Source organism: Paenibacillus taichungensis, from assembly GCF_047302525.1.
GTDB lineage: Bacteria > Bacillota > Bacilli > Paenibacillales > Paenibacillaceae > Paenibacillus > Paenibacillus taichungensis_B.
Map to the genome: position 1 here is coordinate 1,840,405 of NZ_CP168020.1, position 115,343 is coordinate 1,955,747.

95 protein-coding genes, 1 tRNA gene, 1 other RNA gene, 1 pseudogene and 1 riboswitch (1 of these 99 running past the window's edge) are annotated in these 115,343 nt (G+C 47.0%); of the genes and pseudogenes, 67 read left to right on the plus strand and 31 right to left on the minus strand.

Annotated elements, in window-relative coordinates; translation table 11 throughout:
* Positions 1–68: 68 nt before the first annotated feature.
* The 3 genes from ACDJ58_RS08615 to ACDJ58_RS08625 all read right to left on the minus strand — a co-directional run bounded on the left by ACDJ58_RS08615 (position 69) and on the right by ACDJ58_RS08625 (position 3,953).
* A complete protein-coding gene (locus ACDJ58_RS08615) occupies positions 69–494 on the minus strand; it encodes a cytidine deaminase (RefSeq protein ID WP_413377104.1) in 426 nt (141 codons plus the stop codon).
* A gap of 96 nt (positions 495–590) precedes the next feature.
* Entirely contained in the window at positions 591–2,588 is a 1,998-nt protein-coding gene (locus ACDJ58_RS08620; RefSeq protein ID WP_413377106.1) for an LTA synthase family protein, read from the minus strand.
* A gap of 213 nt (positions 2,589–2,801) precedes the next feature.
* Positions 2,802–3,953 carry a THUMP domain-containing class I SAM-dependent RNA methyltransferase gene (locus ACDJ58_RS08625; RefSeq protein WP_413377108.1) on the minus strand — a complete coding sequence of 384 codons (1,152 nt, stop codon included), beginning with the start codon at positions 3,951–3,953 and terminating at the stop codon, positions 2,802–2,804.
* A gap of 240 nt (positions 3,954–4,193) precedes the next feature.
* On the opposite strand from ACDJ58_RS08625, the gene ACDJ58_RS08630 reads away from it, so the two are divergent.
* Positions 4,194–4,826 (plus strand): O-methyltransferase, encoded by a 633-nt coding sequence (locus tag ACDJ58_RS08630; protein WP_413377110.1) that lies wholly within the window; start codon positions 4,194–4,196, stop codon positions 4,824–4,826.
* A 131-nt stretch (positions 4,827–4,957) separates the two neighbouring features.
* Here the strand turns inward: ACDJ58_RS08630 and ACDJ58_RS08635 are convergent, their stop codons facing one another.
* Positions 4,958–6,169 carry an asparaginase gene (locus tag ACDJ58_RS08635; protein WP_413377112.1) on the minus strand — a complete coding sequence of 404 codons (1,212 nt, stop codon included), beginning with the start codon at positions 6,167–6,169 and terminating at the stop codon, positions 4,958–4,960.
* A gap of 507 nt (positions 6,170–6,676) precedes the next feature.
* Between ACDJ58_RS08635 and ACDJ58_RS08640 the strand changes: the two genes are divergently transcribed.
* Positions 6,677–7,879: a cytochrome P450 gene (locus tag ACDJ58_RS08640; protein ID WP_413377114.1), complete on the plus strand. Its 1,203-nt coding sequence runs from the start codon at positions 6,677–6,679 to the stop codon at positions 7,877–7,879.
* 121 nt (positions 7,880–8,000) lie between these two features.
* On the opposite strand, the gene ACDJ58_RS08645 is transcribed toward ACDJ58_RS08640, so the two are convergent.
* A complete protein-coding gene (locus tag ACDJ58_RS08645; protein ID WP_413377116.1) occupies positions 8,001–9,212 on the minus strand; it encodes an MFS transporter in 1,212 nt (403 codons plus the stop codon).
* Positions 9,213–9,416: 204 nt separating this feature from the next.
* On the opposite strand from ACDJ58_RS08645, the gene hemE reads away from it, so the two are divergent.
* From hemE to ACDJ58_RS08675, 6 genes are all read left to right on the plus strand, one after another.
* A complete protein-coding gene (gene hemE / locus ACDJ58_RS08650; protein ID WP_413377118.1) occupies positions 9,417–10,481 on the plus strand; it encodes a uroporphyrinogen decarboxylase in 1,065 nt (354 codons plus the stop codon).
* Positions 10,474–11,424, plus strand: a complete 951-nt coding sequence (hemH, locus tag ACDJ58_RS08655) for a ferrochelatase (RefSeq protein WP_413377120.1) — start codon at positions 10,474–10,476, stop codon at positions 11,422–11,424. The genes hemE and hemH overlap by 8 nt, the downstream gene beginning before the upstream one ends.
* Positions 11,424–12,848 (plus strand): protoporphyrinogen oxidase, encoded by a 1,425-nt coding sequence (gene hemY, locus ACDJ58_RS08660; protein ID WP_413377121.1) that lies wholly within the window; start codon positions 11,424–11,426, stop codon positions 12,846–12,848. Before hemH ends, hemY begins: the two co-directional genes overlap by 1 nt.
* A gap of 183 nt (positions 12,849–13,031) precedes the next feature.
* On the plus strand, positions 13,032–14,441 hold the full coding sequence (locus tag ACDJ58_RS08665; protein WP_413377123.1) for a CapA family protein: 1,410 nt from the start codon (positions 13,032–13,034) through the stop codon (positions 14,439–14,441).
* Positions 14,442–14,472: 31 nt separating this feature from the next.
* Positions 14,473–15,225, plus strand: coding sequence for a glycerophosphodiester phosphodiesterase (locus ACDJ58_RS08670; protein ID WP_413377125.1), 753 nt, complete (start codon positions 14,473–14,475; stop codon positions 15,223–15,225).
* A 104-nt stretch (positions 15,226–15,329) separates the two neighbouring features.
* A complete protein-coding gene (locus ACDJ58_RS08675; protein WP_413377127.1) occupies positions 15,330–15,965 on the plus strand; it encodes a fumarylacetoacetate hydrolase family protein in 636 nt (211 codons plus the stop codon).
* Positions 15,966–16,083: 118 nt separating this feature from the next.
* Here the strand turns inward: ACDJ58_RS08675 and ACDJ58_RS08680 are convergent, their stop codons facing one another.
* The gene (locus ACDJ58_RS08680) at positions 16,084–16,491 is read right to left on the minus strand and encodes a hypothetical protein (protein ID WP_413377129.1); all 408 of its coding nucleotides are present in this window, start codon (positions 16,489–16,491) and stop codon (positions 16,084–16,086) included.
* 357 nt (positions 16,492–16,848) lie between these two features.
* Between ACDJ58_RS08680 and ACDJ58_RS08685 the strand changes: the two genes are divergently transcribed.
* The 9 genes from ACDJ58_RS08685 to ACDJ58_RS08725 all read left to right on the plus strand — a co-directional run bounded on the left by ACDJ58_RS08685 (position 16,849) and on the right by ACDJ58_RS08725 (position 26,316).
* Positions 16,849–17,406 carry a MarR family winged helix-turn-helix transcriptional regulator gene (locus ACDJ58_RS08685; protein ID WP_413377131.1) on the plus strand — a complete coding sequence of 186 codons (558 nt, stop codon included), beginning with the start codon at positions 16,849–16,851 and terminating at the stop codon, positions 17,404–17,406.
* Positions 17,407–17,452: 46 nt separating this feature from the next.
* A complete protein-coding gene (locus ACDJ58_RS08690) occupies positions 17,453–18,892 on the plus strand; it encodes an aryl-sulfate sulfotransferase (RefSeq protein ID WP_413377133.1) in 1,440 nt (479 codons plus the stop codon).
* A gap of 21 nt (positions 18,893–18,913) precedes the next feature.
* Entirely contained in the window at positions 18,914–19,969 is a 1,056-nt protein-coding gene (locus ACDJ58_RS08695; RefSeq protein ID WP_413377135.1) for an ABC transporter substrate-binding protein, read from the plus strand.
* A 27-nt stretch (positions 19,970–19,996) separates the two neighbouring features.
* Entirely contained in the window at positions 19,997–20,773 is a 777-nt protein-coding gene (locus ACDJ58_RS08700; RefSeq protein WP_379434498.1) for an ABC transporter ATP-binding protein, read from the plus strand.
* Between the two features lie 16 nt (positions 20,774–20,789).
* Positions 20,790–21,563 (plus strand): ABC transporter permease, encoded by a 774-nt coding sequence (locus tag ACDJ58_RS08705; protein ID WP_413377137.1) that lies wholly within the window; start codon positions 20,790–20,792, stop codon positions 21,561–21,563.
* Between the two features lie 237 nt (positions 21,564–21,800).
* A complete protein-coding gene (locus ACDJ58_RS08710; RefSeq protein WP_413377139.1) occupies positions 21,801–22,610 on the plus strand; it encodes a DUF92 domain-containing protein in 810 nt (269 codons plus the stop codon).
* Between the two features lie 13 nt (positions 22,611–22,623).
* Complete coding sequence (locus ACDJ58_RS08715; RefSeq protein WP_379434504.1) at positions 22,624–23,202, plus strand: TetR/AcrR family transcriptional regulator; 579 nt, start codon at positions 22,624–22,626, stop codon at positions 23,200–23,202.
* 74 nt (positions 23,203–23,276) lie between these two features.
* Positions 23,277–25,211: an ABC-F family ATP-binding cassette domain-containing protein gene (locus ACDJ58_RS08720; RefSeq protein WP_413377141.1), complete on the plus strand. Its 1,935-nt coding sequence runs from the start codon at positions 23,277–23,279 to the stop codon at positions 25,209–25,211.
* 166 nt (positions 25,212–25,377) lie between these two features.
* Positions 25,378–26,316: a hypothetical protein gene (locus ACDJ58_RS08725; protein WP_413377143.1), complete on the plus strand. Its 939-nt coding sequence runs from the start codon at positions 25,378–25,380 to the stop codon at positions 26,314–26,316.
* A 182-nt stretch (positions 26,317–26,498) separates the two neighbouring features.
* Here the strand turns inward: ACDJ58_RS08725 and ACDJ58_RS08730 are convergent, their stop codons facing one another.
* The 5 genes from ACDJ58_RS08730 to ACDJ58_RS08750 form a co-directional block, all read right to left on the minus strand.
* Positions 26,499–27,539 carry a M42 family metallopeptidase gene (locus ACDJ58_RS08730; protein ID WP_413377145.1) on the minus strand — a complete coding sequence of 347 codons (1,041 nt, stop codon included), beginning with the start codon at positions 27,537–27,539 and terminating at the stop codon, positions 26,499–26,501.
* A gap of 117 nt (positions 27,540–27,656) precedes the next feature.
* Positions 27,657–28,046 (minus strand): LapA family protein, encoded by a 390-nt coding sequence (locus ACDJ58_RS08735; RefSeq protein WP_413377147.1) that lies wholly within the window; start codon positions 28,044–28,046, stop codon positions 27,657–27,659.
* 135 nt (positions 28,047–28,181) lie between these two features.
* The gene (pepF, locus tag ACDJ58_RS08740; RefSeq protein WP_413379554.1) at positions 28,182–29,972 is read right to left on the minus strand and encodes an oligoendopeptidase F; all 1,791 of its coding nucleotides are present in this window, start codon (positions 29,970–29,972) and stop codon (positions 28,182–28,184) included.
* A 200-nt stretch (positions 29,973–30,172) separates the two neighbouring features.
* On the minus strand, positions 30,173–30,358 hold the full coding sequence (locus ACDJ58_RS08745; RefSeq protein ID WP_413377149.1) for a hypothetical protein: 186 nt from the start codon (positions 30,356–30,358) through the stop codon (positions 30,173–30,175).
* A 3-nt stretch (positions 30,359–30,361) separates the two neighbouring features.
* Positions 30,362–30,595 carry a hypothetical protein gene (locus tag ACDJ58_RS08750; RefSeq protein WP_024629225.1) on the minus strand — a complete coding sequence of 78 codons (234 nt, stop codon included), beginning with the start codon at positions 30,593–30,595 and terminating at the stop codon, positions 30,362–30,364.
* 163 nt (positions 30,596–30,758) lie between these two features.
* Here ACDJ58_RS08750 and ACDJ58_RS08755 point away from each other — a divergent pair, with 163 nt between their 5' ends.
* Positions 30,759–30,956, plus strand: a complete 198-nt coding sequence (locus tag ACDJ58_RS08755) for a cold shock domain-containing protein (RefSeq protein ID WP_017689394.1) — start codon at positions 30,759–30,761, stop codon at positions 30,954–30,956.
* Positions 30,957–31,093: 137 nt separating this feature from the next.
* Here ACDJ58_RS08755 and ACDJ58_RS08760 read toward each other — a convergent pair whose 3' ends face one another.
* Together ACDJ58_RS08760 and ACDJ58_RS08765 are read right to left on the minus strand one after the other, a co-directional pair.
* Positions 31,094–32,263, minus strand: coding sequence for an MFS transporter (locus tag ACDJ58_RS08760; RefSeq protein ID WP_413377151.1), 1,170 nt, complete (start codon positions 32,261–32,263; stop codon positions 31,094–31,096).
* A 36-nt stretch (positions 32,264–32,299) separates the two neighbouring features.
* Positions 32,300–33,640 (minus strand): multi antimicrobial extrusion protein MatE, encoded by a 1,341-nt coding sequence (locus ACDJ58_RS08765; protein WP_413377153.1) that lies wholly within the window; start codon positions 33,638–33,640, stop codon positions 32,300–32,302.
* Between the two features lie 179 nt (positions 33,641–33,819).
* Here ACDJ58_RS08765 and ACDJ58_RS08770 point away from each other — a divergent pair, with 179 nt between their 5' ends.
* Both ACDJ58_RS08770 and pfkA read left to right on the plus strand, forming a co-directional pair.
* Positions 33,820–34,899, plus strand: coding sequence for a tetraprenyl-beta-curcumene synthase family protein (locus ACDJ58_RS08770; protein ID WP_413377155.1), 1,080 nt, complete (start codon positions 33,820–33,822; stop codon positions 34,897–34,899).
* 54 nt (positions 34,900–34,953) lie between these two features.
* Positions 34,954–35,925, plus strand: a complete 972-nt coding sequence (pfkA, locus tag ACDJ58_RS08775; protein WP_053783630.1) for a 6-phosphofructokinase — start codon at positions 34,954–34,956, stop codon at positions 35,923–35,925.
* Between the two features lie 62 nt (positions 35,926–35,987).
* Here pfkA and ACDJ58_RS08780 read toward each other — a convergent pair whose 3' ends face one another.
* The 4 genes from ACDJ58_RS08780 to ACDJ58_RS08795 form a co-directional block, all read right to left on the minus strand.
* On the minus strand, positions 35,988–37,349 hold the full coding sequence (locus ACDJ58_RS08780) for an MATE family efflux transporter (RefSeq protein ID WP_413379556.1): 1,362 nt from the start codon (positions 37,347–37,349) through the stop codon (positions 35,988–35,990).
* A gap of 199 nt (positions 37,350–37,548) precedes the next feature.
* A complete protein-coding gene (locus ACDJ58_RS08785; RefSeq protein WP_413377158.1) occupies positions 37,549–38,730 on the minus strand; it encodes a putative glycoside hydrolase in 1,182 nt (393 codons plus the stop codon).
* A 161-nt stretch (positions 38,731–38,891) separates the two neighbouring features.
* Entirely contained in the window at positions 38,892–39,080 is a 189-nt protein-coding gene (locus ACDJ58_RS08790; protein WP_170867818.1) for a hypothetical protein, read from the minus strand.
* A 175-nt stretch (positions 39,081–39,255) separates the two neighbouring features.
* On the minus strand, positions 39,256–40,068 hold the full coding sequence (locus ACDJ58_RS08795; RefSeq protein ID WP_407944578.1) for a YitT family protein: 813 nt from the start codon (positions 40,066–40,068) through the stop codon (positions 39,256–39,258).
* 314 nt (positions 40,069–40,382) lie between these two features.
* Between ACDJ58_RS08795 and ACDJ58_RS08800 the strand changes: the two genes are divergently transcribed.
* The 4 genes from ACDJ58_RS08800 to ACDJ58_RS08815 all read left to right on the plus strand — a co-directional run bounded on the left by ACDJ58_RS08800 (position 40,383) and on the right by ACDJ58_RS08815 (position 43,811).
* Complete coding sequence (locus ACDJ58_RS08800; RefSeq protein WP_413377160.1) at positions 40,383–41,969, plus strand: DEAD/DEAH box helicase; 1,587 nt, start codon at positions 40,383–40,385, stop codon at positions 41,967–41,969.
* A gap of 183 nt (positions 41,970–42,152) precedes the next feature.
* Entirely contained in the window at positions 42,153–42,989 is an 837-nt protein-coding gene (locus tag ACDJ58_RS08805) for a YesL family protein (protein WP_413377162.1), read from the plus strand.
* A gap of 51 nt (positions 42,990–43,040) precedes the next feature.
* Positions 43,041–43,232: non-coding RNA, 6S RNA (gene ssrS / locus ACDJ58_RS08810), on the plus strand.
* A gap of 186 nt (positions 43,233–43,418) precedes the next feature.
* The gene (locus tag ACDJ58_RS08815; RefSeq protein WP_024629239.1) at positions 43,419–43,811 is read left to right on the plus strand and encodes a DUF1499 domain-containing protein; all 393 of its coding nucleotides are present in this window, start codon (positions 43,419–43,421) and stop codon (positions 43,809–43,811) included.
* A 73-nt stretch (positions 43,812–43,884) separates the two neighbouring features.
* On the opposite strand, the gene tpx is transcribed toward ACDJ58_RS08815, so the two are convergent.
* Entirely contained in the window at positions 43,885–44,403 is a 519-nt protein-coding gene (tpx, locus tag ACDJ58_RS08820; protein WP_053783636.1) for a thiol peroxidase, read from the minus strand.
* 148 nt (positions 44,404–44,551) lie between these two features.
* Between tpx and ACDJ58_RS08825 the strand changes: the two genes are divergently transcribed.
* A complete protein-coding gene (locus tag ACDJ58_RS08825; protein ID WP_413377165.1) occupies positions 44,552–45,178 on the plus strand; it encodes a rhomboid family intramembrane serine protease in 627 nt (208 codons plus the stop codon).
* Positions 45,179–45,248: 70 nt separating this feature from the next.
* Positions 45,249–46,160, plus strand: coding sequence for a LysR family transcriptional regulator (locus ACDJ58_RS08830; protein WP_053783638.1), 912 nt, complete (start codon positions 45,249–45,251; stop codon positions 46,158–46,160).
* Between the two features lie 33 nt (positions 46,161–46,193).
* On the opposite strand, the gene ACDJ58_RS08835 is transcribed toward ACDJ58_RS08830, so the two are convergent.
* Both ACDJ58_RS08835 and ACDJ58_RS08840 read right to left on the minus strand, forming a co-directional pair.
* On the minus strand, positions 46,194–46,874 hold the full coding sequence (locus tag ACDJ58_RS08835) for a zinc metallopeptidase (protein WP_053783639.1): 681 nt from the start codon (positions 46,872–46,874) through the stop codon (positions 46,194–46,196).
* A 29-nt stretch (positions 46,875–46,903) separates the two neighbouring features.
* A complete protein-coding gene (locus ACDJ58_RS08840) occupies positions 46,904–47,332 on the minus strand; it encodes a MerR family transcriptional regulator (protein WP_053783917.1) in 429 nt (142 codons plus the stop codon).
* 354 nt (positions 47,333–47,686) lie between these two features.
* Between ACDJ58_RS08840 and ACDJ58_RS08845 the strand changes: the two genes are divergently transcribed.
* From ACDJ58_RS08845 to ACDJ58_RS08855, 3 genes are read left to right on the plus strand one after another with little or no spacing between them, the layout of a single operon-like run.
* Complete coding sequence (locus ACDJ58_RS08845) at positions 47,687–49,087, plus strand: ammonium transporter (protein WP_076292032.1); 1,401 nt, start codon at positions 47,687–47,689, stop codon at positions 49,085–49,087.
* A 33-nt stretch (positions 49,088–49,120) separates the two neighbouring features.
* A complete protein-coding gene (locus ACDJ58_RS08850; protein WP_413379559.1) occupies positions 49,121–50,215 on the plus strand; it encodes a DUF294 nucleotidyltransferase-like domain-containing protein in 1,095 nt (364 codons plus the stop codon).
* The gene (locus ACDJ58_RS08855; RefSeq protein WP_413377168.1) at positions 50,212–50,949 is read left to right on the plus strand and encodes an exonuclease domain-containing protein; all 738 of its coding nucleotides are present in this window, start codon (positions 50,212–50,214) and stop codon (positions 50,947–50,949) included. The genes ACDJ58_RS08850 and ACDJ58_RS08855 overlap by 4 nt, the downstream gene beginning before the upstream one ends.
* On the opposite strand, the gene ACDJ58_RS08860 is transcribed toward ACDJ58_RS08855, so the two are convergent.
* Positions 50,935–51,423 (minus strand): M67 family metallopeptidase, encoded by a 489-nt coding sequence (locus ACDJ58_RS08860; protein WP_413377170.1) that lies wholly within the window; start codon positions 51,421–51,423, stop codon positions 50,935–50,937. The two genes, ACDJ58_RS08855 and ACDJ58_RS08860, sit on opposite strands and share 15 nt — an antisense overlap.
* Positions 51,424–51,607: 184 nt before the next feature.
* Between ACDJ58_RS08860 and ACDJ58_RS08865 the strand changes: the two genes are divergently transcribed.
* Positions 51,608–52,159 carry a TlpA family protein disulfide reductase gene (locus ACDJ58_RS08865; RefSeq protein WP_413377172.1) on the plus strand — a complete coding sequence of 184 codons (552 nt, stop codon included), beginning with the start codon at positions 51,608–51,610 and terminating at the stop codon, positions 52,157–52,159.
* A 94-nt stretch (positions 52,160–52,253) separates the two neighbouring features.
* Here the strand turns inward: ACDJ58_RS08865 and cimA are convergent, their stop codons facing one another.
* Positions 52,254–53,873, minus strand: coding sequence for a citramalate synthase (cimA, locus tag ACDJ58_RS08870; protein ID WP_413377174.1), 1,620 nt, complete (start codon positions 53,871–53,873; stop codon positions 52,254–52,256).
* Between the two features lie 548 nt (positions 53,874–54,421).
* Here cimA and ACDJ58_RS08875 point away from each other — a divergent pair.
* The 3 genes from ACDJ58_RS08875 to ACDJ58_RS08885 all read left to right on the plus strand — a co-directional run bounded on the left by ACDJ58_RS08875 (position 54,422) and on the right by ACDJ58_RS08885 (position 57,699).
* Positions 54,422–55,726, plus strand: coding sequence for a DNA polymerase IV (locus ACDJ58_RS08875; protein WP_413377176.1), 1,305 nt, complete (start codon positions 54,422–54,424; stop codon positions 55,724–55,726).
* Between the two features lie 119 nt (positions 55,727–55,845).
* On the plus strand, positions 55,846–56,088 hold the full coding sequence (locus ACDJ58_RS08880) for a ferredoxin (RefSeq protein ID WP_024629252.1): 243 nt from the start codon (positions 55,846–55,848) through the stop codon (positions 56,086–56,088).
* Between the two features lie 171 nt (positions 56,089–56,259).
* Positions 56,260–57,699, plus strand: coding sequence for a L,D-transpeptidase family protein (locus ACDJ58_RS08885; RefSeq protein ID WP_413377178.1), 1,440 nt, complete (start codon positions 56,260–56,262; stop codon positions 57,697–57,699).
* A gap of 86 nt (positions 57,700–57,785) precedes the next feature.
* Here the strand turns inward: ACDJ58_RS08885 and ACDJ58_RS08890 are convergent, their stop codons facing one another.
* On the minus strand, positions 57,786–57,923 hold the full coding sequence (locus ACDJ58_RS08890) for a hypothetical protein (RefSeq protein WP_162842436.1): 138 nt from the start codon (positions 57,921–57,923) through the stop codon (positions 57,786–57,788).
* Between the two features lie 255 nt (positions 57,924–58,178).
* Here ACDJ58_RS08890 and ACDJ58_RS08895 point away from each other — a divergent pair, with 255 nt between their 5' ends.
* The 3 genes from ACDJ58_RS08895 to ACDJ58_RS08905 all read left to right on the plus strand — a co-directional run bounded on the left by ACDJ58_RS08895 (position 58,179) and on the right by ACDJ58_RS08905 (position 60,708).
* Complete coding sequence (locus ACDJ58_RS08895) at positions 58,179–59,276, plus strand: quinone-dependent dihydroorotate dehydrogenase (RefSeq protein ID WP_413379561.1); 1,098 nt, start codon at positions 58,179–58,181, stop codon at positions 59,274–59,276.
* Positions 59,277–59,411: 135 nt separating this feature from the next.
* Positions 59,412–60,227 (plus strand): GTP pyrophosphokinase family protein, encoded by an 816-nt coding sequence (locus ACDJ58_RS08900; protein WP_053783647.1) that lies wholly within the window; start codon positions 59,412–59,414, stop codon positions 60,225–60,227.
* On the plus strand, positions 60,214–60,708 hold the full coding sequence (locus ACDJ58_RS08905; RefSeq protein WP_413377181.1) for a DUF309 domain-containing protein: 495 nt from the start codon (positions 60,214–60,216) through the stop codon (positions 60,706–60,708). The genes ACDJ58_RS08900 and ACDJ58_RS08905 overlap by 14 nt, the downstream gene beginning before the upstream one ends.
* 210 nt (positions 60,709–60,918) lie before the next feature.
* On the opposite strand, the gene ACDJ58_RS08910 is transcribed toward ACDJ58_RS08905, so the two are convergent.
* The gene (locus ACDJ58_RS08910) at positions 60,919–61,467 is read right to left on the minus strand and encodes a thioredoxin family protein (protein WP_413377183.1); all 549 of its coding nucleotides are present in this window, start codon (positions 61,465–61,467) and stop codon (positions 60,919–60,921) included.
* Between the two features lie 220 nt (positions 61,468–61,687).
* Between ACDJ58_RS08910 and ACDJ58_RS08915 the strand changes: the two genes are divergently transcribed.
* The 6 genes from ACDJ58_RS08915 to ACDJ58_RS08940 all read left to right on the plus strand — a co-directional run bounded on the left by ACDJ58_RS08915 (position 61,688) and on the right by ACDJ58_RS08940 (position 68,573).
* Positions 61,688–63,376 (plus strand): RsmB/NOP family class I SAM-dependent RNA methyltransferase, encoded by a 1,689-nt coding sequence (locus ACDJ58_RS08915; RefSeq protein ID WP_413377185.1) that lies wholly within the window; start codon positions 61,688–61,690, stop codon positions 63,374–63,376.
* The gene (locus ACDJ58_RS08920) at positions 63,373–64,119 is read left to right on the plus strand and encodes a pseudouridine synthase (protein ID WP_413377187.1); all 747 of its coding nucleotides are present in this window, start codon (positions 63,373–63,375) and stop codon (positions 64,117–64,119) included. The genes ACDJ58_RS08915 and ACDJ58_RS08920 overlap by 4 nt, the downstream gene beginning before the upstream one ends.
* 264 nt (positions 64,120–64,383) lie before the next feature.
* On the plus strand, positions 64,384–65,187 hold the full coding sequence (locus ACDJ58_RS08925) for a Cof-type HAD-IIB family hydrolase (protein ID WP_064639188.1): 804 nt from the start codon (positions 64,384–64,386) through the stop codon (positions 65,185–65,187).
* A gap of 98 nt (positions 65,188–65,285) precedes the next feature.
* Positions 65,286–66,341, plus strand: a complete 1,056-nt coding sequence (locus ACDJ58_RS08930) for a hypothetical protein (protein WP_413377189.1) — start codon at positions 65,286–65,288, stop codon at positions 66,339–66,341.
* 101 nt (positions 66,342–66,442) lie between these two features.
* Positions 66,443–66,997, plus strand: a complete 555-nt coding sequence (locus ACDJ58_RS08935) for a GNAT family N-acetyltransferase (protein ID WP_413377191.1) — start codon at positions 66,443–66,445, stop codon at positions 66,995–66,997.
* A gap of 445 nt (positions 66,998–67,442) precedes the next feature.
* The gene (locus tag ACDJ58_RS08940; RefSeq protein WP_413377193.1) at positions 67,443–68,573 is read left to right on the plus strand and encodes a glycosyltransferase family 4 protein; all 1,131 of its coding nucleotides are present in this window, start codon (positions 67,443–67,445) and stop codon (positions 68,571–68,573) included.
* A gap of 91 nt (positions 68,574–68,664) precedes the next feature.
* Here ACDJ58_RS08940 and ACDJ58_RS08945 read toward each other — a convergent pair whose 3' ends face one another.
* Positions 68,665–69,723, minus strand: coding sequence for a hypothetical protein (locus ACDJ58_RS08945; protein ID WP_413377195.1), 1,059 nt, complete (start codon positions 69,721–69,723; stop codon positions 68,665–68,667).
* A gap of 204 nt (positions 69,724–69,927) precedes the next feature.
* Between ACDJ58_RS08945 and ACDJ58_RS08950 the strand changes: the two genes are divergently transcribed.
* From ACDJ58_RS08950 to ACDJ58_RS08965, 4 genes are all read left to right on the plus strand, one after another.
* Positions 69,928–70,509 (plus strand): xanthine phosphoribosyltransferase, encoded by a 582-nt coding sequence (locus ACDJ58_RS08950; protein ID WP_063564778.1) that lies wholly within the window; start codon positions 69,928–69,930, stop codon positions 70,507–70,509.
* A gap of 98 nt (positions 70,510–70,607) precedes the next feature.
* Positions 70,608–70,937 (plus strand): hypothetical protein, encoded by a 330-nt coding sequence (locus tag ACDJ58_RS08955; RefSeq protein WP_024629266.1) that lies wholly within the window; start codon positions 70,608–70,610, stop codon positions 70,935–70,937.
* A gap of 123 nt (positions 70,938–71,060) precedes the next feature.
* Positions 71,061–71,279 (plus strand): hypothetical protein, encoded by a 219-nt coding sequence (locus ACDJ58_RS08960; protein WP_413377197.1) that lies wholly within the window; start codon positions 71,061–71,063, stop codon positions 71,277–71,279.
* A 117-nt stretch (positions 71,280–71,396) separates the two neighbouring features.
* Positions 71,397–71,726: a carboxymuconolactone decarboxylase family protein gene (locus tag ACDJ58_RS08965; protein WP_062322073.1), complete on the plus strand. Its 330-nt coding sequence runs from the start codon at positions 71,397–71,399 to the stop codon at positions 71,724–71,726.
* Positions 71,727–71,825: 99 nt separating this feature from the next.
* On the opposite strand, the gene ACDJ58_RS08970 is transcribed toward ACDJ58_RS08965, so the two are convergent.
* Positions 71,826–72,290, minus strand: coding sequence for a C40 family peptidase (locus tag ACDJ58_RS08970; protein ID WP_163760330.1), 465 nt, complete (start codon positions 72,288–72,290; stop codon positions 71,826–71,828).
* A gap of 5 nt (positions 72,291–72,295) precedes the next feature.
* Positions 72,296–72,427, minus strand: a riboswitch (cyclic di-AMP (ydaO/yuaA leader).
* A gap of 262 nt (positions 72,428–72,689) precedes the next feature.
* Here ACDJ58_RS08970 and ACDJ58_RS08975 point away from each other — a divergent pair.
* The 15 genes and pseudogenes from ACDJ58_RS08975 (at position 72,690) to ACDJ58_RS09045 (ending at position 101,818) form a co-directional block, all read left to right on the plus strand.
* A pseudogene (locus ACDJ58_RS08975) lies at positions 72,690–73,106 on the plus strand (pectate lyase).
* A 41-nt stretch (positions 73,107–73,147) separates the two neighbouring features.
* Positions 73,148–73,270: a pectate lyase gene (locus ACDJ58_RS08980; protein WP_413379563.1), complete on the plus strand. Its 123-nt coding sequence runs from the start codon at positions 73,148–73,150 to the stop codon at positions 73,268–73,270.
* A gap of 114 nt (positions 73,271–73,384) precedes the next feature.
* Positions 73,385–73,468 (plus strand) — tRNA-Leu (locus ACDJ58_RS08985).
* A gap of 362 nt (positions 73,469–73,830) precedes the next feature.
* Positions 73,831–77,691: a X2-like carbohydrate binding domain-containing protein gene (locus ACDJ58_RS08990; protein ID WP_413377200.1), complete on the plus strand. Its 3,861-nt coding sequence runs from the start codon at positions 73,831–73,833 to the stop codon at positions 77,689–77,691.
* A 286-nt stretch (positions 77,692–77,977) separates the two neighbouring features.
* On the plus strand, positions 77,978–80,224 hold the full coding sequence (locus tag ACDJ58_RS08995; protein ID WP_413377202.1) for a helix-turn-helix domain-containing protein: 2,247 nt from the start codon (positions 77,978–77,980) through the stop codon (positions 80,222–80,224).
* Between the two features lie 356 nt (positions 80,225–80,580).
* Positions 80,581–81,435 carry an ABC transporter permease gene (locus ACDJ58_RS09000; RefSeq protein WP_413379565.1) on the plus strand — a complete coding sequence of 285 codons (855 nt, stop codon included), beginning with the start codon at positions 80,581–80,583 and terminating at the stop codon, positions 81,433–81,435.
* Positions 81,436–81,450: 15 nt separating this feature from the next.
* On the plus strand, positions 81,451–82,350 hold the full coding sequence (locus ACDJ58_RS09005; RefSeq protein ID WP_413377204.1) for a carbohydrate ABC transporter permease: 900 nt from the start codon (positions 81,451–81,453) through the stop codon (positions 82,348–82,350).
* A 97-nt stretch (positions 82,351–82,447) separates the two neighbouring features.
* Positions 82,448–84,091 carry an extracellular solute-binding protein gene (locus ACDJ58_RS09010; RefSeq protein ID WP_413377206.1) on the plus strand — a complete coding sequence of 548 codons (1,644 nt, stop codon included), beginning with the start codon at positions 82,448–82,450 and terminating at the stop codon, positions 84,089–84,091.
* 113 nt (positions 84,092–84,204) lie between these two features.
* Positions 84,205–85,968, plus strand: coding sequence for a right-handed parallel beta-helix repeat-containing protein (locus tag ACDJ58_RS09015; protein ID WP_413377208.1), 1,764 nt, complete (start codon positions 84,205–84,207; stop codon positions 85,966–85,968).
* A gap of 29 nt (positions 85,969–85,997) precedes the next feature.
* On the plus strand, positions 85,998–88,373 hold the full coding sequence (locus tag ACDJ58_RS09020) for a glycosyl hydrolase family 95 catalytic domain-containing protein (protein WP_413377210.1): 2,376 nt from the start codon (positions 85,998–86,000) through the stop codon (positions 88,371–88,373).
* Positions 88,374–88,505: 132 nt separating this feature from the next.
* Complete coding sequence (locus ACDJ58_RS09025) at positions 88,506–90,548, plus strand: alpha-galactosidase (protein WP_413377212.1); 2,043 nt, start codon at positions 88,506–88,508, stop codon at positions 90,546–90,548.
* A gap of 153 nt (positions 90,549–90,701) precedes the next feature.
* Entirely contained in the window at positions 90,702–93,032 is a 2,331-nt protein-coding gene (locus ACDJ58_RS09030) for a glycosyl hydrolase family 95 catalytic domain-containing protein (protein ID WP_413377214.1), read from the plus strand.
* Positions 93,033–93,132: 100 nt separating this feature from the next.
* Positions 93,133–94,665, plus strand: coding sequence for a response regulator transcription factor (locus ACDJ58_RS09035; protein WP_413377216.1), 1,533 nt, complete (start codon positions 93,133–93,135; stop codon positions 94,663–94,665).
* Between the two features lie 297 nt (positions 94,666–94,962).
* Positions 94,963–99,531: an S-layer homology domain-containing protein gene (locus ACDJ58_RS09040; RefSeq protein WP_413377219.1), complete on the plus strand. Its 4,569-nt coding sequence runs from the start codon at positions 94,963–94,965 to the stop codon at positions 99,529–99,531.
* 166 nt (positions 99,532–99,697) lie between these two features.
* Entirely contained in the window at positions 99,698–101,818 is a 2,121-nt protein-coding gene (locus ACDJ58_RS09045) for an alpha-galactosidase (RefSeq protein WP_413377221.1), read from the plus strand.
* 68 nt (positions 101,819–101,886) lie between these two features.
* On the opposite strand, the gene ACDJ58_RS09050 is transcribed toward ACDJ58_RS09045, so the two are convergent.
* Positions 101,887–103,644, minus strand: a complete 1,758-nt coding sequence (locus ACDJ58_RS09050) for a cache domain-containing sensor histidine kinase (protein WP_413377223.1) — start codon at positions 103,642–103,644, stop codon at positions 101,887–101,889.
* A 223-nt stretch (positions 103,645–103,867) separates the two neighbouring features.
* Here ACDJ58_RS09050 and ACDJ58_RS09055 point away from each other — a divergent pair, with 223 nt between their 5' ends.
* The 3 genes from ACDJ58_RS09055 to ACDJ58_RS09065 all read left to right on the plus strand — a co-directional run bounded on the left by ACDJ58_RS09055 (position 103,868) and on the right by ACDJ58_RS09065 (position 107,481).
* A complete protein-coding gene (locus ACDJ58_RS09055) occupies positions 103,868–104,824 on the plus strand; it encodes an ABC transporter permease (protein WP_062322050.1) in 957 nt (318 codons plus the stop codon).
* 28 nt (positions 104,825–104,852) lie between these two features.
* Positions 104,853–105,743 carry a carbohydrate ABC transporter permease gene (locus ACDJ58_RS09060; protein ID WP_413377226.1) on the plus strand — a complete coding sequence of 297 codons (891 nt, stop codon included), beginning with the start codon at positions 104,853–104,855 and terminating at the stop codon, positions 105,741–105,743.
* 133 nt (positions 105,744–105,876) lie between these two features.
* Positions 105,877–107,481, plus strand: coding sequence for an extracellular solute-binding protein (locus ACDJ58_RS09065; protein ID WP_413377228.1), 1,605 nt, complete (start codon positions 105,877–105,879; stop codon positions 107,479–107,481).
* 82 nt (positions 107,482–107,563) lie between these two features.
* Here ACDJ58_RS09065 and ACDJ58_RS09070 read toward each other — a convergent pair whose 3' ends face one another.
* Positions 107,564–110,002 (minus strand): glycosyl hydrolase family 95 catalytic domain-containing protein, encoded by a 2,439-nt coding sequence (locus ACDJ58_RS09070; protein WP_413377230.1) that lies wholly within the window; start codon positions 110,000–110,002, stop codon positions 107,564–107,566.
* 211 nt (positions 110,003–110,213) lie between these two features.
* Here ACDJ58_RS09070 and ACDJ58_RS09075 point away from each other — a divergent pair, with 211 nt between their 5' ends.
* The gene (locus tag ACDJ58_RS09075) at positions 110,214–111,110 is read left to right on the plus strand and encodes an AraC family transcriptional regulator (RefSeq protein WP_413377232.1); all 897 of its coding nucleotides are present in this window, start codon (positions 110,214–110,216) and stop codon (positions 111,108–111,110) included.
* Positions 111,111–111,186: 76 nt separating this feature from the next.
* Positions 111,187–112,134 carry a divergent polysaccharide deacetylase family protein gene (locus ACDJ58_RS09080; RefSeq protein WP_413377234.1) on the plus strand — a complete coding sequence of 316 codons (948 nt, stop codon included), beginning with the start codon at positions 111,187–111,189 and terminating at the stop codon, positions 112,132–112,134.
* Here the strand turns inward: ACDJ58_RS09080 and ACDJ58_RS09085 are convergent.
* Positions 112,109–112,882 carry an N-acetylmuramoyl-L-alanine amidase family protein gene (locus ACDJ58_RS09085; RefSeq protein WP_413377236.1) on the minus strand — a complete coding sequence of 258 codons (774 nt, stop codon included), beginning with the start codon at positions 112,880–112,882 and terminating at the stop codon, positions 112,109–112,111. The genes ACDJ58_RS09080 and ACDJ58_RS09085 overlap by 26 nt on opposite strands.
* Positions 112,883–113,075: 193 nt before the next feature.
* On the opposite strand from ACDJ58_RS09085, the gene ACDJ58_RS09090 reads away from it, so the two are divergent.
* On the plus strand, positions 113,076–113,300 hold the full coding sequence (locus ACDJ58_RS09090) for a YqzE family protein (RefSeq protein ID WP_413377238.1): 225 nt from the start codon (positions 113,076–113,078) through the stop codon (positions 113,298–113,300).
* Positions 113,301–113,395: 95 nt separating this feature from the next.
* Here the strand turns inward: ACDJ58_RS09090 and ACDJ58_RS09095 are convergent, their stop codons facing one another.
* The gene (locus ACDJ58_RS09095) at positions 113,396–114,445 is read right to left on the minus strand and encodes a hypothetical protein (protein WP_413377240.1); all 1,050 of its coding nucleotides are present in this window, start codon (positions 114,443–114,445) and stop codon (positions 113,396–113,398) included.
* Between the two features lie 183 nt (positions 114,446–114,628).
* On the minus strand, positions 114,629–115,343 hold the 3' portion of the coding sequence (locus ACDJ58_RS09100) for a YqhG family protein (RefSeq protein ID WP_413377242.1). It continues 509 nt past the right edge of the window; the window shows 715 of its 1,224 coding nt (coding positions 510–1,224); the start codon falls outside the window, past its right edge — the gene reads right to left on this strand; the stop codon is at positions 114,629–114,631.

Here is a 115,343-nt window from a genome sequence, read left to right on the forward strand (position 1 = left end):
CAAGCCTCGAAAAAAGAAGTGCTGAAGCATGCAACGGATTGCAGCCTCAACACTTGTAGTTTAACTTCTTACTTATCCCGGTATGCCTTGGTCCAATGGTAAGGCTGAATTTCGTCCAATCTCTTGTAAATTAAAGCTCCATCCGGATCGTACACGGCAGCCTTCACGTCTTCTCCCCAGAAAAACAGTCGTTCCTGGCACACACCACAAGGGGTGAGGACCTTGAATTCCGAGTGCTCATCGTCGCGTGCCACACAGATCGAGTGAGTAACCCGCTCGTTTAATTTGTGAGCTTCCAGATAGGCGCCTGTTTCCATACACAGATGCGTGGCGTCATTAATCACTTCTGGAGCTACGCTGATTAATAGCGAGCCAGCTTCAGTATAAACGGCAGCTGCGCCGCCCCACCCTTGAGGGTAACGATGTTTGACAAAGTTTGCAGCTTCCTCGAACAGCTTTTGTTCGATATTGAATTGATCTGTATGTGACGTCATGGTAGTGCACTAGCTCCATTTCATTGTAGTGTCGGGTTAACTTTGAAACATGAAGTATACAGTGTTCCGTCGGCGCATCGTTCCGCTCAGTGTCTGTTAGGATGAGGACTCAGACGCTTGCTCCTCGCGAAAACGCGAGATCAGGTCAAACGTATTGACCGTATCTGACACATGCAGTCGTTTCGTTGCTTCATCATGACCAGATCGGCAAGCATTAATATCCGTTTTGGTGCCTGTAGACAGATCGTAACAGGAGCCGCTGTCATACAGGTAATCATCCGAAGGGATATAGAACAGGGAGCCATCTGTAAATGCACCACTGCGCAATATCACCATGCGGGAGGAACTGTCGTACACATCGTTGCCCATGTGGTAGTAGGATTGATCTGAAATACCCAGCAGATGCAGTACTGAAGGTGTAATATCCAGTTGTCCCGCAGGCTCGTCAATCGTTCCCGCGGCGGCTCCGTCAGGCAGATGCACCAGCAAAGGCACTTCGTTCATAATCTGCTCCATATCCAGATCATTCAGCGAACGTCCGAGAAATTTCTCATATTGTGGCTGTTCTTTAATGGAATTATCGTGATCCCCATAGAACATGAAGATCGTTTTGTCCCATAATCCCCGATTTTTCAGGTCTTCCACCATGTTGCCGAGCGCAGAATCCACGTAATGAACAGATTGCAGATAGTTGCCAAACATCGTTCCTTTGAATTCCCCGACATCCAGCTGCTGTTTATCTTGGGGCAACGCGTATGGATGATGACTACTGAGTGTAATCAGGAATGAATAGAATGGCTCTGTAACCTCACTGCTCATTTTCTCAACCGATTGGCGGAAAAAGGACTCATCGGATAGCGACCAGCCAAGCGGGTCATCCTGTTCAAAATCATTTTTACTGTAAAACTTGTCATACTTCATATTCTGATACATGGTATAGCGATTCCAAAATCCGCTCTCATAGGCATGAAATACATTCGTACTATAACCATGATCCTTCAAGATAGAAGGTAGGGAATCGTAACTGTGGTCTGCGTAACGGACAAACGCGGATCCAACCGACAGTGGATGCAATGAAATATTGGCCCCAAAGTCAGCATCCGATGTTCGCCCCTGACCTGTCTGGTGATAAAAGTGACTGTAGTACTGGCTTTCCTTCATCAGCTCGTTAAAATGAGGCGTAATTTCCTGTCCGCCAATGCTCTGACCAATCATGAAATTCATGAAGGCTTCACCTTGGACAATGATCACATTGCTGTCTTTATACTTGCCAAACATCGCATCCTTCAGTGGGTCAGCCTGTTGTTTGCTGGCGAAATAAGCTTCCGCCTGTTCGAGATCGGCAGGATCGACCTCTGGTCCAGAGCCGAGCTGGTCTTTGGCATAGTTGTACAGATCATAACCATGAAAAGCAAGAAGTCCGGTAACGTTGTACATGGATACGTTCCACCAGTTGTTATCAAACAACCCTTTTGCCCAGGTTTTACTATAAAAATAAATCGGACCAACCGCGAGCCCCAGACCCAACACCAGGGCAATGCTGCCTGCGGTGAGTCGACGACGCACGCTTGATTTGCCTGAATTTGACGAGTAAGAGTTTAACCCGTTCGAATATGCGCTGTAATCTCGACGGCGGTTACGTTTGCTGAACAGCAGGATTGCTGCATATGGGATAATTACAAGCCAATCGACGAAGAACCACAGATCACTGGCGTAGATAAGCGTAGCAATGCTGTCTCCCAAAGCGTCGACCTGTCTGGCTTGCATCAACACAGGAATCGTTAGAAAATCCTGAAAGTAGCGATAATAAACCATATCCGCATAGATCAGTGCAGTGAGCAGCAGATTGAGAATAACGAGTGATATGATCATACCCCGGCGAGGCAGCCACCAGGTCCAGAAGGACAGAATCAGTAGCGAACCGATGGCAATCACTTTGTCCAGAAGCCCCATCGTAATATTGTAAGCGTGCAGATTGTGGTGGAGCCACATTAATTTGAGTAGCATGAGTACAAGAAAAATAAGATATAACGTAAGTGGATGATTCAGAAGCCCGCGCGGCGTAAGGCTGCGTGTTGGCTTAGTGACAAACATATATGTCTCCCCCCTGATGAATGGTTTTGTTAACGGAATGTAAAATAGGACTTTATCCATTATAGCGTGGTGTCATGGCTTTTCAACTATGCCCAAGGGAGAAAAACTTCATGCGGAAGCAATGTTATCAAGATCATCCATAAGTCTCCCGGAATAAATACAAAAAAACGCCCCAGCCGTTGAAGGCAGGAGCGCTTGATCATTCCAATATTATTATTGTTGTGGTGTTTTATTGCGTGGAGGCAGTGGGCCCAAATACTGATAATATTGGGTTTCAATGCGTCCATTGAACAATTTACGACGCTTGTCTGCCTTGTGGCCGAAGTTTTCCTCGAAAGATTTGGTCGACGTGATGGCAAAAAAGGACCATGTCGGTAAATCGAGGTAACTGCGCCCTAAAGAACGCAGCAACTTCTGCACTTCTTTCTCTTCACTCAAACGTTCACCATATGGAGGGTTGGTAATAATGACACCATATTCGCCCTGTGGTCTTGCACGATGAGCGGGCAGGACGCTGACTTCAATATCTTTGGCTAAGCCGGCACTCTTGATTGCTGCCTGTGCAACTTCAATGGCTTCCGGATCGATGTCGCTGCCCGAAATTTGCAATGGAATATCGTCGCGAACCGCGTCAAATGCTTCTTCGCGCGCCTGTTCCCACAATTCTTCAGGAATGACAGCCCAGTTCTCGGAGTTGAAGGTCCGACGAAGTCCTGGTGCAATGTTCCAGCCGATCATGGCGGCTTCAATCAGCATTGTGCCTGAACCGCAACATGGATCATAGAATGGACGTGATACATTCCAGCGGCTGAGCTGAATAAGTGCCGCAGCAAGCGTTTCTTTGAGTGGTGCTTCGGTTACGAGTTTACGATAACCCCGTTTATGCAGACCTGGTCCCGTCGTATCTAATGTAAGCAGGGCGCGATCGTTCAGCAGAATGACCTCAATCACATAACGAGACCCATCCTCTGGGAACCACTCCGTGTCATAAGTCAGCTTCAGTTTCTCTACGATTGCTTTCTTCACGATCCCTTGTGATGCAGGCACGCTGCTCAACTGAGATTTCTGGGAGCGACCTTCAACCGGAAATTCGCCATCGGCTGGAATCCATTCCTCCCAAGGTAATGCTTTGGTACCTTCAAATAATTCATCGAAAGTTGTCGCCGGGAATTCACCCATTTTGACCAACACCCGATCGGAACTTCTCAGCCACAGATTACACCGGCAAATATCAATATAATCTCCAGTGAAGAAAACCCGGCCATTGTCGATCGTAACATCCTCATACCCCAGTTGCTTCAGTTCCCGGGCGACAACAGCCTCGAGTCCCATCGCCGAGGTCGCAATCAATTGCAATTGAGCCATGTGATTCATTTCAACTCCATTTCAAGCCGAAGAAGGAATGTCCTTCTCTCAGCTGTATAGTGACGGTGCGGCCTTGCCGCTTTCCGTGAAAAAACTTACAATGAGAAATGCGGAGAGCTTATGCATTCACCTTTCGAGCCGATGCAGCAGTCAACCGCCTGTGTTTGACAACAAACATTTATTATAGAACATTGGCATCCATATGGAAAGCAGTCCAAGTGTCCAAGGAGGATTTTAGCGGTGAATCTGACCCCTGATGAATATGTAAATCAATTATTTCAAGAGGATGATCTCTTGTTAAAGGTAAAAGAAGCCATCCGATCGAACGGCATGCCGGAAGTTTCGGTTGCAGCGGCCTATGGCCGTTTGCTCACTTTTCTCGCGAAGACATCTAAAGCGGAAGCTGTACTCGAAATTGGCGTGCTGGGCGGATACAGCGGTATCTGTCTTGCTCGCGGTTTAAGTGACGGGGGAACCCTGACTTCGCTGGAACTGAAAGAGGAATACGCAGCGATGGCTCGTGGTCATCTGGAGGAAGGAGGCTTTGGGGATAAAGTCGAATATCGAATTGGCCCCGCAGCCGCCAGTCTGGAGCAGCTGGCACAGGAAGGACGTACCTTCGATTTCTTCTTCATCGATGCAGACAAGGAGAATTATCCCGTTTATCTCGATTACGCCATTAAGCTCGCGCGGCCTGGAGCGGTCATTGTGGGAGATAACTGTTTCCTGCGCGGACGTACGCTGAATTCGGACAAGCAGGGCCCGGCTGTCCTCGCGGTTCGACGCTTCAACGAGCAGATGGCCAGTGACCCGCGCCTCGTAACGACGATGTTGCCGGATTATGATGGCCTGGCTTTGGCTTGGGTGAAGTAAGAAAAAGATGCAGATCCACTATAACGAGTGACATGCGCGGTCGATTCGAAAAGAAAGAGACGATAACACTCCTGAATCTCAGGATGTTATCGTCTCTTTCTGCTTATTGAAATAAAGTGATGAGAGCCTTATTAAACTTCCGGCGTTCCGTAAGTCTCGAACCATTTTTGGATGGTGTCAAAATCATCGCTGAAGGACAGCCCGAGCATCAACAAAATGCGTGCTTGCTGAGGACTGAGGTTGTCACCGGCGATAACGCCTTTCCCTCCGCCATATACACTGCCTGAACCTGTCCGAGTGGTCGTTACGAAGATTACGCCATCCTCGACCGCTTTGGTACGTGCTTGTCCCATCGCTCTGGAAATACCGCCTGCTCCTGTACCGGACGTTACGATTCCCTTGGCGCCGCCCTTCACAAATCCTTCAATAGCCTCGCCGCCAGCTTCCTGATAGGAAATCGCAATTTCCACTTTGGCGAGATCTGCCTTCTTGATTTTGCTCAGGTCGAATGCCGGTTTCAATGTACCTTCAGGCTTCAAGGCACGTGCAGGAGCACGGTAAATTCGAATGTTTTCTTCATCAATATAACCTACTGCACCAAGCATCGGGGTTTCGAACGTGTCTGTTCGATAATCATTCGTTTTGGTCACGCCGCGTGCCAATTGAATGGTATCGTTCAACATCAGCACGGTCCCAAATGAAGTGGTGCGCCCGCTACCTGCGAGCTTTATGGCGTTGTACAGATTCGCTTGTGCATCTGAGCCGATAACCGTCCAAGGGCGCATGGACCCTGTAATGACGACGGGTTTATCACTTTGTACGGTCATGTCGAGGAAGTAGGCGATTTCCTCCATGGTATCTGTACCGGTGGTAACTACAACGCTGTCATACTGAGCCAGAGCCTTATCTACCGTCTGAGACAAGTCATAGAGATCAGCCATGGTATAAGAACCTGAACCTGAATTTCCGAATTGGAGTGTGCTAACATCTGCAATCTTCTGTTTGTCCGGTAAGGCGTCGACCATTTCTCCAATCGGGAGTGTACCGGCCTTATAGTTCTGGAAGCTGGTTGCATCCTCGGATTGACCAGCAATCGTACCACCCGTTCCAATGACCAGAACATTAGGCAGTGCGGATTGTTTGAACGAATCTGATAGAGCTGGGATGGTCGTATTACGAGCCGGAGTGGATGATGCGGCCGGAACCGCACTAGTTGTACCGCTCACTTCTACCGTAGCCGCCTGAGCCGCATAGGTCCCGATGGGGGACAAGGAAATGGTCAGAGCTGTCAAAGCGGCTGTGCTCCATACAGCCCAAGGACGAAGATTTGAAGTTTTTTTCATGAATAGCACTCTCCTTCAGGTTAGTTTCGTGTGATGTTTGTTGAGGATGATATGTATATAAGTTCAAATTGATTGTATTTCATGTTAAATAATATGACAATTGTAGATATATATAGAGTAATCGGTTACATTAATAGATATATAGAGTATAAAGCGTATTTATAAGGTTTTATGGATAAATATAAGGAGATGAAAAAAGAGAATGGGGAATATGAAATCATACTAAATGAATTTTAACGTCATATTTTATGACATATGAGTCTTTTGTCCTGATAGGGCATTGAAAAGATTCTGGGGAAAGTGTTGCAGGATCGTCCATAGCAGAAGTGATCTTATTCAAAACGAATAGCCGGGGTGTAAGTTAGCAAGTCTTGACGACTTTTGTAATACGATCTAGGAAAAGAGGCTCAATTATTGCCAAATATTTGTATGCTCAAAGCATTGAGTCTATAATAATGGTGATTTCAATATGTAAATAAATATATATCGATGATTGGAGGAGAAACGATGAACCGAGCACCTAGAAAGTATGCCAATTACATTCCGATCCGGGAGCTGGAGGCGGTGGAGCAGCAATTATTTCCCTTCCAGGTGTACGCTGAACTTCGTGACAACACTCCAGTCCGCTATGACAACCATCGAGAATGCTGGGATGTTTTCCGTTATGAAGATGTGCAATATGTGTTGAAAAACCCAAAACTGTTCTCTTCTGAACGTGATCGCGCAAACGCCAGCATGCTTACTACAGATCCGCCGAAGCACAAACAACTGCGGGATTTGGTTAATCAGGCGTTCACACCTAAAGCGATCGAAGCGTTAGCTCCACGTATTCAGGAAATTGCTGATGAATTGTTGACTCCGCATTTTTCAGAAGGTCGTATGAGGCTTATCGATGATCTTGCCACTCCACTTCCGGTTATCGTGATCGCCGAATTGATTGGAGTTCCTGCCACAGATCGCCAGAAGTTCAAAGATTGGTCTGATGCACTTGTGAAGGGTGCGCGGGATGACAGTGATGAAGCTTTCCAGGAATTGATGGAAGAAAAGAAACGGAACCAGCAGGAACTGGCGAGCTACTTCACGGCCATTATGGAAGAAAGACGTCAACGGCCAAAGGATGATCTGATCTCTTTGCTGCTTGCTGCAGAGATTGAAGGGGAGAAGCTGACCGCAGAGGAAGTGGTCGGGTTTTGTATCTTATTACTTGCTGCCGGCAATGAAACCACGACCAATCTGATTACCAATGCCGTTCGTATTCTGTCAGAGCAACCTGAGCTTCAGAAGCAGTTGCGGGAACACCCTGAACTTATCTCCACCGCTGTTGAGGAAACGTTGCGTTATTATCCGCCAATTGTGGCTATTGGGCGTATTGCCAAAGAAAACGTAGAATTGAACGGACAAACGATTCAGGCAGGGGAACAGGTGATATCCTGGGTAGGATCGGCCAACCGGGACAGTGCTCAATTCGATCAAGCAGAAAAGTTCGTGCCTGATCGCAAGCCGAACAGACATATGGGTTTTGGATTTGGTATTCACTTCTGTCTGGGTGCGCCGCTTGCACGGCTTGAGGCGAGGGTTGTACTTCAGACGATGCTTCGCCAAATGGAGGATATTCAGCTTGTGCCGGAAACCGTTCTGCAGCCGATTCAAAGTGCCTTTGTATTTGGCGTCAAAGAATACCCGATTCAATTCAGAAGTTCAATTCACTAGCCATCTGACTCAATGAATCGATGTTGAGGTTTGAACAAATGAATGCCAAAAGCCGCTTTCATGCCTAATGGGCGCTGAAAGCGGCTTTTTCATAAGAATTAATATCTTTTGAATCGAAGCGTCAGGATTCTCTGATCAGAGGGGGCTTTTTGTACAGTTTGAATCTCACCCACACCATATTGAGCAGCAGCAGCCCACCAGAGACGATAAACAGTCCTTCGATGCCAATGAACCCGGCCATAAAGCCGCCGATTACGGCTCCAAGCATGTTACCGAGCGCGAGTGTACTCGTATTAAAACTGAACGCCCTGCTAATCATGCTATCTGGCGTGTAGGAGCGAATGAGCGAGTTGACGCTCGGAAGCAGGCCGCCCATAAACACACCCATCATGAAACGGACGATGATGAGCTGCCATACCGTCTGCACGAAAGCTTGAGGTATAAGCATGAGCCCTGTTCCTATAAGAGAGAACGTAAGTACCTTATGTGAACCTATCTTGTCACTGAGCTTCCCGAGAATCGGGGACATGGCCATATTGGATAGTCCCGTGACAGCGCCGACAAGCCCTGCCCAGAAGGCCACATTGACATCCGAAGCATGTAATTTCTGTACATACAGCGGCAAGAGTGACATCGGGCTAATCATGGCAAATTGCAACAAAAACGTTACAGCGAATAGCGCAGGCAGCTGAGGGGACTTATTCAATTCTTTCAAACCGGACAAAACGGATTGTTCCGGCAGTTTAGCCGCTTCTTTTCGGTCAAAGGTCTCCCGTACCAGGAACATCGCTAGCATGGATGCTGCAAAGATCAGTCCGCCTGTAATATAGAAGATAGGGCGGAAGCCAACCGCATCAGCGAGCAAACCGCCGATCAGCGGACCCAGAATCGTACCGGCTACCTGGCCGGACTGGCTGATGCCCATGGCAAAACCCATGCGATCCTTCGGCGTTGTACCCGAGATCAACGCAACTGCTGCCGGGTTGAAACCGGAGATCGTACCGTTGAGCAGTCGTAATAAAAGGAGCTGCCACGGGTTCTGTGCAAAACCCATCAAGGCGATAACAATCGCCATCCCGAATCCGGAACGCAGCAACATAATTTTTCGACCGTACTTGTCAGACAATTTGCCCCACAAAGGCTGGAACAAAAATGAGGTGAGGAAGTTGGCAGCAAATATAAATCCCGCCCATATGCCAATTTCATGCTCACCAACCACGCCAAGATCCCTGGCGAGATAAAGGGACAAAAACGGGGTAATCATGGTCATTCCCGAGTTGACCAGAAATTGTCCAAACCAAAGCACAATGAGGTTTACTTTCCACGTTTTCAAAGTGCTTTCACTTCCTTTCCGATCGTTTCTGCAACGTTTCAAAAAAACACGATTCTTTCATTATAACATAATTTGCATATGGATGAGGGGATGTAAGGAATGTCATAGTATTGTCATCGGAACAGATCGACACGTGGTTGTTACCGCTCTTTAAAAAGGGCATAATGTTATTTATGAGTCCAAAAACTATTGGAGGCTTCTTACATGAGCTATAATGATCGTCTGATTCAGGCCAGCTTCAAACAGCAGGTGGACCGTGTTCCCGTGTGGTACATGCGTCAGGCTGGGCGTTATGATCCCGAATATCGCAAGATTAAGGAAAAGTATTCTTTGCTCGAAATTTGCCGTCAACCTGAGCTAGCAGCTGAAGTTACACTCATGCCGGTACGTAAACTCGGTGTGGATGCGGCTATTTTGTATTCCGATATTATGAATCCGGTTGCTTCCCTCGGTATAGATTTCGATATTGTTAAAAATATTGGACCTGTTATAGACAATCCAATCCGCACGGCGGCAGATGTGGATCGTTTGCGTCCTATTGATGTTGAAGGAGATCTGTCTCATATTCTGGAGACGATTCGAATTCTGGACAAGGAACTGGATGTACCCCTGATTACGTTTGCCGGTGCACCGTTTACCATCGCCAGCTATTTGATTGAAGGCCGACCTTCCAAAGGGTACATACGGACCAAAACGATGATGTACAGTGAACCGGAAGTGTGGCATAAATTGATGCAAAAACTGGGCGATATGGTGATTACATATGTCCGTGCACACATTGCGAACGGCGGTAAGGCATTCCAACTGTTCGACAGCTGGGTAGGCGCGCTTTCGCCAAACGACTTTAGAACGTATGTGTTGCCGACGATTACTCGTATCTTTACCGAATTATCGGATTTGAATGTACCAAAAATTTATTTCCCGGGTGTGGCTTCTGGTGAATTGCTGCCAACCCTGCATGATCTGCAAGCCGATGTGATTGGGCTGGATTGGAGAGTATCGATCTCCGAGGGACGTAAACGACTGGGCGGAAAATTTGCTGTGCAAGGTAACTTGGACCCTTATGTGTTGACTGCACCGATGGATCTGATCAAACAGCATGCCAAATTGATTATTGACGAAGGTATCAAGGAGCCAGGGTATATTTTCAATCTGGGGCACGGACTATTTCCTGAAGCGTCTTTGGATAAATTAAGAGAACTCACGGCGTATATTCATGAATATTCCGCTAAAGCATTGAAGACTGGGGTGACGGTTACTAATGACTAATACGGTAGGTGTACTGGTGATGTCGTATGGCACACCTGAGAATATGGAGAGTATTGAAGCGTATTACACACATATCCGGAGAGGACGTCCGCCTGAACCGGAACAACTGAAGGAATTGACCGATCGTTATGAAGCGATTGTTGGGGGCGTATTCCCTCTTCGAGAAAACACGGATAATCAGGTTAAGGCCCTTCAGGAGACGTTAAATAAGGATGACCGTTCCAAAGAGGTTGAATTCCGTTGTTATCAAGGGTTGAAGCATGCGTATCCGTTCATTGAGGATGGCGTGGAACAGATGGCGAAGGATGGAATTCAGACTGCAATAGGCATCGTACTGGCACCACATTTTTCCACAATGAGTGTAGGGAGCTACATCAAGCGTGCTCGTGAGAAAGCGGAAGAACTGGGCATCCAGATGTCCTTCATTGAGAGTTATCACCTACATCCGAAATTGATTCAGGCTCTCTCCACACGTGTTAGCGCCAAATTGGATGCTTTCGAGGAAGCAGGAGCCAAACGCGGGGATGTTCGAGTGCTCTTCAGTGCACACAGTCTGCCTGCGCGAATTGTAGATATCGGTGATCCATATCCGCAGCAACTGCTGGAGACTTCGGAAGTTATTGCTTCCCGTTTAGGAATTACCAACTGGCAGTTCACGTGGCAAAGTGCGGGGCGGACGGCAGAGCCATGGTTGGGCCCTGATATTCTGGACACACTTCAGGGTCTTGCTCGTGAACAGGTTGAGGATGTGCTTGTAGCACCGATTGGATTCGTATCGGATCATCTGGAAGTGCTCTATGATCTTGATATTGAGGCCAAAGCGATTGCCAAAGAGATCGACATGCGCCTTATGCGTATCGATTCTCTCAATAGTGACTCACTTTACATGGAAACGTTAAGTGACATCATTATTAACCAATGGCAGCAAGGAACGGATGAGTAATGGAAGACCATAAACGTCGTGTCGTTGTTGTCGGCGGAGGTCTGACCGGCCTAAGCGCGGCATTTTATATCCGGAAGCATTACCGGGAAGCAGGAATTGAACCTGTCATTACCTTGGTTGAGAAGAGTTCTTCCATGGGTGGCATGATTGAAACGCTGCACCGGGATGGGTTCGTTATTGAGAAGGGGCCGGATTCTTTCCTAGCCCGCAAAACGGCGATGATTGATTTGGCTAAAGAGCTGGAAATAGACCATGAACTGGTCAGTCAAAATCCGGAATCCAAAAAAACGTACATCATGCAGCGTGGCAAGTTGCATCCCATGCCGGCAGGACTCGTTCTCGGTATTCCGACGGAGTTGAGACCATTTCTGAGAAGTGGTCTTGTATCTCCGGCAGGCAAGCTGCGGGCATTAATGGATTTTGTCATTCCTCCCCGTCGTACAACGGAGGATGAATCGCTCGGTTATATGATTGAGCGCCGACTTGGAACGGAAGTGCTGGAAAACCTCACTGAGCCGCTGCTTGCGGGTATCTATGCAGGTGATATGCGGCGATTGAGTCTTCAGGCAACCTTTCCGCAATTCGGTGAAGTGGAGCGGGATTATGGTAGTTTGATCCGAGGAATGATGACGGGCCGCAAACCGGCAGAGACCCATACGGGAACGAAGAGAAGTGCTTTTCTGAACTTCCGTCAGGGCTTGCAGAGTCTGGTTCACGCGCTTGTACATGAATTGCAGGACGTGGATCAACGGCTGAACACTTCCGTGCAGTCCCTGGAGGTTCTGAATGGAGATGCGGCCAGATATAACATTCAACTGGATAACGGAGAGCGTCTTGAAGCAGATGATGTAGTCATTACCGTGCCTACGTATGTTGCATCCGAACTGCTGCAACCGCACGTGGATACAGCGGCTCTGGATGCGATTAACTATGTATCTGTCGCGAATGTGGTGCTGGCTTTTGAGAAAAAGGATATCGAACATGTATTTGATGGGTCTGGTTTCCTCGTTCCGCGTAAGGAAGGTCGCAATATTACAGCATGTACTTGGACATCAACCAAGTGGCTGCACACCAGCCCAGATGACAAAGTACTGCTTCGCTGTTATGTTGGCCGTTCCGGAGACGAGCAGAATGTGGAACTCCCGGATGATGCACTAACAGATCTGGTACTCAAGGACTTGCGTGAAACAATGGGCGTTGAGGCCGTTCCGATCTTCTCGGAAATTACTCGGCTCCGCAAATCCATGCCACAGTATCCGGTAGGTCATCTGCAGCAGATTGCAGCACTGCGCGAACAACTTGGCAGCAAATTGCCGGGGGTATACATTGCCGGCGCTGGTTATGAAGGGGTAGGCTTGCCTGACTGTATCAAACAGGCAAAGGAAATGTCAGTTCAAGCTACGCAATTGATTGCTGCAAAATAATTAACGTATTTGGCTGTCTCGAACGTAGATTTTTTCTACAGGGAGACGGCCTTTTTTGCACCATAAAGCGAAAAGGGGAGAGATGTGAACTCTTTCAATATTTGCAGTTCCAAGGAATGATGGAAATCCAGAATATGCCTGATATAATATGATAAGGATTGCTGTGAAGAAGAGGAGCTGCCTATGTATCCCCCAAGATCAAAACGAAGTGTACAAAAGAAAAAAGTGAAACGTGCCCGCAAACGCCGGATTTGGATTATTAATCTGGTATTAATTGCGGCAATTGGACTCGTCGGCATTTATTACGCAGTGGGCATGCAGAAGCAGCAAATAGACCCGGCGGTGACAGAAACGGCTGTGAATCAGGAACCAGTGAATGAAGAGGGCCCACAGGGCGGTGATCAGGTGAGTTCACCTAATACGAATTCGGAGGCAGGTAATACTTCGGATGAAGAATCGGAGGATTCTGCTGAACAGGTAACTGAGAATCCAGGCGCTACGTCGGGTGAGAAAAAACCTGATGCTACAGGCTCCGAGGCAAATGGAAAGACGGATACAGGGACGAAAAAACCGACGGATACTCCCGCTTCTTCCGGCTCAAAGGGAAGCGAAGGTGCCGGAACTGGGGCGACACAGCCATCTCATTCGGCGAAGGATGTAACCATTAACTTTGTTGGGGATATTCAGTTTTCCGGCAAAGTGGCTGAATTGTTGGAGAAGAACGGTTATGACTATCCCTTTGCAAAGCTCGGCAACTTGTTCAAGGAAGATGATCTGACCATTGGAAACCTTGAAACCCCTGTAACCCTTGGTGGAACTGGTGCAGCAGACAAAACCTATGTATATAAGTCTTCGCCAAAGGCGCTCGAAGCGATGGCTTCAGCAGGATTTGATGCCGTGAATCTGGCCAACAATCATATTCTGGATCAAGGTGTAGAAGGTTTGGTCGATACGTTAACTTACCTTGAGCAATATGGTATAGCGCACACAGGGGCCGGTATGAACAGGGATGAGGCTTATGCACCTGCATATCTGGAACGCAAAGGCATGAAGATTGCACTGCTTGGATTCAGTCGGGTTGTGCCTGAAACAAGCTGGAAAGCGGAAGGTAATCGGGCGGGTGTTGCCGAGACCTACGATTCTACTGGAGCGGTAAAAGCAATTCAGGAAGCCCGTCAAAAGGCTGATCTGGTCATCGTTGTTGCACACTGGGGAGAAGAACGGGTAAGCACGCCGAATAATGACCAGACCCGACTGGCACATGAATTTGTAGATGCCGGAGCCGACCTGGTCATAGGCGGGCATCCCCATGTTTTGCAAGGGGTGGAGTACTACAAAGGCAAATGGATTGCATATAGTACAGGCAACTTTATTTTCTCGAAATCAACAACAGAAGAAACGTGGAAAACAGCGGTTTTTCAGGCGAGCTGTAGTAAGGATGCCAAATGCAGCATGAAGGTTATCCCTTATGAAGCAGGGTTGGGTCAGGCCATTCCCATGGTGGATCAAGCCAACAAACTTCTGCTGGAGCAGATGACCCAGCTCTCGCCAGGTATTCGTTTTGATGCGAACGGATTCGCATCTACAAGTTAAAATGTATTTTATTTATTTAGGAGGGGATGGAATGAACAACCTTTGTGTAGCGCACCGTGGATTTTCGTCCATTGCACCAGAAAATACGATGGCTGCATTTCTACTTGCCATGGAACAGCCGGAAGTTCAGTGGATGGAGCTGGATGTACAGTTATCACGTGACGGTGTGCCGGTCGTTATTCATGACTTTACGCTAAACCGCACCACGAACGGTGAAGGCTTCGTACGAGAGACAGACTGGGCAGATATAAAGCAACTGGATGCGGGATCATGGAAAGGAAAAGCCTATAAAGGGGAGCGCGTTCCTGCGCTTAGTGAAGTGCTGGACCGCACCTGTGGCAAAGTGCGATTGAATATCGAACTGAAAACGCAAGGTAACATGTATCCCGGTCTGGCAGCAGCGGTCATTTATGAGGTAAGGAAGAGACATATGCAGCATGATGTGGTCATTACTTCGTTTGAACCTGCAGCTCTGGTTGAAGTTAAGAAACTGGCCCCGGAGTTCAAAACGGGGTTGATTATTGATGCACGACCAGGGGATCTTGCAGCAGTGCTGCGGCAGATGAATTGCAGTTTCCTTTCCATCGGGTACACCAATGTGGACAAATCACTGATGCGCGAGATGCGTATTGAGGGCATTCAGGTGATGGCCTGGACAGTGGATGACAAAATCATCATGAAGCGGCTTGCGGCGATTGATCCGGAGCTGATGTTATGTACAAACCGGCCTGATGTGTGGGAACAGGCTTTTCAGGAAACGAGCAGCCGATTTTTCAGGCCGTAAACTCCAATTTTTTGAATAGCGAAAATATGATATGTACTTATATAATAAAAAGATAAATATGCTCCATATACGCTAATGAATCCGATAAAGGTGGTCGTAAACCCATGCTGACAAACATTCGCAATGTATACTGTGTAGGACGAAATTATAAACTTCATGCAGAAGAATTGGGTAACGCGGTTCCGGATGAACCGATGATCTTTATGAAGCCTTCCCATGCGGTTGTGGCCTTGAATAGTGAAACGCTGCAATTACCTGCGACAAAGGGCGAAGTTCATTATGAGGCTGAACTGGTCGTTCAAATCGGGCGGGATTATGAGCCGGGTATGGCTGTGGATGAGTTGGTTGACGCGTATGCGTTTGGCATTGATTTTACATTACGTGACGTACAGACGGTCATTAAGAAAAAGGGCCATCCGTGGACAGCAGCCAAAGGGTTCAAGAACTCCGCTCCGGTTACTGCATTCCAGCCATTTCCGGGGGTCCAGGCTCTTCTTGAGAAAGACTTTACACTCACCAAGAACGGTACCGAGGTCCAACGGGGCAATATCCGTAACATGATCTTCAGCCTACAGGACATTGTGGATTATGTAGGTCATCATTACGGCCTGGGACCTGGAGATGTCATCTTTACAGGTACACCAGAAGGGGTTGGACCAACGGCAGCAGGAGATGTGCTTGAACTGGCCTGGGACGGTGAATCCTTGGGCAAATGCACGATCGCAGCAGCAGTTCAGTAAGTATCATGCATCATCAATCTGCTTACTTAGAGTAAATATGAAACAGATAAAGGGGCGTTTCGACGCTCCTTTTTGGCGTGCCCTCATTCTCTGCTATAACACATGGGAGACTTTTCATTTACGCGAAGCTGTAGACTGTATTGGCACTCTCCGTGACCAACTCTTCCAGTTCACTGCTTTGCACTGCGTGTTGATCCGGGCTAATACTTCCACTTGCGAGTCGTTGATCTAATTGCTCCTTGAGCTGCCTTATTTGCAATGCGACAACCTCGTTGAAATCACCATCATTTTCATCTGCAATCATCCTCAGCGATTTACCCGCGTACAGATCCTGAGCTAAGTCATCTTCCGATTGTTGATTCAGAGCACTCAGCAACTCATCTCCGCTCTCGTCTCTGGTATCTATGTTAACGATGGACCATTTCGTCAAAGGTATAGGGGATATCGCTGATCTGCCCCAGGCTGTTCCGGCGAAGGACATGGTAACAATCATTGTTCCGACAATGATTACGCGCTTCATATTCATATGTGTCATCCTCATTTCTATGGTTAAGTACGAACTGAATCGTAGCTGGTTTGATGTAATGCTCTGAGGATAGTGTAACCGGGAAAGCTGAAGTGAAACTTAAAACCGGATAAGTAATCTAAATATGAGGGACATCTGGCTACGAAAAAGCAAATTTAAATTCACACTTGACAGGTTGGGTTAGTGGGTTATATGATGAACTCAATTATTTTAACACTAATTAAATGAACAGTGAAATAATTTGAACTGAATCGAGCTGATTGGACCACCAAAGGCTCCCGGGACTACTCCACTATGGAATGTCCGCGGGAGCCTTTTTTCGTATTTCTGCCGTTTCAGTTAGACAGGGAGGATGAAATGAGCAATAAGGACTGGGAAGCGTTGGAGAAGACAGATTGGTTGTTTCGTAAAATGGTCAGACGATTCGTGAAAGAACGAGATCGCATATCGGTAGAGGGGGTCAGTTTACCGGGCATGCTCATCCTGCACAAAATCATTCGTGAAGGGGAACAGCGGTTGGGGGATTTGGCTGAACAACTGGACTTCACTTCAGGTGCCATTACAGCTTTAACAGACAAGTTGGAGAAAAAGGGACTTACGATCCGCAGGCGCAAGGAAGATGACCGCCGGACGGTTCTGCTGGACATTACTGCAAGTGGACGGGAGATGTTTGCGCGAAACAGTAATATCGGTGCTCGATGTATCACGCTTCTGTTTGAGGGTTTTACTACGGAGGAACTGGAGCAGCAAAGCCAATTTTATGAGCGGGTGATAGCGAATCTGGAGGGGTTCTCGGATACGCTGCTGGAATTGGCAGAGAACAACGGGAAGAAGGAACACGATCCATCCACCGAAAGTGACCCTGAACAGAAGCAGCGGGAGAATACCGGGAAGAGCAATTATCTCAGTTATTAACGTTTGATCCGATGTGAAAACAAACAATCCAAGGGAGAGATGATCAATGGGGCATTCAACAATTTATCCAACCGGGGCAACCGTATATAACCCTGATAAGGCTTGGGGCGGTTATACCGTCTATCAAGCAGGCGAGGAAGGGGTTGTACTGATTGATATGAATGGTAAGGAGGTTCACCTGTGGAAGGGGCTGCTGGGCTTCCCGGCCAAAGTTTTCCCCGGCGGCTTTGTATTGGGCAGCACGGGGCGAAGAGATCCGAAGTTCGGTATCCAGGACAACGTCGATTTGGTTCAGGTGGATTGGGATGGCAACATTGTGTGGAAATACAACAGCTACGAACATATCGAAGATCCGGGATATGAACCGCTGTGGTACGCTCGTCAGCACCATGATTTCCAGCGTGAAGGCAATCCGGTCGGCTACTACGCCCCGGGGCTTGCACCAAAAACACAGAGCGGGAAGACTTTGATTCTTGCTCATAAAAATGTGAACAACCCGTCCATTTCGGATAAGCCTTTGCTTGATGATGCGATTATAGAAATCGATTGGGAGGGAAATGTATTATGGGAATGGCTGCCGAACGAGCACTTTGAGGAACTTGGATTCGATGAGGCCGCCCGTAATGTTCTGTTCCGTGACCCGAACACACGCTCATTTGGACATCTCGGTGGTGGGGTGGGGGATTGGCTACATATTAATTCAGCTTCTTATGTTGGTCCAAATCATTTCTATGAAAATGGAGACGAGCGGTTCCATCCCGACAATATTATCTGGGATGCCAGAGAAGCAAATATTATCGCAATTACCGACAGACAGAGTGGAAAGATCGTATGGAGACTAGGGCCGGATTATTCCTTGCCTGAAGTAAAGCATATCGGCACCATTATAGGACAGCATCATGCACATATCATCCCTAAAGGTTTGCCTGGAGAGGGGAATCTGCTGGTATTCGACAATGGCGGCTGGGCCGGTTATGGCCTGCCCAATCCGGCTTCTCCATACGGCTTGAAACACGCCGTTCGCGATCATTCACGCGTACTGGAGATCAATCCGGTGACCCTGGAGATCGTTTGGCAATATACATCCGCAGAAGCTGGATTTTCCGTTCCGACAGATTCCTATAAATTTTATAGTCCATATATTAGCTCCGCTCAGCGCCTGCCTAATGGAAACACGCTAATTACGGAAGGTTCCAATGGCAGACTGTTCGAGGTTACATCCGAGTATGAGCTGGTTTGGGAATATATATCCCCTTATAAGGATGGACGGAACACCAATATGGTCTATCGTTCGTATCGCGTGCCTTATCACTGGGTACCACAGCTGGAGAAGCCGAAGGAGGTTGCTATTGAAGCCATTGATGTGTCCGCCTACAGAGTGCCGGGAGCAGCGCCCAAAGGTTCTGCATCCGTTGTAAGTGTTGAGATAACACTGCCGTTTGTTGAAGGTGCAGCCTGTGTGGCAACATCAGATGAAGGCAAGTAAGGTGGCGAAGAGCGACGAACAATGATTAGAACGAATGGGGTGCATATTGTGAGAAAACCATCCACCTTAACTGGTGCATTATTGATGCTCTTATCCATGTTATTGATATTATCGGGATGTTCTGCAAACGAATCGGTATCCGAAGCAAAAGGCGCATCCGGCACAGAGGCCAAAAAAGTGAAAATCCGGATCGCAGATACAAGTACAAACCCAACGTTCAGGGTAGCCATAGCCAAAGGTTTCTTTGCAAGCCACGGTATTGATGCAGAGAGCATTACGTTTGGTTCGCCAGCGGAAGGTGTAAATGCACTGTTTATCAAGCAGGTGGATGTTGCTTACGGGGCTGACTTTCCTGTATTGAACGCTTTGGCAAAAGGAGATTACTCCGTCATTGCTTCCGCAGGTCAGGCTACGAATGAAGCGGCAGCCGCGTGGAAGTTATATGCCAAGAATGATATACAGAGTGGAGCAGATCTGAAAGGTAAAAAAGTAAGTTTCATCCGCGGTACGTTTATTCCTTATCTGTGGGATGAATATTTGAAGGACCAGGGACTGGAACTAACTGATGTAACCCAGGTGGGTCAGGGAGCATTTGACGAAGCCTACATTGCACTAAAGCAGGGTGATCTAGATGCAACCTGGGTCATTGGTTCCGCCTTGACTGATAAGTTCGATGCGCTTGAAGGGGTACATCAACTCACGGATATGTCCCAAACTCCTGTACGTCTAGGAATGGGGCTCGTAGCAAGCAATGAGTTCATCCAGGCGAATCCTGAAACGGTGAGTGGTTTTCTCGCGGCGCTGAATGAAGCCTCCGTATATGCCCAGGCACATCCTGAAGAGGTTGCAGACCTGATGTATAAGGAAACCAAGCAGCCTAAGGAGGCCACCTTGAAGGATCTTCCAATCAATCCATGGGAAGTTGGATTTACCCAGGCAGCTTATGACAGTCTGGCAGGGCAGAAGCAGTATATGGTGGATAACGGGATCATCGAACACGATTTTGATCTCGATAACAAACTGAACCTGGAGCTCCTGAAGCAGACACTGCCAGATAAAGTGACTTATAGTAAATAACTCGCAAATTGCGTTGGAGGTGTTATCATGTCCTTACCTGCAGATCAGCATACGATTCGTATCGAGCAGCTTCGCAAAACATACAATGCCCCCACCCATGGGGATGTACACTATATTATCAAGGATGTCGATCTGGTCATCAAGGGAGGGGAATTCTTTGTCCTGCTCGGTCCCAGCGGATGTGGCAAGTCCACGCTTCTAAATATGATTGCAGGTTTTATCTCTAAGTCGGGCGGTCAGCTCAAGGTGGATAATAAGGAGATTGATAGGCCAGGCAAAGATCGGGCCATGGTATTCCAGCAGGCGGATTCTTCTCTCTTCCCGTGGCTTACCGTAAGGGAGAATGTGGAGTTTGGACTTCGGATGTCCAAGGTGCCAAAATCTCAGCGGCGTACGATATCAGACCGATACATCGAGCTTGTCGGACTGGGTAGTCATGAAGCCAAATTTCCGAAGGAACTGTCAGGCGGCATGAAGCAGCGGGTGCAATTGGCCCGGGTGCTAGCCAACGATTCGGCCATCCTGTTGATGGATGAACCCTTTGGAGCGTTGGATGCAATGACTCGGCGTACGATGCAGAAAGAGCTGGTGAATATTTGGCAGGAAACCCACAAAACCGTTATTTTTGTCACTCATGATATTCAGGAGGCCCTCTTGCTGGGTCAGCGGATAGGTATTATGTCAGTAGGGCCATCTTCCAAGATAACGGATATTTACGACAATGCACTGTCTTATCCGAGGAACATTGCCTCATCCGAGTTCAACACGCTATATGATCAGATTCAAAGCCATTTTGAAGAATAATTGAGGTGATAGCAAGATGAGATGGTTGGAGAAAAAGTGGGTATCTATCCCTCTATTGTGGGTGACGGTTATTCTGATTTGGCAGCTTGGAGCCATGATCTATGGTCCTGACGTGATTCCTGGTCCGTGGGATACAATTCTCGGTGCCCGTGAACTGCTTGCTGATGGTACACTGATGCAGTATATCGGAATTAGCTTTACACGTGTGCTTGCGGGTTGGGTTCTTGGCAGTGTGATAGCGATCCCGGTAGGGCTGATCATCGGCAAGGTTCATATGATCCGGCTGTTTGCCGAACCTTTCCTTAATTTTATCCGCTTTATTCCGCCGATTGCATTCATTACCCTATTCCTGGTCTGGTTCGGGATCGGGGAGCAATCGAAGATTGCACTCATCATGTATGCAACGTTCTTCATCGTTGTGTTAAATACGCTGACAGGTGTACTCTCCATTGAAGAAGACAAGATCCGGTCAGCCCGCAGTATGGGAGCAAACGAATGGCAGATTTTGCTGCATGTCGTTGTTCCGGCGACGACTCCGTATATCTTCACGGGGGTACGACTGGCAATGGGCACTTCCTATATGGCTATTATCGGCGCAGAGATGATTGCTGCGAATGAAGGCGTGGGTTATCTGATCTGGAATTCCCGATTATTCTTTCGCACAGATTGGATCTTTGTCGGCCTGATTTCTCTGGGCTTTATGGGTTTTCTCACCGATCGGTTGTTCAATTGGTTTGGTCGCAGTGTGCTCTACCGTTATGGTGTAATTGGTGGAACGAAGCGGGTCTGAACTGGAACTTGAGTTGATGTAATCCTCGAATTCTTGGTCAAACGGAAGTTGGATCACTTATCTCAGTTTTATCGCAATATCATAGACCTGATTTGGTAGCTTTCAAAGTTACCGAATCAGGTTTTTTGTATGCGGGGCTAGGGAGTTTCGGCATTGGGATCAAACCGTGGTATAATTGAATTTCAAAAATATAAAACGTCATGTGGGCCATAGATGCTGCCACATGCAGGAGAACTTATGGACTGGATTATTGGCGCCGTATGCGCTTTTATTGTGGCGGGTGCTGCCTACGCGAAGAAGTCGCTAACCCTGTCCGGCTGCCTCGCGGCTGTGATCATGGGTACGATATATTACGGAGCGGGCAACCTGTTCTGGTTTGGAACACTGCTGTTGTTTTTCATTACCTCAACGCTGTTCTCCAAATTTCGCAAGGATCGCAAGCAGGAGCTTGAGAAATCGTATGCCAAGACGGGCAATCGTGATGCTGGACAGGTTATGGCTAACGGTGGAATCGGCATGTTTCTTGTTCTGGGGAACTGGGTCTTCCCACACCCAGCCTGGATGTATGCTTTTATCGGTGTCATGGCTACCGTTACTTCAGATACATGGGCAACCGAGTGGGGAAGTCTCAGTCGTAAGCCGCCACGCTCTGTCGTGACGTGGAGGGTGCTGACTCCAGGTACCTCTGGAGGTGTTTCATTACTTGGGACACTGGCTGCTGCCGTAGGTGGAGCTTTAATCGGCGTGGGTGCGTTTTTCTTTTCCTGGATTGCCGGGATTGGAAGCTTGAGTCTGCTCAGCTGGATGTGTGTCGGCCTTGTAGGCGGATTGGCAGGAGCTTTTGCCGATTCTTATCTGGGCGCAACGGTTCAGTATATGTATCGTTGTACTGTGTGCGGTCGTGAGGTCGAGGTAAGTGAACATTGTGGACACAAAACCGTTCGATCTCGTGGCTGGTCTTGGATGAGTAATGATCTGGTGAACGTGCTCAGTTCGTTGATCGGCGGATGTTTGGCGATCGGTTTGGGTATCATTTTGGCGTCGTAGGGAGGGAGTGCGTTTGAGCACTGTGCAAGGAGACAAATCGGAGGCTATTTTGGATGCAGCTTACGGTATTTTCGGTTCAAAAGGATTCTATGAGACGAAAATGTCCGATATTGCGGACGAAGCGGGCATCGCGAAAGGCACCATTTATTTATATTTTAAAAATAAGGAACAATTATTTATCGCCGTATCCAAGCGGGATTGCGACAGTTTTATCAGTCGCCTGGATCATGCGTTGAACTCACATCAGAGTACAGGGGATAAGCTCGGTGCGATCGCCAAGACTCACCTTACGTATTATTATGAGCGTCGCAATCATACCAAGCTGTTTTTTATGGCGCCGAATAATGATCCGGACCTGATGAAATTCATGAAGGCATTTATGAATGAATATATGAGCATGGTGCGTGAGGTGTTAGAGAATGCTGGCGTACCTGAGCCTGTGCTGCTCGCAGAAGCTTATATCGGGATTCTCGATCGGCTAAAGATGGATATTATGCTGAATCCGGAGTTTAACGAGGAACATCTGAATAAACGAATTGCCTTTGCAGCAGCTCTGTTTCTGGACGGATGTCGTTCCTTTTTGCAAGTATAGCGTGAGTGAGTGTAATTGCATCTTAAGTGCAGCTTCATATTGAATTTATTTTACAGAGAAGTAGGTTACGAGCAATGAACATAATGACGGTAGAGCAAGTTGCGAAAAGCTATGGTGAGAAAATATTGTTTAAAGACGCCTCATTCGGTATGGGCGATCAGGACAAGATTGGTGTCGTTGGTGTCAATGGAACCGGGAAGTCCACGTTTTTACGTATCATTGCAGGTATGGAGCCAGCGGATGAAGGACAGATCTCGATTGGGAATGACGTGCGTATACAATTCCTGGCACAGAATCCGCAGTTTAACCCGGATAATACGGTATTGCAACAAGTATTCGAGGGCGACAGCCCGGAGATGAAAACGGTACGTGAGTATACAGAAACAATGGAGCTACTGGAACTTAATCCTTCCGATCCGGCGCTGCAAGAGCGTTTGCTGCGCTTGAACCAGGAGATGGAGCAGCTTCAGGTCTGGCAGATGGAAAGTGAAGCGAAGAGCATTCTGTCCAAACTGGGCATTCGTCAATTCGATGCGCTGATGGGTACGTTGTCTGGCGGACAACGCAAACGGGTAGCGCTTGCCTCTGCACTGATTCATCCCTGCGAATTGCTCATTCTGGATGAGCCTACAAACCATATTGATAATGATTCCGTAGTTTGGCTGGAACAGTATTTGCAAAAACGGCGCGGCGCCCTGCTCATGATCACGCATGATCGGTATTTCCTGGATCGTGTAGCAAATGTGATGCTGGAGCTGGATCATGGACGTTTATTCCGATATGAGGCCAACTATACCCGCTTCCTGGAACTGAAGGCTGAGCGTGAAGAGCGTGAATCCGCATCTGAACAAAAGCGGCAAAATCTGCTGCGTACGGAGCTCGCCTGGATTCGTCGCGGTGCAAAAGCACGGACTACGAAACAAAAAGCGAGAATTGATCGTTTCGAAGAGTTAAAGGATCAACAAGGACCAAATCGGTCAGGCTCTTTGGAGGTATCGGTGGGTTCCACTCGTTTAGGTAAAAAAATACTGGAGATCGAGCATCTGTGCAAATCGGCAGATGGCCGCAAATTGATTGACGATCTGAGTTACATTGCGGTACCTGGTGACCGGGTGGGCATTGTCGGCCCGAATGGTAGCGGTAAATCAACCTTACTGCAAATGATTTCAGGCAAGCTTGAACCTGATGCCGGGGAGGTTGTTGTGGGCCCTACGGTTAATCTGGGCTACTTCACTCAGGAGCATCAGGAGATGAATGAATCTCTGCGGGTTATTGAGTACATCAAGGAAGTGGCTGAGAATGTGAAAACGGCTGATGGATCTCTCATTACCGCAGCTCAGATGCTGGAACGTTTCCTCTTTACCCCTGCGTCACAGTGGACACCAATCTCCCGTCTGTCTGGCGGAGAAAAGCGTCGTCTGTACCTGCTGCGTGTGCTGATGGCTGCACCGAATGTCCTGCTGCTGGATGAGCCTACGAACGACCTGGACATTCAGACACTTGCAGTACTGGAAGATTACCTGGATGATTTCCCGGGTGTTGTATTTGTCGTATCCCATGACCGGTACTTCCTGGATCGGACTGTGGATAAAGTACTGTCTTTTGAGGGTGGCGGTGCTGTTCGTGTGCATGTTGGGGACTACAGTGAATATGCAGAATGGATGCTGAAAAATGCCCCTGGATCTTCTCAGGAAAGTACGACGGGAACAGCAGCTAAAGTGAAACCGGCAACGGAGGAAAATAAACCTGCTACCTCGGCGGCTAAACCTAAGCTGAAGTTCAGCTTCAAGGAACAGCGTGAATATGACCAGATTGATGAGAATATCGAAAAAGCCGAGGCTAATCTCGCCCGCATTAATAAAGAGATGGAAGAATCGTTCAGCGATTCAGCCCGTCTGCAGGAGTTAATGGCAGAGCAGGCGGAGGCCGAGCGTCATCTGGATGAACTGATGGAACGCTGGACGGTCCTGAATGAGCTTGCGGAACAGATTGAAAACAGCAAGTCTTAAAGTATTTTTTAATGAATCGTTCTCTCCTCAAAAGCGACTTGTAGTCGCCTTTTGGGGGAGGGCGATTTTTTTTGCATTGATGTAAATGAATTTATATGAAACGTTAACCATATTCAAACCGTTTATTAAATAAAGAATTCCATAGAAGGGGGAGAACACCACATCCATGTATAGAGAACTGAATGAACAATTGGCAGTGATCAAGGAAAAGGGAAGAATGTACGAGAAATGGAATGATCGGCTGGAGAAGCTGAATCAGGAGGAAGCGGAATGGAAAAGGAAAGTACAGCAGCGTCTGGAGCACCTGCAGAAGGAACAAAACGATGTAGATCGACTCAACAGTATGACGTTATCAGCATTCTTTTATCATTTAATCGGCAAAAAAGAGGATCGACTGGAAAAAGAAGAACTGGAGTTGATGGAAAGTAAGGCAGAGTACGATACAGCTTGCCAGATGTTAACGGATATCCAGGAGCAGCGTTCGCACGTGCAGCAGGAACTGGACGGTCAGCGGCAATATCAATTCTGGCAGAGTGATTACAAGGTGTTATGGGGCAAGAAGGAAAATGATTTGCTGGAGAAAGATGCAGAATTACAGCAAATGGCTGAAGATCGGGAACATCTCTCGGGAGAGCTTCAGGAGCTGAATGAAGCGGATCGAGAGGGGCAGTATCTGCTCGATGCACTTGAACGTGCTGAAAAGGCTTTATCCTCTGCGGGAAATTGGGGGGTATACGACATGATGGGTGGGGGTATGATCTCGACTCATATTAAGCGGAGCAGAATGGATGATGCTCAGGTTGCCATTATGGATGCCGGAAGACGTCTTCGCCGATTTCAGAAGGAGCTGGAGGATGTGAAGATGGCTGTACACACGGAATTACACCTTGGAGGCCTGCTTTCATTCGCAGACTATTTCTTCGACAATCTCTTTGTGGACTGGATGGTTCAAGACAAAATTCGGAAAGCTGAAACCCAGGTGAAGGATGGACTAAGTGCGGTGCGAAGCACGTTGCGTGTACTGAAGAATGAGATCCGGGAGCACAAGGTGATGTTGGAGCTTCTGGAACGTAAGTATTGCGAACATGTTGAACGAGCGGATTAAATCATTTCAAAGAAGAAGGACACTTCCAGCTTGCCCCTAAACGGCGCAGCTGAAGTGTCCTTTTTTACATAATAAAAGTGAATCATAGATATCCAAGTCGGCATGCCCGACAATATCGAGATCACAACTCTGATTATTTATTCAAATGCTGTATTGCCATTCTACTTGTCCATGTTCACAATTTACTTGGTTGTAATATATGCAGCGAGCAGTCTCGCTGTATTCAGGACAGCGTCTTTATGCGTACGTTCCATGGAGTGAGAAGCGTGAACGCCCGGCCCAATCAATGCAGCGCGAATGTTATTTCCTCCACGTAATGCTGCGCTGCCATCGGAGCCGTATTGTGGATAAATATCAACGACATAATCAAGGCTTGCTTGTTTGGCAAGTTCGATCAGTCGAGTGGTCATATCGTAGTCATATGGTCCGGATGAATCCTTGGCACAGATGGATACATCCGTCTCCTTGCAGCTAAGGTCGTCACCCATTGCGCCCATGTCTACAGCAATCAATTCGCTGATTTCCGCAGGAATATAAGATGCACCGTGTCCAACTTCTTCGTAGTTCGAGATGAGCAGCGAAACGTTATGTAGTGGTTTCCAGTTTTCGCGATGTGCAGATTCCAGGATACCGAACAAGGCAGCTACGCTGGCTTTATCATCAAGGTGACGCGATTTGATATATCCGCTGGGCGTAATGACCGCACGTGCATCGAAGGAAATAAAGTCCCCTACAGAGATACCCAATGCCAAAACATCTTCCTTGGAAGAGACCACTTCATCAATACGGACTTCCATATGGCTCTCGCTTCGCTCAAACGTACGCGCATCCGGATAGACATGTACAGAAGGATGAAGGGAGAGGATGGTGCCTGTATAGGTCTTTCCATCGCGTGTGTGGATGGTGCAATACTCATTCTCGATACTGTTCATGGTAAACCCGCCGACAGAAGTGAGCTTCAGTGTGCCGTAGGAAGTGATGGAACGCACCATGGCTCCCAATGTATCCACATGTGCACTCAGTCCGATCGTTCTGGAAGAATCCTGCCCAGGCAATGTGAGCACAGCTCCACCTTTGTTGTTCAATTCAAAAGAGACATTAAGTGATTCAGCTTCCTTACGGATCATCTCAATAATATCGTGGGTATAGCCACTAGGACTGGGAGTATCGAGTAACTTTTTCAGAAAAGATAGGACATAGGATTCGTCAATGGTAAAACTCATATGGAAATTTCCTCCTCGTTAATGAATGTGCAGAAAGTTGTTCTAAAAACAGAATACAGCCTGTCTGGCAGAATGTACAATTCCATTCTTGATAGCCAGCAGGCTGCCTCTGATGTGTTACAGCGTATCCGAAGGATTTCCTTTTCGTTGACTCTGAATAGAATCGGACTCCACAGAAGCGTTGTCCGAATCGATCGTTCCGAATGTATCCATCGATTTAAACGAATCCAGAGAAGAGGAAGAGCTGCTTGCTGCGGAGCTTTCCAATTCGGATACACGCAGTTTCAATTGCTTGTTCTCACGTTGCAGTCGATATTGGCGGAAGATGCCATAAGACCCTACAATGATTCCACCGATTAGGGCGCAGCCAAGAATGAGCAGAATCAGCGGGATTTGAACCGTGTTAAATAGCAGGTTGACTTGTACGGAATCCACATTAATGACCGCAAAAATTCCGGTAAGTAATGCAAAAACTAGACCTGCGATGAGTGCCCATTGCATTTTCATGGTGGTGCCTCCTTGTTGAACAATTCAGAACTATGTAAGCAATTACCCTAATTCATGGAGCTTGCATCTTGCTTGATTATAAAATCCCTTGCCCATTTGGGCAAGGGATCAGGTCACATGGACGAGAAAGCAACCTTATTTCGTTAGTTGTTCCATTTGCTCAATCAGTTCCTTGAACACACTCATAGCTTCGCGAATCGGCTCTGGCGTAGACATATCCACTCCTGCTTTTTTCAGGATGTTGATGGAATAGTCACTGCCACCGCTCTTGAGGAATCCAAGATAACGGTCCACGGCAGGTTGGCCCTCTTCCAGAATTTGCTTGGAAAAACTGGTCGCTGCTGAGAAGCCGGTCGCATATTTGTACACGTAGAAGCTGTTATAGAAGTGGGGAATACGCGCCCATTCCATTTCAATATCTTTGTCCACCACCATGCTATCTCCATGGTATTTGACATTAAGGTCATAATAAATCTCGGAAAGCAGCTGAGGTGTGAGAGCTTCACCCTGTTCAGCACGCTCGTGAATAATTTTTTCGAATTCTGCAAACATGGTTTGACGGAATACCGTGGTACGGAACTGATCTGCATAATACGTCAGCAAGTATAGCTTTTCCTTCGGATCTGTCGATTTATTGAGCAGATAATCCATCAACAAGGCTTCATTCGTTGTTGATGCAACCTCAGCCAGGAAAATGGTGTACTGTGCATCACGATACGGAAGTGTAGTGTCCGAATAGTGGGAATGCAGTGCGTGGCCCATTTCATGTGCCAGTGTAAACATGCTATTCAGGTTATCTTTGTGATTCAACAAGACGTAAGGGTGGGTGCCGTAGGCTCCCCAACTGTATGCGCCTGAACGTTTATTCTCATTTTCGTATACATCAATCCAGCGGTCATCATAGCCGGCCTGCAATGCGTCTGCATAATCCTTGCCAAGCGGCTTCAAGCCATCTTTAACCGTTTGTTTTGCTTCCTCGTAGGTAATGTCCATTTTGTATTCATCCAACAGTGGGGCGAAAAGGTCATACATATGCAACTTATCTAGGCCGAGCAATTTTTTGCGCAGGTCCATATAACGGTGTAACAGCGGAAGGCTCTCATGAATCGTATCCACAAGATTGGTATAGACATCCTTCGGAATGTTGTCGCCGTAAAGGGACATTTCCATGACGGAAGGATATTTCCGAACATCGGCATAAAACATGTTTTTGGTTACGTTGGCGTTCAGAGCTGCAGCAATGGTGTTCTTTTGCTTGCCATAGGTTTCATACACCGCTTTGAAGGCACGTTCGCGAACTTCCCGATTCGGATTTTCCAAGAACTGAATATAGCTGCCGTGGGTTAGTTCCACTTCGTTTCCATGCTCATCCTTGATTTTTGGGAACTTGAGATCGGCGTTGTTCAACATGCTAAAGATGGTTTGTGGTGCCTGGGACAGGTTGCCCACCTGTGCGAGCAATGCTTCCTCAGCTTGGCTCAGTACATGAGCCTTTTCACGTTTCATCTCTTCCAATGTGAACTTATAAGCAGAGAGTTTCTCGTTGGAAATGAGGGCATCCAACTGATCATCCGGAAGGGACAAGATTTCGGGTGTAACATAAGATAGTGCTTCACCAACCTGCACGCTTAACTTTTGTGCTTTTTGGGACAGATTTTGATATGTAGGGCTAGCTGTGTCTTCATCTTGATGCATCCGTGCATACACAAAGAGGCGTTCGGTTTTGAGACTGATCTCATCTTCGAGTTCAAAACAGCTTTTGAGTGTCTCAGGTTTGTTCAGTTTGCCCTGGAATTCGGAAGCTTTCTTGGTCAAAGATGATACTTCTTCATATTCCTGATCCCAAGCTTTCTGATCGGCAAATAGATCTTCCAGTTTCCAGGTTTGTTCAGTAGGTACCTCGGAACGTTTCAATAGTTGACTCATGGGAATCCTCCTTTGATGAAGTGATGAATATATAGACGAAGCTGCCTTCGTCCCACTCGCTTGTGCGGAGAGAGACGAAGGAATCAGACTAAGTACCAGCAGAATGAACAGCGATTTGCGGTATTTCAACGGCCTTCCTCCTCACTATACGAATAATCCCGTATAGTATGACCTGAGGGGCTTTGAAATATTTGAAGAAGCTAGGCTCCCATATTGACCAAAAAGTAAACGATCAGAAAAAATGCGAAACAAATCAGCAGGGTGGCAATCAGAGCCATGCCCCGTCTTAGACGATCCGGGATGGAGTTGCGTCCCAGAATCAGCACGACTCCTAAGGAAAATGCAAGAATAATAAAGATGACAACATTGCTTGAGTCAAGCTGCATGGGCTAGACCCCTTTGAAGGCAGCCATCAATTGACGCCATTCGTCCTCGCGGTTCTCGAAATCTTCTTTCGGGAAGCGGCGTTCAGCCCAGTGCATCAATGCAGGACGGCTGAGGAATGTATGGCATTCTTCGCCCCATTCTTCCGAAATTTCACGAAGCACCAGATATTTGCCTTGAACTTCTACGGTCATCATATTCCACTTGTCTGTTTTGTATATTTCATGTTTTTTTATCATAGGTAGTCTCCAAACTAACGGTTTTGGTAAAATGATACCGTACCCTTGGATTCAAAGCAAATTTTTTCGACTTTTATGGAAAAGATAAATTGCAATGTAGAAGGTCATACAGTATAATGAGGGTATTCGCCATAGATGGCGATATTTTTAGGAGGTTGTTCATTTGAAAGGTACAGTTAAATGGTTTAACGCAGAAAAAGGCTATGGCTTTATTTCAGTTGAAGGCGGCGAGGACGTATTCGTACATTTCTCCGCAATCCAAGGCGACGGCTTTAAAACATTGGAAGAAGGTCAAGCGGTAGAATTCGAAATCACTGATGGAAACCGTGGTCCTCAAGCAGCTAACGTAAACAAATTGTAAGAATATTTCCGGTCATACGGATTTCTTATAAATGATTGGCTTCTAGCTGAATATATGAACCCAAGCACAGTCCCCCCATGGGAGGCTGTGCTTTTTTTGATACGTTGAGTTCCATAAGGGAAATCCCTTTTTGATGCTTATGCGCGACTAGTCATGCTTGACCAAAGCTTCATGGAAAATCCAACAAGTGCGGCCAGGGAAAACGCCATCGCAGTGAGATAGAAGGTGTTTCTGTTGGTATACTCCAGCAGCAAACCTCCCAGTGTTCCGCTGAGTAGACCGGAAGCGCTGGACCACACAATGGTGAACAGGGCCATACCAGTAGCGCGATAGCCATCCGGAACAAGGCGGGTGATATAACGGACCGCAGTAACGTAGAAGATGCCAAAGGTCACGCTGTGCATTGTCTGAATGGCAACGACCGCCGCGGGTGTATCCGAGATGGACATCAGAAATAAGCGAATCGTATACATCAGCGCAGCGATCGTGAGCAAAGGAAGTTCTTTGTAGCGATTGCCGTATCTGCTTAGCAGCAAAAACACTGGAATCTCACTGACCGAAGAGATCAACAGGGACCAGCCGATCAGCCCTTCACTGGCACCTAGATCTTTCAGCGTAATGGTAAGAAAGGCTTCATTCATCCGGTGACCCAGAGCGAGCAAGAAAACGCAGCCGAAAAAGGTGAGGACATCCCTTCGTTTCAAGATGGACCAGAGTCCCGAAAGATCCATTTTAGTGCTGCTGCCCGAAGGCTGATCTTTTAATCGAAAACCGATCAGGAGTGTAGTCGCGGCCAGCGCGATACATACCCACATCGTCCATCCCGGTCCGAAAGATCCGAGAAAGTATCCGATGCTTAACGCAAAGAACGCATATCCGATCGAGCCAAATACACGAATGGAAGTGAAATTTCTCCCATACTTGCTCGCGGTTGTAATCGCCATCGTATCGGAAAGTGGATAAACCGGGTAGTAGAAAAAGTAAAACAGGGTCACCAGTACAAATACCTGACCAAAGGTTGTGGCATTTGCAAGCATGACACCTGTGATTAGTTGTCCGGCAAGCAAGATAATCATCACTTTGCGTACGGTTTTGTAACGGTCGCTGGCCATACTCCAGAACATGTTGGAGAATACGGATACGAGAGGGCCAATTCCGTACAGGTAACCGATTTCGGCCCGACTGAACCCCAGATGACTGAAATAAAGCTGGAAATACGATACCACCAGAACGGTGGAACCGAAGATGGTGAACATAAGTGCCCGCAGCCAGGTTTGATCTGGCCGGGCGGTAAGACTTGATTTCATGATGAAAGGCTCCATTCTTGATTACAGTTCAATTTATTATCCTTTGAGGGAAGATGATTTCCCGGATGAGGGTACAGACATGGTAGGTTCCTTCTGCGTACGCCGGATGACAAGCCAGACGATGACAAGCTCGGCAAGCAGGCCGAGGGATTGAGCCACTGCGCCGATCATGCCGTTCCACGCAGGGAATATGCTGACCAGAATGAGCAGGACGATAACCGTACATATGGCATTTGCCGTCTGGGAGCGAAACATCGTTTTGGTCTGTCCGCGCAGCAGAATCAAACCATTGCTGAAGTCGAGAAAAGGTGAAATCAGCGGAAACAGTACAAACGCACGCAGTGTCCACAAACTTTGCTGTAGCAGATTGCCCTGAACGCTCATTACATTTTCCAATACCCACGGTCCAAGTGGGGTGTAAGCTATCGATACGGTCATGGCAAAAGGAACAAATCCGGTGACCAGTGCGAACTTCTTCACAAGTTTGGCATCAACAAGATAGAAATTCAGCACGATTTGGTGGATATATGTAAAAAAGCTTAGCATCAGCTGCATCAGGCTACTCGCAACGGCAAAGGAAGAGATGGCCAGAGCAATCCCGGTCGTTTTACCAAGTACGATGTTAATGACGGGTCCGATAAACAGGGCCACGAAACTGGATAATAACAGCGGCTTGTAGAAGCGAAAGACGTCTGCCTTGTTTTCAACAGGATGATCCTCCAGCTTGGCTGGCATCTTGCGCTTGATGCTGTTTCCTTCGAGAAAACTGACCAAAGCCTCAATCATCATACCGACGGCAAAAATGATAGCGCCTACACGTCCACTGTCAATGCTGTCTGTATATATGAAATACAAGGACAGGCCATACATGCCGGCAAGGCGGAATAACATGCCGATCGTCAGCCATTTTGTACGGTTATTCGTAATAATGATGCCCTGATAGATGTTGCGGATGACCGAAAAGATGCTGACATACATGAGAATCTCGTAAACATCGATCACTTTGGATAACAGATCCGGGCTTACGCCAAACAGATATTTGAATACACCTGTACCAATGGGAGAATATACGATGAGAAATCCGATCAGAAGCACACAAGCGAGAAATATTTTGGTCACAAACGTGAGGGCCTGAAAGGAAAGGCGGTCCCGAACCAGCGCCGAACAGGTTTGACGCAGCAGGGTTGAAGGGCGCTCTGTGAGGGTCAGCAGGCTACCGGCGATGGCATAGCTGGCAATGACCGTCTCGGGATGAGCGGAACGTGCGAGTGTACTGTTAATGATCACGTGTGAGATGGTAACGAGAGAGGCGGATATGCCCAGCGGCACAAAAAATGCAAATAACCGTCTCCACGAAAGTGGTTCATTTGACGTCATGTCAACGACTCCTTTGATGGATGAAATATGCCTAGTATATCACAAAGCCCTGAAAGCGGATGCGATTTTTTGTGCGGAATATGCGGGAGATCATTTGTACAATTAAGGGGATCATATTATAATAGGATTGGTTAAAAATCGCTCTAATACGTATTCAACCAAGTGGAGGCACATTTATTTTGAGCCAATCAAATCGAAATCGTCATCAATATCCGCGTGGACCGTTGGCATTGATGAGAGGGGTGTACAAATACACCATTCCGGAAACGCGGAAGGAATTGGATGGATGGCGTGCCCAGGCCGAGAAAATTCCGAATGAGGAATTGCGCAATCAGGCACTGGCCAGTCTCAGGGACAAGCAGTTCCACTGTGAAGGCGGGACCGTTTATGCTTTACCTGATTTGCCGAACAGGCACATTCTGATTCCGCTGATCGTTTCATATCAGACTATTAGTGATTATTTGGACAATCTGTGTGATCGCAGTACATCGATGGACCCGAATGACTTTCGGCTTCTCCATCAATCTATGCTTGATGCGGTAGATCCCGAAGCAAGCCCTGTCAATTATTATGCGCTCCGCGAGGAGCAGGATGATGGTGGATACCTAAGGAATCTGGTGACCTCATGTCAGGAGCTGACCCGTCAGCTGCCAGGCTATGCATCCGCCAAGCCTCAAATTCAGGATCTGGCAGGCCTATACACGGACCTGCAGGTATATAAGCACATCAAGCCGGAACTGAGAGAAACGGCATTGCTGGAATGGTGGTCGGAACATCGCCACCGCACACCTCAGTTCCGTTGGAACGAATTTGCCGCTGCTACCGGCTCTACGCTGGGCGTATTCATGCTGTTTCTGGCTGCAAGTGATGATCAGCTGACAGAAGAGCAGGCGGCTTCGATCCACACTGCCTATTTTCCTCATGTATGCGCATTGCACATTATGCTCGATTATTTAATCGATCAGGATGAAGATCGTATCGGGGGAGATCTCAACTTCTGCAATTATTATGAGAATGTGGAGACAATGCTGGACCGAATTGCTTTTATTGTGGAGATGGCCCGCAGTGATGTGCAGAAAATTCCGGGGAGTGCGTTTCACCGGATGATTATCGAAGGACTGCTTGCCATTTACCTGTCTGATCCCAAAGTCAGCGAACAACAGGAAGTTCGCGTCGTTTCCAAGCGTCTGATGAAGAATAGCCCGATGACAAGAGTATTTTTCTTTATCTTTAGCCGCTGGATTCGTAAGCATATGTAAGTCAGGCGTATTGTGGTGGGAGCCTGAAGTGAAACTAGAGGAGGAAGAAACATCATGACAGCAGTAAAGAAAATCGCAGTTTTAACGAGCGGTGGTGATTCACAAGGGATGAACGCGGCTGTTCGTGCGGTTGTTCGCAGCGGACTGTTTCACGGTCTCGAAGTGTACGGGGTTCAACGTGGATACCAGGGTCTTTTGAATAACGATATTTTCCCAATGGACTTGCGGAGTGTAGGGGATATCATCCAGCGTGGGGGAACGGTTCTGCAATCGGCACGCTGCAAGGAATTCTATACCGCTGAAGGTCAGCAAAAAGGCGCAGACATTCTGCGTGCACGCGGCATTGACGGCCTGGTTGTTATTGGTGGAGATGGTTCATACAACGGCGCCAACAAACTGAGCAAGCTGGGCATCAACACGATGGGTCTTCCGGGAACGATTGATAATGACGTTTCTTTCACCGATTATACGATCGGATTCGATACAGCAGTAAGCGTAGTGGTAGATGCAGTTAACAAATTGCGCGATACCATGTCTTCACACGAACGTTCTTCTATCGTTGAAGTTATGGGTCGTCACTGTGGCGATATCGCTTTACATGCAGGACTCGCATCGGGTGCAGAAACGATTCTTGTGCCGGAAGTTCCGTTTGACATGGACGAAGTGGCAGACCGCATGAAAGCCAATTTTGCACATGGTAAACGTCACAGTATCATCATTGTTGCTGAAGGTGTGGGCAAAGGTGAGGATGTAGCGAAAGAACTGATGGAACGCTGTCCAACATATGAGCCACGTGTAACTGTCTTGGGTCACATTCAGCGTGGAGGTACGCCAACTCCGTTTGACCGTAACCTCGCCAGTCGTCTGGGAGATTTCGCCGTACGCAGTCTGATTGCAGGTGAGACAGACAAAGGTTGCGGTATTATCAAGGGAGAACTGACCCTGACCGATATTGATAAAGTTGTTAATACGAAAAAAGACTTCGATATGGTGACTTACGAGCTTGCACAGCGTTTGTCCCAATAATCCAATCAAAACCAAAAGAGCACAGTCCCTTCTTGCGAGGGCTGTGTTCTTTGTTATATCCTTTATTTTTTTTCTGACATACGTACCGAGGCTTGCTTCTGTACAAGGAACAATCTCCAGAGAAGCGCCGTTGCTCCAACAGCGAGGCCGGCAATGAGTCCAACCCAGTATCCAAAGGCTCCGAGTGAAGTATACGTAGCCGTGATGTAGCCGACAGGTAGACCGATGATCCAATAGGCGACAAACGTAATGATCAATGCAGGATTCACGTCCTTGTAGCCCCGAAGTGCTCCCTGCGTTGGGGTGGCAATGGCATCAGAGATTTGAAAGAAAATGGCGTAGATCAGGAAATGCTGTGTCAAAGCAATAACCTCGTGATCATTCGAGTACACGCTCGCAATTTGTTCCCCAAATAGCAGTAATACCACAGCTGTTAATAGAGAAAGCCCAATGGCACCTCCGATACCCAGGAGACTGTATTGCTTTGCGTCTCTCACACGCCCTGCACCCGTCTCATAGCCCACAAGAATCGTAAGGGCCATACATATACTCACAGGTAGCATATACAGCGTAGAAGCGAAATTCAGGGCCGCCTGATGGGCAGCAATCGTGATCGTGTCGAACCGGCTCATCATTAATGTGACCGCTGCAAAGATGGAGGTTTCAAAAAAAGTAGCAAATCCGATGGGAACACCAATCTTAAGCAGTTCTTTCCATTTGGTCAGTGAGACCTTGGGCATCTGCCGAAAGATGCCATACTGGGCAAAAGGCTCTATCCGATGTACAAAAAAGAGGCTGATGAGAAAAATGAGCCAATATGTACTTGCTGTAGCCACACCTGCTCCGACACCTCCAAGTTGGGGAAAGCCCCAGCGTCCAAAGATAAGCAAATAGTTCAGGAAGATGTTTACAGGCAGCGAAACCAGCGTAATCATCATGGTGATCCGTGTCTGGCCCAGTGCATCCATAAAACTCCGTAGCACAGTGTAGCCGAAAAGGGGGATAACCCCAAAAGCCAAGGCACACAGGAAATAGAAGGCGACTTGGCCAACCCGTGGCTCTAAAGGCATTCCGTTTAGAATCGGACTGAGCAGCAATGTGCCTGCTGCAAGAACGACGATTCCGACCGCTACACCGAGATACAAGGCTTGAATGACACTATGACCAATCTTGTCATTACGCTTCGAACCGAGCAGGTGGGAGACGACAGGTGTAATGCCGATCAGAATACCACTTAGTCCTGTCTGCACCGGCAACCACAGACTTGTGCCAATGGCGACGCCCGCGAGATCAGCAGGGGAGAACTTGCCTGACATATTGGTATCGAAAAACGACATGGCAGAGAGGGCGATTTGTGTGGTGAAGATGGGTAAAAATATAATCAGGAATTGCTTTACTTTCTGAGAGAAGCTGGTGGTGGTCATGTTCACTGGCAGTGCCTCACTATTCTTAAGAGTTATCACTAAACTGTCATGTACGGACAGCTATTTATTGTAGTGGATTTTGCCCGATTTGAATAGGGAGGGGAACGTGGTTGTTCGGAAGGTAAGTTGAAAGCATAGTGAAAAAACCTCGCTCCAGAAATACGGAACGAGGTTATTGGAGTAAAGTGAACAGAGTGTATTATTTATAGTTTACATCTGGTGTATATCGATTGGAGGCATTCCAGAGCAGATACTCATCCACATCCATGTCTTTCATCGCACGAATTTGGTCCTCTACCTGTTTTTTGCCGTATTTGATGTAATGTCCACTGCCTAACCAACTTGCTGTAAAGTCCTGAATCCATGGGCGAATAACGGGTTTCAGTTCCTTGGTTGGATCAAGTTTCTTATGTGTATCTTTCATGGAGCCTTTAATGGTCGTATATGGATCTTTGTCAGGGTCCTTCACACCGTACCAGCCGGTGGAGTAGTGACTCGGATAAACCATCGGCGAGATGACATCCACGTTTTGAGATATCTTCACAAAATCCTGTCCAATACCCTCGGCTGCTGGTACTGAGGCCGCGTAACCGAATATATCAACCGAGACTCGGACACCCAGCGGTGCAAGTTCCTTGCGTGCATACTGCACGAATTCGGCTACAATGTCGACCCGGGACTTGTCGGACTTGGTGTATTTCAATGCGTCTGCACGCGTTTCAAAACCTTCCGGAAAACGAACATAGTCGAACTGAATTTCCTTAAATCCCAATTTAGCAGCTTCCTTGGCAATCTCTATATTGTAATCCCATACTTCCTTGCTGTAGGGATTAACGAAGCTGTCGCCTTTGCCGTTAGCCCATACAGAACCGTCCTTGTTACGGAAAGAGAGCTCCGGATTTTTCTTGGCCAGAATTGTATCCTTGAAAACTACCACTCGTGCGATCGGGTAAACGTCATGTTTTTGCAGGCGTTTCATCAAGGCATCAATATCACGGATAAAAGGCTGAGATTTGCCCATTTCCTGTAACGTCTTGTTCTCCGTAGGGTAAGTTATGTATCCGAGATCGTCCTTGATATCAATGACCATGGAATTGAGCTCTGTGTTATCCATCAGATCGAGTAATAATGTCATCCGTGCACCACCGGCGCTATAAGCCGTCACATAGATGCCTTTGACAACGGGTGCATCGGGTTGTGGGTCGATTTTTGCAGGCGGGTTATCCGCATCAATAATGACGTGATCTTTTTGAGATTGAATGATGGCGGTGTTGAAACTGTTTGTTAATGATTGAAAGGGTTGATTCCCTTGATCAGCTGTAGCTGGTGTACCACTGAAGGTTCCCCAGGCCATAGCCAGTAAAGCCCAAAACATGTTCATTCATTTCCACTCCCCTATGTGCATTCCATGTTTGAATTATACAATAAAGCCTCTGGGCTTTTAACCATATTATTCAAGTGATGAAACACATGGGAAAATGAAAACCGCTTCCTGTTGAGGGGTAATCCCCACAAGAAGCGGCGTGATCAATCTAAAAAAAATTATTGAATGTAGATCTCATTTTGATGCTCACAAATACTGTACTGAATGATTTCCATTGCGTCTCCCTGTTCCAGAATGCCCAGCCCATCCCGGAGAACAATCAGTGAGTCGAGCTCATTCGGTTTTAAGAAAGGGAGCATTTCCGGGCACCATTTGTTGACGATTTCAAACAGTTTTACCGTTTCCATATCCACAATAATCACCCTTCCCTACTCGAATTCCAAAATGGTAAGTCATTCGGCGCGATTCGGAAAAGCACATGGTTCTGTGAAATTGAAGGGCACATCCTGCTATACAACATATTTAGGAGCCGTACACCGTTATTATACCACAATGTTTAGAATTGTTAACCGTACATCTGTCTCAACTTCGGCGGAAAGAGCCCATAACTCCAACTGTTTCCACAATATTAACAAAGGCGTTCGGATCCGTTTCCTTGATAATTCGTTTGATTTCAACGAGTTCGTAGCGAGTAGTCACTGTCATTAACATGTCCTTTTCAATGTCTGTATATGCTCCCTGGGTCTTGATTTTGGTGACCCCACGAGGGCGAACAAGCAATTTTTTCAACATCGCTTCGGTTTCATTGGTAATAATGTACAATGTGACTTTGACATGGCTGATGTGAATCAGATCCAACACTTTGCCTGTGATATAGATCGATACCATGGAGGCAAGTGCGATGTTCCAGTTATCATTCAGATAGCCTGCGAGCATAATAATGGCTCCGTTCATGCCAGCCATTACCGTACCAATCGGGAAATCACGATTACGGGTGAAAATGGAACCAACAATGTCCAGCCCGCCCGTCGAGCCGCCGACTCGGAAAGAAACTCCGGTACCCAGTCCCACTAACACGCCGCCAAATACACAGCTCAGAAGGGGATCTGTTGCCACAGCAAAAACAGGCAGAAGCCCGATGAACCATGAAGTGGCTGCTACCGAAACAATACTTAATGTAATGAAGCGACGTCCAAGAATAAACCAACCTGCAATGAGCAGAGGGATGTTCAGAACAAAATACATTATACTAAGATTCAAATTCGTAAAATAGCCGAGAAGCATGGAAATACCGGATACCCCGCCGCTAAGAAGCTGATGGGGAACCAAAAACCAGTTGAAGCCACAGGCAATAGCTGCAGCACCCAATACGATCACTAAAAAGTGCCAAATCATTTTGGGCAATTTAATCACCTCATTTATATTTAAAACCAGATTGCTGGTAATCTTGAATTGTTTTGTGATATAATAATTTGTGGATATTCTTGAGTAGGAAACTTTTCCTAAATGGAGCAATAAAATTTTGAAATGTTTCAAACACATGTATGTAGTTTTAGTCTTATGTTTGGGACCCATTCATGGAATTATATTCGTTCGTGAAAATAATTTGGCTTGATGGGATACCCTATAAATATTAACGCTACTTAAGAATACAGACAACAAAGTGGATTGTCCACCATGTCCACCATATAAAAGGAGCATGAATAATTTTGACAAATTTAAATTTCACAGATTTCAATCTTGAACCACTGGTGCTGCAAGCCATCACTGAGCTCGGGTTTGAAGAAGCAACACCGATCCAATCCCAAGCGATTCCTTTGGCACTCGAAGGCAGAGATTTGATTGGTCAAGCACAAACAGGTACGGGTAAAACAGCTGCATTCGGTATTCCGTTGATCAGCAAAATCACTAAAAGTGACGAGAAAATCCGCGCCCTCATTATGGCACCTACACGTGAACTTGCAATCCAAGTTGCTGAAGAAATCGAAAAACTCACTCGCTTCAAAGGTCTGCGCTCCCTGCCAATCTACGGCGGACAAGATATCGTTCGTCAGATTCGTGCATTGAAAAGAAAACCACAGATTATCATTGGTACACCTGGACGTCTCCTTGACCACATCAACCGCAAAACAATCAAACTTGATGATGTACAAACTGTTGTATTGGATGAAGCAGATGAAATGCTCGACATGGGTTTCATGGAGGATATTCAATCCATCCTGAAACAAGTTCCAGACGAGCGCCAAACAATGCTGTTCTCAGCAACAATGCCTCCTAACATTCAAAAATTGGCACAACAATTCTTGAACAATCCTGAGCACATTTCTGTGATCCCGAAACATGTTAGTGCACCATTGATTGACCAATCCTATATCGAAGTACCTGAGCGTCAAAAATTCGAAGCACTTAGCCGTTTGTTGGATATGGAATCTCCTGAGCTGGCGATCGTATTCGGACGTACAAAACGTCGTGTTGACGAATTGGCTGAAGCTTTGCAAAAACGTGGATATTCTGCAGACGGTCTTCATGGTGACTTGTCCCAGAATCAACGTGATGCGGTAATGCGTAAGTTCCGTGACGGCAGCATTGACGTTCTCGTTGCAACAGACGTGGCTGCACGTGGTCTCGATGTATCCGGCGTAACTCACGTTGTGAACTTTGACCTTCCGCAAGATCCAGAAAGCTATGTTCACCGGATCGGCCGTACAGGTCGTGCGGGTAAAGAGGGTGCTGCTTGGTCTTTCGTTACTCCGCGTGAGATCGACCACCTGCACTTTATCGAGCGTGTAACACGTCACCGTATTCCGCGCAAACCACTGCCAACAATGGCTGAGGCTGTAGAAGGAAAACAACGTTTGACAGCTGAGCGTTTGCTCGAAATCGTACAATCTGGCGAACTGAACGAATACAAAGGTATCGCGATTCAAATGCTTGAGCAATATGATTCTGTTCAACTGTTGTCAGCTGCTCTGAAGCTCCTGACAGGTGACAAAAAAGATGCTCAAGTTGATCTGACTCCTGAAGATCCGATCCGTGCAAAACGTCGTAAACCGGATGTTCGCTCTGGCGGACGCAAACCATCTGGTTACAGCGGCAACCGCAGCAGCAGTGGTGGTGGCGGTAGTTACAACCGTGATCGCAACAGCAGTGGCGGCGGACGTGGTGGATACAACCGCGATCGTAACAGCAGTGGAAGTGGAAGTGGAAGCAGAGAAGGTGGTTACAACCGTGACCGCAAACCGCGTCCAAGCAACAACGAAGGACGTCGTCCTGCCAAAGATTCTTCTTTCGAATAATATACAAGTGTGAACTGGAAAATGGGGCAGGGCGACTGCTCCATTTTTTTATGTGCAGATTATGCCAAACCAATGAGCCGTCGATCTCTTTTCGGGAAGGGCTGGCTTTTCCTATCTATAATAAGGTATATTAATATTATTAGAATTAAGGCTAGACGCAAGGCTGCGGAGGAGGAGAATTGTTTGGAATTTAAAGGAGCTATGGGTGGGATCTACCGACTTACAGAGTGGATTACGAGACTGGCCGCAACCAATCTGTTGTGGGCCATTTGTTCGTCTCCGTTCTTGTTTTTCTTGTTTATGAAACTGCTCGTGATGCAGCAGAACCTGGCCAACGAATCACTGCAAATGAACTGGGCTATAGCCATTGTGGCACCGCTTACACTATTCCCGGCGACATCGGCGCTGTTTACGGTTGTTCGTAAATGGAATATGGGTGATACGGACGTGCCGATCTTCCGTACTTTCTTTGTAGGTTACAAAGAGAACTACAAACAGAGTTTAATCGGAGGCATCTTCTATACCTTGCTGTTTGTCATCATGTATCTGGATTACACAGTATATATGACACAATTCAAGAATATGCAGCTGGTCGGAATTATTATGCTCGTACTGTTGCTGCTGCTGTTTGTTTCTCTCTTTAACTTCTTCTCGATGGTTGTGCATTACCACATGTCCATCGGATTGATTATCAAAAATGCGGTTCTATTGACGCTGATTAGACCATTCCGTGTATTTTCCACGTTGCTGGGAAGTGGATTGTTGTTCTATATCGGTTTTCGTTATCCGGTCTTGTTCATCTTCTTCATTATTAGTATTGTTGCCTGGTTTGCTTTCTTCAACTTCTATGCAACGTTTAATAAGATGCAGGAGCAGATGGAGAAGATGCAGCTGAAGAAAGAAGAAGAGGAAGCTGCACAAGCCGCTGAACAGGCAGGGGAGTCAGTTGATACGATCGAGACGGCTGAACCATCTAAGCTTAAGCCATCTGACGAAAAACACGATAATCTCCAAAAATAAAACATGAGCTGTCACCATTTACTTTTTACACAGTTAGGGATATAATAATTGTACATCCTGCGATGTACGTTTCGGTTATTCGTTGTTTTGAACCAATGATGATGTCTTCGGGAGATCAATACAGAATGTTGCTGAAACGCCCTGTCTATATGACATGGGGACTTCAAAAAACATTTTTGCGGCCACCCACCTGCTAAGCAGGTTCATAAGACAATGTAGCCGGACGGCATAGGCGGGTTCCTATTTTATCATGTACAGCACCCTGACTCTTTCCTCTAATCCAGGAATTTCAGGGTGCTTTTTATTTGAGCTTATTTTGTTGAATTGGCTGTATTTTGTTAAAAGTGTCGCTTGCCCTTTTGTTACTACATGAACAATGTTACACTAGTATACATAAATGGAACGGTTACATTCAAAGGAGGAAGGGTCTTGACCTTAAAGAGAACGCTCGTCGGTATCATCCGCAGCATGGAGGGAACCAGCGATCGAGCCAAGGATCCCAAATTAAAAACACGGTATTATAACTTATCCAAAGACAGAGCCTGGGAAGAGGTTTCTTCGACACTCAAAAAAATTCCGGGTTATAAAGTGCTGCATGAAGTGCCTTCTGTGGGAGAGGTCATACTGGAGAAGCGGACTACCTTTGGACGGACGATGGATATTACGGTTTCCATTATATCGGTAAGTCCTGTACGTAGTGCGGTCGATATGTATTCGGCTTCACGTGGTTCACTTGGAGATCTGGGTTCTAATTATCGCACGATCATGAACTTGTTCTCCGTATTGGATAAAAAGCTGAGTAAGTATAAGTCAAATGATTGAAATAGATGGGTGAATAACAAAAAGCGAGAGAAGGTTAACCTTCCTCGCTTTTGTTCTGAACGTGAACTACCTTTTACAGCAAGGCTTTTACAGCGGAAATCGCTTGCTCGAAGTTAGGGGAGTCTGTCATTTCAGGCAGATATTCCACATATGTAATTCGGTCTTCAGCATCCACCACGAAGATGGAGCGCATGTCCAATTGGAATTCTTTGATCAGAACACCGTAGTCTTCACCGAATGAACGTGTTTTGTAATCAGACAGTGTTACGACGCGGTCAACTCCGGCTGCGCCACACCAGCGTGCTTGTGCAAATGGAAGGTCAACGCTTACTGTCAATACGACAACATTGTCTCCGAGATCTCCTGCTTCAACATTGAAGCGACGAGTTTGGGCATCGCATACGCCAGTATCCAGTGAAGGAACAACGCTGATTAATTTGACTTTACCTGCGAAGTCTTTCAAGGATGCATCTTCAACCAGGTTTTTACTCAGTGTAAAATCGGGTGCTTGATCGCCTACTTTCAATTCGGGTCCGATCAATGTAATAGGGTTGCCTTTAAAGGTGGCTGCGCCTGTACGTTCTTGTGCCATAATAATGTTCCTCCTTATAAGTTGGTGATCCGTGCCAAAATCCATTATAATCTTTTATGAAAGGCATTGTCCAATTCGGACGAAGGATCATTAAAATGGGTCATACTTGAAGGCCGATCTGAACAGGGTGGAGTGAAAGCAGAAACTTATGATATTTATAAGGTATGAGAACTGGAAAAGTTATTTGAAATTTTTCCCTTTGACGTCAATTCTTTTAGTTGCCAATGTTGTTATGTTTATTGTGTTGAGTTTGAACGGCGGTTCCACAAACAGTATGACGCTGCTTAAGTTTGGAGCACTTGTTAACCATGAGTTATTTGCAGCAGATTGGTGGCGTTACATTACGTCCATGTTCTTGCATGCTGGTTTCAGCCATTTGTTGTTTAACAGCTTTGCTCTCATCGTATTTGCACCACCAATGGAACGGCTGCTTGGGTCGGTAAGATATGGTGTGTTGTACTTGGGTGGAGGCATTCTAGGCAACATTCTGGCTGTTGCATGGTATAACTCGGTTGGAGCGACGACAATCTCAGTAGGAGCTTCAGGAGCAATCTATGCAATCTATGGTGCGTTTCTGTATGTAGCCTTGTTCCAGCGGACAATGATGGACGAAACCTCACGTAAAACGTTGTATACACTGCTTGTATTCGGAATTATTTTTTCCTTTGCCATGACAGGCATTAACTGGATGGCGCATTTGGGTGGTTTGTTAGGTGGATTCTTCATTTATGGACTTCTCATCCGCTTGTGGAAACCCCGCAGCTTTAAGCAGTAGTCGGATTGATCTGAAGACGGAATGCAATCAAGGATAAGTAGGGTATAGTAGATTGGAGAGATCAGGGGCAGTGGAATTAAGACAGTTGCATTACTTTTTGAAAGTGGCACAGAAGGAGCATGTTACGCAGGCGGCGGAGGAATTGCATGTAGCGCAGTCTGCGGTGAGTCGTCAGATTCATCAACTGGAGGAAGAACTGGGAGTAGACCTCTTTATGCAAAAAGGGCGAAATCTGCAGTTGACCGCAGTCGGACAGCTCTTTTGCAAACGGGTTGAAGGCATATTGAAAGATCTGGACAAAGCGGTCGGGGAGGTTCATGAGTTTCTCGACCCAGAGCATGGTGAAATTCGTATCGGTTTTCCTCATAGTCTCGGTATTCACTTGATTCCTTCGGTTGTAGCAGCGTTCCGTCAGCGTTATCCTAACGTCAAATTCAGATTCAAGCAAGGTATGTTCCCGACGCTCATTCGTGATGTGTTATCGGCTGAAGTAGACTTGGCCTTCATATCTCCATTTCCGGAAAAGCACGACCAGGTAGATGGTGATATTGTGCTTACGGAAGAACTGCATGCAATCCTTCCGCCCAATCATCCATTGGCTGGTGAAGATAGCATTGCGTTAGAGCAACTTAAAGATGATAAGTTTGTGTTATTCAGTAAAGGCTATTCTCTGCGTCCGATTGTTTGGCACGCGTGTCTCGAAGCCGGGTTTACCCCCAAGATTGCTTTTGAGGGTGAAGAGACGGATACCATTCGTGGGCTGGTTGCCGCTGGCATGGGTGTAAGTTTGCTGCCGGAAATGGCCCTTTTCCAGACGAACCCGCTGCAACCGGCGCATGTAGCCATTTCTCATCCAAAAGTGACACGTACGATTGGGTTGATCCATCGCGCGGATGACAAGCTTCCACTTGTTGCGCAGTCATTTCGTTCATTCTTGCTTAATTATTTCGGTTTACAACAAAACAATACCCCATCCGATTAACGGTGGGGTATTGTTTTTTGTTTGTGTATTCAATTAGTCACGGCTATTGAAAATTCCGATGTAACGAACCAGTTCCAGCAATGAGATTAACGCTGCAGCGACGTAAGTCAATGCTGCGGCATTCAGTACTTTGGCGACGCCTCTTTCTTCTTCGTTCCGGATATAACCTTCCGATACCATAATCTCTCTTGCACGATTACTAGCATTGAACTCGACCGGCAACGTAATGAGTTGGAACGCAACAGTTACGGAGAAGAAAATAATACCAATACCGACTAGGTTCATTGCATTAAAGATGAATCCGGCAATGAGCAAGAAGGGCGCGAGTCCGGATGCAAAGTTGACGATCGGGAAAATCCGGTGACGTAGTGCTAACATCGGATAACTTTCCTTATGCTGGATCGCATGGCCAACTTCATGACACGCAACGGAGACAGCCGAGATTGAATTTTCATAATATACAGGCTCAGACAACCTCACGACACGATTGATTGGATCGTAGTGATCGGAGAGTGCTCCACGCACCGGTTCAATAGGGACGTCGTGTAGGCCATTAGAGTCCAGCATATGACGAGCAGCATCGTAACCGGTCATTCCATTCAGGTTTTTAACATCAGACCAACGATTGAATGTACTCTTAACGCGAAATTGCGCCCATAAGGAGAGCAAAAAGGCGATAATGATCAAAACGAACATACCGTTATTAAAACTCATATTCATTCCTCCGCTTTCTAAATAATAAGCTACATCATGGTGTTCTCAAGCAAGATTTTCAAAGCTTCCATCGTACCAGCACTTTTGGCGAGCAGTCCGGCCATCATCTTACGTGCTTGTACAGGTTTCATCTCGCCTAGCAGCGGTTTAAGCTCATTTACCTCTCGCTCAAGCTGTTGCACATGGAGCTCCAATGTTGTCAGTTTGCTGGCAACCTGTTCTTCCGTGCTCACCAGACTCCACTTCTCAAGAGATTGCTTAATCTCGTCGAGACTATACTTCTCTTGTTTCATGTGTACAATACGTTCGAGCCTGGTTAAAGTTTCATTACTATAAAGACGATAATTTTTTTCTGTGCGCTCTTCAGGAGCGATGAGACCGAGCTTTGTGTAATAATCAATCGTCCGTTCGCTCACACCTGCAGTTTTGGCAAGTTCGCCAATCCGAAACAATTTCATATCCCCAATGATATTCACCTCGCTTGCAAGTTCAAATGTAGGGAATTGTAGATTCCAGTTGCGGCTTTGCATAACCCGCCCAATTTTTTTCTTACTAATAGTTATGATACATGATCTTTAACCATACAGTCAAACGTTACGCTTTGACGGCTGTCAGGCTGCGTTTCTATATCTATGTGCTCATAGGACATGAATATGTACTTAAGTGCAAGAAAAAGACGTAAGACTTTATTCCCAGAAATATTTTTCATTTTTGCTGAAAATACTCTTGTCAACTTTCCTGTCTTCTGCTTATAATGGCATTAAGAGTTTCACGATATGTGAAGAAACTTAACATAAGAGGGAGTGGGGTATATGAGAAAGAAATGGTTGGTTTCGGTGCTAATAATGCTTACTTTATTGGCTTTCCCGGTCAGCGCATTTGCAGCTGCGGAGGGGCCGACTAACATCGAGCTTCAAAGCGGTCTGAACTCAGCCTTTACGTTTCTGGCTGTTGTGCTGGTTTTCCTGATGCAAGGGGGATTTGCTTTACTTGAAGCGGGTTCGACTCGAATGAAAAACGCAGGGCACATTGCGGGTAAAACAATCCTGACATTGGGAATATCGGTTATTGCCTTCTGGGCTCTTGGCTTCGGTCTTGGTTTCGGTAATGGTAACAGTTTCTTCGGAACAACTGGATTTTTCCTGAGTGGGGACGGAATGGCGGCATCGTTCGAATCATTGGCCTTCTCTGATGTTCCGCTAACAATTAAGTTTGTATTCCACCTTGCCTTTGCAGCAGTATCCCTGGCCATTGCCTGCGGTGGTATGGCTGAACGTGCAAAGATGAGTGTATATATCGTTTTCGGTACGCTGTATACCATTATCATGTATCCGGTTGTTGCTCACTGGGTATGGGGCGGCGGCTGGTTGGCTGAGCTTGGTATGCAAGACTTTGCAGGTTCGACGGTTGTCCACTTGACGGGTGCAACTGCTGCATTGGTGGCTACTATATTGTTGAAGCCGCGTATCGGCAAATATAACAAAGATGGTAAACCTAACATCATTCCAGGTCATAACCAAGTTTACTCCGTACTCGGTGTAATTATCCTATGGATCGGTTGGTTCGGTTTCAACCCAGGTAGTACATTATCTGCCATGGGTGATGGATTCTTCGGTTATGTAGCATTGACTACAAACGTAGCTGCGGCTGCTGGTGGTGTTGCGGCACTGTTGATCTCATGGGCTGTATTGGGTAAATCCGATATTCCTAGCATGTTGAACGGCGTGCTTGCCGCACTCGTTGCCATCACAGGTGCTTGTGCTTTCGTAGAACCATGGGCAGCGCTGGTTATTGGTGCTCTGGCAGGTATTATCACATTCTTCACTGCTCAATTCTTTGAGCGTAAAGGAATTGACGATCCAATCTATGCTTTCTCTGTACATGGTATTGCCGGTATGTGGGGAGCGATCTCCACAGGTTTGTTCGCAACACCGGAACTTGCTGAGAATGCAGGCGTAGGTCAAGCGGGACTGTTCTACGGTGGTGGTTTCCACCAATTGGGCGTTCAGCTTCTGGGTCTGGCAGGCGCATTTGCCTTCGTACTGATCATGTCCTTCATTATTCTTGGTGGTATGAAAGCTGTCATGGGAATCCGTGTAACGGAAGAAGAAGAAACGATGGGTCTGGATTTAAGTGAGCATGGTACTTACGGGTACCCTGAACAAATGAAAAATGTAGAAACTAAATCCAATGGCGGTACGTTCAGCTCCTAAGAGGAATGATTGCTGAATCATGCTTCAAGGAGGCTGGACATGATGGAACCCATCCCGTATATAAATCAATCCTGGTCCTATCAGGGAATAGATGGTGCGGCATCTTCTCAAGAACTGCGCCAGGCACGTGTGATATTGCAGAATGAGCTCCAGGAACTGTTGTCCGCTTCCTTGTCGCCGATTGAATGGTACCAGACGGTAAATGACCTGCATGACCGGGTTGCTCGGCGGGCAGTAGAGTTATGCATCCAGGGGATGGTAGAGGAAGGCTTAGGCCGACCTCCCGTCCCCTATGCCTTTATCGTTTTTGGCAGTTCCGGCAGGCAAGAAGCGACGTTATGGAGTGATCAGGATAATGGCATGATTATCAGTGATATCCCTCATAAGGGGAAAGAGACATATTTTGCCGAACTCGGACTTCGAATGACCGATATGTTGGAGGTACTTGGTTACGCCAAATGTGAAGGCAAAGTGATGTGTTCAGAGCCTCTATGGAGGAAAACGCTGGAATCTTGGAAGGAACAACTGATAGCGTGGGGATCGGACCTGTCATGGGAGCCGGTTCGCAATCTAATTATCGCTTCAGACATGCGTTTTGTTGCAGGTGATCCAGAGCTTGCGGAGGAATGGATTTCTGCATTTTATGAAGGGTTCAGATCGGTTCCTGAGCTTTCCGATGCTGTGCTGCGCAATACCGTTAAACACAAGGCGACGCTGAACATTCTTGGAAGGGTCGTAACGGAACGATTCGGTGAACATGCAGGTGGATTTGATGTGAAATATGGCCTGTATATTCCTCTGGTGAACAGTGCGCGTTTTCTGGCTTTACAGCATGGTATCAAAGAAACGTCCACACTCAAGCGGATTCAGAGGTTGGTCTCGCTCGAAGCAGTTCCGCTTACATTGCTGGATGCAGCTCAGCGTTCATTTATGACGGCTTTGAAGCTGCGACGCAGTACACCCATTGTGGTCAAACAAGGGTTGCAGCATAGTGGTGGTTTCCTGAATGAGAAGCAATTGAAGGAAAAACAAATACATTATGAACTCCGGGATACGTTAGGGTTGGTGCGGCGAGTACATCGTGCGCTGCAAAGACAACTTCGTTTTGCAGAAAGGAGACGTCCATGAGAGAGCCGGCAAGGGGCAATACTGGATTCTGGAATTCGCTGCGCCAGGGAGGGGTTCCTTCCGCCATCGCTTCCATAATGGGAGCCCCTACGGCGCAACATATGGCGTTTATCCGTTCGATGATGAGAGAACAGCGCAGACCCGAGGTGCTACACACACCCTTGAACGAATTGAATGCTGTCGTATTTGATCTGGAAACGACGGGCTTCTCTCCCCAGCATGGGGATGAGATCCTTTCCTTTGGGGCGGTTCGTATTAATGGCGGTGTGATGCTGGAGAATGAGCAATTCTATACGTTGGTTCAGTCCAAAGTCTCCGTTCCGGAACACATTACCGAACTGACGGGAATTACACAGGAAATGACGATGGATGCTCCGTCGCTCCTGGAAGGTTTGCATGACTTCATGTCTTTTGTTGGCGGAAGTGTACTGGTTGCCCATGCAAGTGCGCATGATCGGGCTTTTCTGAATGCGGCCTTGTGGCGGACATCCAAAGTAAGGCTAACGCACCGGCTCATCGATACGATGATGCTGGCACGTTGGCTTGAACCGAACAGACCGGGCTATGGTCTGGATGAATTGCTGGAATCCAAAAGCATTCCGATCTATGGACGCCACCACGCCTTGGAGGACGCCAAAATGACTGCACAGTTATGGTCCTGTTATCTGGAGGATATGTCTCGCAAAAATGTAGAAACATTAGGTGATCTGTACACTCAGTTAAGTCACGCATAACTGGGCGGGCTGTAAGCTGTATGATTGGACATGGCTCATTCCAATGCTTGAATCAATACTTGCATGAATTTGATAACCCTTTAGAAGCATCTTTGATTGTGTACCAGTTGTCTGATCAGGCGAGCCTATAAAATATACCTGGAGTAGTCCGGCGAAAATCGGTAGGTTACGCAGATCCTCATTGGAAGGTACGGGAGTGGTTCGGGGGTGGGAGTGAAAGAGTCCGATAAGTTGTGGCTCATTGAACACACACCGGATCCATTCGGCATCATCCAATGCAAAATGGTGCAGCGGGTCAGGTGCTACGTTACGAATGGGCTGAAACCGACTGATTCGTATGCCGCCCGCTGCGGCTTCACCCAGCACAACCCCGCAGGTTTCCTGTGGCAGTGAAGCGAACATGTACTTAGACATCTCCTGTTCTACGGAGGAAGGGATGTAGAAGGTGTTTTGCTGCCCATGAGGTGCTGTCATTTGTATTCACCCCTCTCTCTTTGGCTCCTGCTTCGGCAGGAGTCCTTTTTTATTTTATTTTGTGTGACCCGGATTGTAAAATTTTAAAGGAAAAGGGTACAATATGAGAGAGAGCCTGAAATATCTCACATGTTAGAAGAGCGTGAATCTCGATATGTTTGATTATACAAAAGGGTGGCTGGTCATGAAACGAAATATATACATACTGCTGGGTGTTGTATTGCTTGTGGGCATTGCTTTGGCTCAAAATGCAGACAACGGAATCGCAGCCGTGTTTAAGCAAGAGGAGCCAATGCCGACGGAGACGGGGCCGAAAGCGGGTTTACTGGCACCAGCGTTCTCTTTGCAAGCCATGGATGGGAAAACCTACGCTGTAGGTGGGGCCAAGGATAAGGCCATCTTCGTCAGTTTCTGGGCATCCTGGTGTGAACCGTGCAAGCAGGAAGCTCCTGCGCTCAATACATTAGCAGCAAAATACAAGGATAAACTGGATCTCTACGGTGTGAATGTAACTACGTACGATAAAATCAGGGATGCCAAAGCTTTTGTAGATGAATACAAACTGACGTTCCCTATTCTGCTTGATGAAGACGGAACAGCATATGCCAAATATAACGGTTTAGCTTTTCCGACGAATGTACTGATTGATTCCCGAGGAGTCGTTCAGGAAATTATCTTGGGGATTTTACCTGAGAAAGAGCTGGAGCGTAAAATCAAGGAGTTAATTGAGGATTAGCCAAGCAAGAAGCTAGCCAAGCGAGAAGCAAAAGCGCCTGTCTTCCAATGTTTTTTGGAGACAGGCGCTTCTTTTATTTTCCGGGAAATATGCATTAATGGTTGCTTAGTCCGTGAGCAGGGATGTTGACTACGCCAGGCTCGTCCTGCAATTTTTCCTGAAGAAGGGCATAACGGAAACTGTGTACGAGGGCTTCCCAGCTCGCTTCAATCACGTTCTCGGATACACCGACCGTATTCCATGTGTTTTCTGTGTTTTTGGATTCAATTAATACACGAACCTTCGCGGCAGTAGCATCTTTCTCATCCAGAACACGTACTTTATAGTCGGACAGATGCATGTTGGCAAGGGAAGGGAAATACTGCACAAGCGCTTTCCGAAGTGCGTTATCCAGTGCATTAACCGGACCGTTGCCTTCAGCTGCGGTATACGCACTTGTTCCGCCTACGTTAAGTTTAACAAAGGCTTCCGAAACAACAGACTTGCCAGCCACTTTTTCAACAAGCATCTTGAACGATTCAAAGGTAAACAATTCTTTCATGTCACCGTTGGCTTCGCGGATCAACAATTCAAGAGAGGCATCGGCGCCTTCGAACTGATAGCCCTGATGTTCCAGATCTTTGATTTTCTCAATGATCTGACGTGAGTTGGCACTGCTTGGATCGAATTCAAGACCCAGTTCCTGTGCTTTGGACACAATGTTACTTTGTCCTGCCAGTTCGGAGACGAGCACACGCTGTTTATTACCAACCAACTCAGGAACGATGTGTTCGTAAGTTCGGGAATCACGCAATATGGCAGAGACGTGAATACCGCCCTTGTGAGCGAAAGCAGCATTTCCGACGTAAGGCTGGTTGATTGGCATATTTACGTTGGCAATCTCACTGACATAACGGGCAACATTCGTGAGCTGTCTCATTGAATCCTCAGAAACGCACTCATATCCAAGCTTCAGTTGCAGGTTAGGGATAATGGAAGCTAGATTAGCATTACCACATCTTTCTCCATAACCGTTCATCGTACCTTGCACCTGTCTGGCACCAGCTTGTACAGCGCTTAAGGTGTTGGCTACAGCAAGTTCACAGTCATTATGTGTATGAATGCCCAGATGAGCTTGTGGAAGGCGTCCAGCGAGAGTGGATACGATCTCGTACACCTCATGCGGCATTGTTCCACCGTTGGTGTCACACATTACAAGCCAGTCCGCTCCAGCTTCATGGGCTTTGGTCAATACGGCCTGTGCGTATTCCGGATTGTGTTTGAATCCGTCAAAGAAATGCTCTGAATCAAAGATGACTTCCATACCGTTTTGTTTCAGATAGGCAATGGAGTCGTAGATCATGGACAGGTTTTCTTCCAAAGTGGTTTGCAAAGCTGTGTGCACGTGGAAATCCCATGATTTCCCAACCAGAGTTGCTGCCTGAGCACCGGATTCAATCATGCGCTTCAAGTTGGCGTCTTCACTGGCGATGCTGCCTTTACGACGTGTACTGCCAAAAGCGACAACCTTCGCGTTCAGGTTCAGTTCCTTGACTCTTTTGAAAAACTCAATGTCCTTGGTATTGCTGCCTGGAATTCCGCCTTCAATATAATGAGCACCCAGGTCATCGAGCTTCTTGGCAATTTTGAGCTTGTCATCTGCCGATAAGCTGACTCCCTCCCCTTGTGTGCCGTCACGTAAAGTCGTATCGAAGATGGAGATGGCCTTTGACATGAAGATCCTCCTTTAAGATGAAGCGCTTTTTTTTAGAAAGTTTAATGGTGTGTTTAAAAAACATATGAGCATGTTGGTGACGAATCCTTCGATTCTGTACCGCTACACTGTATTAAATTCAAAGTGTAGATTTGTCCTAAAATCGTGAATTTGTATAATTAATTATTATAGCACCATTATCGCCAAATGCTACATCGAATTCACCATTTGGTGTAACAAATGATGGATTGTATAGTTAAGTGAGCTGTGAACGTAGTCTTGTCATATGTTATGCTTCATCTTAATACAAGTATTCCAGGATAAAATATGGATTCAAATCTTGTCTTTATAAATGGAGGGAAGAGGATGCATTTTGTGTGGGAGAATACAATTATTTCATTCATTATAATTGCTATTATCGTCGTTGCCGTGTGGGGTATCATTCGATCGATCGTTAAATCTCTCCGAAAATAAGGGGACATAAATGATTTTTACATAAGGGATTTTGATATAATAGAGTAGAGATTGCATTTAACGGAATTGTGTATACGAAAGGGCGGTGGTAGATCATGTCTTCGGACGAGACGCATAACAACATAAATGTAGATCGATATTATCCTACCGCCGGACGAGTGATTTTGCATGTCGATATGAATGCTTTTTATTGCTCTGTACATGAAGCCGAGGAACCGGAATTATATAGAGGAAAAGCGACGGCCGTTGCTGGCAGTAGTGAAGTGCGCAAAGGTGTCATAGTAACTTGTTCATACACAGCTCGAAACAGGGGTATTTCTACAGGCATGGTTGTTCATCAAGCATTGAAGAAATGTCCTGACTTAATTGTGATTCGTCCGGATTTTCATTTATATCGTAGGTATTCGAAAGAATTCATGAAAATAGCTTACAGTTATACACCGCTGCTTGAAGCGACCTCAATCGATGAGTGTTACCTCGATATTACAGGGTCCAGACAGTTCGGTACACCGCTGGAAATTGCGGAAAGTATTCAGACCAGAATCCGGGATGAGTTGGGGATGCCCTGTTCGATCGGAATTGCACCCAACAAGCTGCTTGCCAAGATGGCCTCTGATTTGAAAAAGCCTAATGGCATTTCAATTTTGCGGATGAGAGATGTACCTCAGATTTTATGGCATAGACCTTGTAACGAGATGTTTGGGATCGGGAAAAAGACAGCGGAAAAGCTGAAGAAACTGGGCATTGAAACAATAGGACAACTTGCCAAATCAGACGAACGGATGTTAACCGATGTGTTTGGAATTAATGGCTCTTGGTTAAAAAATTCAGCAAACGGCATTAATCATTCGGCAGTTCAGGCTGAACGTGAAGCGAACAAATCGATCGGACACACAACAACGTTACCTGCGGATATATCTGAAATGGATGATGTGCATCGGGTACTGCTGAATATAAGTGATCAGGTTGCCAGACGGTTGCGCAAGCACGAAATGCTCAGTCAGGGCATTCAGATTACGATTCGTACACCAGATATGAAGACGATTACGAGATCACGGATGATGGAAGTGCCTACTGAAGATGCATCAATCATATACCGGGAGGCTTGTGCTTTATTTGCGAAACATTGGGGCGGCGGGAAGCCTGTTCGTATGTTGGGTGTGACCCTTCAAACGTTGATTCCGCGTGAGGAGTCGGTGATACAGCTTGATCTGTTTGAATATGAGCAGAAGCCGAAGAAGGAAAACCTAATTCGCATTATGGATCAGTTACGTGACAAATTTGGTGAGAATGCTGTCGTTACAGCTGGAATGCTGGGGGATGATCCTTCCGTATTACTGCGTAATCATAAGGTCCGGGGAACATCGCTGCAAAAAGATAATTTGCAAAGTCCCGATTAAATAGGGCATAATGGAGTCTTGAGGCTGTTAAAATTATTTGTAATAACTCTTACTTTGTATTAATATGTTTCTAGATAAAAATACTGTACGTTTTTGAATAATAGGAGGAGAGATTGGTAATGAGTAAATTTACTTGGGTTGAAAAAGATACATGTATTGCGTGCGGAGCATGCGGAGCAACGGCGCCAGACATTTATGATTATGATGATGAAGGTTTGGCAGAAGTAATCTTCGATGGGGATGCCAACAAAGGGATCAAAGCAATTCCGGATGACTTGTTCGACGACATGCAGGATGCTTGCGACGGCTGCCCTACGGACTCCATTAAAGTAGCGGATGAACCTTTCAACAAAGAAGGTTAATTCCTTTCATATGAACATATAAAAGCACATTCTTCTGCCTTTGAGGCAGTGGGACGTGCTTTTTTTGTCGAATGTTGGGGTTAAGATCCGGGTACTCAAGTCCTATGGATTTCTTGTCATCATTTGCCGATATATATAGAAACGGAAAAAGGCGAAATGATGGAGGATCGGATGCAAAATACTCACCTACGAACATATGTAAAGAAACATCCTGATAATAAAATGGCCTGGTATTTACTCGGTAAGGAATATTTGGGTGAAGGGCAGGAGGCCAAGGCGAATTATTGTTTTCAACAGGCGGGTGAAGTCTACGAGGCTTTCGAGCGAAGTAAGGCACCGGCAGATATATGGGTGGATTATCAGGAGAAGCTGGTTGAGATGGCTGAGCAAAAGGAGAAAAAACATCGTGTTCGCAAGATGTGGCTCACCCTACTGATGTTGCTTGTACTGGCAGGATTACCACCTGCGGATGCTCCCGGTTTCAATCGGGATGCAGCCGAGGCTTTGGCTTCAGCGTTGGAACCGATGGACGATTCTGCGGATAACGAATCAGGGAATAGCCCGAAGGAAGACCAGGCTCTTATTACGAATTCCAATGTGTTTACAGCTGGAGCATTCGGTGGAGGTGACCAGGGTGAGGCTGCACTTGCAGCTGCATGGTCGGGCTCTGGTGTCAAAGTGCAGACGTCGGCTGTGCTTGGAATGCAGGTCGCAGGTAACTGGACATTATGGAAGCGAAATATGTCGGTGAAATACATCGTTCAGACGAACAGCAGTGGCAAATTAACGGCACAGAGTTATGATGCCAAACAGTGTAACTGTAAACCACCGGAAGTATCACCGGAGATCAAGCGGCTGGCACAGGCCTGGACAGCCAAACAGGAATCCGCGGCAGCTCTGTCGAGTGCAATGATTACATATAAGAAACAAAACGGAAGCTGGCCGAAAAGTGTTGCGCAACTTGCCCAGCCATTTCCAAATAATATTTTGGGAGAGACTGCACCTGGCATGACCCGGATGTTTCCGACACTACTAGCTATGCATCAACAAGGGATAATGGGAAAAGGGAAAAACACAGATGAGGGAACCGGTGAAAGTTCAGATTCGCCGCAAGGAAAAAAAGCTGCATTTGTGGATACATTAGGCGGAAAGCCTTTTTTGCAGGATCGGCTTGAGATCATCGTGGACAAGAGCAGACATAAGCTTGCATTGATTAGTGGCAACACCATTATTCGGAATTACGAGGTGGGGCTTGGGGGAGATCGTACTCCAGAGGGTTCGTTTGTGATTTCAGACAAGGTTGTAAATCCAAATGGTCGCTCCAACGGCGAATTTGGGAGTAGGGGAATGCAGCTATCGGACACGAATTATGCCATCCATGGGACCAACGAGCCAAACAGTATCGGGCTGGATGAATCCCTTGGATGTGTGAGAATGAGTACTGAAGATGTGGAAGAGCTATTTGCTCTTGCTCCTCAGGGAACTCCGGTACGCATCGGGAAAGATTTACTGCCAGAGACAGCAATTGTTCCAGAAGCAAAGGATCGCTACCGGTACACACTTGTTCCCAAGCAAAATAATCCGAATAAGACGTATCATTGGTTGAATTAAACGAAAAACCAAGTGATTCAGACCGAAGAAAACGTAAAATCCATGCTGGATTGGTATGTAGATGCAGAAACAGTCGGTTGAAGCATTTACAGGTTGGCGATAATAATAAGCGCACCAATGATAATGATCAGTCCACCGACGCTGGCTGCCGTCCAGATAATGGCTTTCCGGTTGACCTCATCTTTCTTTTGCTGCAAAGTAGGTGGTTTGCGTTTGGGAGCCATGGGCTGTTCCTCCTTCATGGAATAAGGCTATATAGATGTAGCCATGCTCCCATTGTAAAGAATTCAACTCGCCATTTCCAGTAGGCGGGTGGATTTCTTGTGAGCATTTTGCATAATACGATTCCTTCTGTCTATGCTCAAACTACTTTCCTTTTGAAGAAGAAACGGATAGACTTGTGTATAGAGTGTTTTTTTACATATGAAAAAGACGGAAAGCATTTTTTCAGCGTACCGGACCAGAACGGAGTGAGTGATTTGTTATACAGAAGTCTTGCTAAACCCTTGTTGTTCAAAATGGACCCTGAGCAGGCCCATCATCTAATTATCGGGGGCCTCAGTGGAATGGGGAGTATTCGCCCGGTTCCTTCCGGTTTGCGTGTCATGTATGGCGTGCGTGAAACATCGGATCTGGCTGTGGACATGTTCGGATGTCATTTCCCTACACCTGTAGGACTTGCGGCCGGTTTGGACAAAAACGGACAGGCTGTAACGGGCTTTTCTTCCATCGGGTTTGGCTTCATGGAAGTGGGCACAGTCACACCACTTGCACAGCCAGGTAACGACCAGCCAAGGTTATTCCGCCTGCCTCCCGATGAGGCATTGGTGAACCGGATGGGATTCAATAACCTTGGAGCCGAAGCCATGGCAGTCGAATTGGCACGCCTCAAGGAGCGCCGAATTCCAGTGGCCGTTAATATAGGCAAGAACAAGGCGACACCTAATGAAGAAGCGCATCTGGATTATGCAAAATGCATTCGGGCGCTATATGATTATGCGGACCTGTTCGTGGTGAATATCAGTTCACCAAATACACCGGATTTGCGTAATCTGCAACATGGGAATGAATTGAAGGAATTGCTTGCCGCTGTCATGAATGAGATGGAGACGCAGCGCAACAGAGCGGGCGGTTCCGTTAAATCGGTGCTGGTCAAAATTGCACCTGATGTGAATGACCAAGAGCTTGAATATATGGTGAGTACCATTGCAGATAGTGGAGTTGCTGGAATCATCGCAACGAATACAACGATTAGCCGAGAAGGTCTGTCCCATCAGCATGCCAAAGAGACAGGTGGACTAAGTGGCAAGCCGCTGCGTGACCGTTCCACGGAAATCATTCGCCAAATCTATCGCCAGACAGAAGGAAAACTGCCAATCATCGGATCGGGGGGCATTTTCACAAGCGAAGATGCTTACGAAAAGATTAAAGCAGGAGCCAGCCTAGTGGAAATATATACGGCATTGATCTATGAAGGACCTGAAGTGAACCGGCGCATTCATGCCGGACTGCGTGAATTGCTGCGCAAAGACGGTTACAGTCATATTTCGGAAGCTGTCGGTGCAGAGCATCGTTAAGCAATGTTTCGGAGTTTCCCGGATTGAAAATTAGAAGCGTGGAAGAGGGTAATGTCGTACGGGACTCTTCCCCCCGCTTAACATCATGTATAATGGATAAGAACAGGGGAAGCTATAGAGACAGGAGGCATAAGCATGGACGGTAGAGACTGGGGTACATTTTTACTTCCTTATGAACAAGCGGTAGAGGAATTGAAAGTTAAGTTTAAAACGATGCGGGCGGAGCTTAAGAAAAGGGAAGAATACGCCCCGATCGAATTCGTTACCGGTCGTGTCAAAAAAATATCCAGCATTCTGGAGAAATCCAGACGCCTGAATGTGCCGCTTGATCAGGTGGAAACAGGAATTGAGGATATTGCAGGTATTCGCATTATGTGCCAGTTTGTGGATGATATTCGGCGAGTAGCCGAGTATATTCGTGGTCGCAAGGATTTGACGGTATTAATCGAGAAAGATTATATCACTAATTTCAAAGAGAGCGGCTACCGCAGTTTCCATATGATTATTGAGTATCCTGTTCAGACCGCTCTTGGGCAAAAGAATGTGCTGGCCGAGATTCAGATTCGGACACTGGCGATGAACTTCTGGGCCACGATCGAGCACTCCTTGAGTTACAAGTTTCGGGAGAGTCTGCCGGATGATATGCGCGCAAGATTGAAAAAGACGGCGGAAGCCGCTTTTGTACTCGATAATGAGATGTCGGCGATCCGTCTGCAAATTCTGGAGGCGCAAAAGGCCTTTGAGGATGATTCCAATATTGTATCAAGAACGCTTAACATCATACATCAATTGTACTTCTACCACCTCGTGAACGAAGCGATAGAGGCACAAAAGCGCTTCAATGACTGCTGGGAGCGTCATGATATGGAAGGGTTAAAAGACCTTCTGGATGATGTGAAAGCACTTCTGAATGCGGCTAGAAAGGGCGAAAACCCGGATGAGCAGCTATGAGCCGCTGTATGTTGACTATCTGATCTACTTCAATCGCGATCAGGACTACTTTGAATGCCATGAGGTATTGGAAGAACTGTGGCTTGAACGGGATCGGGATTCTCTGTACAAAGGATTGCTGCAAATCGCAGTGGGGCTGTATCATTTCAGGAATGATAACCTTCGCGGAGGACGCATGATGTTACAGAGTTCGGTAGATCTGTTAAAGTCATATCCGGAAACTTCGCGAGGCATTTCCCTAGGACCGTTGGTGCAAGAAGTACAGGAGCTGGTTCATGGACTTTCGGGTCCGGAGCCACAGAAATTTCCTTACAGAGACTTGCACATTCAGATTCAGGATGAGGTGCTGGCCCGGGAGGTTCGAGAACGAGCTCTTGAACTGAAGCCTAATATTCCCCAACGCCGAAGTCCTACACGTGGACGAATCTATGAAGAGAAGATGAAAGCATTGCAGCAAGAACAGAACTTGCAGAGCGAGTAAGCTTGTAATAGAAAGTCATCATTCACTTCATCATTAACTATTGTCAGATATATGATCTATAAAAAACACCCCGACAGTTCCTCTAGAGGAATTTGCCGGGGTGTTCGATATTAAAGGACATCATTAAAGTTTGGAATGATTCCAGAGCTTGTCCATGCAAAGGACAATATGATCCATGCGGATCCATCGCATCCACGAAGTAATATACGATTAGCTTGCTGATGGAGTAGTACTGCCTTTATATTTCTCGAAAAATTGCTTGTAGTCATCCAGCGTATAACCGTTGTCACTGCCATTTTCCTGCAGCCCGCCAACCATGCGTTCTTTCTCAACACCATCCTGATAATATACCAGAGTCGGTGTGAACTCAATGTTATAATCGGTCCAACCAGAATCGAATTCGCGCAGATTGAACTGAGGCAGTTGAATACCTTCCTCATCGACCAGTGGCATCAGCTGAGGTGTTGTCGCACGGCAGTGTGAGCAGTCGGAGGCAAAGAAATATACAAAGAAGCTGTCTTTGTTATCAATTCTGGCTTTCAGATCATCAGGCAAAATAATTTGTTGGTAGTTCGGATCGTCCAGCAATTCGCGGGTTGCGGGATTAAGCTTGGAAGCGGCGATGCCATAAGCATTCCCCACGGCGTCCATTTGTTTCTTGGATTGCTGATTCACCAGGACAAGTGCTGCAATTAATACGACGAAAATACCCAGGAAAATAAGGATCGCAGCACTTTTCTTTTTCTTCTTGGATTTCATTAAGACATCCCCCATCGATCATATCGAAATATAGTTTGGCAAAAAGACAGGATGGGATAATATGCATAAACACCCGAATTTTTGCACATCAATCAATCTACTTGCCATTATACTACATTACACGCTGTAGTGGAATATGTATGAAGCAATAGGAAAGCATTGCCCGGATATGATAACATAGAACTATATGCAATTTTAACAAGACAGGATGAGTGGGATTATGGCTGTACAGCTGCCTTCGATATTTGCCGAGCGAATGAAAAGCTTGTTAGGCGATGAATTTGAACAATTTATGAAATCTTATGAGCAGTCGCCACATGCGGGGCTGAGAGTGAATACGTTAAAAATATCGCTGGAACAATTCAAGGAAATTGCTCCATTTGATATGCGACCCATTCCGTGGTGCGGAACGGGTTTTTATGTGCCTCACGGGGTTAAGCCGGGGTTACATCCTTATTATCATGCGGGTTTGTATTATATCCAGGAACCAAGTGCCATGGCCCCGGTTGAATTATTGAATGTGAAACCCGGGGAACGTGTGCTGGATCTATGTGCGGCTCCTGGCGGGAAAACAACCCAGATTGCAGCCAAGCTGCAAGGCAAGGGTGTACTCGTTACGAATGATATCCATGCGGAACGTACGAAAGCCCTCGCCAAAAACGTGGAACTGTATGGAGTACGCAATGCTGTAGTATTGAATGAATCTCCGGAACGGATTGCCAATGCATTTCCTCATTATTTTGATAAAGTGTTAATCGATGCGCCTTGCTCGGGTGAGGGCATGTTCCGTAAAGATGAGGACATGGTGAAATCCTGGGAAAATCATTCGGTGGAAAAATGTGTGCTGATGCAGCGCGATATTCTGGAGACTGCGGCCAAACTGCTTGCTCCAGGAGGAACCATCGTATATTCCACATGTACGTTTGCGCCAGAGGAAAATGAAGCGATGATTGCGGAATTTCTGAACATCAATCCTGATTTTGTGGTGAATGACATCCCGGAAAGTGCAGGATTTGCTCCAGGACGACCGGAATGGGTGCGTCAGATGTTGCCCGAAAAAGCAGAAGAGACGGGATCTGTGCTGGACCAAACGCGCGGCACTGCGAGGTTGTGGCCTCATCTGTTGGAGGGGGAGGGACATTATGTTGCTGTATTGCAGCATCGTGGGGAATCTCTTGCAGAAGAAGACGGAAATGAAGAAGAGGGCAGTGTTTTACAAATTGGACAGGCAGTGGGAGCAGATTTCACCGAACCAAGTGAATCGGTAGATCCATTTATCCGTATATCTGCACCAATCAGTAAAGAAGAGCGGAAACGGGAACGTCTAATGAGAACCGAATCCAGAGAACGCAATGACAGGCATACCCTTGGTGGCAAGGCTCAGGGAAAACAGGGCAAAGGAAACGAACGTGGTGGTCGCAAAAACGAACGGGCTCAGGGACGAGGAACCGACCAGGCGAATGTCGATCCAGGAACGGTGTATGCTCAATTTTTACAAGAAAATCTGGAAATTGAGCTTGCTGGAGAACCGGTGTATTACGGCGATCGCGTGTATCAATCTTCTGTGGGTGCTGCCCGTCTGGAAGAGCTCAAGGTTATACGACCGGGATGGTTTATGGGTACCGTGAAGAATGGGCGATTTGTGCCCTCTCATCCGCTTGCATGCGCTTTGAATGCAGCTGAAGCCCAGAGATCCGTTAATTTATCTTCGGCAGAGGGTGAAGCAGTAAGGTATCTCAAAGGAGAAACTTTGAACATCGAAGAGGCACGAGTTGATCGTCAAGCAGATACGGTGGCCAAAGGTTTCGTATTGGTGTGTGTGGACGGTTTTGCGGCTGGCTGGGGGAAATGGCTGGATGGTGTACTGAAAAATGAATATCCAGCAGGCTGGAGGTGGACATCGGTATGAGTGGAAAAGGCAAACAAACGCTGCGTCTGGATAAAATATTGAGCCATATGGGCGTGGGGTCACGAAGTGAACTCAAAAAGATGGTGAAGCAGGGCAGAATCCGTGTGGACGGTAAGCCGGTGAAAGACAGTGGCGTGCAGGTTAATCCAGACGTAAACGTAATTGAAGCCGATGGAGAGCGGATCGTGTATCGTGAAATGATCTACCTGATGCTGCACAAACCACCTGGTGTGGTGTCGGCAACCGAAGATAATCGGGATAAAACGGTGATTGATCTGCTGCGTAAAGAGGAGCGTGTCTTCGATCCATTCCCAGTAGGACGACTCGACAAAGATACCGAAGGCTTGCTCATCCTAACCAATGATGGGCCACTTGCCCATGATCTGTTATCCCCGCGTAAACATGTACCCAAGACGTATGAAGCCCGTGTGCTGGGGAACGTTGATGAAGAAGATATCGAAAAATTTAAAGCCGGCATTCAGCTGGATGATGGATATGAGACGTTGCCTGCGGAACTGACTGTGCTTCACCGTGAGGAAACGGAAGAAGGCGTGTTTTCTTCCATTTCATTGATCATTCATGAGGGCAAGTTCCATCAGGTGAAAAGAATGTTCCAGGCTGTAGGCAAACGCGTGGTTTATTTGAGACGTGTTGCTATGGGTGAACTGGAGCTGGATGCCAATTTGGAAATTGGCAGTTATCGCGAACTAACCGCTGATGAGTTAGATCGTCTGCGGAAGTAACAGCTCCCGGCCTTTGCGAAGCAAAGCAGGGAGCCCGGGCAGGATGCGGAAGCCCTGCCCATAATGGTCCCGCTTGAGCTTGGGCGGGACCGCCGCTGTCAAGCGGCAGACCCGGCAACCAAGCGCTCCCACACCGACCGTCACATAGCAAGATCCAAACCGCCGCTGTAAACGAGACGGGAGTCCAGAGGGCAGAGCCCTCTGGGGCCCTCCCTCGGAGGGTTTGGGTGGGTGCGACTCTTTTACAGATAAGGAATGAAGACAATGACAATTAAATTAATCGCACTGGATGTCGATGGAACACTGCTTAATGATCATCATGAACTTACTGAAATGACGCAAGAGACCTTAATTCGTGCTTCCCGTCAGGGAGCTGAGATTGTCCTGTGTTCAGGCAGAGGTCCTGCGAATACGATCCCGTTTATGGAGCAGATGGGACTTGACGGATATGTCATTACACATAATGGGGCGGTGACCGCACAGGTTCAGACTCGCGAAGTAGTGCACCATTTTGCCATGGATGGACAGGGGCTGGAGCCTTTCATATCTTACTGCCGTACGCAAGGTGTACATTTTGACATCAATACGGCGTTTGGACTCTATGTGGATCAGCCCGAAGGTTTGGAGTTGCAGGTACGCGAAATGTATCAAAACTTCATGGCAGAGCCATTAAAGTTGCCGCAATGGGCGGATATGACAGAGCCGCTTGCGAAATTCACTGCGTTTGGACCCATCGAGCAGATGAATGCGGTGCAACAGGAGTGGTCGACCTGGAATCTTCCATATTATATGACGCGTAGCGGTGATTTTTTCATTGATCTGATGCATCCCGAAGCCTCCAAAGGTGCAGCTCTAAAAAGACTGGCCGAAGCAAAAGGAATCCTGCCTTCCGAGATCATGGCGGTAGGTAACTACTACAATGACATCACAATGTTGACCTTTGCAGGCAAAGGGGTTGCGATGGACAATTCCCCGGAGGAAGTTAAGGCTGCTGCGGATGAGGTTACACTTTCGAACAACGATCAGGGTGTGGCCCACGCTATCCAAAAATATGTGTTGTCCGTCTAACAGTTCGCTCTTAAAATCTGAATAGCGTTGTATCTTATAAACTGTCGCTCTCAAGGGTAACCTAATAGAATAACGTTAGGAACCGAGGAGGACAGTGCATGGAACTGAAAGTAGAGCTGATTCCTGATCTTCGAACATCAGGTGGCGAAGTGCAGGATATTATGGTGGACGGTCAATATGTGGGTTCGCTGCTGCTTGTGTTCAGGGAAGGGGATCGGGTATCCGGCAGTCTTCAGATCGAGCAGAATTCGCTACCTGACGAGACAGAAGAATATATTGTGGAGCAAGTGCACGAATATATTCGTTCTCTCGCGGATGCGGTAAGTGCTGCTGAGTATGAAGTGCTTGTAAGCTGCGGTACACTGTATTCTGTGTTACAGAAGCCAGAGTCTCAAACGGATGTGTTCATTCAGTCGTCACGGTCTGAAGATAAGTACAGTCACGATGGGAAAAGTGATCGGGCTGGTGTAAATGAAGTACATGTCATATCCGGCTCACAAGGCGAATCATTTACATATGAAGACCCGGAACATTTGCTCGAGATGGAGCTTGTAAGCGCTGGACGCAGCATATCTACCTATGTATTTAATGACGCCAATGGACAGGAACTGGCCGAAGCCTCTCTGAAACAATATGGTGCTGATGTACAGGGTGAGATCCATTGGTATGATGAACCGGCAGAGAGTTATCAGGATGCGGCTGCCGAGCTGTTGGTACGAGAGCTCGATGAAGAAATCATTGATACGATTACGATCCGCATGTGGCATCAGGGGCAGGAGATGGAATCGGCGGAATGGGTGCACCGGGATTTTGCGGATGAGGATGAGATAGAGTCCGAAGAAGAGCTCGAAGAGATTGAAGCTGCTGAAGAAGCCTGTTATGTAATGTTGGTGCGCAAAGATCGGGAGTTTCGGGTATATGAACTGTTTCTACAAGAACGCGGAGGGTTACCTGTAGGTACAGCAACGATTGATACCTCAGAAGCGGATTTGTCAGGCTATATCGATTATCAGGTTCCCGGCACAAGTGTTCAGCGAAAGAGTCTGGTTGAAGTTCTGATGCGAGAGCTGGACAAAGAGCTTGAATTTGATACATTACATCTCACGATGTTATACCGTAATCAAATTATTGATGAAGCGAAGATTGAAGGGTAAGAGGCACAGCCTCTTGCCTTTTTTGTTTACTTTTTGACGAACAAGCCATTTCCCGGTATAGTACCATTAGTTTAAGAGAGACCTGGAAGTGGAGGAGAATCATGAAGCACTCATTCAGTATCACAACAGACTACATCAATGATGAATTTAAGGCATTGCAGGCTCAGCCGGAAGACACGGAGGATGTGATGTCCCTGCTCATGGAAACAGCCGAGTGGTTGCAGAGCCAGGGCTCTTCTCAATGGAATGCTTTGTTAAAAGGTGAGGATTCTCATAATACGGCGGAGGCCATTCAGCGTGGCGACGTATTTGTATTTAAAAAGGGTTCTGACGTAGCTGGCATGGTTATTTTGATGAGCCAGCCAAGTGCATGGGATGTACATTTGTGGGGAAGCAAAGCGCATGCCGGGGATGGCGCACTTTATCTGCACCGATTAGCCATTCGCAGAAAGTATGCCCAGAGTGGATTGGGAAGGGCGATTTTGCAATGGTCCAGCAGCGGCATACAGTTTGAGGACAAACATATCGTCCGATTGGATTGTGGAGCCGAGAACGCAACATTGAACGCATTCTATGGGCGTAACGACTATACCTTTGTGGGAGAAACAAACGGCTTCAGTACGTACCAGAAGGCGGTCACACACTTGTCTGTATAAACGCTGTATTCAAACATAAGAAGTACATTCAAAAAGCCGGGGGCAACCATTGCTCACTGGCTTTCATTTGTATGTCGGCAAAAGAGGCTTAACTTTCAAAATCATACATCCGCTTCTTAGCCGAGCATCTTCTGAATATGTTGTAAATACGACTCCGGCGTAAGGGTGTACGCTCAAACAAGATGAAAAAGATAACGTATAGTAGAGTAAAGGCACCAGAGAGCGATTATTTCCAGTGGAATTCCCCAGTACCTAACAGTATTCGTAATGTCGTCAGCGTCAGATGCAACATGGTACAATTGATATTGAAATGAATTCTATTATTCGGCTGTAAATGAGCGAGTGATAAGGAATCTCATTTTGTACCTTTACTGAACATATGTTCTGATATATCATGATTGAAGATGTAATGAAAAGATTTATGCTAGAAAGGGGGAAACTAACGGTGAGATTGCTGCAGGCGCTTTTCTTTCCTCCGGAGCAGCCCGGAGGTGTATCCTCTATGATTCCGTATATGCAAGAGAGGTTTACAACCCCGAGGTGGGAGATGGATCTGTTCTCGTTGCCTAAGCGAATTCGCAACAAGGGCAGGGAAGATATCCAGTTTGAGACGTTCGATTGGACTCAGTATCAGGACAGTCCTGTCGTGCAAAAATATATGCAAACCTACCGGGATTATTTGTGGTGGACCAAGCTGCGTATTCAGAAGCCTTACGATCTGATTCATGCCCATCACCCTATTGCGGGGCTTGCAATGAAGAAGGTTTTCCCGGATGTTCCTCTCATTCAAACGATCCACTCCAGTTATGAGCGAGAGCTGATTCTGAATGGACGCATTGAGCCGAACGGACCGGAGCATCAATTCCTGCTGGCCATCTATGGTGAGCTGGAGCACCAGGCAGAGCGGTTGTTAACAGTATCGGATTCTTTCCGTCGTTATCTGGCGCCTTATGTACAGCATCCCGATGTTATCGGTGTGATTCCGAATGGTTTTGATGAGAAAAGGTTTAAGCCAATTCCCCATGAGAATGCGATACCACAGTTGGTCACCGTATGCCGTCTGGTTCCGGCGAAAGGGCTGGATATTCTGTTCAAAGCCTGTGCCGAGTTGAAAGCGCGGGGACAAGATTATGTGCTTCATATTATTGGGGACGGACCGATCCGTCCAGACTTGGAAGAATTGGCCCAGCGGCTGGGCATTTATAATGAGACTATTTTTTATGGTTACACGCTGCACCCTGAGGAATTCATGCCATTTTTTGATATCTTTGTACTTCCTTCGCGGGCGGAGGCGTTCGGGTCTGTTTTCGCGGAAGCAGCACTTAGCTGTCTTGCCCTTGTAGGTACGGATGTTGGCGGCATACCAGAGCAGATCGAGAACGGCAGCAACGGCTTGCTGGTACCTTCAGAAGATCCGTTTGCACTGGCAGAAGCGCTGGAGAAGGTGATGGTTGACCCGGCATACCGTTATGAGCTCGCTCGTTCGGCATGTGAGAAGGCCAAAACCCATTACTCTTTGGGCAGATCGGTCAATGAACTGAAAAAAATGTATTTGCAATTTCCGAGCCAGTTCTAACTTCTGAAAAGGGAAAAGAAGGAAGCCGCTGTGTGAACAGCGGCTTTTTTATGTTTAGGGAAATGATATTTCGCAACAAAAGGATACGTTGTTATAGATGTTTTTTGCGTCCGCGAAAGCTTCCCCATCGATCCATTACTAATTTTGCACCCCAGATTAGTGCCAAACTGCCGAAAATGGGGTAAAGGATAGAGAGCAGTGAACTAAATCCAAACTGGCTGAGCGAATAACATAGCAGCATGATGGCCAGTATGATTAGTTTGGGATGTACGTGGACATGCTGTCTGAGTTGGAGGGTCATTCCATAAATATCGGCTACAAACGTTGTGAAGATTTCCATAAAGATCAGGGATACATAGATAGACTGGACTACCCATCCAAGTTGAAAGGCAATGCTGCCCATTGGAATTTCAAATTGTGTGATGCCAGGCATCTGGGCTGACATGGCGAAGTGAGCTGCCATAAGCATGAATCCTACACCAATTCCGCCCAGAACGCCGCCCCATTTCAGTACCTTTCGGCTACGAATCTGATTTCCCACCGGAACGAGTACAGCTTGGGCAAGTGCCAGGTTGAATGAAGTATACAACAGAGGAGATAACCAGACCTGGATAGGATTGCTGTCAGTGGTTAATGTAATAAATCGGTTTGCGCCGGGATGATGTATGGTGCTGGTGATCATAAGCAGGGAGAGCAGGAGCATCATGGGTACCACGATACTGTTCATTTGCAGAATAGCCTGAATACCCCGTCCAAGCAGCAGATATGTACCTATAAGGGTAACAATCAGACCTGTCTGGTAATGAAGCCCCAGATGCTCTACAAAGACCGACCCGGCTCCGGCCAGCATGACACTGTTTACTCCGATGAGAATTAGAAGGGTAACCCAGGTAATCCAGTTTCCTGCTTTATGACCGAATAAATGCTTGTTGAGATCTTCGTAAGAGCGCGAGCCGGTATCATGGGCAATCAGCATCATTTTTGTACCTAACCAGACAAAGAGTATGGTCGATAAGCCGATGGTAATGGTGGCCCATTTGCCATACTGGGTAAAAAACTGCAATATCTCTTGCCCTGTTGCAAAACCGGCTCCTACCACCGTTCCAATGTATGTAAATGCGATCTGCAGCACCCGAAATGCCTGTTTCATGCGTTTCCCCTCTCAGGCCCCTGAATAGTTTGGACATGCGGGTGCCATGGTACAAGGTATGCTTGACCCACCAAAGTCATGACTATTGAAGTGTGACATAGGGTCATTTCTATGCTCTGGACAAGTGCAAAGGCAATTTCGCTTGAACTGATAGCCGGATCTATGATACTTTTACGTCATAGGATAGGCTTGGGAGGTCAAATTATGGAAGTATTGAAACAACGAATTTTACAAGAAGGTGTAGTCATGTCAGATCAGGTGCTTAAGCTGGATGGTCTGCTGAATCACCAGATTGATCCTGCATTGACGATGGAAATGGGACGTGAATTTGCCGCTCGTTTCCGTGAAAGTGGTGTAACTCGGGTCATTACAGTGGAGTCTTCCGGGATACCGGTCGCCTTTGCTGCCGCACATGAACTAGGTGTTCCGCTGGTATTTGCCCGTCGCAAAAAAACACTTTTGGCTGACCCCGACGCCTACTGTGAAAGAGTACCTTCTTTTACCAAAGGGATCGTAACGGATATTATGGTGTCCCGTGAATATATTCATGAGAATGACCGTATTTTGTTTATTGACGATATTATTGCGAATGGCGATGCCGCTCGTGGTGTCATCAAAATTATCGAACGTTCGGGTGCGGAACTGGTCGGATTCGGTGTCGTGGTCGAAAAATGTTTTCAGGCCGGAGCGCGCACTATTCGTGAGCAGGGCATCCCGGTTGAAGCGTTGGTGCGCATTCGTTCACTGAACGATGGCACCGTGCAATTTGACGATAACGAATTGTGACTTTTTAAAGGAAAAAGTGCCTATTTTTATAACAATGCCTTTGCATGACCGCTGATTTCATTTATAATGGGGTTATGTTAGGGAGAGGAGGCAACACCATGGGTAACCAACCGGCAACAGAACAATTTTTTATTGATAAGCTGGCGGAATCGAAAGTACATTTTGAGCGTGCCCTGGATTGTAAACATACGGAATTCGATGACCTTTATCCCTATATGATTGAACATCCTCAATTTTTCTGGTACAAACGCTACGTTGCCTGGTCAGAATTGCTGACGATTGTAGGCTTGTGCGAAGAGTTGTCCTTCTCTTGGAAAGAACAATTTACACCGCATCAAGTGGAGTACCTTGAAGAACGTGTGATGTCCGCCAAAGTGCTTGATTTTTGGTTTGAGAAGAACGACAGCAAAGAGCACGCGCAGCGGTAACTTTTAGTCGGGACATACTTTCGAATGACATGACAGTCCAATACAGTCACGTGAGACCTAAATGACTTTTCATTTAGGTCTCTTTTTGTAAATAATTTTTTTGGGAAAGTAGGCGTCGGAAATATGATCAGTGATGCACAATTGGATGCACTGCGTTTATCAGGTGAAAAAGTAAGGGTAGTACGGGACGAGATTCAGTCCAATGATGTGACAGGTATTGTAGTGGCCTGGGACGGGGAGCAGGTACTCATTCGCCGTCAGAATCGTCGTGTGGTCAAACTTGACCGGAATTACCAGTATCAGTTGTTCAGCGAACCACGTAAGAGCCCGCTCGAAGAATAGGACATGCGTTTTTAGGTTCATTTACCATGGATGTTTTGGCATAATTGCACCTCTCAGGAGAAAAGATAGGTACAGTCAGAGCTTGTAACATATCAGCCGAGAGGATGTGCGATAACCGTGACATTGATGAATGATAAGGTTCATGCCTATAAAGATCAGATTGGTGAATTAAGCGATGTGCTGCCAGCTGTGGTGAAGTCTTATCATGAGTTCACTGGAGAATGTTTTCAGGCAGGGGCGATTGATGCCAAGACCAAACAGCTGATTGCGCTGGGCATTGGTTTGTTTGCAAACAATGAGGTATGTACGTTTTACCATGTGGAAGAGGCACGTGCCAAAGGAGCGACCGATCAGGAGATTATGGAGACGGTTGCTGTGGCTGGAGCAGTAGGCGGAGGTCATGCGCTGTCTCAGGGTGCAATGAGAGTACAGAAGGCATTACATTAAAAGTTTTGATTGCAGACTGATTACGACTTTACGTCTGTAGAAAATCAATGTAGACAAAGAAAAGGCTCCGGTTATAACCGAAGCCTTTTCGTGTTTAACTTATATTTTGCCCAGCATTTTGTTATACATAAACTGTCCTGTTACCCGGCGTGCTGTTACGTAACGATCGTTGAAGTAAGGATTGGATAATTGTGTGATGCTGACACCCTTGCTGCTTGAAGCATGAGCGAATTGTCCGCCCCCGATATATACACCTGTATGTGAAATGCCATTACCCATCGTATTAAAGAATACCAGGTCCCCAGTACGCAGATTAGCTTTGGATACCGGAGTTCCGGCCTTAGCTTGTTGCTGGGAAGTTCGTGGCAATTCAATGCTATATTTGTTGAAAATATATCTCATAAATCCAGAGCAATCAAATCCGGCCATTGTTGTGCCGCCCCATTTGTAAGGTATGCCAGTCATGTTGTTAACGACGGTGTTAATACTGCTTGCCTCTGTGCTTGCTGCACCGGATGTAAATAGAACTGCTGCTCCAAAAATGGAGATGATAAGCTTTTTCAAAATTTTTGTTCTCCCTTCGATGCCTACGGAGTTAGCTAAGGGTTCGGTAGAAGGTTCCCTATATTTCCTATGTATAAGAATAATTCACCCAAAATGGTTCCCCCGTTTTCAAACATGAAACTCGGCAAATGAATAATTAAGTTTTTGTAACCTTTTGAAACTATATTGCATAAATGCGAAAATGTCAAACCGATCTTGAACACTTCTTATCATCTCAATGTTAACGGAATTATCGCTATTTATGTAGAAATAACTCGAATGTTGAGTTTTAATAGATGACAAAAAAGTAACTACTGTTTCAAATGGAGAAAAATTGGACACTTTATTGGTTTTCTCATATACAATTAGACGATAGCTTTAGGTTAAGTATCTGGAACGACAGCAAGTATCTCAGATATTTTGCCTAATCAACGTCCTGACGGGGGATGGAAGAAGGAGTACAAAGAAACAAGTGGTGAGTGGGCCAAATCTACGATTGATAACAAAGCTACATACTCAGAAATTAGAAGATTAGCCAAGGAATTTAAAAAGACGAATGATCCGCGGTATTCGGCTGCTGCCATCAAAGGAATCAACTTACGATGATGCCATGATAATGTCATGTACATGTTGGATGAAGTAGGTGCACGTAAAGGTGATTTCTCATTCATTGACAGCTCTCTTGCGGATCGCAGTAAAAAATCAGTTGCCAAAGGCGTAGATGCTCTTAATACACAGGTTGTAGCGAATGGTAAACTGACTGCATGGGGACAGCTGCATGATTCCAGCTCCCTTAAACCTGCAGGAACAAGGATTTATGAAGTAGCAAACTCGTAGCTGATTCAGGTGCAGCGCCAATTTGGGCACGTTTTTACGAAATTGGAACGGATAAACCGATCTTCGTAGGACGTGATGGGGTTGTGAAATATAAACTCAGCGATATCGATAAGGAAAGAAGAGGCGGGTATGCCTGGTACGGCAACTGGCCTTCCAAGATATAATTTTTAAAAGGCTTTATCATTGAAGGGGAATTATTTTTTTGTTGACACTAATTACCTGCACATGATATATTATTTCTTGTCGCCGCGATATAATTTCTCGGAGATACGACATACGCGGTCGTGGCGGAATTGGCAGACGCGCACGGTTCAGGTCCGTGTGGGCTAACCCCCGTGGAGGTTCGAGTCCTCTCGACCGCATCATATGTAATACGAAAAAGGTTCCTAGAATGGCATTGTTGCCACTTTAGGAACCTTTTTTATTTGTTTACGGATTTTGATATTTGCTCATCCTAATTCTTTTCAACCCATTCCTTCAACTTGAGCAGAGAAAAAAACTTTGTTTATTTATCCAGTAATGGAAATGTGTTCGTTCTGCGACGGTTTGCCCCTATATTTCAGGTTAATTGTACGTAAAATACCGAATTGTACCTATCCTGGAAATCTTTCATCCACTATTCTCTTCTCGTATGGAAGCGCTATCAACAAGGGTTTGAACGACCAAATTCAGAGGGGGTAGGGATAATTTGAAACGAATCGGAAAAAGGATGGCAATGTGTTTCATGGTAATCATGATTGCGGCAGTGCAGTTCGGGATAATCGGAACGACAGGTAATGTGGCACAAGCAGCAGATAAGAGTCTGGCCCAAAAGCCGTATATGGGTTGGAGCAGTTACAGCATGCAGGTATATGACGGGGCGGGTAACTGGACATCGGCCGAGAGTATTAAGAAGCAATCGGACGCCATGCGCGAGAAGCTGCAAGCCCATGGATATGAATACATTAATATTGATGCTGGCTGGAACGGTGACGAGGATGAATACGGCCGTCCTATTCCGAGTGAAGTTCTTTATCCGAACGGATTTCAGGAGGTCATCGACTATGTTCATAATAACGGACAGAAGATCGGGATTTATCTGATTCCGGGGTTATCGATTACCGCCTATAACAAAAATCTTGAGGTTTATGGGACGGGCGGAGCATGTCGTATGCAGGATATTGCGGTACAGCCTCTCGTTATTATGGATGCTTGGGATTCGTACACTTACAAAATTGATTTTACGAACCCTTGCTCACAGAAGTACATTGACTCAATCGCGGATCTTCTTGGCGAGTGGGGCATCAACTTTGTCAAATTCGACAGTGTGACTCCAGGATCGGGAATCAATAACCTGAGCCGGGATGCACGCGGCGATGTGGAGGCATGGTCCAAAGCCCTGGACAGAAATAACATCTGGTTTGAGCTTTCCTGGGCGCTTGACCACAATTACGTGGACTTCTGGAAAAAGTATGCGAACGGCTGGCGTATTGACTGGGATGTTGAAGCCTATGACAGCAGTAAGGGATTGACCGAATGGTCGAGTATTTCCCGCTTATTCCCCATAGCAGCCATCTGGTGGCGTGATGCAGGGCCAGGGGGCTGGAACGATTTCGATTCCCTGAATGTCGGGAATGGCTCGATGGATGGTCTGACCAAGGTTGAGCGGCAAACCGCCACGACCTTCTGGTCTATCTCTTCAGCGCCACTCTATACAGGCAATGATTTAACAAGGCTAGACAGCTATGGATTGGAATTGCTTACGAATGACGAAGTCATTGCCGTCAATCAGGCCGGACGTCCAGGCCATCCGGTTTCCATGGAGACCCAGCAGCAGGTTTGGTATGCCAATAACGGAGATGGTACTTACAGTGTAGCCTTGTTCAATTTGGGCGACCAGAGTGCGGAGGTTAAAGTCAAATGGAGCGATCTTGGCCTCAACGGTCCTGCTTCGGTCCGCGACCTGTGGAGTCGTTCCGAACTGGGAACCTTTAATAAGGAATTCAGTGGCGGCGTGCTGGAACCCCATGCTTCTCGAATGCTTAAAGTAACAGCGTTGAAAGGCACATCAGCCGTCAATGACGATGATACAGGCATGCTCTATAGCGGGGATTGGCAGCGCAACGGGGGCAAGGAGCAGACAGATGGGAGACAGGATCTGAGCATAGCGATTAAGGATTCCTCGGGCACTGGTCCAACGAATAGCAGTCAAGCGGGTGCCTTGGACGCTGAAGCTGACAATGCTGCAAATTCAATTTCCGTGGAAGATGCCACTGTTACCAATGAGGTCTACATTAATGATGATGACAGCAGTATTAAATACACGGGCTCATGGAACTCCAATACCGGCAGAAGTTACGGCGATTACAATGGCGATGTGCATTTTACTGAAAAAGACGGCGATTATTTTGAGTATAGTTTCACGGGCACAGGCATTGAACTACTGACGGAGAAGGATAAAGACCAAGGAGACATGATTGTCACCCTCGATAATGGAGCACCTGAAACTGTAAGCGCCTATACCAGTGGAGAAAGGGAAGTCCAGCAGGTTTTGTACAGCAAACTTGATTTGGACAACGGCCCACATACCTTGAAGGTGGTCAAGGGCTCGGGCAAGTATATGTTGCTGGATGCGCTTAGAGTAACCATGGAAATTCCTCCTGGAGGGCAGAACAGCACCATTAGTCCGGCCTCTGCAGACTTTGACAAGGAGACGGAACAACAGAAGGATGTCACCGTGAGGCTGTCCTTGAACGGCAATACGCTGACCGGCGTTGAAAATGACGGGGTGCTGCTCAGTGAAGACGACTACACGGTGGTCAATGACAAGCTGACTATCAAGAAGCAGTACCTCACGCAGCTGCCTATAGGGACAACGAGTCTAAACGTAATCTTTAGCGCGGGTGATCCGCAGTCTTTGGCAATAAGGATCAGCGATACTACGGGCATTCGATTTATAATGATCAATAACGACGATCCGGCAATCAAGTACAACGGCTCCTGGTCACGAAGCACTGGCAGAGGTTTGGGTGACTATAAGGACGACGTGCAGTATACCGAAAAAAACGATGATTCTTTTGAATACACCTTCAAGGGAACGGGGATCCAGTTATTTACGGAGGTTGACCAGTCACAGGGAGACATGGATATCTATGTTGACGACCAATTCAAGGAAACAGTCAGCGCCCATCGTAACGGTCGGCTGGCACAGCAGAACCTGTACAGCATCTCGGGGCTGCCGGATGGGCAGCACACGCTCAAGGCAGTGAAGAAATCGGGGGACTACATGCTGCTCGATATGCTCAAAGTTGAGCTTCCGAATCTAATTAATCCGGTAACCGCGGATTTCGACAAGTCAGCTTCCGCTCAGGCTGACATTGATGTAACGCTGCTGATCCAGGCGGAAAGCTTTAAAGGCATTACCAACGGCTCCAATGAACTGGTTCGGGGGACTGATTATACGATTAATGGCGACCACGTTACACTGAGCAAAACGTATCTTGCTGCCCAGCCCGTGGGAACGTTGAATCTCAGTTTTTCCTTCGGCGGTGATTATCTCAATGACGTACATTCTACGACGGTGGATGGAGATTTCTTCGAATACACCTTCAAGGGGACCGGAATAAGCTTGATTACACCTACGGGACCGGAGCAGGGAGAAGTGGATATTTATTTAGACGGACAGCTGGTGCAAACCGTGAACGCCTACAGTCCAAGCCGGCAGATTCAGCAGGAGATTTACAGCATCTCGGGACTGGCAAGTGGCCAGCATACAATCAAAGTTGTGAAGAAATCCGGTGAGCTCATGCTGGCCGATCAACTGAAATTTACTGTCCCCACTGGAAACGGAAACGGTGAACCAACGAATCCGTCGAATCCAGGTGGTCCATCCAATCCAGGCGGACCATCGACTCCAGTCGTTCAGCCCTCAGACACTTCTGTGCCAGCGCCAACTCCTGAATCCGGAACTACTGACGGGACAACAGGTACGGAGGGTGGTCAGGATATAGGGTATAAGGCATATATTCAAGGATATCCGGGCGGTTTGTTCAAGCCGGATAACAAGGTCACCCGTGCTGAGATGGCAACCATACTCGCAATGGTATCTGAGAAAGAAGCCACGGGATCTGCTGTTGCATTCAGTGACGTTAAATCTGAATATTGGGGAGCCGACGCCATTGCTAAGGTAAGCAAGATGGGGCTGATGAATGGGTACAAGGATGGCACGTTTAAGCCCAATCAGTCATTGACTCGTGCGGAGATGGCCAGTCTTGTGGCCCTTCTCGGTCCGGATTCCGGAACTCCAGGCAATGGATTCTCTGATATCGGCAGCCACTGGGCCAAGGAAGCCATTTTGAAAGCGCAAAGCGCAGGCATTCTGAAAGGCTATAGTGATGGAACTTTTCGACCGAATGCCTTACTGACAAGAGCGGAAGCCGTTGTAGCTATCAACAGGGCTTTGGGCAGAGCACCGCTCACGAACGTTTCGCAGCCACAATGGAAGGATGTTCCTTCCACACACTGGGCCTTTGGCGATGTTGAAGCAGCATCGGTCGATCAGGTTGTAAAACCCCGGACAGAGGGGGAAGAACCAAAGAAGAAATGATGTGAACTAGGATTGGGGGCCATCTTGGCCCCTTTTTTCTGAATGATAAGGAGTTATCATCTCAAACCAAAGAACTTCGGAAATGTTAAAAAAAGCAATGATAATCTTCTTTTTATCGTTGCCTTTTATTCATTCCCGAATGAAACACGATTAAAGAATGAGATAAAACAATTGACTAACCCGGAAAATATTATTATCTTTGATAACGCTACCAATACCTCAAGGAGGGGGAGGAGGGTTACCCATTAAATATTCCAATGTTTTTCGTAAATTTTTAATTTCCTACGTGATCATTTTGGTTATACCCAGCATTGGCGGTTATATGTCTTATCTGACTTCCATCTCCGTAACACAGTCCATTTCCATTGAGAATAGTGTTACCCAACTTCAGAAAAGCCAGGAAATATTGGAGGGCCGCATGGCGGAAGTGGAGGGCTTCACCCGACAGCTTGCGGTCAATCAGGAATTGAACGTTCTGATGAATGAAAGGGACAACGAAACCAACGTATATGGGATATGGAGAACGATGGAAAATGTGTTGACCTTTGGACAGACCAATGATTTTCTGCAAAATTATTATATTTATCTTGCGAATTACAATCTAATTTTGACCCCGGGTTCTTCTTACAGACCGAATCACTATTACACTGATTTCCGTTATAACGATCTTTCGTTGGAAGAATGGATGAAGGACGTGTTAGGGAAGACCCACCGGAGTGAGATTAAACCGCTCAGTTCCTATGTCAGTAGGGGAAAGCAGACTTCAGTAATCACATATATGCAGTCATTGCCTCTGGACAGCTTCAATGATTCTTCACCGGCTGTCGCCGTTGTAATCATTGACGAGAAAATGATTCTTAGTCTGTTGTCCAGCCTGAATGACCGATACGGTGGCTGGGTTCATATCAGCGATGCGGAGGGAAATACCATCGCGCTGCAAGGGAGCTCTGAGCCCGAGATGGTGAAAATGGCCTCGGACTCTCATTTTGATCCAAGCAGAGTCAGCCAGTTCTATGGAGATGATCTTGTGATCACTACAAGATCTGATAAGAACGGATGGGTATACCAAGCGGGCATTCCCCGTCATGTTCTGATGGAGAATGCAAACAGGATCAAGGGGATGACAATGCTGATTACAGGCGGCACACTGCTCATCGGACTGATTGTTGGACTTGTGCTGGCCTATCGCAACAGCGTTCCAATCAATCGACTGTTAAGTGTAATGAAAGAGCAGTTTGGGAAGGATGAATCGGCTCCCAAAAATGAATTTGACTTTTTGAGTGGAAATATCGCTGATATGCTTACCAAGAACAAGCTGCTCGAATCCGAATTGAATCGCCAGCTCCCACTGGTCAGGGATGCCTTCCTGAAGCGGTTGATCTCCGGCGAATTCAAATCGCGGGATGAGATTCTTTCCGCCGCCGAACAAGCAGATATTAATTTGTATCAAGGTACGGGATATGCAGGAATTGTCCAGATTAAGGGTTATGCCAGTATGGACAGCGTTGAGATTTTGAATGAACTGAATGCCTCACGACTACTGTTGAAGCAGGCTTTGGCTGAACTGGATGTGGATGTCCTGATGACCGATATGGGCTCGGATAAAGTGGTCATCCTGTTCTTTTCCAAGGAAACCGACTCCGAAATGGATCGTGAAAAGGAAGATATCACGCATATCATGGAGAATCTGGCACAGTATGTGTTCAATGAATACAGGATGACCATCCAGTCAGGATTCGGAAATCTCTTCACATCGTTGACAGAGGTCAGTCTATCCTTTGATCAGGCCAATCAGGCGCTGGAGTATGCAGTCTACATGAACAAAAAAGGCATGATGTGGAACAACGAAGCCCAAACCGAAAATACAACGTATTATTACCCGCTGGATTCGGAGCAACGACTGATTGGCACGATCCGTGCAGGGGAACTTGAAGAGGCCAAACGAATTGTCGATGCAATCATTGTGCAGAACATGGAGCAGCGGGAGTTGTCCATGGAAATGAAGCATCAACTTGTTGGAGAAATGAAGGGGACTTTTCTCAAGTTGCTGGATCAAAAGGCGTTTACGGAATATGCCTCCATCGAGAATGTGAAACGGCGGGTCATTGATATTGGTTCCTCGGAGCCGCTCGAAACGATCAAAGCTGAGTTTTATGAGATCATGGAAGAGCTGTGCTCCGTTATTGCAAACAAGAAGAAGGATGCTCATATTCAAATCATCAAACAGATTAAGGAATATACTGCGAAAATGTATTCAGATACAGAGCTGACTCTGTATCGGGTGGCAGAGCATGTGGAGCGGCCTGAGAAATACATTTCTCAATTATTCAAAGAGTTTACGGGGGTTAATTTTTCCGATCACCTGATCAAAGTCCGAATGGATCAGGCTGTGATTTTGTTGAAAGAGAGCAATTATACGGTGGACGAGATTGCGTCACGGGTAGGTTATAATAGTTCTCACTCCTTCAGGAGGGCCTTCAAACGATTGAATGGCGTTTCGCCCAGTGTGTATAGACAATCGGTTGACGATTAAATGAAAGGAAGACCCATAGACTGTGTTGTCCGTGTTCCGGACAATGCGGTCTTTTTTTGCGAATACGCCTCCGTAATGGAAAAATGGCTGTCGTACTGCGGATGTGTGCCCCCAAAAACAGGATAACTGTACGTGTAACGGCGCAGGTGTACCTGTTTATGGGACATCAAAATCGACTATGATCAGAATCAAGAAAGCGCTATCATAATTTACGCATCGCAGACAGCTAGTAAGGGGGGATTGTTCTGGAGAAGGAAATCGTATTAAATCACAAGACATCAACACAGCCGAAGGCACCTGGTTTTCTGACCAATGCCCGCAAAAGAATGATGAAGCACTGGCAGTTACATCTACTGGTGATTCCGCCCTTGCTATTTTTTCTCATCTTCAAGTATTATCCGATGATCAATGCGGTTCTTGCTTTTAAGGACTATAACGTCATCAAGGGAATATGGGGAAGTGATTGGGTTGGTTTTCAAAACTTTCGTCTATTCTTTGAGAACCCATTATTCTGGACCCTGGTGAAGAACACTATTTTGCTAAGCGGCTATTTAGTGTTGGCCGGATTTCCAATTCCGATTGTGCTCGCACTCATGATTAACGAGGTACGAGGAGCCAAGTTCAAGAAATTCGTCCAACTCGTATCCTTTGCACCCTATTTCATCTCAACGGTCGTGATGGTGTCCATGATTATGCTGTTCCTGGCACCGCGGCTCGGATTTGTAAACATCGCACTGAACTTCTTTGGGCTGGATTCCGTGAATTTTCTGGGTGAGCCGGGCATGTTCCGCTCGATCTACGTCTGGTCCGACATTTGGCAGACTGCGGGCTACAGTGCGGTTATTTATTTGGCAGCACTTGCCGGAATCGATCCCACATTGTACGAAGCGGCCAAAGTCGATGGAGCCTCGCGTTTTCAAAAAATCCGTCACGTGGATCTGCCAGGGCTGGTGCCAACCATTGTTATCATTTTGATCCTGAATGTCGGAAATGTCATGGCGATTGGCTTTGAGAAAGTCTACCTGCTACAAAATCCGCTCAATCTGGCTAATTCTGAAATCATTGCAACCTATGTCTACCGAGTCGGCCTGTTGAATGCCAACTATAGCTTTGCAACTGCCGTAGGGCTGTTCAACTCACTGATCAATCTGGTCTTACTGGTTACGGTGAATGGTTTGGCGAAGAGAGTTACTAAGAATAGCATTTGGTAGGAAAGGAGTTCACCTATGGCTGCAAACGTTCAAACCAAGATTAAAGAGTCCGCCGTGGACAAAACGTTTCTGATTACAATCTACATTTTGCTCAGTATCGTGGCGCTGGTGGTCATTTACCCACTGATATTTATCGTCAGCAGCTCAATCAGCAGCCCGGCAGCAGTAACTTCCGGTCGGGTATGGCTCTGGCCCGTAGATATTTCCTTCAACGGCTACAAGGCATTATTTAATACACCTGAGATTCTAATCGGCTACGGTAACTCCATTTTCTATACGGTCGCCGGTACCCTGATCAGTGTAGTGCTGACCATCATGATTGCCTATCCGTTGTCACGCAAAACCTTTTTCGGCAGGAACACCCTGATGATGATCATTACCTTCACCATGATTTTCAGTGGTGGGCTGATTCCGACCTATATGGTGGTGAAGCAGCTTCATCTGATTGATACTCGCTGGGCGTTACTGATCCCGAATGCAATCTGGGTATGGCAAGTTATTATTGCTCGCTCGTTCTTTCAATCTTCTATTCCGGGGGAGCTTCTGGAAGCCAGTGAAATTGACGGCTGTAGTGATATGCGATTTATCTGGAGTGTTGTACTCCCGTTATCGAAGCCAATCATCGCCGTGCTGGTTCTCATGTATGCTGTGGGGCAGTGGAATGCGTACTTTGATGCCCTGATCTACCTCAAATCGGCAGACCTGTTCCCGCTGCAACTCATCTTGCGGAGTATCATCATTCAAAATAACGGTTCGGGTGCCATGGACGTCGCGAAAATGGTGGAAAGACAGCAGCTTACCGAACTGTTAAAATATTCGTTAATTGTGGTCGCCACTTTGCCTGTACTTGTCATCTATCCATTTGTACAGCGTCATTTTGTACAGGGGATGCTGGTCGGTTCTGTTAAAGGTTGATCCTTAGATTCGGTGTATGGAGAAAGAAGATATAGACAGTTCATACGCAAGGTACCATCGTCTCAACTGGTAAACTACAAAAAGGGAGTGATCAGATTTGAAGAAAAGTATGGTAACGTTATTGATGCTTGTAGTGGCATTCACAGTTGTCATGAGCGGGTGTTCCAATGGCAGCTCGTCTACTGCACAACAGGGGAGCTCGGAAGAGGGCGGCAAGGTGAATATCAGCGTGTTCGCGGTTCAGGACTCTAGCATTGATATTCCGACCAATAAATTCACTGCATTTGTGGAAGACAAATTCAATATCAAATTCAATTGGGAGATCAACCCATCGGATGGGGCCAAGGAAAAGCGGCAAATCTCGCTGGCAAGCGGCGACTACCCTGATGCCTATCTGCTGACCCACTATATAGACCAATTCTCTCAGGCAGATCTGCTGAAGTATGGCAAGCAGGGTGTGCTCGTTCCTTTGAACGATCTCATTGATCAATACGCTCCTAACATCAAAGCAGCTATGGAGAAGAACCCTAATTTGAAAACGCTTAATACAGCGCCTGATGGCAATATCTATGGACTTGTTGCGTATACGGAATGTTTCCACTGCTCCTACCCGAGCAAGATGTGGATTAATACTGATTGGCTGAAAAAGCTGAATCTGGAAATGCCAAAGACTACCGAAGAATTCAAAAACGTGCTGCAAGCATTTAAAACGCAGGACCCGAACGGAAACGGCAAAGCAGACGAGGTGCCGCTGAGTGGTTCCATAGAGGAGTTCGGCGTACGGATTATTCCGTTCCTGATGAATGCATTTGTCTATGATGATGACAGAAACTATCTGCAAATGGAAAATGGAAAAGTTCAATCTGCGGCAATTACACCAGAATGGAAAGAAGGACTGACTTACATCAAGTCCCTCTTTGACGCAGGTCTGATTGACCCTGGTGCATTCACACAAAACGCAGAAGCGTTCAAAAAAATCGGTGAAAATGCAGATGCTGAAATTTTGGGTGCCGGTGCAGCCATGCATCCAGCGATCTTCGTAAACATCGATGAAGGCAATACTCGCTCGGCGCACTATAACCCGCTGGCACCGATTTCTGGACCACAGGGTGTGTCCTATGCGACGCATGATGCGGGCGGTGTATCTCCAGGAGCGAAATTTGTAATCACGAATAAGGCGAGTGAAGAAGCACAGATTGCCCTGATCAAAATGGTTGACTACATGTTCACACCAGAAGGCCAAACGAACGGTGCAAGCGGTATGAAGGGGATTGACTGGACTGACCCGGTGGATGGTGATGTGGCACTGGGTAAAGACGTTAAACCTGTAGTGAAACAAATCCCTATGGCTGAAGGTGAGGCACCACGTAATGCGGGCTGGAGCGGTATGGCTCACTTCTATATGCCAAAAGAATATCGTGATACCTTCGTTCAAGGCACAGATATTTATGCATCCAATGGTTATGAGCGTAGATTATATGACGCATCGCTGTTGTACGAAGGGCATGAGCCGAAAGAGCTGTTCCCTATCTGGTCCGTCTGGATTGATCCAAACGAAATTGACGAAGCCAGCTTGCTGCAAACCAATATCAGAAACTACATTGAGCAAAATGAATTGCAATTCATTACAGGCAACAAGGATTTGAATAAGGACTGGGACGCTTATGTGAAAGGTTTACAGAACCTGAAGCTCGATCGTTATCTGGAAATTTTGCAAAAAGCATATGACACTAGCAAGTAATTAACAGCGATATCTGAATCAGGTGCCTATGATGTACCGGCACCTGATTTTTCTTGTATTTAGGCAGAAGAGAAGTATGATGATGGAGTATATGTGATGATAGAGGATAAGCAATGAATGCGTTACATACCAAGAAGGGGGGGATCAACATTCCTGTGACTGAACAAGAACATATCACGAATTCCACGACGATAAGACTGACGGATTATGGCGCTGTGCCGGACTCTGAGTTGGACACCCAGCCAGCCATGGCTCGTGCAATTCAGGCGGCGGCCGAAATCCCTGGTCCGGTGGTGCTGGACTGTGCGAGAGGCAGATATCATTTCTACCCGGAGGAGGCGATTCGTGCTCCTTATTATATCTCCAATACTACGAGTGAAGAAGAGAACCCAGACGTAACCAAGACCATTGCTATTTTGCTGAAAGGGATGAACGATGTAACACTGGAGGGAAACGGCTCCCTTTTTATTTTCCACGGCAAACAGACCCTGTTTCTGCTGGACCATTGCACGAATGTGGAGATTCGCAACCTGCGTACGGATTATCACCAGCCGACGGTGACCGAGATGACGATTATCTCAAGCGGAAAGCATTATTTCGATGCCCGGATTCACCCCGATTCCCGTTATCAGATTCGGGACAACAAGCTAACCTGGCTCGGTGAAGGCTGGAGTTTTGCGAAGGGTCCCATGCAAACCTATGATCCATTGCGGAATACAACCTGGCGAATCGACAATTGGCTGGAATTGGCCCAATCTGTGGAAGAGCTTGAGCCCATGACCATCCGTTTGCATTTTGATTTTCAACCTGATGTGGTCCCTGGTTATGTACTACAAAACCGCGATGGCATTCGTGATCAAGTTGGAGCTTTTATGACCGAATGCTCCGATATAACGTGGAGAGACGTGAGTCTGCATTTTCTGCACGGACTCGGGGTCGTCGGACAGTTCAGCACAAATCTGACCTTCTCACGGATGAACCTGGCTCCCCGCACCGAAACGGAACGTACGGTTGCCGGCTTTGCGGATTTTCTGCACATGTCCAGCTGCAGAGGCAAGGTTGCCGTAAGGGACAGCTATTTTTCCGGTTCGCATGATGATCCTGTCAATGTCCACGGTACCTATTTACGAATTGTAGATCAGCCGGCAGTGGATTGCGTGAAGGTTCGATTCATGCATCCCCAGACGTATGGGCTTCCAGCGTTTTATCCTGGTGATGAGATCGAATTTGTCCGTTCGGGTTCGTTGACGACCTACGCCTCCAACAATGTGGTTGCGGTTGAGCGTTTAAGTGCTCGTGAGCTCTTGCTCACTCTTGCTCATCCGGTACCGGACGGTATTGGCAGCCATGATGTCATTGAGAATGTAACCTGGACACCAGAAGTGGAAATTACAAATAATCATTTTGCCCGAGTGCCAACACGAGGCATACTCATAACGACTCGTCGGAAAGTGCTGATTACCGGGAATACGTTTGAACGCATGTCCATGAATGCTATTTTGATTGCGGTGGATGCCGTTTCCTGGTATGAGTCCGGAAGGGTAGAGGATGTGACGATCACCGATAACCATTTTATTGAATGTGGCGGCAGTGAGCATCCCGTGATATTCATATCCCCGGAGAATGTGGTGGTTGATGAGAGCGCTCCCGTCCACCGACAGGTCGTTATCCTGAATAACCGTTTCGAAACTTGTAGTGATGTCCCGATTCTAAGCGCCAAGTCCACCCGTGGGTTGGTTTTCAAGTCGAATAAAATATGGTCCTCCAGCGAGACAGGAAAGTTATCCTGCGTTGAAGAAGCAGTCTATGCAACCGCCTGCAGCGAGGTTGACATTGTGGATAATACGTTCACTAATGTTCCAGAAGGAACTGACTAACAAATGAGAAATCATGAGGGAGAGTGCACATGAAACTTCAATATGACAAACCTGCACATGTATGGACCGAAGGGCTTCCCATAGGTAATGGCCGTCTGGGCGGCATGATTTTTGGTGGGGTGGAGCAGGAGAAAATCAGCTTGAATGAGGACACTCTGTGGTCTGGTTATCCGAAGAACGGCAGTAATCCTGGCGCAAAGGAGGCTCTACCAAAGGTTCGCAAGCTGTTACAGGAGGAACGTTATACGGAAGCAGACACGCTGACCAAAGAGATGTTGGGTCCGTACACCCAGTCCTATCTGCCTTTCGGGGATTTACTCCTGCGTTTTGAGCACGGGGACATCTACCATTCCTACAAGCGGACTCTGGATGTAGAAAATGCAGTGCACAGCCTTGAATATCAGATTGGCCATGTTATATATACCCGTGAAATGTTTGCGTCGCATCCTGATCAGGTAATTGTACTGCGGCTAGCTGCAAGTGTGGAAGGAGCGCTGAATGTACATGCGTCACTGGATAGCCCGCTTCGGCATGCGACTAGTGTTAGGGAAGGCCGCTTTGTTCTGGAAGGAACAGCCCCGGAGAATGTAGATCCCAGCTACTTTGCAAGCGACGACCCGATCCGATATGGTGACCCCGGAAATAACAAGGGCATGGTCTTTGAAGGACAGCTAGCGGTGAAGACAGAGGACGGACAGGTAACGGTGGATGGCAGTGGAATTCATGTATTGGGTGCGACAACGGCAACCTTTTATTTCAGTGCGGCTACAAGTTTTAATGGGATGGATGCCATTCCAGGAGTCGGGGGAAAAGATGCTTCCTTCACTGCAAGTTCATTTCTGAATGAGGCGGTAGCCAAGCCATATGACAGCCTGCTTGACTCACATATTGCGGATTACCGTTTGCTCTTCGATCGGGTGAAGCTTCAGCTTGGGAATTCACCTGCTCCGGAGGAGATGTCCACTGAACAGCGGATTACGACCTATGGGGCGGAGGATCCGGGGCTTGTGGAACTTCTCTTTCATTATGGGCGCTACTTGCTGATCTCAAGCTCCCGTCCGGGAACGCAGGCTGCAAATCTTCAGGGCATATGGAATGCAGTAACTCGTCCTCCCTGGAGCAGCAATTACACGCTGAATATTAACACCGAAATGAACTATTGGCCGGCTGAAATATGCAATTTGGCTGAATGCCATGAGCCATTGCTGGACTTGATCAGCAATTTGGCGAAGAAGGGCGTTGAGACCGCACAGGTCAACTATGGCACCCGCGGCTGGACCACGCATCATAACACGGATATCTGGGGACAGACGGCACCGGTAGGCAATTATGGTGACGGTGATCCAAGCTGGGCCTTCTGGCCGATGGGAGGTATTTGGCTGACCCAGCATTTATGGGAGCATTATGCCTTCAGCGGAGATGAGACGTATTTGCGGAATTCCGCTTATCCAGTGATGAAGGAAGCTGCACTGTTCGCTCTGGACTGGCTCATTGACGATGGTAGCGGTCACCTTGTGACTTCACCTTCGACTTCGCCGGAGCATAAATTCCGAACAGCGGAAGGTGTAGCAGCGGTCAGTCCGGGTTCAACCATGGATATCTCATTAATCTGGGAGTTGTTCACCAACTGTATTGAAGCCTCGGAGATTCTTGGAACGGACCCGGATTTCAGAAAAGAACTGGTGAGCATCCGCGAACGTCTTCTGCCGCTGCAAGTCGGAAAATATGGCCAATTGCAGGAGTGGTCGAAGGACTATGAGGATGAGGACATTTACCACCGGCATACCTCGCATCTGGTAGGTGTGTATCCGGGTCGACAGCTTTCGGACGAAGAGACACCAGAGTTGTTTGTCGCCGCCAGAACCTCACTTGAGCGGCGGGGAGACGAAAGCACGGGCTGGAGCCTGGGATGGCGTGTTGCGCTTTGGAGTCGTTTCAGAGAAGGAAATCGTTCCCTGCGTCTACTCTCCAACATGTTACGCCTGGTCAGAGATGGAGCGTCGGAACAATACAACCATGGCGGTGTATATCCGAATCTTCTGGGCGCACATCCTCCGTTTCAGATCGACGGCAACTTCGCCGCCTCTGCCGGGATTGCCGAAATGCTGTTGCAATCTCACCGTCCTTATATGGAATTGCTTCCTGCACTGCCGGATGATTGGCAGCAGGGCAGCGTTTCCGGACTGCGTGCCCGAGGCGGCTTTGAGGTCAGCATCCGGTGGGACAAAGGACAACTTGCAGAATCGCACATCACTTCACACCTGGGCCGGGACTGCGTGCTTAGAGGTGAAGGTCCAGTTGTGGTAACTCTTGACGGCAACGTGGTTGAGACGGAGGACATCGATTTAAATATCATAAGCTTCCCTACATCTGCAGGACGTACCTACTGGGTTAAGTTGAGTTAAATCGCGTTATGGATCGGAAGATCGTTGCATGGAAAATGCTCTATTCGGTCTTTATAATGAGGGCAGACTTGGGCAGGAGAGACATAACCAGCTCCGCTCAGGGCACAGCATGCAACAATAAGGAGGCATATAATGCTAACTAGCGATACAGCCGTACAAGTGCAGCAACAGAATGTTAATCTTGTAAGCGTTACAAACGGGCATGTGAGTCTGGAGATCAATCTTGAAAATGGTGAAGTGTCCTGCATCGGCAACCATTCTTCCCATGTGAAGGGCATTCGTAGTGCTTTTCGCTGGCAAGGTCGAGAATACAGCACGGATCATTATCAGAACCATGAGCTGACGGCACAGGAAGATATTGTTCGAGAAGGATTTGGAAAAGGCATCCGCTTGGTCGTTCTGCATAAAGCCTCGTTGCTGCCGCAACTGGAGCAGCATTTCTATATGTATGAATCCTCACCGTTTGTACTGGTGCAGACCGCTATAGTCGGTGATGAAGAGCTTAAGGCGAATCGCATGGCTGTCATCCAATCCAAAACCATATCACTCGGCGGAGATGAACCGAGTATTCTGCGTGTACCGTTTGACAACGATAAATGGGTCAGATATACGGTGGTTAAGCCGCCGCTTGATGTGGAGAGTTACGAGGCGACAGCCTTGTTCGCGCCCGACAGCCGCCGGGGAATTGTGATGGGTTCCCTTACGCACAAGGTATGGAAAACAGGGATTCGTATGCAAAGCGAAAAAAGCGGACATATCGAGGGACTTGATCTGTACGGCGGTGCCGTGAGTGAATTGACTCGCGATTCCCAGCCTCATGGTTATGTGAAGGGAAAAAGAGTTGAATCTCCCCTGGTATTCATCGGGTTCTATGAAGACTACCGTGAAGGTCTTGAAGCCTACGGTCAGGCTAATACCTGGATTGAGGCTCAATTACCTTGGGAGGGCGGTGTCCCGATCGGATGGAACAGCTGGTCTGCGGCCATGAGTGATCTGGACTATGATCTGTATACAGCGACCAGCGATTTTCTAAAAAATGAAGTACAGCCGCTTGGATTCGAGAATGAGGATACGTTATACATCAACTTTGATGCTTTCTGGGACAATTTTACGCCGGAAGAGATGAAGAGTGCACTGGACCGGGTGCGGCAAAATGGACATAGAGCGGGAACGTACTGGACCCCATTTGCCTTCTGGGGAGGGCCTGATCAGTTCGGTCAGGCAGTCGAAGGAACGAACGGCAAATACACCTATGGAGACATTCTGCTGCGTGACAGTGAGGGAGAAATCCTGCCGGATGTAGACGGTGGTCTGGCAATTGACCCGACACATCCTGGCAACCTGCAAAGAATCGACTGGTTCACGGACAAATTCATCTCAGAAGGCTTCGAATATATCAAGCTGGATTTCTTGGCACATGGTTCGCTGGAAGGACAGCACCACAATTCGGATATTACAACAGGGATTGCGGCTTATCACTATGGGATGTCTTATTTGCAACATAAGCTCTCGCCAGAAGTAATCGGACGGCCATTTTTCATTAACTTGTCCATCGCTCCATTATTTCCATATGCTTTTGCCCACAGCCGCCGTATTTCCTGTGATGTCTTCGGTACACTTTCGGATACGGAATATCTGCTGAACTCGTTGACACACGGTTGGTGGATGAGCAATACGCTCTATCGCTACAATGATCCTGATCATTCCGTGTTATACAAGAGCTTCAACCAGGAAGCTACTGGCTGGAATGAAGGACGTAGCCGTCTGACTGCTTCAGTCATTGCCGGTACGGTGCTTCTACTCGGGGATGACTTCCGCAAAGAGGATGCTGCCGAACGAGCAAGAGAGTGGCTTGGTAACAAGGATATTTTGAACGTTGCTCGTATGGGCAAAACCTTCCGTCCAGTTGAAGGCGATTTTGGGAAGCTGTCTTCTGACGTGTTTGTTCTTGAATCGCCGGAAGAGAAGAGTTTCTATCTCGCCGTCTTCAACTTTGATGCTGCACAGGCTGCAGTTAAATCCATCTCGCTGGAGCGGGCCGGGCTAAACGCCAATGCCATATACAGTTTGCAAGATCTGTGGGAAGGTTCGCAAGGGGAAACGTCTGGAGAGCTTACTGTCTCGCTGGAACCGGCGGAATCCAAAATCTTCAGATTGACCGTGAAAGGAAACTGACTGGGAGAAATGACAACCCAGAGCTGTGATCGGTTTTAGGATATAAAAACAAAGTCAAACGCGCGCTTTTGTCTCTCACAGATCGCGCGTTTGTCTATTTTGGGGAATGAGTCTATCTCTAAAGATAATCATTATTGGACTGGAGGACATGATATGAACGATTTTACTTTGTGGTATTCAACCCCTGCAGCGGATTGGTCTCAAGGCCTGCCGCTGGGCAATGGAAGAATAGGGGCGGTTGTTATGGCGTCATCGCATCGAGAAGTATGGAGTATGAGCGAGGTCACCTACTGGTCGGGTCGGATTGACCCGGAGCACCCTTCCGAAGGAGGCAAGGCTGCACTGGAAGAGATGCGCGGTTATTTCTTCGCTGGCGATTATGATGGAGGGGATCGTCTTGCCAAACAGCATTTACAGCCAAAGAAACGTAATTTCGGCACCCATCTTGGATTATGTGATGTTGTTATTGATTTTGGGAAGAAGAACTCGGGTTCTGATGAAGCTGGAAGCTTCCAACGTGAGCTGGATCTGACTCATGCGCTGGCCGGGGCTTTCTGGAAGGATGACGACATCACGATTCTTCGTGAAGTTTTCGCTTCTCACGCCGATGATATAGTGGCCTCCCGAATTTGGAGCGATTCTCCGGGTGGCGTATCCTTTACACTTGGCTTGCAGGCAGGCACGGAATCATTCAAGGTTGTAGCCTTAGATGACAACACGCTTGAATTCCAAGGGCAGGCAACGGAAGATGTACATAGTGATGGGACTTGCGGCGTATGGGCCAAGGGTTTGGTCAAGTTGGTTATATCCGGGGGGACCATCGCAAGTAGAGATGGTCGATTGAACGTGACCGGAGCGGATGAGGCATGGATTTATTTTAGTGTAAGTACGGATTATCGTCGTTCAGATCAGGATTGGGAAACGGAGAACGAGTATACGCTGTTGAAGGCTTTAAACAAGGGGTATGCCTTGCTGAGGGAGGATCATATTCGCGATTACAGCGAGCAATATGACAAGGTAGATATTCAGTTGGGGGTCAAGGGGAAATCCGGTCTGGCTACAGATCAGCGTATTCGTTTGTTGGAACAGGGTGATGGGGATGAAGATCCGCAGCTGTTCGCATTGTTTCTTCAATATGGACGGTATCTGACCATTGCGGGCTCTCGCGAGAACTCTCCGCTGCCACTCCATCTCCAGGGAATCTGGAATGATGGTGAAGCATGCCGAATGGGCTGGAGCTGTGATTATCACCTTGATGTGAATACCCAGATGAATTATTACCCCACAGAGATTACGAATCTCGGAGAGAGCCATCTTCCGTTATTTCGGTATGTTGAGGATCTGGCACAGGCGGGCAGAGAAACGGCTCACAATGTATATGGATGCGACGGATGGGTCGCTCATGTCTTCTCCAATGTATGGGGCTTTACGTTGCCTGGATGGGAGACCTCGTGGGGGCTGAACGTTACGGGCGGATTATGGCTGGCTACACACCTGATTGAGCATTATGAGTACAGTCAGGATCATGTTTTCCTTGAGAATGTAGCCTATCCTGTACTTAAAGAATCCGCGGCCTTCTATCTGGACTACATGTGTGAGCATCCTCAGAACGGTTGGTTGGTGACGGGTCCTTCCAATTCGCCGGAGAATCATTTCTATTCCGGTAATTCGAGAGATGGGGCACAGCAGCTGTCCATGGGAACAACAATGGACCAGATGCTGGTGCGCAGGCTCTTCGAATTTTGTCTCACTTCAGTAAGGCTTTTGAACAAAGACGAGGAACTGGGACGCAAGCTGGAAGATGCAATCAGCAAGCTTCCACCTCTACAGATCGGCAAGAAAGGCCAGTTACAGGAGTGGCTGGAGGATTATGAGGAGGTGCAGCCGGAGCATCGGCATTTGTCTCATATGTATGCGCTGTATCCGGACAGTCAGATTACACCTGACCGTACACCGGAACTCAGTGCGGCAGCACGAGTAACGCTGGAGAACCGCATGGTTCAGGAAGAGCTAGAGGATGTTGAATTTACAGCTGCTTTGTTTGGACTGGGTTTTGCAAGATTGCATGATGGGGAGACGGCTTATAAACACCTCTCACACTTGATCGGCGGCCTGTGCTTCGATAATCTGTTCACCTATTCCAAATCCGGCATTGCTGGAGCAGAGAGTAATATTTTCGTCGTTGATGGAAATTTCGGCGGTACAGCTGTCGTAGCGGAGATGCTCCTGCAAAGTTATGCGGGCGAAATTTACCTCCTCCCAGCGCTGCCACAGGCATGGAGCACTGGCTCAATAACCGGGCTGAGGGCAAAAGGGAATGCCGAGGTTGACATCGTCTGGGAGAATGGAAAGCTGACATCTACGAACATTCACACCTTCTCGCCGGGAACGTTCACCATTTGTTGGGGCAAACAAAGAACGATCCTTCATGCCGAAGCAGGCCAAAGTTACTATTTCAATAGCGAGCTGGAGTTGGTAAAATAACGATCTATACTTGAAAATAACTTTCATTTATATGGACCATGGTCCCACGGGGGGAAAAACATATAATAGAGACAGAAAGAGACAAAGGGAGGGGACGTTGATGTATAGTATTTTTTTGGTAGACGATGAAGAACTGGGACTTGAGATGATGAGGGATTATATCCGTTGGGAAGAGATGGGTATCTATATCATGGGAACTGCGAGTAACGGCAGGGAGGCCTTGGAGAAGATTGAGGCCACCCAGCCTGATATCGTTCTTACCGATGTTCAGATGCCGATAATGAACGGTATTGATCTGGCGAGAAAGATACATGAGAGCTACGACTCGATCCAGGTGATGTTTCTGACCGGACACGATGAATTTCAATATGTGAAATCGGCTATCAACGTAGGGGCCGTGGGATATATGCTAAAACCGCTGGATTTAAATGAAATTGAAAGCGTTATCAGTAAGGTTAAACAGCGTTGTGACGAAGTTGGAATTAAAAACCGTTCCATGGAGGCGGCCAAAGCCAATATCCTGAAGGAGTTATCTTACGAAAAAAATGAGGATCGTGCTATTGATCTCGCTTTTAGTTTCAGCCGTCTAACCCGACAACCTGAGACCAACCGATATGCAATGGCCTTGTTCAGTATCGATCCCAAGGAGGCTGAAGGGGAACAGCAAAGTCTGGAGGAATGTACAGGGCGGCTGGTGTCTTTTCTCGACCATTTCTTCAAGGCGAAGAACCTAAAAGCGATCTTTGTGGATTACAAGGAAGGAGAGACCGGTGTATTTATGGAAGCGGCCCAGCAGCCGGGACATTATGCGTGGGAAGACTTGGCTGAGGCTATTCGTAGTGCCCTGGATTTTACGGTAACGGCAGCTGTAGGAGGACAAGAGACCGAGTTATCCCATATTCACTGTCTGTACGAACAGACGCGTATCGTTTTGAACGAGCGTTTCTATGAAGGTACAGGCACGATCATTCATGCGGAGACGCTTTCGAATCAGTTTTATACGGAGCATATGCCCCCTTTTGAACAAAAGGAATGGTTTGAGGCCATTAATCGACTGGATTTTGAATGGGCGGCACAGAAGCTGCACGGGTATATTGAGGGATTGGCAACACTGCGAGTCAAGAAGAAAATCATCTGCGACTGGTCGATAGATCTTGTTAATGAGCTGCTGGAGCAGCTTCATAAACCTGTTCCGAAGCGGGCTGAGCTGTATCATTCCATCTATAATGCACTGACTCTGCATGAGATCGAGGATCTGATTCTCGGTACTGCGGAAGATGCTGTGAGTATGCTGGGTGAGCGGTTTATGGACAAAAATGCAAAACTGATTCACAAGGTCCGTACCCTCATCGATCAGAATTACAATCAGCCGATTACCATTAACAGCCTGTCTGATCAGGTCTATTTGTCACCGAACTATTTGAGATCCATTTTTAAGGACAAAACAGGGATGACAATTCACGATTATCTGACACGCATCAGACTGGATAAAGCCAGGGAACTGCTGGCAGATGGCTCGCTCAAGATTCACGATATCGCGCAGAACGTGGGCTATGAGAGTACATCCTATTTTATTTCTCTTTTCCTGAAGACACAGGGCGTCACACCAAACGAATACAGGAAAAGTATATGACGATACAGGCTGTCTGGTAACGATCATGATCCTCCCGTTTTCCCTGAACATGATTTGGGTAGGCTCCCTCTTACTAAACCATGATATGGCGAATGAAAGAGGCTTTCCTGTATGAATAGTAACATTGTGGTATGGAACATCCCCCTCCTCCTTTTTACAATTAGGCATATAGGAAAGGAAGGAGGAGAGATGGGATTTAACAGCTCTTTATGAAAGCGATTACAGATGATGGCTGTGAACCACTGCAGGATAGGCACATGGAGACCTAACTCAATCAAAAGAAAATGGAGGCATGTTATGTTGGGACGGATTATGAAAAAAGGATTTGTGTTCTTTATCATTTTTTGCTTGGTAGTTGGCGGGGGCCAGTTCGCCCGAACAGCTCACGCCGATGATATGAATACCTATGAAGCTGAGGCCGAGGGGAATATTTTGCTTGGCAACGCGAAAATCTCTGATAGCCCGACGGCTTCAGGCGGCAAAAAGGTCGGAGGCATGTACCAAGGCAGTTCCTTGCAATTTAACAATGTTACTGTAAGTGAGACAGGAAATTATAAGATTTCTGTTTACTACATTTCAGGTGATTCTCGGCCATTCAATATTAGTGCGAACGGCGGGGAGAAGCAATTTGAAGAACCGCCCAAGACAGTCGACTGGGATACGGTGGGAACGTATGATGTGACTCTTCCGTTGAACGCTGGTGCCAACACAATCCTGATTGATGACAACAACTGGTATTCACCCGACATCGACAAGATTGCGATCCGCGGTTTGGACAGTGGCCACCCGGGAGAAGGGGGCGGAGACGACTGGAAGAAAAATTTGCATGGTGCAATCATTGAGGCAGAAGCAGCCGACAATATTTTGAAAGGCAATGCCAAGGTGGTAGAAAGCAGCATTAGTTCGGGTGGAAAGAAAGTAACCGACCTGAACAAAAACAGTTCACTGCAATTTACGAATGTCACCGTACCGGCAGATGGTACATATTTGATCCGAATATCTTATATTTCCGGTGACCAGCGACCTGTCTATATGCAGGTGAACAATGACACGGATGAGATGATTGATCTGCCCAAAACGGCAAGCTGGAATACGGTAGGCACGTATGATGCGGAAGCTTCCCTTCATAAGGGAGCTAATACCATCACGTTCTCGGATCATGATGGGTACTCCCCTGATTTTGACCGAATTGAAGTAATCCCGTATACGCTTAGCTATGAAGCCGAAGATTCGGGCAATACGCTGACTGGTGAAGCGCGCGTAACAGACAGTCCGAATGCTTCCGGTGGCAAAAAGGTCGGCTACCTGAATGGCGGGAGCTCCTTGACGTTTAATAAAATTATAGCCCCGATGACAGGTAATTACCGCGTTACGGTAGCTTATTTTTCAGGTGATCCGCGGAGTTTTTATGTCCATGCAAATAGTGGGGAAGAGCAGTTCCATGACCTGCCCAAAACCCCGGATTGGGATACGGTAGGTACGTATGATCTTACACTCCCACTAACTGAAGGCGAGAATACGATTACTTTTTCAGACAACAATGGCTATTCTCCCGATCTGGACCGGATTATCGTAGAGCCTGCGATAGAGACAGAACCCGAAAATCCAGGTGAAGGAGATGACGATCTGGGAACACCGGGTGACTCGCAACGATACGGGGATATAACGGTGACTGATTACACCTATGGCCTTCTGGTATCGAACGGACAATACGAAGTGTCTTATAATACCCAGACCGGATTCGTCGGCTATAGCTGGGCAGAAGGGCAGAAGATGCGTGGTGTTTTCAGCAGCATTAAACTTGGTGAGAGCCTTGTGGAAACCAAAGGTTATGAGAGTCATGCGAGCGGTGGAACACCAGTGGAGATTCAGGATGGATTCGGCAAAGGCATTGAGTTGAATTTTGTTCATACTTCGACTGGCAAACCAACCCTGAAGCAGGTCTATCGGTTTTATGAAGATAAATCGTATTTCCTCAACCGTCTGGATGCCTTCAGTGATACAGAGATCCAGAGTAATTACATGTCACCAATTACCGTGAAAAATACGGGTGGTGTGGATATCGGCGTCAGCTCGGATAACCGCGTGCTTACGGTGCCTTTTGACAACGATGCATGGATTCGCTATAAATCTCAAACGATGAACCGGGCGGATACCAGCTACGAGATGACAACGGTATTCAATAACTCGACTCGTAACGGTCTGGTGATTGGTTCAGTAACCCATGACACCTGGAAGACCGGTATTGACTGGAAAGGCTCAGCTAATCGTCTGAATGAATTTGCTGTGTATGGTGGTGCAGCGAGTGACGTTACTCGCGATACCCAGCCACATGGCAGCCTGACCGGTACTGAACTGTCCTCACCACTGATTATGGTAGGTGGTTTCAGTGACTACCGCACAGGGCTTGAAGAATACGGTAAAGCCAATGCGATTATTACACCTCCGCTGGCGTTGAACCCGGAGCTGCCACAAGGTGTTCCGGTGGGCTGGAATAGCTGGGGAGCTTATGATAGCGGGCTGTCGTATCAGAACGTAGTGGATGTGTCCAATTATTTCAAGAACAATCTTAAGAAGTTCAACAATAACGGCAATGTATTCATTAATATGGATTCCTACTGGGATAATCTGAGTGATGCAGAGCTTGCCCAAGCCGTATCTGTAATTAAGGACAATGGTCAGCATGCAGGCATCTATTGGGGACCATTTGTGTATTGGGGCAACGATATGAGCCAAACGGTAGATGGTACCAATGGGCAATATACGTATGGTGATATTGTGCTCAAGGATGCTGAGGGGAAACCTCTGCCTACGCTGGATGGGGCATATGCACTGGATGTGACACATCCGGGGAGTCAAATGCGTATGAATTATTTTCTGGATAAGTTTAAATCACTTGGATTCACATTCATCAAACTGGATTTCCTGACCCATGGCTCACTGGAAGGCCAACACTATGACACAACCGTGACGACAGGAATCCAGGCTTACAATGAAGGGATGCGTTATGTCGAAGAGCGATTGGATGGGAAAATGTTTATTAGTGCGTCCATTGCACCGATCTTTCCAAGTCAATACGCGCATAGCAGACGGATCTCTTGTGACACCTATGGCAAAATCAATGAGACGGAGTACATGCTCAATTCATTGACATATGGCTTCTGGCAAAATGGAACGATCTATTCCTATACAGACCCAGATCATTTGGCATTAAGCAGTGCTTCAAGCCTGGAGGAAGCCCGTAGCCGGGTGAATTCCGGTGTGATTGCCGGCACGGTGATGATGGATTCCGATGATGTGAAGGATCCAAAGGCACAGGAATACATGACAGCATTGTACAATAACACAGATGTTCTTCAGGTGGCGCTGAAAGGCAAAGTATTCAAGCCGCTTGAAGGGAATACGAATGCAAACGCCGCAGATACGTTTGTTCTGAAAGACGGCAATGATTATTACCTTGCCGTATTTAATTACAGCGCCAATAGTTCAGCGAACAAAACGATTAATTTGGGTCGTGCCGGATTGAATGAATCCAAATCCTACACGTTAAAAGACTTGTGGACAGGTGAATCTTCGTCAGCCACGGGTTCATGGTCCATCTCGCTTGGACCGGCTGAATCGAAGTTGGTTAAATTGACCGAAAAACCAGTCAATCCGGAAAATCCAGGCAACCCAGGTAATCCAAGCAATCCTGGCAACAATGGCAATAACAATAATACTAGCGGGAACTCCGGCAACAGCACGACTCCGGAGAACGATACAGTAACACTGGTCATCACAGCCGATATGCTGAAAGTGGACAGTGGGGCAGGGAAAGCAATTGTGGACATCAAGGCTGGTACTCAGGAGTTACAATTGTCATCTTCTGTTTTACGCCAGCTAGGCAACCATACACTGGAAGTGAAATCAGGCAAGCTAACCCTACAAGTACCTGCGAGTTTGTTCCAGCAGCTGTTGAGCAAGCTACCAGCGGGGCAACAGGAAGAGAGTACGATTTCCCTGAAAATGGTTCCGCTTGGCAGCAAGGCCAAGGAGGTCGTTGCTGCAGTGGAATCATCTTCCCGGGCAACGGTTTCCCTTAAGGGAGAAATCTATGAATTCAGCCTTTCGGCAACAACTAAATCTGGTACAACCGAGACACTCTCTGCGTTTGATCATCCGGTTACGCTGAGTCTGGCAGCGGCTGAAGGCTTCGACCCTTCACAGGGAGGAATTTATTATATTAACGAAAATGGGAAATTGGAATTTCTCAAATCGGATTACGTGAATGGCGTATTAACGACTAAAGTGAGCCACTTCAGCAAGTATGCCGTTCTGGAACTGAATAGGACGTTTGCCGATGTTCCGGCCAATCATTGGGCCAGCTCTGTAATCAAGGAGTTAGCAGTGAAGGGGTATGTTGAAGGCACAAATAAAGATCAATTTGAGCCAGGACGGGCAGTCACCCGCGCTGAATTCACTGCCATGCTCGTTCATTCCCTGGGGCTGACCGTAGCAGGGGAAGTACAATTTACAGATGTAGCGACAGATGCCTGGTACGCTGAACCCATCTCGATTGCGACCCAAGCCGGTATTGTAAACGGCCGAAGCGCAGCCAGTTTTCAGCCGGACGCACAGATTACCCGGGAGGAAATTACGGTGATACTGATGAAGGCATATGAACTGAATGTTGGGAAAGTGCCTGTTGGTTCTACAGACATCTTGTTTACCGATATGGCTCAGGTTTCTTCATGGGCAGCTGTTTCGGTGAAGGATGCAGCCCGATTGGGACTGGTCCAAGGCCAAAAACAGGGACAGTTTGTACCTAAAGGGATTGCTTCCCGTGCAGAAGCGGCTCAGGTCATCTATAACCTGATTTTGAAGTAAGATTTAAGGCTGCGAATTGCATCGCAGCCTTATTTTTATAATTTGAAATGAGAGATGATTTCCCCTATGGATTGTAAGAATGCGATATGGCTAATTTAACTCCTGCTTCCTACAATAATATGTATGTTCACAACACACAGCACGAGGGTAACAGGAACTCGAAAGGATGATAAACTTGACGATTCAATATAATGAACAACTACGTATATTTGCAATACAGACGCAAAATTCGTCCTACATTTTCGGAATTAATGAGAGAGAACACCTCCAGCATCTGTATTGGGGTGACCCCGTGGAAATCGAGGACAGCGCTCCGTTGCTCCATCTACAATCCCATAGCTCTTTTGACGCGGAAGTGGAAGGAGAGGTGGAGGAGTATAGCTTCTGGGGAGGTGCATCTTATACAGAGCCATCTCTGAAACTGCGCATGCCTGATGGTGTCCGTGATCTTCAGGTAAGGTATGACCGTCACGAGATCATTGAACAGGATGGCAGACAGACGCTGATTATCACGTTGAAGGATCAGGTGTATGCACTTGAAACGCAGTTGGTATATCGGGTCATCCCGGAATTCGACCTGGTGGAGCGTTACGCCAATATCGTAAATACGGGACAGGAGGATATCGTGCTGGAAAGCATGCAATCCGCAGCCTGGACCTTGCCATATCTCCAGGATTACCGCCTGACGCATGTTACGGGGAAATGGTCGGGTGAATTCCAACTGCGCAATACCATTTTGATAGAGGGAAAAAAGGTACTTGAATCGCGGAGAGGTTTCACTGACGGTCATGCTAACCCATGGTTTGCGATTGATGATGGTCTTTCGACAGAAAGCGGCGGCGGGGTATGGTTTGGTGCTCTGGCCTGGAGCGGCAACTGGAAGATTGTCGCTGAGAAGACCCCATTTACTCATGTGCGGGTAACAGGTGGCATCAATGATTTTGACAGTGAATGGTTGCTGGGTGCGGGCGAAACGTTCGAGACGCCTGTCTTTGTCGGGGGATTCAGTCGAGAGGGCTTTGGCGGCATGAGCCACCGCTTGCATCAATATCAATACGATTACATACTGCCGCGCAGTGAAATCGGGAAAGTGCTGTACAACTCTTGGGAAGCTACCTACTTCGATGTTAACGCACAGGACCAAATGGCGCTTGCCGAGCGGGCAGCCAAGATGGGTGTGGAGCTATTTGTCGTGGATGACGGGTGGTTTGGGCAGCGGCATTCCGACCGTGCGGGGTTGGGCGACTGGAACGTGAATAAGGAGAAGTTCCCGAACGGACTTGTGGAGCTGATTGACCGGGTTCACGGACTTGGGATGGAATTCGGCATATGGGTGGAGCCGGAGTCGGTCAACCCGGACAGTGATCTCTATAGAGCACATCCAGATTGGGTATATCATTTTGAGACCCGTGGACGTACGGAGCTTCGCAATCAGCTGCTGCTGAACATTTCCAAGCCGGAGGTTAAGCAATACATTATCAATTTTATGACCGAACTGCTTGGCAACCATGAGATTAAGTTCATTAAATGGGACATGAACCGGACCATCACGGAGCCTGGCATGAAGGGACACCCTATTAACCGCCAGAAAGAAGTATGGGTAAGGCATGTCCAGAGTCTCTATGATATCTGGTCACAGCTGCGAGCCAAGTTCCCGGATGTGGAGTTTGAGACTTGCGCAGGAGGTGGCTCACGGATTGATCTGGGCATCTTCCGTTATGCCGACCAGTCATGGCCGAGTGACAATACGGATGCATTCGACCGTCTGAGCATTCAGGAAGGCTTCTCGTATACGTACGCACCACGTATGATGACCTGTTGGGTAACCGAGTCTCCTACAGGAATGAACGGCCGAAACGTCTCCCTGAAGTATCGTTTCCACAGTGCAATGATGGGCACGCTAGGTATTGGCTCCAATCTGAACGAGTGGAGTGATGAATGGATTGAGCAGTCCGGGGAATTCATCGGTCAGTACAAAGCCATTCGCCACCTGGTGCAATTCGGAAGACAATTCCGTCTGACTTCGCTTCGCCATAAGGGGGTTACTGCTGTCCAGTACAGCGATGCTGCCGGAAGTGATCATGTGCTGTTCGCTTTTCTTCACTCGCAGAAGCTGGGTGAACCGTTGCCTAGACTCCGTTTGGCAGGTCTTCAGGCTGACAAGACCTATCTCATTGAAGAGCTGGGATTATCGGTCAGTGGCCGTGCGCTGATGAACATTGGGGTGGAGTTGCCTCTACGCGGCGATTTCGACAGTCTGGTGTATCGTATTCGTGAGCAGGTATAAAAGGATGCTGTAGAACTGTTTAAAAGGAGTGCTTTGCAAGCCAATAGTGGCTGCTTCGCACTCCTTTTTTATTGGATCTCTTTTTGTGGCAGACGGATTTGGACCGTGGTTCCCATGCCTAGTTTGCTATACACTTTAACACCGTAGTATTCACCAAATTTCAGCTTAATTCTCCGATCCACATTTGAAATGCCATAGCCTCGTCCTTCTTTCTCTTCAAACAAAGACTGAAGCGTCTCACGCCGCATGCCCATTCCATCGTCTATAACAGATAAGATGATACTATTGTTCTCGATGACGCCCTTGATATGGATATTTAGGGGCCGATCCTGATTCCAAAGAGCGTGAATCACTGCATTCTCCACAAAAGGCTGTAAAGCAAGCTTCACGGTCGAGTAGGGCAGGATCGATTGATCTATCGTGTAGATGATGTTCAGCTTGCCCTTAAATCGAATAAGCTGAATGGCATTATAGCTCTGCGTCAGTTTCAATTCCTCATTGATAGTCAGGATGCTCTTTCCTTTATTCAGGGATATCCGATAAAACTTGGCCAGATGAAGGACCATATCCTGAATCTGGGGATCCTGATGTTTTACGGCCAGAGAGGAGATCGAGCCGAGTGTATTATACAGAAAATGAGGGTTGATCTGAGCTTGAAGCAGGTCAAGCTCGGCTTCCTTGCTCTGTAACTCCTTCTGGTAGACCTCTGTAACCAGACTTTTCAACCGAGTTGTCATCTGTTCGAATGCAAAGTGAAGCTGTCCTATCTCATCACTGCCCATTTGTTCCTCATGGGTAGGATTGAAATCCCCCCGTTCAATGCGCCGAATCATCCGAATTAACGTCCTGATGCGTTTGCTGAACAGCGATGCGGTAATATAAATGAGCAACAGTGCCACGCCGATGAAGCCCAGTGAAATTTTGATAATAAGCTGAGAGAGAGATTTGGCATCCTTGATAATACTGTCATAAGGGAAGATGGATACCGTTTTCCAGCCGTTTTTGAGCGTGTTATAAACCGCTAGAGCCTTCACACCTTGATACGTTGTATCAAATCTGCCTGAAGGCGTCTCGTCAAAATTCTGATGAAGCAATTCGGGCAGGCTTGTGTTGATTAACTGCTTGTCCGCTGAAGATAGAATAATGCCCTTATCATTTATGATAAAGATATCTTTGCCGCCTGCTTCTTTTTCCATGAGAGAGTAGATGACAGACTCGGAAATTTGAAAGACCAGCATCCCGTAGGGGTACTGATTACTATTGTTGTTCAGCAGCCGGGCGAGCGTAAACATTGCAGGACCGTTCTCTGTCTGCGGCGATGAGAGATGAATAATGTTCCCATAGGATTGTTTCAATTTGTGGAACAGTTCAGTGTTCTGAACTTCGGGTGTAATCGGCCGGATATAATAATTATCTTTGGGCAGCGATGGATTGTTCGAATAAATGAATGCGCTATCAAAATCAGGGTAGGCTGCCATCACGGTGTCGATTCGATTGCCAATATAATTATAGACGTCCAAATAGGATGGATCATCCTGATATTCGTTCGTAAGGTAATTGGCAAGGCGGTTATCCAAATAAATGGAGGCGGAAATATGTTCGTAGCTGTCCAGTTTATTCTCCAGATTTTTAGTGATCTGAGCTGTTGAGTTCGTCATGTTGATATAGATCTGCTCGGTAAGTTTCGTTTTGGTAAGTTCATAGGAAAAATAAACCAATAGCATCATTGGGATGATGGTAACTAGTACAAAAACCATAAATAGTTTGGAACGAAAGCTCAGGTTAACAAAAGGCATGTATATGTATTTTCGATAGAATTGGCGCATTAGGTAGCCCTCTCTTGACTGATTATTCGTTGCAAAGTTCATCATAGCAGAGTGAATATGTAAATCCAATCCTCTCTTTGTACAAAAACATCTTTAAAAAGAGGTATCTTTCGGAGAATTCGACTATGGCAAGCGATCTGCGTCAAATTTATGATAAATAGGAGAGAAGTTGAATCAAGATATGGCCGGCCATGCTGCTATATAGAAAAAGGGAGGGTATTTAATGCATAAGGTAAGCGCTATCAAAACAGTCAGGAGCAATAATCTGATAAGCAGACTAAAAGAGCAAAAATGGTTATTCGTGCTTATGCTTCCTGCCTTCATTGCGACATTGCTATTTTCCTATGGTCCGATGTTCGGACTGTATATGGCGTTTACGAATTATCAACCGGGTGGGGGATCGTTCTTGCACCAGTTCTTCCATGCTGAATTTGTAGGTTTCCAGTGGTTTGAGTATTTCTTTACTACAGGGGACTTCTATCGGGTTATGCGTAATACGCTTGCGACAAGCTTGCTGACGCTGTTCTTCGGATTTCCTGCTCCAATCATTCTCGCGCTTGTACTGAATGAAGCGAGACAGGGATTTTTCAAGCGTTTTGTACAGACGGTTTCTTATCTGCCGCATTTTATCTCATGGGTTATTGCAGCTAACATTGTAATTACACTGCTGGCTTCGGATGGAATGCTTAACAATATTCTGGTTCTGCTGGGCATTGTCAAAGAACCAGTCGCATTTTTGCAGAACGGGCCTCTATTCTGGTGGATTATCGCACTGTCGAACATGTGGAAAGAGATGGGTTTCAGCGCCATAATGTATCTCGCCGCAATCGCTTCTATTAATCCGGAGCTCTACGAAGCGGCAAGGGTGGACGGAGCCAGCCGATTTAAGCAAATGTGGCATATTACGCTGCCATCCATGCGTCCTACAATTGTTATATTGGCTATTCTCGCGGTCGGAGGCATTTTGAATGCAGGATTTGAACAGCAATACCTGCTGCAAAATAATACCGTGCTCGAATACTCCGAAGTTATTGATATTTATGCCTACAAATACGGACTACAGAACAGCATGTTCTCATACGGTGCTGCCGTGGGGATGTTCAAATCCGTTGTCGCCTTTATTCTTGTCCTCATCGTGAACCGGATTTCCAGAAAAGTGAACGACCAGGCGTTGTTCTAACTACAAAAGACAGAGGGGAGCGCTTGTGATGATTCTGAACAGATTCGGGGATCGTATTTTCAAAATCATTGTGTATTTCATTCTTATTCTCGTATTACTGGTTACATTTCTTCCGTTTTGGAATATACTCGTTCTTTCATTGAACAGCGCGGAGGATACGGTACGGGGCGGAGTTTACTTGTGGCCCAGGGACTTGACCTTGGATAGCTATAAGCAGATTTTAAAAGATAGCGAGATTTTAAACGGGCTGTGGGTAACCGTCAAACGAACGCTGATTGGTGCACCTCTATCGGTTCTCGTCATTACGATGCTTGCGTATCCGCTAAGTCGGCGGAATCTGGTTGGTCGCAAAGGCTGGAACCTGTACTTCATATTTACCATGTATTTCAGTGGCGGACTTATTCCGTTCTACATGGTGCTTAAGGCGCTGAACATGATCGATACATTTTCGGTGTTCATTTTGCCAAGTTTGATGAATGTCTTCTATATGATTATTGTCCGTACCTTTATGGAGCAGCTGCCCCATGAGATTGAAGAATCGGCGAGGGTAGACGGGGCTAACGATCTGACAATTTTCTTTCGGATTGTGATGCCGCTGACAACACCTGTACTTGCAACAGTGGGACTTTTTCAAGCGATTGGGCATTGGAATGCCTGGTTTGATTCCTATGCATTCACCTACAGCTCGGACCTGAAGACCCTGCAAGCCGTGCTCGTCAAAATCTTGAATCAATTTCAGACCGGCGGCATGATCTCACAATCGCAAATGCTGGCCAACTCAGCCAAACGGAATGCCGTTTCGAGTGATACCATTCGAATGGCTGCTACCATGGTAGCTACCTTACCGATCGTTATGGTGTATCCGTTCCTGCAAAAATACTTTGTCAAAGGCATGACTTTGGGAGCGGTTAAGAGTTAATCTATTCCATGATCCGGTTGCAGGGAAGGCTCGTCCGGTGGCCTCTTCCTGAAAGGGGGTGGGCAAAGATCGTTTTGGAAATGCTCAATCTAGCACTACAGGAATTTATTCATTGGGAGGAATTAGGGTGTCAATGACAAAGACAAAAAAGTGGATGACTATGGGGATTACGGCTGCATTGGTCGTTGGTTTGCTGGCGGGCTGCTCTTCCAATGATGGGGAGAACAATACAGCGGGTAAAGATGGGGAACAAGGGCCGATTACGCTGACCTGGTTTGATGGCAATACCAAAGGAGAACCATTTACCGATGCGGTTGCCCAGGAAATTACCAAAAAGACGGGCATAGAGATTTCCATCCAACAGCCAACGGGTAATCCAACAGAAAAACTGAGCCTGATGCTCGCCAGTGGTGACTATCCAGATGTGGTGGTCATGAGCCGGGGAGATGCTTCCCTCGATAAGTACATTTCAAGCGGCGCATTCATTCCACTGGATGAGTTAATTGAGAAATATGGTTCTGATTTGAAAGAAATGTATGGCGAAACATTGACCAAAACACGTTATACAGACGGCAAGAACTACTATCTGGCAAACTGGTATGGTCTCGATAGTGATCCTGTCTTCGGTATGCTGATGAGACAGAGCCTGTTGGAAGAGTTTCTTCCAGACAAAGCTGATGGTTCACAGGCCCTCACAACGGACGAGTTTGAAGCACTCTTGAAAAATTTTAAAGAAAAATACAAAACGATTGATGGCAAAGAGTCCATTCCCATGACCATGAACGGTGAGAACATGGGCGCGAATCTGGGAACATTCAAAGGCATGTGGGGCCTAAAAACGTATTATGACAACAACGGGCGTCTGCAATATGATGTCAAGGACCCCAAATATCGCGAGATGCTGTTATATATCAATCGCTTATATAGAGAAGGTCTGATTGAGAAGGAATTTGCCATTAGCAAAACGCAAACATGGATTCAAAAGCTGACGACTGGCGCGGTATTCGCTACCCCAGGTGCATATTGGGACCCAGGTAACGGCAATGCGGCCCTGAAGAAGGATGGCGGAGAAAAGAATCAGTTATTCGCATACAAAGTTGTTGCTCCAGGTGTAGATCCGGCTCAAACAACATTTGGCCCAAGAAGCTCGCTTGGATGGGACGCGATCGCCATTACCAAAAATAACAAGCACCCGGAAGAGACAATTAAGCTGTTTAATTATCTGGCGAGTGATGAAGGACAGCATTTGCTGCTGTGGGGCAAGGAAGGCGAGCAATACACCACGGTGGATGGCAAGCGAGAACCGGACCCTGCATTCCTGCAGAGCTTCAAGGATAACTGGGATGACACGGTGAAGAAAAGCGGCGTTCGTAAATGGTTATGGTTTGTCAAAAATGGTCTGGATCCGAATGGACAGCCGTATGACATGGCGGTTAAATTCCAGCGCAGTGAAGTGGATGAACTGGCCCTCAAGAGTCTTGGCGATTCCGTATGGGATACAGCACAGTATGACAACCTGAATCCGGATGGGGGAACACCTCAAGCACTGACGGCCCAGAAGGTGAAGGATATTATGGATCAGAGCATTACGAGAGCCATTATTGCTCCAAGTGAAGCTGAAGCCAACTCCGTATTTGACAAGATGCTGGAGGATATGAAAAAGGCCGGCGATGAGAAAGTGGAAGATATCATTAACGAGAAATATGCTCAGCGTATGGAACTGTGGTCTTCGAAATAATTGAAGAGTAAATTTGGTAATAAGAAGCGTCCCGGGATAGTCCGGGACGCTTCTTATTTATGGACACATTCTACAAGATGAACTAAACCGTTGCTTTAACAATGGAGATGATATCCCCTGCTACTGTCGAGATCTTGCCAACCTGACCAGACAGCATATATTGCTCGCCAGAAGAAACTGTGCACAATGCCCCTTCTGCCCAAGGGATATAGAAGGTTAGGGAAGTACCAGCTTCGCTCTCAATCTCGATCCAATCGGTCTCCCCATCAACGATAGCCGCACTGACAAGGAAACCACCCACGGCACGGAGAGTATGGAACTCTGCCTTCTGTCCGTTCGGCCAGTTGGGAAAGAAGCGCAGGTTTCCATTATAACTTTGAAGAAGGCATTCATTGATAACGGCAGGTAGGGAGAAATTTTCGAACCAGATGCCCATGCGGGACATGAAATCGAAGTTCTCCGTGTCAGCATAGCGACCACCGCTCATCAGGACCCGATCTGTGCAAGTGCCGTTTGGTAGCAGACAATACTGGATTTGACGCTTGAAGCGTTCCAGATCCAACACCCCAAGCCGGGCTCCGGCAAGATGATAGAAAACCAGTTCATTCCCACCTTCGTTGCGGTGGTTAAGGTAAGAGTTTACTGCGGTCTGGTATTCCTCCTCTGGCGAATGAAGCCCGTGATCTTCACCAGGAAATACGGTCGTAATAGGAATCGGGACGTTATACACCACGTCAGGATCCTCGCCCTCCACCGACACAAAGACTGGACCGTTGCGGGATTCGGCTGTGGGATAAGAAGGGAAATGGCTCAAAATCTCTTTTACATTCTCTAGCAGTTCCTGCTCGGATTCTATCCTTTCAAGGACACCGCAAGCCTGGGTGAATGCATTGAGCAGAAATCGTGTCAGTGTCAGGTCGATCAGGCAGTCTTTGTTTTTGGCAAATCCGGGTGAAATCTCATACAGCTCCGGCACCACCGTCGGAAAAATGTGATAATGGTCATCTCCCCAGCGTTCACCCTGTGCTTCTGGACGTTTCATGTAATCGATCATGAACAGCACGGCTTCTTTCATGGGTTGAAATGCACGATCACGCAGGAACGTCTCGTCCATGGAATATAGATAGTGCCACCATAGACTTTGCACGGTCCAAGGCGTCTCACAGATTTCCCATCCCCAGTGCGGGACAGGGTAGGGCATCATGGACATTTCAACAGGATAAGCTGAGTGGGGGAAATAAGCACCGTTCAGTCCGTAATAATCACGTGCCCACGCTCGGCTGACGGGAAGTACATGATCAACCATATCCACGTAGGGAAGATGTTTATCGAGATGATTGCTGGAGAATGCGAGCCAGAATGGCTGCTGCGTGTTGTAATTCATATGGTAATCCCCATGCCAGTCTGCACCGATGGTACGATAGCTCCAGTTGGCGAATAGACCTGGACAGGTAACACCCTCTCTCACGGAACAATTAAAAAAGTAAAGATTGTGGTACCAGATACGCTCCAGAAACTCATCTTCCAGAGAGACGGAGGAGCGGCTCCAAAAATCACGCCACATTGCATTCGATTCTTCCTTAGCTTGACTAAAGGAAGATAGTTCTGGCGGGTGAGCCTCATTATTGAGTTGGCTATAAAGGCCTTCCCATAGCTCTGCGCAGGCCAAAAAGCCGTGTTCAGGTTCTCCCAGAGGAGAGCCGTTGACTGCGGGCGTCTGATTATGCAAAGGATGTTCTTTCATTGCAGTTAATCCGGACGAGTTAACAGCGAGCCGGAAAGCTCTATCTTTTTCATGTGTGATATAGGGCACAGCGGGATGCTCAACATGCGGCAAAATTTGCGTAAATGACTGTCTACCCGTAATTTCGCTGGTTAGGACTGCTGTTTGAGGAAATTCAGGCGGTGTTTCGGGATCAGGAATAAGCTTGATCTCCTCGAATAAGGGAACCAGAGCACCCGTCGCGACATCTCTTACTTTCATCCAGACCCGGTCGTGCTCTCCTTCTATAAAGAGTTCGAATACAGCAGGTTTGCCATCTATCAGGAAATCAATTGTACAAAGGCCATTGGCAATATCAATGGTATGGCCGATGACTTCGGCCTTTCTCCGATCATATCGCAGCAGCAGCGATCCACAGGGCATGGGTTTGGGATAAGCTTTACTGTAATTTTGGCCGGCCAGCTCACAATATTGTTTGTACCACGGATGATCCGTTAATTGCACCAAATCAGCTGGCAGATCAGCAAATCTGTCATATACCTCTTGGAAAGTCATGAGCTCGTCTCGGTGTTCTTCGGCGAGACGAATATCCCATACATTGTTGTGTCCAAAATGGAGCATCACGGCATCCGGGCGGGTTGTTACGACAATGCCCAGTCCTCCATTACCCAGTAGTGCGCCTTCAAAAAAATCAGGCGCAGGACCATTGAAGGAAATGGGATGCTTTTTGGCACGTTCATAGCCTCTGTTCTTATTTATCTCGTTCCTTCTCTTCGTTTGCATATCCTTCTTCTGCACAAGTCATCCTCCTCATGAAGTCATTGCGATGTACAGTTATTACTGTATCTGAACAGCAGTTTGCTGTATTTAGCAAGACGTCCATGATTTGCACGATCGTCAGATCAATTGGTGCTCTGCTGATATGTACCTCTAGTCCCCAATTGTACCTTTCGGTGATGGAGATGAAAGGTTAACATCGAGACAAACTTGACTCGAAAGGAAACTTCCAATGAATTTTGCTTCCTTGCATCCCTATGTATACTTGGCGACCCGATACCCTTTTGCGAAGGGACAGTCGAGTTCTCCGCGAATTTGTTATACCAGCTCCATTTACTTGATCAGCGAAGGCTATGGGGTATTAAGTACAAATGGAAAGAGCAGCAGACTTGGTCCCGGTTCGCTGATCTATATTCCAGCAGGGCAACTGCATGAATGGGTGGCTGATTCGGATAACCCTATGGTCCACCTGTGTTGTTATTTTGATTGGCATTATGTGGAGCGAAAAGATGTATTTGATACGGCCTGTCCGGTCTGTTATCCGCCGCAGGTGTTACAACAAGCCTTTGTGGGCCCGACTTTTCCATATGCGCTTAAAGAAATATCAAAGGTGGAATCTCTGCAGATTTGGCAGGATCTTTTCCAGGATTTTTATAAAAGCGGGTCATATACCAATGAGCAGACTTTTATGTGGAGCTTGATGATTCAGCGTAATTTCCAGACGTTTATCGACTATTTTCTGAACTGTTGCATGGGAAATGACTATGTAACCCCTGATTGCCGGATATCTCATATGCTTAAAATTATAGAGCAGGACTTACTTCACGGAGCGCCCAAGCCACTGGATAGCTATTACAAAAGTCTCAATATGAGCCGTGGACATTTTTTTGAGCTGTTCAGGAGATCTACTGGATACTCTCCCATCCAGTATATGAATCACTTTCGTATTGGACGGGCGAAGTACGATTTGCTTCACACGACATTAAATATCACTCAAATTGCTGAAAAATATCACTTTAGCTCAGTTCATTACTTCTCCCGCCTTTTTCATCAACTGACAGGTCAGGCTCCGCGCCAATATCGCTTAAGTCAATCCAACACTGCGGCCTCAAGCGCTCCATTGGAATGAACAGGCTTTTTTTGTCTACATATTCCCCCTTCATTGTTCAAATAATGATGGGACAGAACAAAGGAGGGAACGATGGATGAATAAGGCCGGACGAAAAGGGTGGTCCTGCACCTGGAAATTTAAAATGTCAGTGGTACTCACAGGTACGATATTCATGGTTTACGGTGTAGGCCTCTCTGTCAGCAGTGCGGAACCACAGATTACTTCAGGGCAGACGCCCGAGCAAATTTTAACGGAGCAAACCTCAACACAAGTGCCTGGTTCAACTTCGGGTCAGTTATCACAAACTCCGGCAGACAAATCGCGGCATAAACGAATGGCGATCATCATTGATGACGCAGGGAATGACATGAAAGGTACATCTGAAATTTTGGCGACCCCGGTTAAGCTCACGTTGGCCGTGATGCCATTTTTGCCAACGACGAAGAAAGATGCGATTGCGGCACATGAAAAAGGAATGGATGTAATTGTTCACATGCCAATGGAGCCCAAAAAGGGCAGACCAGAATGGCTCGGTCCAGGAGCGATCACTTCCAATCTGACGGATGAGGAAGTGCGTGAGCGAGTCGAGAAAGCCATAGATGAAGTTCCTTATGCCGTCGGCATGAATAACCACATGGGTTCCAAAATTACGTCTGATAAACGCATCATGTCCATTGTATTGGATGTATGTCGAGAGCGTGGGTTGTTTTTTGTGGATAGTCGTACCAATTTTCGCTCTGTGGTAGGGGAATTGGCCATCACCAAAAACATGCCACCAGTCGGCAACGATATTTTTCTAGATGACCACAATTCCAAACAACAAATACGCAAACAAATGGATTTGGCAGCCCAACGTGCTCTCGACAAAGATGTGTGTGTAGTGATCGGTCATGTTGGCCATACCGGATTAAATACCTCTGCTGTCGTCCATGAATCCGTATCTCGGCTCAAAGGTCAGATTGAGTTCGTCGGTATTAGCGATCTGGTCCGAGATGTGTGGCATTGGCAAGCTGAACCTAAACTGCCGACAGATAATAAATAATGCCATTAGCAATGGACTGTGCAATCCGTTTCTGTTCGCCCGGGTCGCTGATCATTGCGCGATCGTGTGCATTGCTCAGAAATCCGGTTTCAACAATTACAGCGGGTTGCTTCACATGATTTAACAGGTAAAAGGGCTTGCCCCATACAACATCGCGCTCCGTCTCGTACAATTGATTAAGCTGATTCTGAATGGAACTTGCGAGCATGTAGCTTCGTCCTTCGTTCTGATGTAAAACAACCGGGCCTCGTGCAGAGGATCTTGGACTCCAGTTGGCATGGATACTGACGACGATGTCGGTACTGACCTCTTCGCTAAGGCTTTTGCGTTGAGCCAAATCTCTGCGATGACGTGAGCGACTGTTTAACCAGCGATTCTCGTCACTCAGCGCATAGTCGCCGAGTCGGTTAATTATGACTGAATAACCCTTGCTGCGAAGCAGGAGATACACCTTTTGGCTAATGGCTAGGTTGATGTCCTTTTCCAGTATTCCATGGTCTGTTGTTCCACCGTCAATGCCGCCGTGACCAACGTCCAGAAGGATGACAGGTGCTGCAAACGCATGATGAGTGGAGTGATAGGCATCTCCATCGGTTACCGGCAGCATGGATGGGCTTATGGGCGATCGTTGTGAATGCAATGTAGGCAGGTCTGTCAGGGCGAATGTCGCCGCGCTGGCATGGGAGGTTAGAGGAATGGAACTGATGCTGATTAGCAATGCCATCGATGCGGCCAGCAGCTTATACATGAGAATACACGCTCCTTCTTGAAATAGGCATCTTATGCAATAAGTGAGTGGATGGATACCTTTGGCATTAGACTGTGCATTCTTCTGTTTTTCATACTCCTTGCAGCAAAAAAATGTTTATTGAGGATCGCTTCTGCACACAATAGAGATAACATAAGCCCCGGCTTTGCCGGAGCTAAGGGAGGCAGAGGTTATGGCCAAAAGTGATGAGTTGGTGAAATACATTACAGAGCGAGTCGTTCATTATATCGACACTCCGAAGGATGAGCGTAAAGGACGCACCAAAGCCAAAGAGCCGTGGACAATGAAGTGGTTTGGAATGATTCCTTTTGCCGTATCTCTATGGGTTGGGAAAAAGGAAAAAGCGATGAATTCGCAGGGGGAAGTACAGAAACGAAGCTCTTCGGGTAAAGGGTAAATCAAGAACCAACGTAGGTAGTAGCTTCTTCCAAAGAAAAAGACGCATTCCTATGAAGAACCAGAGGAAGGCGTCTTATTTGTTGTGAGGATCGGTCACGGTTTCACGGCATAGAAATGCCCGTCCCGCAGCAAGGTCTGAAGAGGTACATATCGTCTTACCGAAGTATTCCCGCCAATAGCTACATACTGATTTTGAACTGTACCACGGTCGTCACGCCAGATGTGATAACCAGTGACAGGCAGAGGCCCGCCATACAAGACATTTTGCTGATCCGCAGAGAAAACGATCTTTTTATGTTCTTTCCATTGCTGATTCAATGTCTTCACGCCGCTGATCGAAAGTGCTTTTGACGTGATCCATAACAGATTGTCCGCGGGATCAAACAGAGGTTGCAGATCCATGGAGTCAACGGACAACGAGGAGACTTGTGGTGAATCTTCGGGCGTCATCACGACAGCTTGTACAGATATTGACCTAATGAACTTCATTCGTTTCGTAGCCTGCCGTGAGTCCGAATCCAGTGCATTCAAAATACCCGTTGGCAAGGTATCGCCATTGGTTGCGTCAATATAGATTGCATCATCATTAGGCCTTTCCACTTTCCAATAAGCGAGCAGGGGAGGCGCATAACGTAATTGAAGCCCTCCTCCGTCATTAATCATCTTCTTCAAGTTGAGTTGCTGTCGATCCAGAGCTTGATCCAACAAGGAAATGTTATACGGTCGTTGTTCTCCCTGGCCGTACTCGCTAAGTTGAAATTGTCTTTGGTCGTTAGCTGAAATAATCATATAGCCAACGGGTGACTCTCCAACATTAGCGTATACCAGCCAACTGCGTGTGCCTGGACCGAGGGGATAAAAATCCAATTGAGCATGATCCCAATGGTTCCCTTCATGTTCAGTACTTAGAATGATGGCTTGCTCGCGAGCAAATTGTTGTACTGCATCAGGAGCCAGTGTGTCGGAATGAAGTTCCGCCGTACTTTTGGCCAATGTAGAGGGTAGTATGGACCTAAATGCATTTTGAATTCCAGCACCTTCAGCTTGCAGTAAGGGGAGCAGGGTGATTACACATAGAAGGCACATTACAATTCCGGTTATTCGGCGAATCACGTTCCATCCCTTGTGGAAGGGTCGTTTCATGCTAACACCTACTTTTCTGGGGTACATATCATGACAAAACGGACTCCATTTTCGCTGCGTGATCGTTTCTAGTTCCATTTTAGAGGACAGGTTGTGCAAAGGTTGCTGCAACCTGTCGGGCTGCCACTCATGAAAAAACACTACTTTTGCCGTCATTTGCGAGAAAAGTAGTGTCTTCGTCGTCTATCTTAAATGAAACATGCCGCTGCTAATCGCGGTCACCTTCACTTTGGGCTCATATTGCCAGATCATCTCGGTACGGCGTGTTTCGTATTGCAGCTTCATAGCTTCCCGATCCATGACCGCTTGGCGGACTTTATCCTGTTCCGGGTCCGTTTCTGGTTCTGCCTGAACAGCAGCTTCAGCCGCGAGTTCGACATCTGATCCAATCATCACGCCAGTTGGTTCGACGGGCTGTAGATGTGCTTTCTGGATACGAGTAGAGCCGGAGCGAGAAGTATGAATATGGGCAGAAGGCCCAGCCCCTGCCTGATCCTGATCATTAGAAACCCTGTCTGTGCCGGAGGCAGAGGTTGTATCTACGTCAACCTCAGGGGTATCCTCTCTAAGAACTGCTTCATAGTACGTATCCACAACAGCAAGTTCCAGATCAAGCCGTTCTTTGGCTTTCTCTGCCCAGCTATAATCGAGTTCCAGCAAGCGGTTTGTCAAATGCGATTCCAGAGCTGCCCCGGCATCGGCTAGCGATACTTTGGCGGTCTGTACGTGCATATTCTCAGCCAGCCTTGGGCTAAGGTCACGCCTGTTCAGTTTCGAGCCGAACTTCTCGACAATTTCCCCTGTTCTGAGGGAGATACCGATAAAATGAAGTTCCTCTTTTTTCAGATCACAGGCGAATTCCACTTTAAAACACACACCAAGCCATGGCTCATATACT

Bases quoted from the DNA above. Each gene is read 5' to 3' on its own strand.
- ACDJ58_RS08835 (WP_053783639.1), bottom strand. From the start codon at position 46,874: ATGAGTTTTAATAACGGTATGTTCGTTTTGATCATTATCGCCTTTTTG.
- ACDJ58_RS08675 (WP_413377127.1), top strand. From the start codon at position 15,330: ATGCTGACAAACATTCGCAATGTATACTGTGTAGGACGAAATTATAAA.
- ACDJ58_RS08725 (WP_413377143.1), top strand. From the start codon at position 25,378: ATGTATAGAGAACTGAATGAACAATTGGCAGTGATCAAGGAAAAGGGA.
- ACDJ58_RS08635 (WP_413377112.1), bottom strand. From the start codon at position 6,169: ATGAAAAAAACTTCAAATCTTCGTCCTTGGGCTGTATGGAGCACAGCC.
- ACDJ58_RS09030 (WP_413377214.1), top strand. From the start codon at position 90,702: ATGAACGATTTTACTTTGTGGTATTCAACCCCTGCAGCGGATTGGTCT.
- ACDJ58_RS08750 (WP_024629225.1), bottom strand. From the start codon at position 30,595: ATGATAAAAAAACATGAAATATACAAAACAGACAAGTGGAATATGATG.
- ACDJ58_RS09095 (WP_413377240.1), bottom strand. From the start codon at position 114,445: ATGAAACGACCCTTCCACAAGGGATGGAACGTGATTCGCCGAATAACC.
- ACDJ58_RS08745 (WP_413377149.1), bottom strand. From the start codon at position 30,358: ATGCAGCTTGACTCAAGCAATGTTGTCATCTTTATTATTCTTGCATTT.
- ACDJ58_RS08780 (WP_413379556.1), bottom strand. From the start codon at position 37,349: ATGACCACCACCAGCTTCTCTCAGAAAGTAAAGCAATTCCTGATTATA.
- ACDJ58_RS09085 (WP_413377236.1), bottom strand. From the start codon at position 112,882: ATGTATAAGCTGCTGGCCGCATCGATGGCATTGCTAATCAGCATCAGT.
- ACDJ58_RS08960 (WP_413377197.1), top strand. From the start codon at position 71,061: ATGATCAGTGATGCACAATTGGATGCACTGCGTTTATCAGGTGAAAAA.
- ACDJ58_RS08730 (WP_413377145.1), bottom strand. From the start codon at position 27,539: ATGAGTTTTACCATTGACGAATCCTATGTCCTATCTTTTCTGAAAAAG.
- ACDJ58_RS08990 (WP_413377200.1), top strand. From the start codon at position 73,831: ATGGTAATCATGATTGCGGCAGTGCAGTTCGGGATAATCGGAACGACA.
- ACDJ58_RS08760 (WP_413377151.1), bottom strand. From the start codon at position 32,263: ATGAAATCAAGTCTTACCGCCCGGCCAGATCAAACCTGGCTGCGGGCA.
- ACDJ58_RS08950 (WP_063564778.1), top strand. From the start codon at position 69,928: ATGGAAGTATTGAAACAACGAATTTTACAAGAAGGTGTAGTCATGTCA.
- ACDJ58_RS09015 (WP_413377208.1), top strand. From the start codon at position 84,205: ATGAATGCGTTACATACCAAGAAGGGGGGGATCAACATTCCTGTGACT.
- ACDJ58_RS08690 (WP_413377133.1), top strand. From the start codon at position 17,453: ATGGGGCATTCAACAATTTATCCAACCGGGGCAACCGTATATAACCCT.
- ACDJ58_RS08700 (WP_379434498.1), top strand. From the start codon at position 19,997: ATGTCCTTACCTGCAGATCAGCATACGATTCGTATCGAGCAGCTTCGC.
- hemE (WP_413377118.1), top strand. From the start codon at position 9,417: ATGAGCTATAATGATCGTCTGATTCAGGCCAGCTTCAAACAGCAGGTG.
- ACDJ58_RS08885 (WP_413377178.1), top strand. From the start codon at position 56,260: ATGCAAAATACTCACCTACGAACATATGTAAAGAAACATCCTGATAAT.
- ACDJ58_RS08620 (WP_413377106.1), bottom strand. From the start codon at position 2,588: ATGTTTGTCACTAAGCCAACACGCAGCCTTACGCCGCGCGGGCTTCTG.
- ACDJ58_RS08640 (WP_413377114.1), top strand. From the start codon at position 6,677: ATGAACCGAGCACCTAGAAAGTATGCCAATTACATTCCGATCCGGGAG.
- ACDJ58_RS09060 (WP_413377226.1), top strand. From the start codon at position 104,853: ATGATTCTGAACAGATTCGGGGATCGTATTTTCAAAATCATTGTGTAT.
- ACDJ58_RS08935 (WP_413377191.1), top strand. From the start codon at position 66,443: ATGAAGCACTCATTCAGTATCACAACAGACTACATCAATGATGAATTT.
- ACDJ58_RS08915 (WP_413377185.1), top strand. From the start codon at position 61,688: ATGGCTGTACAGCTGCCTTCGATATTTGCCGAGCGAATGAAAAGCTTG.
- ACDJ58_RS08705 (WP_413377137.1), top strand. From the start codon at position 20,790: ATGAGATGGTTGGAGAAAAAGTGGGTATCTATCCCTCTATTGTGGGTG.
- ACDJ58_RS08945 (WP_413377195.1), bottom strand. From the start codon at position 69,723: ATGAAACAGGCATTTCGGGTGCTGCAGATCGCATTTACATACATTGGA.
- ACDJ58_RS08855 (WP_413377168.1), top strand. From the start codon at position 50,212: ATGAGAGAGCCGGCAAGGGGCAATACTGGATTCTGGAATTCGCTGCGC.
- ACDJ58_RS08665 (WP_413377123.1), top strand. From the start codon at position 13,032: ATGTATCCCCCAAGATCAAAACGAAGTGTACAAAAGAAAAAAGTGAAA.
- ACDJ58_RS08860 (WP_413377170.1), bottom strand. From the start codon at position 51,423: ATGACAGCACCTCATGGGCAGCAAAACACCTTCTACATCCCTTCCTCC.
- ACDJ58_RS08625 (WP_413377108.1), bottom strand. From the start codon at position 3,953: ATGGCTCAATTGCAATTGATTGCGACCTCGGCGATGGGACTCGAGGCT.
- ACDJ58_RS08845 (WP_076292032.1), top strand. From the start codon at position 47,687: ATGAGAAAGAAATGGTTGGTTTCGGTGCTAATAATGCTTACTTTATTG.
- ACDJ58_RS08685 (WP_413377131.1), top strand. From the start codon at position 16,849: ATGAGCAATAAGGACTGGGAAGCGTTGGAGAAGACAGATTGGTTGTTT.
- ACDJ58_RS08905 (WP_413377181.1), top strand. From the start codon at position 60,214: ATGAGCAGCTATGAGCCGCTGTATGTTGACTATCTGATCTACTTCAAT.
- ACDJ58_RS08930 (WP_413377189.1), top strand. From the start codon at position 65,286: ATGGAACTGAAAGTAGAGCTGATTCCTGATCTTCGAACATCAGGTGGC.
- ACDJ58_RS08765 (WP_413377153.1), bottom strand. From the start codon at position 33,640: ATGACGTCAAATGAACCACTTTCGTGGAGACGGTTATTTGCATTTTTT.
- ACDJ58_RS08695 (WP_413377135.1), top strand. From the start codon at position 18,914: ATGATTAGAACGAATGGGGTGCATATTGTGAGAAAACCATCCACCTTA.
- ACDJ58_RS09025 (WP_413377212.1), top strand. From the start codon at position 88,506: ATGCTAACTAGCGATACAGCCGTACAAGTGCAGCAACAGAATGTTAAT.
- cimA (WP_413377174.1), bottom strand. From the start codon at position 53,873: ATGTCAAAGGCCATCTCCATCTTCGATACGACTTTACGTGACGGCACA.
- ACDJ58_RS09050 (WP_413377223.1), bottom strand. From the start codon at position 103,644: ATGCGCCAATTCTATCGAAAATACATATACATGCCTTTTGTTAACCTG.
- ACDJ58_RS08840 (WP_053783917.1), bottom strand. From the start codon at position 47,332: ATGAAATTGTTTCGGATTGGCGAACTTGCCAAAACTGCAGGTGTGAGC.
- ACDJ58_RS08865 (WP_413377172.1), top strand. From the start codon at position 51,608: ATGAAACGAAATATATACATACTGCTGGGTGTTGTATTGCTTGTGGGC.
- hemH (WP_413377120.1), top strand. From the start codon at position 10,474: ATGACTAATACGGTAGGTGTACTGGTGATGTCGTATGGCACACCTGAG.
- ACDJ58_RS09080 (WP_413377234.1), top strand. From the start codon at position 111,187: ATGAATAAGGCCGGACGAAAAGGGTGGTCCTGCACCTGGAAATTTAAA.
- ACDJ58_RS09005 (WP_413377204.1), top strand. From the start codon at position 81,451: ATGGCTGCAAACGTTCAAACCAAGATTAAAGAGTCCGCCGTGGACAAA.
- ACDJ58_RS08615 (WP_413377104.1), bottom strand. From the start codon at position 494: ATGACGTCACATACAGATCAATTCAATATCGAACAAAAGCTGTTCGAG.
- pepF (WP_413379554.1), bottom strand. From the start codon at position 29,972: ATGAGTCAACTATTGAAACGTTCCGAGGTACCTACTGAACAAACCTGG.
- ACDJ58_RS09040 (WP_413377219.1), top strand. From the start codon at position 94,963: ATGTTGGGACGGATTATGAAAAAAGGATTTGTGTTCTTTATCATTTTT.
- tpx (WP_053783636.1), bottom strand. From the start codon at position 44,403: ATGGCACAAGAACGTACAGGCGCAGCCACCTTTAAAGGCAACCCTATT.
- ACDJ58_RS08910 (WP_413377183.1), bottom strand. From the start codon at position 61,467: ATGAAATCCAAGAAGAAAAAGAAAAGTGCTGCGATCCTTATTTTCCTG.
- ACDJ58_RS08890 (WP_162842436.1), bottom strand. From the start codon at position 57,923: ATGGCTCCCAAACGCAAACCACCTACTTTGCAGCAAAAGAAAGATGAG.
- ACDJ58_RS08920 (WP_413377187.1), top strand. From the start codon at position 63,373: ATGAGTGGAAAAGGCAAACAAACGCTGCGTCTGGATAAAATATTGAGC.
- ACDJ58_RS08735 (WP_413377147.1), bottom strand. From the start codon at position 28,046: ATGAAAATGCAATGGGCACTCATCGCAGGTCTAGTTTTTGCATTACTT.
- ACDJ58_RS08710 (WP_413377139.1), top strand. From the start codon at position 21,801: ATGGACTGGATTATTGGCGCCGTATGCGCTTTTATTGTGGCGGGTGCT.
- ACDJ58_RS09045 (WP_413377221.1), top strand. From the start codon at position 99,698: ATGATAAACTTGACGATTCAATATAATGAACAACTACGTATATTTGCA.
- ACDJ58_RS08670 (WP_413377125.1), top strand. From the start codon at position 14,473: ATGAACAACCTTTGTGTAGCGCACCGTGGATTTTCGTCCATTGCACCA.
- ACDJ58_RS08955 (WP_024629266.1), top strand. From the start codon at position 70,608: ATGGGTAACCAACCGGCAACAGAACAATTTTTTATTGATAAGCTGGCG.
- ACDJ58_RS08875 (WP_413377176.1), top strand. From the start codon at position 54,422: ATGTCTTCGGACGAGACGCATAACAACATAAATGTAGATCGATATTAT.
- ACDJ58_RS08720 (WP_413377141.1), top strand. From the start codon at position 23,277: ATGAACATAATGACGGTAGAGCAAGTTGCGAAAAGCTATGGTGAGAAA.
- ACDJ58_RS09065 (WP_413377228.1), top strand. From the start codon at position 105,877: ATGACAAAGACAAAAAAGTGGATGACTATGGGGATTACGGCTGCATTG.
- ACDJ58_RS08900 (WP_053783647.1), top strand. From the start codon at position 59,412: ATGGACGGTAGAGACTGGGGTACATTTTTACTTCCTTATGAACAAGCG.
- pfkA (WP_053783630.1), top strand. From the start codon at position 34,954: ATGACAGCAGTAAAGAAAATCGCAGTTTTAACGAGCGGTGGTGATTCA.
- ACDJ58_RS09090 (WP_413377238.1), top strand. From the start codon at position 113,076: ATGGCCAAAAGTGATGAGTTGGTGAAATACATTACAGAGCGAGTCGTT.
- ACDJ58_RS09075 (WP_413377232.1), top strand. From the start codon at position 110,214: ATGAATTTTGCTTCCTTGCATCCCTATGTATACTTGGCGACCCGATAC.
- ACDJ58_RS08680 (WP_413377129.1), bottom strand. From the start codon at position 16,491: ATGAATATGAAGCGCGTAATCATTGTCGGAACAATGATTGTTACCATG.
- ACDJ58_RS08880 (WP_024629252.1), top strand. From the start codon at position 55,846: ATGAGTAAATTTACTTGGGTTGAAAAAGATACATGTATTGCGTGCGGA.
- ACDJ58_RS09055 (WP_062322050.1), top strand. From the start codon at position 103,868: ATGCATAAGGTAAGCGCTATCAAAACAGTCAGGAGCAATAATCTGATA.
- ACDJ58_RS08790 (WP_170867818.1), bottom strand. From the start codon at position 39,080: ATGGAAACGGTAAAACTGTTTGAAATCGTCAACAAATGGTGCCCGGAA.
- hemY (WP_413377121.1), top strand. From the start codon at position 11,424: ATGGAAGACCATAAACGTCGTGTCGTTGTTGTCGGCGGAGGTCTGACC.
- ACDJ58_RS09035 (WP_413377216.1), top strand. From the start codon at position 93,133: ATGTATAGTATTTTTTTGGTAGACGATGAAGAACTGGGACTTGAGATG.
- ACDJ58_RS09020 (WP_413377210.1), top strand. From the start codon at position 85,998: ATGAAACTTCAATATGACAAACCTGCACATGTATGGACCGAAGGGCTT.
- ACDJ58_RS08795 (WP_407944578.1), bottom strand. From the start codon at position 40,068: ATGATTTGGCACTTTTTAGTGATCGTATTGGGTGCTGCAGCTATTGCC.
- ACDJ58_RS08925 (WP_064639188.1), top strand. From the start codon at position 64,384: ATGACAATTAAATTAATCGCACTGGATGTCGATGGAACACTGCTTAAT.
- ACDJ58_RS08785 (WP_413377158.1), bottom strand. From the start codon at position 38,730: ATGAACATGTTTTGGGCTTTACTGGCTATGGCCTGGGGAACCTTCAGT.
- ACDJ58_RS08825 (WP_413377165.1), top strand. From the start codon at position 44,552: ATGATATTTATAAGGTATGAGAACTGGAAAAGTTATTTGAAATTTTTC.